This window comes from Carnobacterium pleistocenium FTR1 (assembly GCF_000744285.1).
Lineage (GTDB): Bacteria > Bacillota > Bacilli > Lactobacillales > Carnobacteriaceae > Carnobacterium_B > Carnobacterium_B pleistocenium.
Genome location: NZ_JQLQ01000002.1, coordinates 2,076,169 through 2,191,511, shown reverse-complemented (window position 1 = coordinate 2,191,511; position 115,343 = coordinate 2,076,169). Strand labels below are relative to the sequence as shown.

Annotated in this window: 97 protein-coding genes, 25 tRNA genes, 3 rRNA genes, 4 riboswitches and 2 other annotated features (1 of these 131 running past the window's edge); of the genes, 84 read left to right on the top strand and 41 right to left on the bottom strand. The window is 36.6% G+C overall.

Annotation, left to right across the window (positions count from 1 at the left end; all coding sequences use genetic code 11):
* The first annotated feature begins 186 nt into the window (after positions 1 to 186).
* Together BP17_RS10735 and BP17_RS10730 are read left to right on the top strand one after the other, a co-directional pair.
* On the top strand, positions 187 to 1,677 hold the full coding sequence (locus tag BP17_RS10735) for a sucrose-specific PTS transporter subunit IIBC (protein ID WP_084676374.1): 1,491 nt from the start codon (positions 187 to 189) through the stop codon (positions 1,675 to 1,677).
* Between the two features lie 27 nt (positions 1,678 to 1,704).
* Positions 1,705 to 3,330, top strand: coding sequence for a glycoside hydrolase family 13 protein (locus BP17_RS10730; protein WP_035054228.1), 1,626 nt, complete (start codon positions 1,705 to 1,707; stop codon positions 3,328 to 3,330).
* 76 nt (positions 3,331 to 3,406) lie between these two features.
* Here the strand turns inward: BP17_RS10730 and BP17_RS10725 are convergent, their stop codons facing one another.
* Complete coding sequence (locus BP17_RS10725; RefSeq protein WP_035055466.1) at positions 3,407 to 5,578, bottom strand: alpha-galactosidase; 2,172 nt, start codon at positions 5,576 to 5,578, stop codon at positions 3,407 to 3,409.
* A 90-nt stretch (positions 5,579 to 5,668) separates the two neighbouring features.
* On the opposite strand from BP17_RS10725, the gene BP17_RS10720 reads away from it, so the two are divergent.
* Positions 5,669 to 6,478 carry an AraC family transcriptional regulator gene (locus BP17_RS10720; protein WP_035054227.1) on the top strand — a complete coding sequence of 270 codons (810 nt, stop codon included), beginning with the start codon at positions 5,669 to 5,671 and terminating at the stop codon, positions 6,476 to 6,478.
* A gap of 20 nt (positions 6,479 to 6,498) precedes the next feature.
* On the opposite strand, the gene BP17_RS10715 is transcribed toward BP17_RS10720, so the two are convergent.
* The gene (locus tag BP17_RS10715) at positions 6,499 to 6,726 is read right to left on the bottom strand and encodes a hypothetical protein (RefSeq protein WP_035054226.1); all 228 of its coding nucleotides are present in this window, start codon (positions 6,724 to 6,726) and stop codon (positions 6,499 to 6,501) included.
* A 164-nt stretch (positions 6,727 to 6,890) separates the two neighbouring features.
* A complete protein-coding gene (locus tag BP17_RS13675) occupies positions 6,891 to 7,061 on the bottom strand; it encodes a hypothetical protein (RefSeq protein WP_232219618.1) in 171 nt (56 codons plus the stop codon).
* 233 nt (positions 7,062 to 7,294) lie between these two features.
* Here BP17_RS13675 and BP17_RS10710 point away from each other — a divergent pair, with 233 nt between their 5' ends.
* The 3 genes from BP17_RS10710 to BP17_RS10700 are packed head-to-tail and all read left to right on the top strand — an operon-like array spanning position 7,295 to position 10,189.
* Positions 7,295 to 8,335 (top strand): ABC transporter substrate-binding protein, encoded by a 1,041-nt coding sequence (locus BP17_RS10710; RefSeq protein ID WP_035054225.1) that lies wholly within the window; start codon positions 7,295 to 7,297, stop codon positions 8,333 to 8,335.
* Between the two features lie 25 nt (positions 8,336 to 8,360).
* Complete coding sequence (locus BP17_RS10705) at positions 8,361 to 9,428, top strand: FecCD family ABC transporter permease (protein ID WP_035055464.1); 1,068 nt, start codon at positions 8,361 to 8,363, stop codon at positions 9,426 to 9,428.
* A gap of 2 nt (positions 9,429 to 9,430) precedes the next feature.
* Positions 9,431 to 10,189, top strand: a complete 759-nt coding sequence (locus BP17_RS10700; protein ID WP_035054223.1) for an ABC transporter ATP-binding protein — start codon at positions 9,431 to 9,433, stop codon at positions 10,187 to 10,189.
* A gap of 109 nt (positions 10,190 to 10,298) precedes the next feature.
* On the opposite strand, the gene BP17_RS10695 is transcribed toward BP17_RS10700, so the two are convergent.
* A complete protein-coding gene (locus BP17_RS10695) occupies positions 10,299 to 10,697 on the bottom strand; it encodes a VOC family protein (protein ID WP_035054222.1) in 399 nt (132 codons plus the stop codon).
* Between the two features lie 241 nt (positions 10,698 to 10,938).
* On the opposite strand from BP17_RS10695, the gene BP17_RS10690 reads away from it, so the two are divergent.
* From BP17_RS10690 to BP17_RS10665, 6 genes are all read left to right on the top strand, one after another.
* The gene (locus BP17_RS10690) at positions 10,939 to 11,751 is read left to right on the top strand and encodes an alpha/beta fold hydrolase (RefSeq protein ID WP_035054221.1); all 813 of its coding nucleotides are present in this window, start codon (positions 10,939 to 10,941) and stop codon (positions 11,749 to 11,751) included.
* Between the two features lie 285 nt (positions 11,752 to 12,036).
* Positions 12,037 to 12,759, top strand: a complete 723-nt coding sequence (locus BP17_RS10685; RefSeq protein WP_084676371.1) for an enoyl-CoA hydratase/isomerase family protein — start codon at positions 12,037 to 12,039, stop codon at positions 12,757 to 12,759.
* A gap of 346 nt (positions 12,760 to 13,105) precedes the next feature.
* A complete protein-coding gene (locus BP17_RS10680; protein ID WP_035054220.1) occupies positions 13,106 to 14,038 on the top strand; it encodes a daunorubicin resistance protein DrrA family ABC transporter ATP-binding protein in 933 nt (310 codons plus the stop codon).
* 16 nt (positions 14,039 to 14,054) lie between these two features.
* Complete coding sequence (locus BP17_RS10675; RefSeq protein ID WP_035054219.1) at positions 14,055 to 15,323, top strand: ABC transporter permease; 1,269 nt, start codon at positions 14,055 to 14,057, stop codon at positions 15,321 to 15,323.
* Positions 15,324 to 16,406: an ABC transporter permease gene (locus tag BP17_RS10670; RefSeq protein ID WP_035054218.1), complete on the top strand. Its 1,083-nt coding sequence runs from the start codon at positions 15,324 to 15,326 to the stop codon at positions 16,404 to 16,406.
* Between the two features lie 397 nt (positions 16,407 to 16,803).
* Positions 16,804 to 18,018: an L-lactate MFS transporter gene (locus BP17_RS10665; RefSeq protein ID WP_051910526.1), complete on the top strand. Its 1,215-nt coding sequence runs from the start codon at positions 16,804 to 16,806 to the stop codon at positions 18,016 to 18,018.
* Between the two features lie 269 nt (positions 18,019 to 18,287).
* Here the strand turns inward: BP17_RS10665 and BP17_RS10660 are convergent, their stop codons facing one another.
* Together BP17_RS10660 and BP17_RS10655 are read right to left on the bottom strand one after the other, a co-directional pair.
* The gene (locus tag BP17_RS10660) at positions 18,288 to 19,730 is read right to left on the bottom strand and encodes a WD40/YVTN/BNR-like repeat-containing protein (protein ID WP_035054217.1); all 1,443 of its coding nucleotides are present in this window, start codon (positions 19,728 to 19,730) and stop codon (positions 18,288 to 18,290) included.
* A 165-nt stretch (positions 19,731 to 19,895) separates the two neighbouring features.
* Positions 19,896 to 20,585, bottom strand: a complete 690-nt coding sequence (locus tag BP17_RS10655; RefSeq protein WP_035054216.1) for a M23 family metallopeptidase — start codon at positions 20,583 to 20,585, stop codon at positions 19,896 to 19,898.
* 292 nt (positions 20,586 to 20,877) lie between these two features.
* Between BP17_RS10655 and BP17_RS10650 the strand changes: the two genes are divergently transcribed.
* From BP17_RS10650 to BP17_RS10640, 3 genes are all read left to right on the top strand, one after another.
* Positions 20,878 to 21,534 carry a potassium channel family protein gene (locus tag BP17_RS10650; RefSeq protein WP_035054215.1) on the top strand — a complete coding sequence of 219 codons (657 nt, stop codon included), beginning with the start codon at positions 20,878 to 20,880 and terminating at the stop codon, positions 21,532 to 21,534.
* Positions 21,535 to 21,538: 4 nt separating this feature from the next.
* The gene (locus BP17_RS10645) at positions 21,539 to 22,888 is read left to right on the top strand and encodes a TrkH family potassium uptake protein (RefSeq protein ID WP_035054214.1); all 1,350 of its coding nucleotides are present in this window, start codon (positions 21,539 to 21,541) and stop codon (positions 22,886 to 22,888) included.
* Between the two features lie 293 nt (positions 22,889 to 23,181).
* The gene (locus tag BP17_RS10640; protein WP_035054213.1) at positions 23,182 to 24,957 is read left to right on the top strand and encodes a DUF2207 domain-containing protein; all 1,776 of its coding nucleotides are present in this window, start codon (positions 23,182 to 23,184) and stop codon (positions 24,955 to 24,957) included.
* Between the two features lie 112 nt (positions 24,958 to 25,069).
* Here BP17_RS10640 and BP17_RS13150 read toward each other — a convergent pair whose 3' ends face one another.
* The 4 genes from BP17_RS13150 to BP17_RS10620 all read right to left on the bottom strand — a co-directional run bounded on the left by BP17_RS13150 (position 25,070) and on the right by BP17_RS10620 (position 29,231).
* The gene (locus BP17_RS13150; RefSeq protein WP_051910525.1) at positions 25,070 to 25,957 is read right to left on the bottom strand and encodes a GIY-YIG nuclease family protein; all 888 of its coding nucleotides are present in this window, start codon (positions 25,955 to 25,957) and stop codon (positions 25,070 to 25,072) included.
* Positions 25,958 to 26,049: 92 nt separating this feature from the next.
* Positions 26,050 to 26,532, bottom strand: a complete 483-nt coding sequence (locus BP17_RS10630; protein WP_035054212.1) for a DNA-deoxyinosine glycosylase — start codon at positions 26,530 to 26,532, stop codon at positions 26,050 to 26,052.
* A 405-nt stretch (positions 26,533 to 26,937) separates the two neighbouring features.
* Positions 26,938 to 28,590 carry a peptide ABC transporter substrate-binding protein gene (locus tag BP17_RS10625; protein ID WP_035054211.1) on the bottom strand — a complete coding sequence of 551 codons (1,653 nt, stop codon included), beginning with the start codon at positions 28,588 to 28,590 and terminating at the stop codon, positions 26,938 to 26,940.
* A 236-nt stretch (positions 28,591 to 28,826) separates the two neighbouring features.
* Complete coding sequence (locus tag BP17_RS10620) at positions 28,827 to 29,231, bottom strand: zinc ribbon domain-containing protein (protein WP_035054210.1); 405 nt, start codon at positions 29,229 to 29,231, stop codon at positions 28,827 to 28,829.
* Between the two features lie 241 nt (positions 29,232 to 29,472).
* Between BP17_RS10620 and BP17_RS10615 the strand changes: the two genes are divergently transcribed.
* The 3 genes from BP17_RS10615 to BP17_RS10605 are packed head-to-tail and all read left to right on the top strand — an operon-like array spanning position 29,473 to position 33,210.
* Entirely contained in the window at positions 29,473 to 30,657 is a 1,185-nt protein-coding gene (locus BP17_RS10615) for a CapA family protein (protein WP_035054209.1), read from the top strand.
* A 37-nt stretch (positions 30,658 to 30,694) separates the two neighbouring features.
* On the top strand, positions 30,695 to 31,609 hold the full coding sequence (locus BP17_RS10610; RefSeq protein WP_035054208.1) for an ABC transporter ATP-binding protein: 915 nt from the start codon (positions 30,695 to 30,697) through the stop codon (positions 31,607 to 31,609).
* A gap of 2 nt (positions 31,610 to 31,611) precedes the next feature.
* The gene (locus tag BP17_RS10605) at positions 31,612 to 33,210 is read left to right on the top strand and encodes an ABC transporter permease (protein ID WP_035054207.1); all 1,599 of its coding nucleotides are present in this window, start codon (positions 31,612 to 31,614) and stop codon (positions 33,208 to 33,210) included.
* A gap of 381 nt (positions 33,211 to 33,591) precedes the next feature.
* On the opposite strand, the gene thiD (BP17_RS10600) is transcribed toward BP17_RS10605, so the two are convergent.
* Genes thiD (BP17_RS10600) through thiW form a run of 6 tightly spaced genes read right to left on the bottom strand, consistent with a single transcriptional unit; the run spans position 33,592 to position 38,005 of the window.
* Positions 33,592 to 34,419, bottom strand: coding sequence for a bifunctional hydroxymethylpyrimidine kinase/phosphomethylpyrimidine kinase (gene thiD, locus BP17_RS10600; protein WP_035054206.1), 828 nt, complete (start codon positions 34,417 to 34,419; stop codon positions 33,592 to 33,594).
* A 43-nt stretch (positions 34,420 to 34,462) separates the two neighbouring features.
* Positions 34,463 to 35,221: a 3-oxoacyl-ACP reductase gene (locus BP17_RS10595; protein WP_035054205.1), complete on the bottom strand. Its 759-nt coding sequence runs from the start codon at positions 35,219 to 35,221 to the stop codon at positions 34,463 to 34,465.
* Positions 35,222 to 35,238: 17 nt separating this feature from the next.
* The gene (gene thiE / locus BP17_RS10590; protein ID WP_035054203.1) at positions 35,239 to 35,880 is read right to left on the bottom strand and encodes a thiamine phosphate synthase; all 642 of its coding nucleotides are present in this window, start codon (positions 35,878 to 35,880) and stop codon (positions 35,239 to 35,241) included.
* Positions 35,877 to 36,683, bottom strand: a complete 807-nt coding sequence (thiD, locus tag BP17_RS10585; RefSeq protein WP_035054201.1) for a bifunctional hydroxymethylpyrimidine kinase/phosphomethylpyrimidine kinase — start codon at positions 36,681 to 36,683, stop codon at positions 35,877 to 35,879. The genes thiE and thiD (BP17_RS10585) overlap by 4 nt, the downstream gene beginning before the upstream one ends.
* Before the next feature lies 1 nt (position 36,684).
* Positions 36,685 to 37,509, bottom strand: coding sequence for a hydroxyethylthiazole kinase (gene thiM / locus BP17_RS10580; protein WP_035054200.1), 825 nt, complete (start codon positions 37,507 to 37,509; stop codon positions 36,685 to 36,687).
* Positions 37,496 to 38,005, bottom strand: a complete 510-nt coding sequence (gene thiW / locus BP17_RS10575) for an energy coupling factor transporter S component ThiW (protein WP_198022532.1) — start codon at positions 38,003 to 38,005, stop codon at positions 37,496 to 37,498. Before thiW ends, thiM begins: the two co-directional genes overlap by 14 nt.
* Positions 38,006 to 38,135: 130 nt before the next feature.
* Positions 38,136 to 38,249: riboswitch (TPP riboswitch) on the bottom strand.
* A 166-nt stretch (positions 38,250 to 38,415) separates the two neighbouring features.
* Positions 38,416 to 38,530, top strand: a riboswitch (FMN riboswitch).
* Positions 38,531 to 38,681: 151 nt separating this feature from the next.
* Positions 38,682 to 38,798, top strand: a riboswitch (FMN riboswitch).
* 145 nt (positions 38,799 to 38,943) lie between these two features.
* Between thiW and ribD the strand changes: the two genes are divergently transcribed.
* Genes ribD through ribH form a run of 4 tightly spaced genes read left to right on the top strand, consistent with a single transcriptional unit; the run spans position 38,944 to position 42,424 of the window.
* Complete coding sequence (ribD, locus tag BP17_RS10570; protein WP_198022565.1) at positions 38,944 to 40,023, top strand: bifunctional diaminohydroxyphosphoribosylaminopyrimidine deaminase/5-amino-6-(5-phosphoribosylamino)uracil reductase RibD; 1,080 nt, start codon at positions 38,944 to 38,946, stop codon at positions 40,021 to 40,023.
* An 18-nt stretch (positions 40,024 to 40,041) separates the two neighbouring features.
* Positions 40,042 to 40,695, top strand: a complete 654-nt coding sequence (locus BP17_RS10565; protein WP_035054194.1) for a riboflavin synthase — start codon at positions 40,042 to 40,044, stop codon at positions 40,693 to 40,695.
* 18 nt (positions 40,696 to 40,713) lie between these two features.
* Positions 40,714 to 41,907 (top strand): bifunctional 3,4-dihydroxy-2-butanone-4-phosphate synthase/GTP cyclohydrolase II, encoded by a 1,194-nt coding sequence (locus BP17_RS10560; protein ID WP_035054191.1) that lies wholly within the window; start codon positions 40,714 to 40,716, stop codon positions 41,905 to 41,907.
* A gap of 55 nt (positions 41,908 to 41,962) precedes the next feature.
* Positions 41,963 to 42,424 (top strand): 6,7-dimethyl-8-ribityllumazine synthase, encoded by a 462-nt coding sequence (gene ribH / locus BP17_RS10555; protein ID WP_035054189.1) that lies wholly within the window; start codon positions 41,963 to 41,965, stop codon positions 42,422 to 42,424.
* Positions 42,425 to 42,962: 538 nt separating this feature from the next.
* Here ribH and trpA read toward each other — a convergent pair.
* The 7 genes from trpA to BP17_RS10520 form a co-directional block, all read right to left on the bottom strand.
* Positions 42,963 to 43,754, bottom strand: coding sequence for a tryptophan synthase subunit alpha (gene trpA, locus BP17_RS10550; RefSeq protein ID WP_035054187.1), 792 nt, complete (start codon positions 43,752 to 43,754; stop codon positions 42,963 to 42,965).
* On the bottom strand, positions 43,747 to 44,928 hold the full coding sequence (trpB, locus tag BP17_RS10545) for a tryptophan synthase subunit beta (protein WP_035054185.1): 1,182 nt from the start codon (positions 44,926 to 44,928) through the stop codon (positions 43,747 to 43,749). The genes trpA and trpB overlap by 8 nt, the downstream gene beginning before the upstream one ends.
* A complete protein-coding gene (locus BP17_RS10540; RefSeq protein WP_035054183.1) occupies positions 44,925 to 45,536 on the bottom strand; it encodes a phosphoribosylanthranilate isomerase in 612 nt (203 codons plus the stop codon). The genes trpB and BP17_RS10540 overlap by 4 nt, the downstream gene beginning before the upstream one ends.
* 2 nt (positions 45,537 to 45,538) lie before the next feature.
* A complete protein-coding gene (trpC, locus tag BP17_RS10535; protein WP_035054180.1) occupies positions 45,539 to 46,318 on the bottom strand; it encodes an indole-3-glycerol phosphate synthase TrpC in 780 nt (259 codons plus the stop codon).
* A complete protein-coding gene (trpD, locus tag BP17_RS10530) occupies positions 46,315 to 47,388 on the bottom strand; it encodes an anthranilate phosphoribosyltransferase (RefSeq protein WP_084676365.1) in 1,074 nt (357 codons plus the stop codon). The genes trpC and trpD overlap by 4 nt, the downstream gene beginning before the upstream one ends.
* Positions 47,389 to 47,441: 53 nt before the next feature.
* Positions 47,442 to 47,693, bottom strand: a binding site (T-box leader).
* Between the two features lie 104 nt (positions 47,694 to 47,797).
* Entirely contained in the window at positions 47,798 to 48,886 is a 1,089-nt protein-coding gene (locus tag BP17_RS10525) for an iron-containing alcohol dehydrogenase family protein (protein ID WP_035054176.1), read from the bottom strand.
* A gap of 33 nt (positions 48,887 to 48,919) precedes the next feature.
* Positions 48,920 to 49,888: a bile acid:sodium symporter family protein gene (locus BP17_RS10520; RefSeq protein WP_035054174.1), complete on the bottom strand. Its 969-nt coding sequence runs from the start codon at positions 49,886 to 49,888 to the stop codon at positions 48,920 to 48,922.
* Positions 49,889 to 50,868: 980 nt separating this feature from the next.
* Here BP17_RS10520 and BP17_RS10515 point away from each other — a divergent pair.
* From BP17_RS10515 to BP17_RS10460, 12 genes are all read left to right on the top strand, one after another.
* Complete coding sequence (locus BP17_RS10515) at positions 50,869 to 51,855, top strand: mannose/fructose/sorbose PTS transporter subunit IIA (protein WP_035054172.1); 987 nt, start codon at positions 50,869 to 50,871, stop codon at positions 51,853 to 51,855.
* Positions 51,856 to 51,907: 52 nt separating this feature from the next.
* On the top strand, positions 51,908 to 52,708 hold the full coding sequence (locus tag BP17_RS10510) for a PTS mannose/fructose/sorbose transporter subunit IIC (RefSeq protein ID WP_035054171.1): 801 nt from the start codon (positions 51,908 to 51,910) through the stop codon (positions 52,706 to 52,708).
* Positions 52,709 to 52,729: 21 nt separating this feature from the next.
* Entirely contained in the window at positions 52,730 to 53,641 is a 912-nt protein-coding gene (locus BP17_RS10505; RefSeq protein ID WP_035054169.1) for a PTS system mannose/fructose/sorbose family transporter subunit IID, read from the top strand.
* 146 nt (positions 53,642 to 53,787) lie between these two features.
* Positions 53,788 to 54,183, top strand: coding sequence for a DUF956 family protein (locus tag BP17_RS10500; RefSeq protein ID WP_035054167.1), 396 nt, complete (start codon positions 53,788 to 53,790; stop codon positions 54,181 to 54,183).
* A gap of 536 nt (positions 54,184 to 54,719) precedes the next feature.
* Positions 54,720 to 55,112, top strand: a complete 393-nt coding sequence (locus BP17_RS10495) for a (deoxy)nucleoside triphosphate pyrophosphohydrolase (RefSeq protein ID WP_035055445.1) — start codon at positions 54,720 to 54,722, stop codon at positions 55,110 to 55,112.
* On the top strand, positions 55,109 to 57,988 hold the full coding sequence (locus BP17_RS10490) for a DUF3427 domain-containing protein (protein WP_035054164.1): 2,880 nt from the start codon (positions 55,109 to 55,111) through the stop codon (positions 57,986 to 57,988). Before BP17_RS10495 ends, BP17_RS10490 begins: the two co-directional genes overlap by 4 nt.
* A gap of 328 nt (positions 57,989 to 58,316) precedes the next feature.
* Positions 58,317 to 59,249 carry an alpha/beta hydrolase gene (locus BP17_RS10485; RefSeq protein WP_035054161.1) on the top strand — a complete coding sequence of 311 codons (933 nt, stop codon included), beginning with the start codon at positions 58,317 to 58,319 and terminating at the stop codon, positions 59,247 to 59,249.
* A gap of 51 nt (positions 59,250 to 59,300) precedes the next feature.
* The gene (locus BP17_RS10480; RefSeq protein WP_035054159.1) at positions 59,301 to 59,843 is read left to right on the top strand and encodes a DUF1697 domain-containing protein; all 543 of its coding nucleotides are present in this window, start codon (positions 59,301 to 59,303) and stop codon (positions 59,841 to 59,843) included.
* A 178-nt stretch (positions 59,844 to 60,021) separates the two neighbouring features.
* Positions 60,022 to 60,984, top strand: a complete 963-nt coding sequence (locus BP17_RS10475; protein WP_035054157.1) for an alpha/beta hydrolase — start codon at positions 60,022 to 60,024, stop codon at positions 60,982 to 60,984.
* A 574-nt stretch (positions 60,985 to 61,558) separates the two neighbouring features.
* Positions 61,559 to 62,155 (top strand): polymer-forming cytoskeletal protein, encoded by a 597-nt coding sequence (locus tag BP17_RS10470; RefSeq protein WP_332248695.1) that lies wholly within the window; start codon positions 61,559 to 61,561, stop codon positions 62,153 to 62,155.
* Between the two features lie 194 nt (positions 62,156 to 62,349).
* Complete coding sequence (locus BP17_RS10465) at positions 62,350 to 63,159, top strand: aldo/keto reductase family protein (protein ID WP_035054155.1); 810 nt, start codon at positions 62,350 to 62,352, stop codon at positions 63,157 to 63,159.
* A gap of 12 nt (positions 63,160 to 63,171) precedes the next feature.
* Positions 63,172 to 63,612 carry a VOC family protein gene (locus BP17_RS10460; RefSeq protein ID WP_035054153.1) on the top strand — a complete coding sequence of 147 codons (441 nt, stop codon included), beginning with the start codon at positions 63,172 to 63,174 and terminating at the stop codon, positions 63,610 to 63,612.
* A 292-nt stretch (positions 63,613 to 63,904) separates the two neighbouring features.
* Here the strand turns inward: BP17_RS10460 and BP17_RS10455 are convergent, their stop codons facing one another.
* From BP17_RS10455 to BP17_RS10435, 5 genes are all read right to left on the bottom strand, one after another.
* A complete protein-coding gene (locus BP17_RS10455) occupies positions 63,905 to 64,237 on the bottom strand; it encodes an MGMT family protein (protein WP_035054150.1) in 333 nt (110 codons plus the stop codon).
* Between the two features lie 111 nt (positions 64,238 to 64,348).
* On the bottom strand, positions 64,349 to 64,972 hold the full coding sequence (locus BP17_RS10450; RefSeq protein WP_035055439.1) for an amino acid ABC transporter permease: 624 nt from the start codon (positions 64,970 to 64,972) through the stop codon (positions 64,349 to 64,351).
* Between the two features lie 43 nt (positions 64,973 to 65,015).
* The gene (locus BP17_RS10445; protein WP_035054147.1) at positions 65,016 to 65,663 is read right to left on the bottom strand and encodes an amino acid ABC transporter permease; all 648 of its coding nucleotides are present in this window, start codon (positions 65,661 to 65,663) and stop codon (positions 65,016 to 65,018) included.
* Positions 65,664 to 65,728: 65 nt separating this feature from the next.
* Positions 65,729 to 66,529 (bottom strand): transporter substrate-binding domain-containing protein, encoded by an 801-nt coding sequence (locus BP17_RS10440; RefSeq protein ID WP_035054145.1) that lies wholly within the window; start codon positions 66,527 to 66,529, stop codon positions 65,729 to 65,731.
* A gap of 21 nt (positions 66,530 to 66,550) precedes the next feature.
* Positions 66,551 to 67,279, bottom strand: a complete 729-nt coding sequence (locus tag BP17_RS10435; RefSeq protein ID WP_035054143.1) for an amino acid ABC transporter ATP-binding protein — start codon at positions 67,277 to 67,279, stop codon at positions 66,551 to 66,553.
* A gap of 592 nt (positions 67,280 to 67,871) precedes the next feature.
* Between BP17_RS10435 and BP17_RS10430 the strand changes: the two genes are divergently transcribed.
* From BP17_RS10430 to BP17_RS10415, 4 genes are read left to right on the top strand one after another with little or no spacing between them, the layout of a single operon-like run.
* A complete protein-coding gene (locus BP17_RS10430; protein WP_035054141.1) occupies positions 67,872 to 69,284 on the top strand; it encodes a bifunctional metallophosphatase/5'-nucleotidase in 1,413 nt (470 codons plus the stop codon).
* A 5-nt stretch (positions 69,285 to 69,289) separates the two neighbouring features.
* Positions 69,290 to 70,114, top strand: a complete 825-nt coding sequence (locus tag BP17_RS10425) for a YutD family protein (RefSeq protein WP_084676362.1) — start codon at positions 69,290 to 69,292, stop codon at positions 70,112 to 70,114.
* A 30-nt stretch (positions 70,115 to 70,144) separates the two neighbouring features.
* Positions 70,145 to 70,909, top strand: coding sequence for a TIGR01457 family HAD-type hydrolase (locus tag BP17_RS10420; RefSeq protein WP_035054138.1), 765 nt, complete (start codon positions 70,145 to 70,147; stop codon positions 70,907 to 70,909).
* Positions 70,909 to 71,538 carry a TIGR01906 family membrane protein gene (locus tag BP17_RS10415; RefSeq protein WP_232219617.1) on the top strand — a complete coding sequence of 210 codons (630 nt, stop codon included), beginning with the start codon at positions 70,909 to 70,911 and terminating at the stop codon, positions 71,536 to 71,538. Before BP17_RS10420 ends, BP17_RS10415 begins: the two co-directional genes overlap by 1 nt.
* A 103-nt stretch (positions 71,539 to 71,641) precedes the next feature.
* Here BP17_RS10415 and BP17_RS10410 read toward each other — a convergent pair whose 3' ends face one another.
* From BP17_RS10410 to BP17_RS10400, 3 genes are all read right to left on the bottom strand, one after another.
* Entirely contained in the window at positions 71,642 to 72,148 is a 507-nt protein-coding gene (locus BP17_RS10410; protein WP_035054135.1) for a phosphatidylglycerophosphatase A family protein, read from the bottom strand.
* Positions 72,149 to 72,265: 117 nt separating this feature from the next.
* Complete coding sequence (locus tag BP17_RS10405) at positions 72,266 to 73,258, bottom strand: NAD(P)/FAD-dependent oxidoreductase (RefSeq protein WP_035054132.1); 993 nt, start codon at positions 73,256 to 73,258, stop codon at positions 72,266 to 72,268.
* A 152-nt stretch (positions 73,259 to 73,410) separates the two neighbouring features.
* On the bottom strand, positions 73,411 to 73,914 hold the full coding sequence (locus BP17_RS10400; protein WP_035055430.1) for a divergent PAP2 family protein: 504 nt from the start codon (positions 73,912 to 73,914) through the stop codon (positions 73,411 to 73,413).
* A 207-nt stretch (positions 73,915 to 74,121) separates the two neighbouring features.
* On the opposite strand from BP17_RS10400, the gene BP17_RS10395 reads away from it, so the two are divergent.
* Positions 74,122 to 74,712 (top strand): peptidylprolyl isomerase, encoded by a 591-nt coding sequence (locus BP17_RS10395; RefSeq protein ID WP_035054128.1) that lies wholly within the window; start codon positions 74,122 to 74,124, stop codon positions 74,710 to 74,712.
* A 49-nt stretch (positions 74,713 to 74,761) separates the two neighbouring features.
* Here BP17_RS10395 and BP17_RS10390 read toward each other — a convergent pair whose 3' ends face one another.
* Complete coding sequence (locus tag BP17_RS10390; protein WP_035054125.1) at positions 74,762 to 75,949, bottom strand: MalY/PatB family protein; 1,188 nt, start codon at positions 75,947 to 75,949, stop codon at positions 74,762 to 74,764.
* Between the two features lie 210 nt (positions 75,950 to 76,159).
* Here BP17_RS10390 and BP17_RS10385 point away from each other — a divergent pair, with 210 nt between their 5' ends.
* The 35 genes from BP17_RS10385 to metK all read left to right on the top strand — a co-directional run bounded on the left by BP17_RS10385 (position 76,160) and on the right by metK (position 91,894).
* Positions 76,160 to 76,543 (top strand): CvfD/Ygs/GSP13 family RNA-binding post-transcriptional regulator, encoded by a 384-nt coding sequence (locus BP17_RS10385; RefSeq protein ID WP_035054123.1) that lies wholly within the window; start codon positions 76,160 to 76,162, stop codon positions 76,541 to 76,543.
* Between the two features lie 53 nt (positions 76,544 to 76,596).
* Positions 76,597 to 76,980, top strand: coding sequence for a hypothetical protein (locus tag BP17_RS10380; RefSeq protein ID WP_035054121.1), 384 nt, complete (start codon positions 76,597 to 76,599; stop codon positions 76,978 to 76,980).
* Between the two features lie 132 nt (positions 76,981 to 77,112).
* A complete protein-coding gene (locus BP17_RS10375; protein ID WP_035054119.1) occupies positions 77,113 to 78,459 on the top strand; it encodes a glucose-6-phosphate isomerase in 1,347 nt (448 codons plus the stop codon).
* 726 nt (positions 78,460 to 79,185) lie between these two features.
* Entirely contained in the window at positions 79,186 to 80,304 is a 1,119-nt protein-coding gene (locus BP17_RS10370) for a lactate oxidase (protein WP_035054117.1), read from the top strand.
* Positions 80,305 to 80,531: 227 nt separating this feature from the next.
* The gene (locus BP17_RS10365; RefSeq protein ID WP_035054115.1) at positions 80,532 to 81,062 is read left to right on the top strand and encodes a GNAT family N-acetyltransferase; all 531 of its coding nucleotides are present in this window, start codon (positions 80,532 to 80,534) and stop codon (positions 81,060 to 81,062) included.
* A 543-nt stretch (positions 81,063 to 81,605) separates the two neighbouring features.
* Positions 81,606 to 83,167, top strand: a 16S ribosomal RNA gene (locus BP17_RS10360).
* A 224-nt stretch (positions 83,168 to 83,391) separates the two neighbouring features.
* A 23S ribosomal RNA gene (locus BP17_RS10355) occupies positions 83,392 to 86,081 on the top strand.
* 88 nt (positions 86,082 to 86,169) lie between these two features.
* Positions 86,170 to 86,285 (top strand): 5S ribosomal RNA (gene rrf, locus BP17_RS10350).
* The 16S, 23S and 5S rRNA genes sit together here with 25 tRNA genes alongside, the layout of an rRNA operon.
* A gap of 18 nt (positions 86,286 to 86,303) precedes the next feature.
* Positions 86,304 to 86,379 (top strand) — tRNA-Val (locus tag BP17_RS10345).
* 1 nt (position 86,380) lies between these two features.
* Positions 86,381 to 86,453 (top strand) — tRNA-Lys (locus tag BP17_RS10340).
* 40 nt (positions 86,454 to 86,493) lie between these two features.
* Positions 86,494 to 86,575: transfer RNA gene (locus BP17_RS10335), tRNA-Leu, on the top strand.
* A 33-nt stretch (positions 86,576 to 86,608) separates the two neighbouring features.
* A tRNA-Thr gene (locus BP17_RS10330) sits at positions 86,609 to 86,681 on the top strand.
* A 7-nt stretch (positions 86,682 to 86,688) separates the two neighbouring features.
* Positions 86,689 to 86,760 (top strand) — tRNA-Gly (locus BP17_RS10325).
* 49 nt (positions 86,761 to 86,809) lie between these two features.
* Positions 86,810 to 86,898: transfer RNA gene (locus BP17_RS10320), tRNA-Leu, on the top strand.
* 3 nt (positions 86,899 to 86,901) lie between these two features.
* Positions 86,902 to 86,975 (top strand) — tRNA-Arg (locus BP17_RS10315).
* 34 nt (positions 86,976 to 87,009) lie between these two features.
* Positions 87,010 to 87,083 (top strand) — tRNA-Pro (locus BP17_RS10310).
* Positions 87,084 to 87,094: 11 nt separating this feature from the next.
* Positions 87,095 to 87,167, top strand: a tRNA-Ala gene (locus BP17_RS10305).
* A gap of 28 nt (positions 87,168 to 87,195) precedes the next feature.
* Positions 87,196 to 87,269 (top strand) — tRNA-Met (locus BP17_RS10300).
* A 19-nt stretch (positions 87,270 to 87,288) separates the two neighbouring features.
* Positions 87,289 to 87,362: transfer RNA gene (locus BP17_RS10295), tRNA-Ile, on the top strand.
* A gap of 37 nt (positions 87,363 to 87,399) precedes the next feature.
* Positions 87,400 to 87,489: transfer RNA gene (locus BP17_RS10290), tRNA-Ser, on the top strand.
* A gap of 25 nt (positions 87,490 to 87,514) precedes the next feature.
* A tRNA-Met gene (locus BP17_RS10285) sits at positions 87,515 to 87,587 on the top strand.
* 37 nt (positions 87,588 to 87,624) lie between these two features.
* Positions 87,625 to 87,697: transfer RNA gene (locus tag BP17_RS10280), tRNA-Asp, on the top strand.
* A gap of 5 nt (positions 87,698 to 87,702) precedes the next feature.
* Positions 87,703 to 87,773 (top strand) — tRNA-Gly (locus BP17_RS10275).
* 8 nt (positions 87,774 to 87,781) lie between these two features.
* Positions 87,782 to 87,855 (top strand) — tRNA-Ile (locus tag BP17_RS10270).
* 36 nt (positions 87,856 to 87,891) lie between these two features.
* Positions 87,892 to 87,979: transfer RNA gene (locus tag BP17_RS10265), tRNA-Ser, on the top strand.
* Positions 87,980 to 88,003: 24 nt separating this feature from the next.
* Positions 88,004 to 88,075: transfer RNA gene (locus tag BP17_RS10260), tRNA-Glu, on the top strand.
* A gap of 47 nt (positions 88,076 to 88,122) precedes the next feature.
* Positions 88,123 to 88,212 (top strand) — tRNA-Ser (locus BP17_RS10255).
* 25 nt (positions 88,213 to 88,237) lie between these two features.
* Positions 88,238 to 88,310, top strand: a tRNA-Met gene (locus tag BP17_RS10250).
* A 37-nt stretch (positions 88,311 to 88,347) separates the two neighbouring features.
* A tRNA-Asp gene (locus BP17_RS10245) sits at positions 88,348 to 88,420 on the top strand.
* A gap of 15 nt (positions 88,421 to 88,435) precedes the next feature.
* A tRNA-Phe gene (locus tag BP17_RS10240) sits at positions 88,436 to 88,508 on the top strand.
* Positions 88,509 to 88,519: 11 nt separating this feature from the next.
* Positions 88,520 to 88,590 (top strand) — tRNA-Gly (locus BP17_RS10235).
* 9 nt (positions 88,591 to 88,599) lie between these two features.
* Positions 88,600 to 88,673, top strand: a tRNA-Ile gene (locus BP17_RS10230).
* 19 nt (positions 88,674 to 88,692) lie between these two features.
* Positions 88,693 to 88,764: transfer RNA gene (locus BP17_RS10225), tRNA-Glu, on the top strand.
* A gap of 394 nt (positions 88,765 to 89,158) precedes the next feature.
* Positions 89,159 to 89,500 (top strand): zinc ribbon domain-containing protein YjdM, encoded by a 342-nt coding sequence (locus tag BP17_RS10220; RefSeq protein ID WP_035054113.1) that lies wholly within the window; start codon positions 89,159 to 89,161, stop codon positions 89,498 to 89,500.
* Positions 89,501 to 90,617: 1,117 nt separating this feature from the next.
* Positions 90,618 to 90,706, top strand: a riboswitch (SMK box riboswitch).
* Positions 90,704 to 91,894, top strand: coding sequence for a methionine adenosyltransferase (gene metK, locus BP17_RS10215; protein WP_035054111.1), 1,191 nt, complete (start codon positions 90,704 to 90,706; stop codon positions 91,892 to 91,894). Its footprint overlaps the riboswitch before it by 3 nt.
* Before the next feature lie 33 nt (positions 91,895 to 91,927).
* Here metK and BP17_RS10210 read toward each other — a convergent pair whose 3' ends face one another.
* Positions 91,928 to 92,506 (bottom strand): class I SAM-dependent methyltransferase, encoded by a 579-nt coding sequence (locus tag BP17_RS10210; protein ID WP_035054108.1) that lies wholly within the window; start codon positions 92,504 to 92,506, stop codon positions 91,928 to 91,930.
* 108 nt (positions 92,507 to 92,614) lie between these two features.
* Entirely contained in the window at positions 92,615 to 93,253 is a 639-nt protein-coding gene (locus BP17_RS10205) for a phosphatase PAP2 family protein (RefSeq protein WP_035054106.1), read from the bottom strand.
* Positions 93,254 to 93,579: 326 nt separating this feature from the next.
* On the opposite strand from BP17_RS10205, the gene BP17_RS13775 reads away from it, so the two are divergent.
* The 5 genes from BP17_RS13775 (at position 93,580) to BP17_RS10180 (ending at position 103,172) form a co-directional block, all read left to right on the top strand.
* The gene (locus BP17_RS13775; RefSeq protein ID WP_035054104.1) at positions 93,580 to 96,984 is read left to right on the top strand and encodes a muramidase family protein; all 3,405 of its coding nucleotides are present in this window, start codon (positions 93,580 to 93,582) and stop codon (positions 96,982 to 96,984) included.
* Between the two features lie 111 nt (positions 96,985 to 97,095).
* On the top strand, positions 97,096 to 97,425 hold the full coding sequence (locus BP17_RS10195; protein ID WP_035054102.1) for a heavy metal-binding domain-containing protein: 330 nt from the start codon (positions 97,096 to 97,098) through the stop codon (positions 97,423 to 97,425).
* Positions 97,426 to 97,511: 86 nt separating this feature from the next.
* Positions 97,512 to 97,753, top strand: a binding site (T-box leader).
* Positions 97,754 to 97,819: 66 nt separating this feature from the next.
* Positions 97,820 to 100,237, top strand: a complete 2,418-nt coding sequence (gene leuS, locus BP17_RS10190) for a leucine--tRNA ligase (protein WP_035054100.1) — start codon at positions 97,820 to 97,822, stop codon at positions 100,235 to 100,237.
* A 202-nt stretch (positions 100,238 to 100,439) separates the two neighbouring features.
* Positions 100,440 to 102,116 carry a putative polysaccharide biosynthesis protein gene (locus BP17_RS10185; protein ID WP_035054098.1) on the top strand — a complete coding sequence of 559 codons (1,677 nt, stop codon included), beginning with the start codon at positions 100,440 to 100,442 and terminating at the stop codon, positions 102,114 to 102,116.
* A gap of 336 nt (positions 102,117 to 102,452) precedes the next feature.
* Complete coding sequence (locus BP17_RS10180; RefSeq protein WP_035054096.1) at positions 102,453 to 103,172, top strand: pseudouridine synthase; 720 nt, start codon at positions 102,453 to 102,455, stop codon at positions 103,170 to 103,172.
* A gap of 56 nt (positions 103,173 to 103,228) precedes the next feature.
* Here BP17_RS10180 and BP17_RS10175 read toward each other — a convergent pair whose 3' ends face one another.
* Both BP17_RS10175 and BP17_RS10170 read right to left on the bottom strand, forming a co-directional pair.
* Positions 103,229 to 103,837, bottom strand: coding sequence for a general stress protein (locus BP17_RS10175; protein WP_035054094.1), 609 nt, complete (start codon positions 103,835 to 103,837; stop codon positions 103,229 to 103,231).
* Positions 103,838 to 103,989: 152 nt separating this feature from the next.
* Positions 103,990 to 104,826: an NAD(P)H-hydrate dehydratase gene (locus BP17_RS10170; RefSeq protein ID WP_035054092.1), complete on the bottom strand. Its 837-nt coding sequence runs from the start codon at positions 104,824 to 104,826 to the stop codon at positions 103,990 to 103,992.
* 185 nt (positions 104,827 to 105,011) lie between these two features.
* Here BP17_RS10170 and pepV point away from each other — a divergent pair, with 185 nt between their 5' ends.
* Positions 105,012 to 106,412, top strand: coding sequence for a dipeptidase PepV (gene pepV, locus BP17_RS10165; protein WP_035054090.1), 1,401 nt, complete (start codon positions 105,012 to 105,014; stop codon positions 106,410 to 106,412).
* A gap of 433 nt (positions 106,413 to 106,845) precedes the next feature.
* Positions 106,846 to 107,079, top strand: coding sequence for an SHOCT domain-containing protein (locus BP17_RS10160; RefSeq protein ID WP_035054088.1), 234 nt, complete (start codon positions 106,846 to 106,848; stop codon positions 107,077 to 107,079).
* A 93-nt stretch (positions 107,080 to 107,172) separates the two neighbouring features.
* Here the strand turns inward: BP17_RS10160 and BP17_RS10155 are convergent, their stop codons facing one another.
* The 5 genes from BP17_RS10155 to BP17_RS10135 form a co-directional block, all read right to left on the bottom strand.
* Positions 107,173 to 108,567: a HAMP domain-containing sensor histidine kinase gene (locus BP17_RS10155; RefSeq protein ID WP_035054085.1), complete on the bottom strand. Its 1,395-nt coding sequence runs from the start codon at positions 108,565 to 108,567 to the stop codon at positions 107,173 to 107,175.
* Positions 108,551 to 109,252: a response regulator transcription factor gene (locus BP17_RS10150; protein WP_035054083.1), complete on the bottom strand. Its 702-nt coding sequence runs from the start codon at positions 109,250 to 109,252 to the stop codon at positions 108,551 to 108,553. The genes BP17_RS10155 and BP17_RS10150 overlap by 17 nt, the downstream gene beginning before the upstream one ends.
* A 44-nt stretch (positions 109,253 to 109,296) precedes the next feature.
* The gene (locus BP17_RS10145; RefSeq protein WP_035054080.1) at positions 109,297 to 110,814 is read right to left on the bottom strand and encodes a multicopper oxidase family protein; all 1,518 of its coding nucleotides are present in this window, start codon (positions 110,812 to 110,814) and stop codon (positions 109,297 to 109,299) included.
* 216 nt (positions 110,815 to 111,030) lie between these two features.
* Entirely contained in the window at positions 111,031 to 111,771 is a 741-nt protein-coding gene (locus BP17_RS10140; protein ID WP_035054078.1) for an amino acid racemase, read from the bottom strand.
* 40 nt (positions 111,772 to 111,811) lie between these two features.
* The gene (locus tag BP17_RS10135) at positions 111,812 to 113,029 is read right to left on the bottom strand and encodes a carboxylate--amine ligase (protein ID WP_035054076.1); all 1,218 of its coding nucleotides are present in this window, start codon (positions 113,027 to 113,029) and stop codon (positions 111,812 to 111,814) included.
* 237 nt (positions 113,030 to 113,266) lie between these two features.
* Between BP17_RS10135 and BP17_RS10130 the strand changes: the two genes are divergently transcribed.
* From BP17_RS10130 to BP17_RS10120, 3 genes are all read left to right on the top strand, one after another.
* Positions 113,267 to 114,052: an SDR family oxidoreductase gene (locus BP17_RS10130; protein WP_035054074.1), complete on the top strand. Its 786-nt coding sequence runs from the start codon at positions 113,267 to 113,269 to the stop codon at positions 114,050 to 114,052.
* A gap of 66 nt (positions 114,053 to 114,118) precedes the next feature.
* On the top strand, positions 114,119 to 115,126 hold the full coding sequence (locus BP17_RS10125; protein ID WP_035054072.1) for a glycosyltransferase family 2 protein: 1,008 nt from the start codon (positions 114,119 to 114,121) through the stop codon (positions 115,124 to 115,126).
* Positions 115,127 to 115,212: 86 nt separating this feature from the next.
* On the top strand, positions 115,213 to 115,343 hold the start of the coding sequence (locus BP17_RS10120; protein WP_035054070.1) for a DUF975 family protein. It continues 583 nt past the right edge of the window; only the first 131 of its 714 coding nucleotides appear in the window; its start codon is at positions 115,213 to 115,215; the stop codon falls past the right edge of the window.

Here is a 115,343-nt window from a genome sequence, read left to right as displayed (position 1 = left end):
TAATTCTAATTTTACAATTATAATTTGTTATTGTCAAACGTTTAACAATGATTATAGATGTTTAATGTTTGTAGGAAATACATAGTAGCAATTATTAAAAAGTTTAATTGTCAAACGTTTGACAATTAATGAATATCATGTAATACTATGATAGAAAAAGCGATTACATTTTAAGGAGGAATAAAAATGAACTACAGAAAAGTTGCAGAAGAGATAAATAAAGCATTAGGGGAAGATAATATACAAGCAGCTGCCCACTGTGCAACGAGGCTACGCTTAGTACTACGGGATCCTAGCAAAGTAGATCAAAAAGCTTTAGATACAAATGATAGTGTAAAAGGAACTTTCGAAATGAACGGACAATTCCAAATTATTATTGGACCTGGAGATGTCGACGAAGTATATGCTGAACTAATAAAGTTGACTGATGTTAAAGAAGCTTCAACTGAAGATTTGAAAGCGGTAGCTTCTGAAGGAAAAAAACAAAACCCAATAATGGCATTCATTAAGGTATTATCCGATATTTTTGTCCCTATTATTCCGGCTCTTGTTGCTGGTGGTTTATTAATGGCAATAAACAACGTGTTAACATCTCCAAATTTATTTGGAGCGCAATCAGTAGTAGAAATGTTTCCGAATATTAAAGATTTAGCGAGTATTATTAACTTGTTGGCATCAGCTCCATTTGCATTCTTACCTATTTTAGTTGGTTATTCTGCAACGAAACGATTTGGAGGAAATCCTTATTTAGGAGCAGCAATTGCGATGGCGATGGTCATGCCAGATCTTATCAATGGGTATGGTGTTGCTAATAGTGTAGCAGAAGGCACGATGCCATACTGGAATATTCTTGGTCTACAAGTAGCACAAGCTGGTTACCAAGGGTCGGTATTGCCTGTTCTTGCTGTTTCTTGGATATTAGCAAATCTAGAAAAGTTTTTTCATAAACGTATACCTAGTGTTTTTGATTTTACGTTCACGCCAATGCTATCTATTATTATTACCGGTTTTTTAACATTTGTTTTAGTTGGCCCTGTTATGCGCATGGTTTCTGATGGAGTAACCAATGGATTAGTTTGGCTATATGAATCAACAGGTGCTATCGGCTTAGGGGTTTTTGGTTTATTATACTCACCAATAGTTATTACTGGATTACACCAAAGTTTCCCAGCAATTGAAACTACGTTATTAGCAGACGTAGCTCGAACTGGTGGTTCGTTTATTTTCCCAGTCGCATCTATGGCTAATATTGCCCAAGGTGGCGCTGCATTGGCAGTTTTTGTAATGTCAAAAGATAAAAAGCAAAAAAGTTTAGCTTCTTCTGCAAGTGTTTCTGCATTACTAGGCATTACAGAACCAGCTATTTTCGGAATCAATTTAAAATTAAAATTTCCATTTGTTTGTGGAATGATTGCTTCAGGTATTGCATGTATAGTAATCGGATTATTTCATGTACTCGCAGTGGCAATGGGACCAGCAAGCGTTATTGGATTTATTTCTATCGCACCAAAATCAATTCCTTATTTCATGATTGGTGTTGTCACTAGTTTTGTATTAAGCTTTGTGTTCACGTATGTTTATGGAAAGAAAAGAATGGAAGTACCTGTTGCAGAAACAGAAGCTACTGTCGTGACTAATGATGAATTTATTACAACAGTAGAAGCAGTGAATAAGTAAAAGCACATAGAAATGAGAGATATATATATGAAAGAGAATTCTAATTGGTGGAAAAAAGCCGTAATCTATCAAATTTATCCACGAAGTTTTCAAGATACGAATGGTGATGGTATTGGAGACTTAAAAGGAATAGTAGAAAGGTTAGATTATTTAGCTCTTCTCGGAGTAGATGCACTTTGGTTAAGTCCAGTATTTGAATCTCCAAATGAGGATAATGGATACGATATAAGCAATTATGAAAAAATTGGTGCTGAATATGGAACAATGGCTGATATGGATGAATTAATTGCCAAAGCAAAAGAGCAGGGTATTCGAATTATTATAGACTTAGTAGTCAATCATACATCTGATGAACATCAATGGTTTCAAGAGGCTTTAAAAGGTCCAGAAAACATATTTCACGATTTTTATATATGGCGTAAAGGGATTGGAGCCCTTCCACCAAATAATCTGAAATCTAATTTTGGTGGATCTGCATGGTGTTATGTACCGGATTTAGATGCTTATTATTTGTATCTACATTCTAAGAAACAACCGGATTTGAATTGGGAAAACGAAGACATGAGAGAAGCTCTTTGGAAGATGATGAACTTTTGGCTTGAAAAAGGAATCGGAGGCTTCCGATTAGATGTTATTGATCTTATCGGAAAAATACCGGATCAAGAGATTACTAAAAATGGTCCTAAACTACACGAATTCTTGCAAGAAATGAATGTGAAAACTTTTGGCAACTATGATGTAGTAACTGTCGGTGAAACTTGGGGAGCAACTCCCGAAATTGCGCAGCTTTATTCTGAAGAAACACGAAATGAGCTTTCTATGGTATTCCAATTTGAACATATCAACCTTGATAAACAAGCTGGAAAACGCAAGTGGGATTTAAAGAAGCTAGATCCTCAGGAATTACATCGTGTTTTCTCGAAATGGCAAATCGATTTAGCAGGGAAAGGCTGGAATTCTTTGTTTTGGAACAATCATGATTTACCGCGGATTATTTCACGTTGGGGAAATGATGATAAGGAGTACCGTGAAGTTAGCGGAAAGATGCTAGCAATTTATCTGCATTTTATGCAAGGGACTCCATATATTTATCAAGGAGAAGAAATCGGCATGGTAAATTATCCGGTATCCGATATCGGAGAAATAGATGATATTGAAAGCCGAAGAATGTATCAAGAACGCAGTCTTCAGGGGTATTCTAATGAAGAAATAATAAATTCCATTAATGCCAAAGGGAGAGATAATGCCAGACATCCAATGCAATGGGAAGAAGAAGAGAATGCCGGTTTTACAACCGGAACGCCTTGGCTGAAATTAGGTGAGGCTCAAAAAATCAATGTAAAAAAAGCATTATCAGATAAAAATTCTTTATTCTATACTTATCAAAAATTGATTAGTTTAAGAAAAAAACTATCTATTATTACGGAGGGTACGTATCAATCAATCGATACCAATAACCCACAAGTTCTTTCATATGTTCGACAATTAGGACAAGAAACTTTACTTGTAGTAGTAAATTTTTCTGAAAATGAACAAATGGTTACTATTGATCCTGAGTTTCAGATAAAAGAACTATTGATCCACAATTATGATCAAAAAATTACCCAAAGTTTATCGCCGTATGAAGCTTTTGCTGTTATCGTAAAAACATGAGAGCAACTTTTATTTTTACGGGTAATTTATAAAAAAAGGATTGAGAAAAAGTCTACTTTGACTTTTTCTCAATCCTTTATAGTTTCTTCCAATGATACACAAGTGTTTCAAAATCGCCTTTTAACCGTGGAATTAATATACCCGCATGATTAAGCTCTGAGCCAGAAAAACATTTCCCGGTTTCTGAATTTTGGTAAAGAGCATCATCATTAAGATAATGTAAAGTGAGGTATTGCAATGGAACTGCTGGTTGTGCGAGTCCATTGAAATACAGCAATAGTGCTTCTTCTTCATTTTTAAAAAGCCAGGCACTTGCAAAAGTTTTTGAGGGAGCTTGTAGACGATAAAATGTGCCGAATTGTAAAAGTTTTCGGTGTTTTTTGTAGAATTGGATTTGCTGCTTAATGAGTGCTAGGTCTTCAGTTGTTTGCTTTGTAATGTCTAATTCATAGCCTAAATTTCCGCTCATGGCAATCCAACCACGTGTAGTAAGGGGTGTAAAGCGTCCAACTTGATGATTTGGCACGTCGGAGACATGAGCTCCCATCATAATAGGAGGATAGAGGTAGCTATAGCCATATTGGATAATTGTACGCGAAAAGGCATCTGAATTATCGCTAGTCCAACTTTGAGGCATATAAGCCATCATGCCGGGGTCAAAACGACCACCGCCGCTAGAACAATTTTCAAATAAAACCTTTGGGTATTTTTTTGTCACTGTATCAAGAATACGATATAGTCCTAGTACATACCGGTGACTGATCTCTTTTTGCTGATCAGCGGGCAATGATATGTTGCCGATTTCTGTAAGGTGACGATTCATGTCCCATTTAATATAGTCGACCTTTTCGGTAGATAAGTAATGATTTAACTGCATAATTAGGTAATCTTGAACTTCTAATTTGCTTAAATCTAAAACAAGCTGTCTACGTCCTTCTGTCATAGGATAATTCAGAACTTGCAAGGCCCAATCTGGGTGGCTGCGAAATAGATCACTATTTTTAGAAATCATTTCTGGTTCAAACCATAAACCAAACTGCATTCCCATTTTATGGATTTTATCTGCCAATCCTTCAATCCCATTAGGTAGTTTTTCAAAATTCACGTCCCAGTCTCCCAATGAACTGTTGTCATCATTTCGGTTTCCAAACCATCCATCGTCTAAGACAAACAGTTCAATACCTAATTCACTTGCCAATGATGCTTGTTTTAGGAGTGTATTTTCAGATAAAGCAAAATAATTTGCTTCCCAAGTATTTAAAAGAACCGGTCTTTCTTTTTTGCTAAAAGGTATCGGAACAAGATGTTTTTGATAAATTTCATGAAAAGTTTGTGACATTTGGTTAAAGCCACAATTACTATAAGTAATAATGACTTCCGGTGTTTGAAATACTTCGTTAGATGAAAGTTTCCATTCAAAAGTATCGGATTGGATACCTAATTGGATGCGACTAGAGCCGTATTGTTCCACTTCAACCTGTGCAACAAAATTTCCGCTGTATACAAGATGAAAAGCAAAAACTTCTCCAGAGAATTCTGTTGTTTCCCGATTAACCAAGGCTAAAAATGGCTGGTGCTGAGGACTACTGGTTCCTCTGGAGCTTTCGATTTTTTGAATACCGGGATATAATGCTTGTCGATGTAGGTTGGCTTCATTAGTATGAGAACCATTTAGAGTCACTAAATCAAGGTTATTTCGAGGGAAATCAAGAAGTAGTGAGCCCGCATTTTCAAGGTAAACGGATGCTTTATTTAAATTTTCAAATCGAACATTTCTCGTGATTACCGGATGATCTTCATATAGAGTGTATACTAGAATCATTTTCAGTTTTTGAATCGGATCTTCTAAAATGAGTTCTAATGTACTAGCACGTTCTGGACGCAAGCTTGGCAACCCTTGAAGCGGCTTTTTTCCTTGGTAAATAATGTAGTCTGTAAACTGAAAATCAGTAACATTTTGGCCTTGCTCATTACGAATTTGATAGTTAGGAATGCGATGATCTCCAGTTCCTTGAGAACTAGATTCCATTGGCCAAGCATTTAATGAGAATTGTCGATTTTCAGGAATTGGATTTGTTGCAAATCCTCGATCGATTTTTTGTAATTCATTACTACTATTGTAACTGGATAACCTTGTACCAAAATAACGATGGGTAATATATTGTTCCTTTTCGATACCTATGATGTAACTCAATTGATTATTTTGTAGATGAAAAATCTGAAGCGCTTTATCAAAAATAATTGGCATATTCAAAAATCCTTTCTTTTTGTATAGTATGAGCATAAAGAAAATTTTTAAAAGCAACAAGAAGAAAAAATTGGAAAGGCGGGTAAAAAATTGCAAGATTTTGTTCAACAATTTCATTATGTAGATCACCAAAATTTACCCTATATAAAAGGTATTGGTAAAGGCAGCGGCGGACCAGAATATTTTTGGGATGGAAGCAAACGAAAAGATCATTTGGTTTTTTTACAATTTACATTAGCCGGCGAAGGGACTCTCATGATAGGGGGGGAAACTTTCACTCAACGCAAGGGAGATTTTTTTCTTGCAGAAGTTCCGGGGAAATTTGTTTATTATAGCAAACAAAATTGGCAATTTATATATGTGGAGTTTTCTCCAGTTGTTCGTCAATGGCTGAATGTGGCCAGTCAAGTATTTTCTCAGGCATCTGCTGATTTTTTCAAATCATTAATGGATACCTTTATTACTATACAAGAAGAAGAATTGGATTTTTTGGAAAATTCTGAGCAGGCGTTTAACTTGTTTTTGAAAATCAAAAAAGAAATAAATAATGTACAAATTAAAGCAAATGCTCAGTCTCTTATAATAAAAAGGTATCTTGAGGAAAACTATGCTTCCGATATTGGATTGGATAAGATGGCTGAAATATTCGATATGTCAAAATTTCAATTGATTCGCATGTTCGAAGAGGCTTTTCAATATACACCAATGGCTTATTTAAGGAAGTATCGAATTTTATGTTCTTTCGAATTGTTATGGGAAAATAAAAGCGTTGACGAAACCGCAAAAGCAGTTGGTTTTTCAAATGGAAATTATTTTGCGAAAATATTCAAGTTAGAAATGGGAATGACTCCTACGGAATATAAACTAAGCAAAAAAAATTATCAATTTAAGAAACGGTAGTGATTCCCGAAGATTAGAGTTTATATTAACACCTCCAGATAGCTTCTTAATTCATGATCTACTTTAAATAGTTTTGCGTAGTGTATTAATTTGATAAGGTCTTTCTTTTCTGTTTTTAAATACCGTTTAAGGGCATTAATTTGAACATCTTTATCTGTTTGATTGTGCTTAGCTAAGATACGCTGTTCTTTTAAAGATGGATGATTGTATCCCCTTGGAAAGGTCATATGGTAATCAAAAGGGGCCATATCTGTTAAATCATGAAGATAAAGAGCTGTTTCATGAGAAAAAATGCTTTTTTAAATCTTTTTTGTAGGATATAATAGTCATCGGGAAATTGAGCAATCGCAACGTAAGTTCCAGGCTCTACTTTTTCTAGAATATTTTCCTGAGACAACGTAATGATATATTCTTAATAAATACCAGCCTTTTTAGTGTCTTGAAAGGTGACAATCCCATTTTGCTTTGCTAACAATTGTAGCAAAGCTGTGGTTTTTGAATGTGTCGTAGGGTCATTGCGGATAATGTTGTTTTTCTTAAAGTATTTAAATTGTGATTTCTGTTTTTTATTTAAATTAATCAATAAAAACATCCTGATATGATAAGGCTTACTTCGATTATTTGTGAATGTTTTAACATTACTATTTACTTTAGTAAAAATCAATCATATAATTAAGGTAAGCAACAATTCTCGATTATAAAGCTTGATTTTTGCTATTTAATATTCTAGCTCAAGCTAAGAGGTATAAATAAAAAGATTAAAGTACATAACTTCACAAATTTAATAAAAAAATCAATATAAATGGAGTGGAAAAAATGACGACATTAAAAATGGTGAAATACTTTGGACTTGTTGCAGCTTCAACTTTGTTATTAGGCGCCTGTGGACAAGAAAATGCGACAGAAGCACAGAAAAATACGGACAAAAAATCAACGGAACAGGTAGAAGAAACAACTTTTCCGTTAACATTGAACAATTACACCGTATCGTCAGAAGGTGCAGTATTTTCTGAAAAAGAAATCACTTATGAAGCTAGTCCAAAATCGATTGTTGCTAATAACCAAGGAACAGCGGAACTGCTGCTTCAAATGGGCTTAGCTGAAGACCTTGTAGGTGTAGCCGCTTTATATGGTGAAGGTGACGAAACAGTAGCTGATGATTTCGCTAGCATACCTGTTCTCTCAGAGGGATATGTTGGAAAAGAAATAGTCGTAGGTGCTGATCCGGATATCGTTGTGGGACGAGGACAACTATTTGCAAGTGCTGAATGGGGAACTGGAACGGTTGAAGAATTGAATGAGGTGGGTATTCAGACTTATATTCAAGCAACATCAACAACTGACGCAACTTTTGAGGATTTGTATACAGATATTGCTAATTTAGGGAAATTATTTGCAGTTGAAGAGAAGGCCCAGGAATTTTCAACGGATGTAGAAGCTAGAATGGATGAGGTAGTCGCGGGCATTCCTGCTAACCAAGAAGCACTTGATTATGCCTATTTATTTGAGGTAGAAGGGACTAACGTGGATATCTATAGTGGTGCAGCAGACACCTACTTAAACGATTCGTTAAGCTATATGGATTTGAATAATACGTTTGCAGATGTAACGGGAGAAATTAGTGTTGAAGCTTTGTTGGAAGCTGATCCAGACGTATTATTGCTGGTTAACTATACTGGGGGACGCGATCCCAAAGAAAGTTTAGCTGATTTGAAAGCAAATGACGCGCTGTCCAGTCTGACAGCTATCAAGGAAGACCAAATTTATACCATCGATTACAATCAGTTCTGGAGTTACGGTTACCAAATACTAAGCGGTATGGAACAACTCAGTGCTGAATTGTATACTGAAAATTAATTTATAGCTAGGAAGGAATAAAATGATGAACCGCATCAACAAACAACGCCAATTATTTTATATAAGTTTGCTCCTATTTACCGTTTTGATCGTTTTTTCAGTGGGGATTGGTGTCGCGGTCGGACAGGTCACGGTGCCTCTAAATGAATCTTTTCAAATACTGATTAAAAACTTGTCAGGAGGAATAGTTGATAATTTGTCTGGTGTTTCTTCTAGCGCTCATGAGAACATCATCTGGCAGATTCGTTTTCCAAGAGTACTCTTAGCGATGCTTACGGGTATGGGGTTGTCATTAGCAGGTGCGGTCATGCAAACAACGGTCCAGAACCCATTAGCAGATCCTTATATCTTAGGTATTTCCTCTGGAGCTTCTCTAGGTGCGACTTTTGCTATCATGATTGGCTTTGGTGGAACCAGTGTATTGGCTCAGCTTGGTCTATCTTTTTGGGCCTTCTTAGGTGCTGTGACAGCTGCGCTTCTGGTCTTACTTTTATCAAATGTAAATGGCCAAATGAATTCTATCAAATTGATTTTATCAGGTATGGTATTAAATGCTCTTTTTACAGCATTTTCTAATTTTATTATTTATATAGCCAATGATGCAGAGGGTATTCGTTCAGTCACGTTTTGGATGATGGGGAGTTTAGCAGGAGCAAGCTGGTCCAAGCTTCCTTTAATAGCTACGGTTGTCTTGATTTGTTTTCTATTTTTCTTAACACAGCAACGTATTTTAAATATCATGCTACTGGGTGATGAAGCAGCGATTACGCTTGGAGTAAATTTGAAATTTTACCGCAAATTGTATCTTGTGGTCACTTCGATTTTAACCGGGATTATTGTTGCAAACAGTGGAATGATTGGATTTGTGGGGTTGATTATTCCCCATATCGTTCGTGGGATAGTCGGGTCAAATCATCGTTACTTCTTACCATTATCTGTTTTTTCAGGATCTTTATTCATGGTGTGGTCCGATATCTTATCTCGTATTATCTTGCCAACAGTCGAATTGCCAATCGGTATTTTGACCTCTTTGATCGGTGCACCACTGTTCATTTATATTTTCATCAAAAAAGGCTACGAGTTTGGAGGGTAAGTATGAACTTAACGATTGATAACGTATCAGTATCTGTTGCTTCCCGGAAAATTATAGAAGGAGTTTCCTTGCAAGTTAGTAAAAATCAGTTTGTAGGTCTGATCGGACCGAATGGCTGTGGAAAATCAACTTTATTGAAAAGTGTTTCGAAAATACTTGAACCCAATAAAGGAGTTATTATGTTGGGTGACGAAAATGTTCAGGAACTTTCAAATAAACAGCTCGCAAAAAAAATGGGTTTCGTGGGGCAGTTTCACCAAGTCAATTTCGACTTTTCCATCCGTGATATGTTATTGCTTGGACGCTCGCCATACAAAGGCTTAATGGAGCGAGAAAATGCGTCAGATTATGAAATTGTTGAAAAAGTCCTGCTTCAACTGGATTTAGAAAAAATCGCTGATAGAAGTTTTTTATCACTCTCAGGTGGCGAAAAACAGCGGGTCATATTAGGGAGAACGTTAGTCCAACAACCTAAATTCCTAGTTCTAGATGAGCCCACTAATCATTTGGATATCAACTATCAACTAAGCATTTTAAAAACAGTTAGTGCTTTACCGATTGGTGTATTAGCGGCTTTACATGATTTGAATTTAGCAGCACGCTTTACGGATTACTTGTATGCGATGAAAGATGGACGGATCCTCAAAGAAGGAAGACCCGAGGAAGTCTTAACACAAGAAGTCATTAAGGAATTGTATGAAGTTGATTGTCGCACATACACTAATCCTATTTCAGCTAAACAAACGATTGAATTTCTATGAAAATAAGAAAAAGTCTTTATAAAAGCACCTCTGTCGAATTCAATGTATCTGAATTCGGCAGAGGTGTTATGCTTCAATTTATTAACTTAAATGGTTTGAACAGACCTATTTACATTGCCATCCAACTGGGCTCTAGGGTATTTCCGTCTGGATCTTGTACTTCAAGTAAAAACATCTGATCTTCAGACATCCCCATATCTACTTTATGGAAATCGCCACCATGGGCTTTTGCTGTTTCAGCAATTTTTTTGACGGCATCAGCACTTTCTAGGCTGAATGTAATTAGAGAGCTGCTAGTGGTTTGAGTATCTGCAATGGTTTTATCTTTAATAAAACGGCTATAAAATTCGTGATTAAGCAGCATGATCCAAAAGTTATCATCCCAAACCATTGCGACAGCTTCATCAGTTGAGAATTCTTTATTTTTAGTAAACCCTAATTTTTCATAAAATGCAGCAGAACGATTGACATCAGATACAGGGAAATTCACAAAAACCATTGTTGACATAAAAATCCTCCATTCTTTTATTTTTCGTTTTTATTACAAATAAAGCATCTCACCAGGGAGCTTTTTTGTCAAAGATAGTAGATTAAATTGTGTTAGTCATTAAGAAATTAGGATAATTTTACATAAGTCAGTAATGAATTTTATTAATGATTGATAAGTATTAGATCCTGAGCTATATTTCTTTAAAAAAGGAGCTCTTCTATTATACTTAGGTTGAAAAGGTGATAGGAGGTAAATCAAGATGAAAAAAATCATTAAAGGAAAAAACAATGCATCTATTGCAGTAGAAGATTTAGGGGAAGGGCAACCAATTGTTTTCTTACATGGCTGGCCATTTGATCATCAAATGTTTGATTATCAATATGATTATTTTTTGCCAAGAGGGTATCGCGTGATTGGAATTGATTTTCGTGGTTTTGGCGACTCAGATTTGGTGATTGAAGAATACGGCTACGATACATTTGCGGATGATGTCAAAGTGGTTTTAGAAGAACTTCAAATTGAAGAAGCAATTTTAGTCGGATTTTCTATGGGTGGAGCAGTTGCAACCCGTTTTTTTGCTCGTCATAAGGGTTTTGGAATAAAAAAACTGATTTTGGTTAGTGCGGCAGTCCCTCAATTTGCTAAGAGGCCTGCTTATTCAAGGGGCATCAAGAAGTCAGAAATTACGTCCATAGTTGAAGAAATACAACTTAATCGACCTAAAATGATTCAAGACTTTATTAAAAAAATGTTTAATGAGAAAACCTTTGTGTCCTATAAAAATTGGTTGACAAGTTTGGCACTAAGGGCTTCTTCTTATGGAATGATTCTTTCGGCTCTTGCTATGCGGGATGAGAATGTACAAGCAGATCTTGCACAGATCACAGTGCCAACTTTGATTTGCCATGGTGAAAAAGACGTTATTTGTTCGTATGAAGTTGTCGAAGAGATGACCCAATTGATTCCTAAAAATATTGTCACACCGTTTAGAAAAAGCGGCCATGCGATTTTTCATGATGAAACAGACAAATTGAATCGAACGATGCTGATGTTTATTCAAAATAAAGTCTAAAGAAAAAGCTAGAAACTAAAAAGGTTTCTAGCTTTTGGTCGTTTGATAAGCAAAACTTTATCTTTTTCAGCTGAAATCTTATAAATTCATACAATGATATTCAACTAAGCTTGAAGAGGGTTTCCATAATAGGACATTAGTAGAGCTAATGCCGTCTATGAAAAATAGTAATTTGTATCAGTGTAGTTCTAGAGATATACTGAATGCATATAATTGAAAGCGTTTTTTTAAAAGATGTCGAAGAATTATTTATTGAAATAACCTTATAGGGGTTGTGAAAGAGAGGTGGGGAATGCTTTCTCAGAAGAGTCATTTCGAGAGATTCCAGCAGCTTTAGCGAAGGCATCAGAAGATGCTGCTATCCGTGCAGTAGTTTTGACAGGAATTGGAAAGTTGTTTTGTGGAGGAGGAGACGTCAATCAATTCAAAATAATCATTGAAAGAGATGATGGGGGAATCCCAGAACAGTTGGTTGAAGCTACCGGGGCAATGAGTCGTGCTATACGGAACTGCAGCAAACCGGTTATCGCTGCTATTAATGGAGCGGCAGCTGGTGCGGGTGTCGGGGTAGCATTGGCAGCTGATTTTCGGATTATGGAGAAACGCAGCTCTCTTGTTACAGCTTTTGTAGGTATGGGGTTACCAGGAGACACCAGTGTGCTCTATTTCTTGCAAAAGATGGTAGGAACGGCAATAGCTACCGAATTATTGATGCTTTCTAAGCCGATCAAAGGTGAGCGTGCCTCTGAGTTAGGTTTGGTAAATCAAGTCGTTGAAGATGGTACATTAGAAGAAGAGACATGGGCATTTGCCAAAAAAGTAGCTGCATTGCCAACTCAAACGATTTCCTATCAAAAAGAACTGTTCAATGAATTTTTTTATAGCGATTTAGAGAAATTCAATCAGAGAGAGGCACAACTGATGCATCTGGCTTCTTTAACAGATGATCATAAAGAGGCTGTTACGGCCTTTCTTGAAAAAAGGGCCCCTCAATTTAAAGGTCAATGAATGGGGTCTCACGAAAAAAAGTAATTACTAGCTTAATGAAACATAGTCGCATCAGTTTAAGAGAAGCTGCATCCCAAATATAAGGGATGCAGCTTTTTTGTTGTGACTTCAATCTAAAAGGTGTTTGGTAGTGGAGGTGAAATATATGATTATAAAGGGTTAGTTTGATACAATTGAACCAATTAAACAGATAGTGCTAAAGAAGCTGAACCTTAAATTAAAAAGAAAAAATCAATCAGCTGATTTGAAAGTTCGAGATGGATACTAAAGTTTGGATTTAGAATAGGTCGTTTTCATTTATGCCGTTTGTATAGAATAAAACATTTTATAAAGGAGGGTACTGTTCATGATCAAAGTTGAAAATCTAGGAAAAACTTTTAAAGAAAAAGTAGCTGTGGAAGATATGAATATATATTTAGATGAGGGAGAATCAGTTGGACTATTGGGGCCAAATGGGGCCGGGAAATCAACAGCCATCTCTATGATTTCAACCTTAATTCCACCAACAAAAGGAACCTTTATGTTTAACGGAAAAGATATTTCTAAGCATCCCAAAGAATTGCGCACAGTTTTAGGCGTCGTTCCTCAAGAAATTGCATTGTACGAGGAATTATCAGCTTATGAAAATATGAAATTCTTTGGAAAGGTTTATGGGTTAACGGGAAGAGAATTAGAAGCTAAAATTCAAGAAAAATTAGAACTGGTTGGATTAAAAGAAAGACAAAAAGAGGTCGTAGATACGTATTCTGGGGGTATGAAGCGTAGAATCAATATCGCGGTCGCTTTGATCCATGATCCTAAAATTTTGATTATGGACGAGCCGACTGTTGGAATCGACCCACAATCCAGAAATTATATTTTGGGTATGGTGAGAAAATTAAACCGTGAAAAAGGGATAACCGTCCTCTACACTAGCCACTATATGGAAGAGGTTGAAAAGTTGTGTGACCGTGTTTATATCATGGATCATGGCCAAGTGATCGCTTCTGGAACAAAAGAAGAATTAAAGAATATTTTATCTAATGAAGAAACGATAACGATTCAAGTAGAGGAAGCAAAAAAAGAATTTTCAAGTCTATTGTCGGCTTTAAAAGGGATCAATCACGTGGCAGAAGATGAAAATAAATACGACCTGATCGTATCTAAGGGAGAGCAATTATTGGGAGAGATTTTTGACTGTGCGCGACAGACAGAAGTGAGGATTTTAGGCATCCACGTACAAACACCAACCTTAGAAGATGTTTTCTTACACTTGACCGGTCGCAAATTGAGAGATTAAGGAGGGGACTGAAATCATGTTTAATTTTGTGAAAAAAGACTTTTTGTCACTTTCAAAAAGTAAAAGTGACCTTCTTGAACTCCTCTTTATGCCTTTTATTCTAATTGCGATTCTAGGATTTTCTTTGGGAAATATTATGATGGGGGGAACTTCAAACAATACCTTCAACGTTGGGATCGTCAATGAACAAAATTTTGCAGAAGACCTGGATCGTTTAGAAAATGAATTAGTTGAACAAGGAATGCCAGCAGAACTAGTTGCTGAAATGGCAGCTGGTGCCCAAGAAAGTGATCCCGCCACCATGTTATATGAGTTGCTTGAAGATGAAAGTTTTGCAGATATTATGGTTGTGGATGAGTTTGATAATCTAAGTTCCGCAACGCATGCAATGAATGAAGATGAAATTGCCGGGTTCATCACAATTCCAGAAAATTTCAGCTACCATGTATGGCAGTCTATCTATCAGGAAGAAGATACGTCAAGTGCTCTGAAAATAACTGTGAATGAAGCTGAGAATGTAGCATCGATTATTCTTAAGAGTGTAGTCACAACGTTCGTTGCACAATATAATTTAGAGACATCTATTGCTTTAGCAACTGACGGACAAGCTGAAGCAGAAGACCAAACGATACAACACGGTGAAAAAGTACAACTTTCGGTCGAAGAGCCGGTAAGTGCGTTCCAATATTATACGATTGGAATGGGAGTCATGTTTGCACTCTCAACAGCTCCAATCATAGCGACTCGTGCTTTCAAAGAAAAAGAACAACATGTTTTTGGACGCATCATGCTGTCTGGGACAAAACCGTTAACGTATCTGAGCAGTAAAATGATTTCAGGAACCTTGATTACATTTGTACAATTAGCCATCCTTTTCGCATTATCTACGTTGATTTTTGGGACATTCAAAGGGAGAGATAGTGATTTTTGGATAAATGTATTTTACACGACAGGTTTATACTCATTATTAGTTGGAAGTCTAGCGAGCATACTCACTTCTATTTCTTTGTATGCAAATGATAACAGAACGGTGGGATTCTTCGGATCTTTTGTCAGTGTATTTGCCTTTTTAGGAGGTAGTTACATTCCTGTAGAACAATTCTCAGAATATTTAAAACAAGTTGGAAATTGGACTCCAAATGGAGCAACGATGACTTCTTATTTACAATTGTTGCAAGGATTTGATTTTCAAGAAGTGCTTCCATTGATGCTGAGAGTGATTGGAATGACGGTCATTTCATTACTGATGGCAGTCATCATATTTCCAAAAAGGAGGTTAGATTAAATGGGTAACGTATTTATACTCCAATGGAAAAGATTGATGAAGCATCCTCTGGTCGTCGTGATGTTTTTAGGGTTAACCATTTTATTTGTTTATTTTATAGGGGGAAGTCAAGGAAGTTCGTCTATAAATGTACAAGTATACAGTGAAAGCTTAACGAAAGAAGAATTAAGTATCTGGGTAGATCGCTTAAATAAAGATGATTCGATCATTTTTGAAGCAACTGATTATGAAACCGCAGAAGAAGACATACGGATGAACGAGATTGGCTATGCGATGGAAATAGGAGCAGAAACCTATCAATTTTTAGTTGGTAGAGAAGATGAGCGATTACCGGTAGTAGACCAACACGTTAATCAAATTTTTAGGGAGCAGGTCCGTCTAGAAAAGGTTAGAGCGGATTTTCCAGATAGTGAAATTGAAGTACAAGAATTTTTAACGGTTGAAGGAATAAGACAACCTGAGGATTCAGGGACCCTGAATCGGTATCAATTGAGTATTTTAATTGGAATGACTTTTTACTTTGCGATGTTTACTATTTTGTACCTCCAAATAAACGTAGTAGAAGAGAAGAAAAAGGGAACTTGGGATCGATTGATTTTTTCTCCGCTTTCGAAAACACAGATCTATCTAGGTTTGCTTTCGCATTATTTTTTAGTAGGATTAGTGCAGATCGTGATTGCCTTTTTCATTTTAACTAATCTATTAAATCTTGATTTAGGGACCAACTATGTATCGATGGCAGCCGTTACTTTGGCCTTTATTTTCACCATTGTTTCTTTAGGGATGCTGATTTCCGCTTTAGTACCTTCGCCGCAATCGTTACAAGTCGTTATTCCAATCATCGCTACGTCGATGGCAATGTTAGGTGGAGCCTTCTGGCCTTTAGATATAGTTAATAATCGATTATTACTCTTTATAGCTGAGTTTGTTCCTATCAAACACGGTCTAAATGGAATGGTAGACGCTATCTATTTAGGACTTCCACTTAGCCAACTGTTGCAACCCATTGGGATTCTACTCCTTATGGGGATCTTATTCATGGGAATTGGGATCAACTTAATGGAGCGTGTATCAAATGTATAAATGCTAGACTACTGTAAATATCCGTTAGAAAAGCTGTTCATTCCAGAACAGTTTTTTTTGTCTGTTCCTTTGAAATTGTAAATAGATCAGGCGGTTTCATGGCTATCTACAAGCAAATCCGCTATTCCGGAAGGGATTTTTTTGAAACACTATAACCAAGTGTTAAACAATTTTTTTCTTAAGCAGAACGAAACTATTTTCAGGGAGAAATTGAAAAGAGATGCGCTTTATTGTCGATGCTAAATAAGTTCTTTAGATAATACTCGTGTATAAGTTCATCTTATTAACCTGTTTAATTTTACTTGGTGGTTTATTCTAGTGAAACCCTATAATATATGAAATTGAAAGCGCTTTATAAAGTGTGGTTATATTAATTAAGGTTATAGGAGGAAGGTATATGAAAAGAGAAAAGAATCGTTGGTTGATTTTGATTGCGGCTATCGTAACAAATCTGTCTTTAGGAGCTGGGTATGCATGGTCAGTTTTTCAAACGGCATTATTGGAGGTCAATACAGATTGGACATTAAGCGAAACATCTTTAGCGTTTAGTATCTCATTTGCAATGGTACCATTAGGAATGATTATTTGTGGACCAATCGTAGATAAACACGGCGGGAAGAAAGTGGTTCTTGCAGCGGGACTCTTATTCGGTTTAGGGATGTTCTTGACCGGTTTTGTAAATAGCATCATTATGTTGTATTTAACCTATGGACTGATATTAGGACTGGGTATTGGTGCTGGATATGGAACAGCAACAGCATTGACTGTAAAATGGTTCCCTGATAAAAAAGGACTAGCTGGTGGTTTAACAGCAGCAGGATTTGGTTCAGGGGCGATTCTTTTAGCACCAATTGCTACTAGTATGATTGAGAGTGTAGGTGTAAATAATACATTCAAAATCCTAGGTGGAATATTACTCGTGGTAATCTGCTCGGCATCTTTCATGATGGAAAATCCTCCTGTACAAGAAAAAGTAATTGGAATAAGTTCAGAGAAAGACAAAAATTATAAAGAGATGCTTCATGAATCTAACTTTTGGATTTTGTGGGCAGTTTACACATTTGCAGCTACAAGTGGGTTGATGGTAATTGGTCATGCGGCTAACTTAGCTTCGTACTATTCATTGGGAGCTGGAACATTTATCGTAATGGTTGTAGGTTTAGCGAATACGCTAGGAAGAATTTTCTGGGGATCTATTTCTGATAAACTCGGAAGATACAAAACTATTATGGTAATGTTTGTTGTTTCTGGTAGCGGATTGTTATTGTTGAACTTTGCCAATGAGTTAGGTACTGTTGCTGGTATAGCAGGGTTGATTTTTATTGCCTTATCATTTGGCGGGTTCCTAGGTTCATTCCCAGGGATCACAGCCGAAAACTGGGGAGCTACGAAATCAGCTTCTAATTATGGGTGGATGTTTACAGCTTATGGTATTGCATCTATCCTAGGACCTACACTTGCTTCAAGTATCAGAGAATCAAGTGGATCGTATTCAATGGCTTTACTTATTTCAGCTGGGATGGCCGTTATGGGTGCTGGGATGATTTTATGGTACATGAGCAGGACAAATAAAATGAGCAAGGTTAAACAAAAAGTGATTAAAGAAAGTTAATGTCATTCAGTGAGTACAATAATCCTATCATCTGAAAAATTAAAAAAACTAAAAATATTCTAACAGGGACTGAAATGAAACCCGTATCAAGGACGTTTAAGCCCCTTCGTGATTACTCCTCTGTATTCTTTAGTAGCAAATACATGTTGAGCGTATCACGAATGGCTTTTTTATTTGTCTAACTTAATTTTACAATCGATGTAATTAAAAGTAAAAAAGATATCCCCAGCTTTCTTTAAGCTGAGGATATCTTTTTCGTAATTAGTTTACTAAACCTCTCCAACAAACGCCCAAGTCAGGCCATTGTCTTTAGACTGATACAAGCCGTTACTGTCTCCATTATAATCGCCATCTTGCCCTTGATTTACTTGAAGAAAAAGACTATCTCCTTCTTTATAAGGCATTTCAGGGAAGTCAAAAGGAACGTACTTCTCTGTATCGGTCAAAGGAACTTCAATTAGTGGCAATACTAATTTTTCAAGAGTGACCCCACCATCTGTTGTTCGATAGAGATCTGCATAACTGCCTCCACTGTGGGACAATCCAACAAAACCAAGATTTTCATCCATAAAAGTTATTCCAGATGACACACCTAGCTGTCCTAAAAAAGGATCGGAGTTGATGACATCCCAGGTATTTCCACCATCAGTAGTTTTATTCAAAGTATAAAAACGCGAACCGGCCGCAGCGTCTACTACGAATAACTGATAACCAAGCTGGTCAGTCAAAAAATAAGTTTCAATATCATTCATATTTTGATCAGTTGGAACATCTCCAATTTCTGTAGGAGACACTGTGGGTGTATAGTCAATAAAACGTACAGGTGTGATGCCATTATTGTTAGGGGTATAAACAGAAATGGTGTAGCCAATAATTTCATTGAAGGCTGTTTCTACTGGGAAAGTAGCACCATTCTCATCAAAGTAAAGAACGCCATCCGTATTGTATCCCCAACTGCGTGATCCGGCATAATAGATACCAAGCGTATCTTCCTTCCAATCTTTAACGGTTTCTTTTATGGGAAGGTTCTCCATAGCATCTAGCAAGGGTTGAAGGATCATGCTGTCCTCAAAAGTTGGATTAACATTTCCGTTCAAAGTCACATTAAAATCAGCACTTTTCGAGCGATCATAATCAATCAAAAAACTTTCCGTCTCGCCAGCTTCGTTTAAACCATATAAAAAGCTATAGAAAGTAGTGATGTCACCTTCTTGATCAAAGGTCAATTCGACCTGATTACTGACGTATAATTCTTCTGGCAAATCATATTTTGTTTCAAGATCTTCAAATAAACCATTCAAATCATCTTCGTAGACATTATTATGGACAAATGTTACTTCACTAGAATTCAAATAGTCTTGGATCACAAAAGCTAATCTTCCTTGTTGATTTGTGCCACTTTGATAAAGACTTATTCCAAATATAACTGTAATCAAAAGGAAAGAATTAACGCTGAAAAGAAAAAGAAATTTGCTGCGTCTTAGCGAACGGGGAGAGACTGAGCGTTCTTTATTGAGCTTCCAAATATACCAATAAAGCCCCCAACCTACCCAAACAAACAGACTAAGAAAAATGATTAAGATGATGGGACCTTTTTGAGCAACTCCACCATCTTGAGCAAGTAAACTTAAGTAATAACACCCTATACCGTAAATAATGACGGTCACAGGATTAAAAAGAAAAATTTTTAATTTATAATTCTTGTTTTTCAATTAACGATCATCCTCGTGCGTATGATTTTTTCTAAAGTTTTTAATAGACTGTTCGCCTATAGAATAGTATACAGTAAAACGAATTGCGAGAGTTTTACTTTTATGATAAACCTTTGTAAATAGGATATAAAGTCTTGTTGTTGTTCTTCTATAAATCGCCGTTTACTATTTTTTTGTAAAACGTATATGGTCTTTTGCAGCTGGAATCTCATTCGTTATTGTTTCCCAACTTGAACCGTTAAATTTTTCATATTGTTCAAATGTGAAGGGGATGCCTTTTGCATTTTTAATATCATCAGAATCCATCAAATGAAAATGCAAATGCGGTTCTGTTGAATTTCCTGAATGTCCGACTCTACCTATCATTTGTCCTTTTTTAATGTTTCCTCCAACCTTAACTGTTAGCGACCCGTTTTGAAGATGGCAGAAAACGGCGTATATTTTTTCTGTTTTCTTTAAAATTAGATAGTTGCCTCCAATTGACTCAAAGCTATCTCGTTCTGAATTGAAGAAAAGAGAATGGCGAATTGCTAAAGTCTGGTCATGAAACCAAGAAGCTTTTTCTCTTTCTAAAACACCTTGCTCAACAGCAACAATTTCTCCTGAAAAAGGAGCATAGACGGGTTTTCCAAAACAGTAATAGCTATCCAAAGGAATTCCTTTTAAAAAATAGTCTGTGTTTTTTCTATCATGAGTAGGGTGGTTGGGCTTCTCCCAATCTACTTGAATAAAATCGAAAGCATATCGTAAGCCAAAATGATTGGTTCCGTGACTGGGGATACGGTCGGCTGGACTAACTTCAGTAAACCATTCTCCACGTAAGGGGAATTCAATAATCGTTTCTTCTTTACCCATTTTTTTACCTTCTTTCCAAATCTTTTAGTTGTTAAAAAGCACTTGAATTATGAAAGCGTACATACTATGATGACTAATGAAGAATGATCCTATATTCGAATAGCTCAAACGGTTAAAGTATACAAATGAATCCGAAATTTCTTTAAAGTCTTTACTTAGTAAAGACTTAATAAGGTTGTTAGCTATAGTTAAGAATAGTAAACGAAAATGAATGGTCGAGGCAAAGTTAGTTGCCTGAGAAAGTTGGGGAAATCAAGTTTACAATTGCTCGAAATATGAGAGGAGTTGAATTATGAAAAAAGATTTCGTAGTTATTGGATTAGCAAGGTTTGGTAGTAGTGTATGTAAAGAATTGCATCGTCTGGGCCATCAAGTTTTGGCAATAGATACAAATGAAGCAAAAGTAAATGCCGTTTTAGAACATAGTACAAAGGCTGTAATAGCAGATGCTTCCCGCGAAGATGTTCTGAAGTCTTTAGGTGTTGGTAACTTTAATTACGCTGTAGTTGCTATAGGAGATAATATGCAGTCTAGTATTTTATGCACTCTATTATTAAAAGAATTAGGTGTAGAAAATGTATGGGTAAAGGCTCACAATGCTAACCATGCAAAAGTTTTGGCTAAAATCGGTGCTGATAGAATCATTCAACCAGAATACGATATGGGAGTCAGAGTGGCTAATCAATTTCAATCTGGGAAAATCCAAGAATATATTGAACTTTCAGAGAACTATAGTATATCAGAAATGTATATAACAAAAAAATTAGTTAATAAATCAATCAATGATTCAGATATCAGAGCAAAATATGGCTGTACCATTCTAGCTATAAAGAATGGAAAAAAAGTGAATATCTCACCTTCACCAGAAGATAAATTATACGAAGGCGATATGATTGTTGTCATTGGAAATAATGATGACATAAAACGTTTTGAACAGAAAGGGCTGTAAAGGAATGAACAAGGTTTCTCTATTAAAGTATTTTAAACAATCTACTAAACGTCTTAGTCCACCTATGACAGTCGTTTTCAGCTTTTTTACGCTTATTTTAATAGGTACGGCTTTATTAAAATTGCCCTTTTCAACGACCCAAACGATTTCTTGGTTAGATACCTTATTCACAGCTACTTCTGCTGTTACGGTTACAGGATTGGTTGTGGTCGATACAGGAACAGCCTTCACTCTATTCGGACAAACGGTCATTATGTTCCTCATGCAACTTGGTGGATTAGGCCTGATGACGTCTGCCGTTTTTATCTTTTTCATATTAAAACGAAGAATCGGCATGCAACAAAGAGATCTTATTAAAGAATCTTTGAATCAAGGCACTTCAGGTGGAATTATTCGATTAGTTCGCTATGTAATCATTTTCGCGTTAAGTATCGAACTAATTGGTTTCACTTTATTGTCCATTAAATGGATTCCAGAATTTGGACTTTGGCAAGGTGCCTTTTACAGTTTGTTTCATACTGTTGCATCTTTTAATAACGCTGGATTTTCTCTTTGGTCTGACAATTTATCCAGCTATGTAGGAGATCCTTTAGTCAATTTAACGATTACAAGCATGTTTGTTTTAGGAGGAATAGGATTCACTGTTCTATTAGATGTTTGGAATAAGAAGAAATTTAAATCATTGACTCTGCATTCAAAAGTGATGATCGTAGGGACGTTGATTATAAATGTTATTGCCATAATTTCAATTTTTCTGCTTGAATATTCAAACCCTGAAACGTTGGGCAGCTTATCATTTGGAGATAAAATATGGAGTGCATACTTCCAAGGTTTGTCTCCTAGAACAGCCGGCTTTAATTCAATCGATATTACAGCATTGACCGTACCTACTATGCTCCTGATGTCACTACTGATGTTTATTGGTGCTGGGAGTGCATCAACGGGTAGTGGGATAAAGTTAAGTACTTTTATTATTCTACTTTTAACAACCGGCACAAGTTTAAGAGGTGGAGAAGAAGTATCTTTATTTGGGCGAAGAATAAGAAACAGTGCTGTTTTTAGAGCATTAACTTTGACAATAGTCAGTTTTTTATTAGTTTTTGTAGCTATTTTCATTTTATCGATAACTGAAAATGGCCCTTTTATCAATATTGTTTTTGAAGTTGTTTCAGCGTTTGGAACAGTTGGACTTTCAGCTGGATTAACGCCTGAACTATCTGTCATCGGTAGGTTTGTAATTATGTTTGTTATGTTCATAGGGCGGATTGGACCTATTACGATCGTCTCTATATTAATTGCAAGAAAAGAAACTTCCTTGATCCGTTATCCGCAAGAAGATGTATTTATAGGGTAACATTACTTGTTCCAAATACAGTTTGAAAAAAGACTCAAAAAAACAAATAAAAATTATAGCTCCTGAAGATACAATTCTGATTGGAAGAGAAGAATTGTATCTTTATTTTTTGAAAATGATTTTTAGAATAATACATAGAAAAAAATAGTTTTAGCAGTTAATTAGAGAAAACGTTTCCTAGAGTAGCGGGTTAATGTGTATACTATAGATGGATAGAAAAAATGAGAAATAAGACGTTATTAAAATATGTTAAAGAAAATAGGTCAAATACAACAGAAAGAGGGAGTGCAAGAATGAATAAAAAGGTAAAAGGGCTAATGGCTATAGGGGCAGCATTTCTGTTCAGTACAGTATTTGAAGAAACTGTTTTTGCGGAAAATGAATTATCAGATATAACGATTGAAGTCGAACTGCAAGAAGACGGATCTGGAGTAGTTACAGAACATCGAAAAATGAATATGGATGATGGTACCGAGTTATATATTGTGTTGGATGATCTGCAAGATTCTAAATTACTTGGTTTCTCGGTTGCCGGTTTTCAAAAAATGGATCCATGGCAACTAGATGCTTCCTTGGAAGAAAAAGCTAATTACTATGGCACTGTTGGAACAGATGACGGGTTAGAACTCATATGGGGTATTGGTGAGTATGGAGAGAATGACTACGAAGTGACCTACGCACTATCAAATTTAGTGCGCGAATTAGAAGATGGACAAGGACTGCTGTGGAATTTTGATACATTCTCTGACATTCCTGCAGAAGATTTAACGGTTGAAATAACAGGATTTGAACCCTTTACAGAAGAAAATGTTCGCTTCTGGGGTTTTGGGTTTGAAGGGGATATGCAACTAGAAGGCAACACAATCGTATGGAGAGCTGAAGAAGAAGTGGATAACAGTAAAGATGTAACGGTATTGTTGCAATTTCCACAAGGAATATACACCACCCAAGCCAGCGTAGGAATGACATCGGAAGAACAGCGCGAAATGGCAATGAATGGGTCAGCGTATAATGATGAAGCTTCTTCTAACACGATTCCGATAATTATTGTCTCGCTTATAGCCGTTTTTGGGGGAGGCGCAACCGTTTTTGGTGTTATGTATTATAAAAAATTAAAACAAGCAAGAGAAGAAGCTGGTCAAATGCGTACAGGACCAGAGAGAATAAAGGAAAATAAAAAGGTTTTATTAGAAGAAATTCCTTATCAAGGAAAAGATTTTGCCGGAATCGCCTACTTGTTGCAAGAAATCGATAAAGGTTATTTCGAAGATTATTTTTCAGCCTATTTATTAAAATGGTCGTATGAAAAGCGAATTATGATCCATACTGCCGAGGACAAGTCATTATTCAGTAATGATTTTGATACGGAAATAGAAATACTTCATTTTGAAGAAGAACGTGCACGTTATCCTCAGTCGTTCAGGGATTATATTGCTCATCTTGAAACGAATAAGGAAACTTACGAAACTGGATTATGGTTGATGCTATTAGACGCTTCAAACGGTAATGGTTTCATTGAAGACACTAATATGAAAAAATGGGCAAGAAAATATGCTAAAGAAGTAGGGAAATTTGCCGATTATTTACTCGATTATTCAAAAGAGTACCTAGAAAAAGAAAATCTTATTTCTTTTGGTAAAGTTGACGTATGGGGTGCAAAACATGATGTAGCTGTTGCCAGTCCTGAAGGGGACAAGTTATTTGATCGTCTGGTTCAATTTGATAACTATTTAGAAGAAATTGATTTAAAAGGTTTTGCAAATAATACTAATCCATTTACTTTTGAAGAATTTTTATTCTGGAATACCTTGTACTTTAGAAGTGAAGAAATAACAGATGAATTCAAGGAAATGATTCCGAGTCCGAATGACGTCGCTGGGGACAATTCTTTCATCTATTATTACTGGTATTGGAACGGTATGACAGGCTTTAGACAAAATTGGTCTAGTGGATTAGCAAGTGGTGGATTTCACTCAAACGCTTCGTCAGCAACATCCGGAACAGGCGGCTCAACTTCCTTTGGTGGAGGAGGAGGTGCCGGTGGTGGAGGCGGCGGAGGGGCTCGATAAGCGAGTCTCTTTATAGATCCATGTAGGTTAAATAATTTTAAATCGCAAAAGACAAAATATCATATAAAGATATTTTGTCTTTTTGTCGTTATAGATTTAGTTCATCATATCTCTAATCAAAGCCTACATAGACTCGTTCATTTTGGATGTTACAAGGGACTCCGTTGCTATCTACGTATTGATAATGGGTTAATTTGATGTGATCGGGGAAAAGCTGAAGGCCGTCTATGTCGGTAATGGATTCGGCATAATGATAGAAATTATATCGTTTCTGATTCCTTCCAGATGTAGTTGTGCTATGGAGTACTTCGTATCTAAGACTATCTTTAATGATTTTAAAAGCACTAACAATCATGCCGCTTCCAGGATAAACGCCTAGGATATATTCTACACTGTTCGCTTTATCCACACTCATTACCCAATCACCCAACGTTCTTTTTTTTAAGGCTTCAGATACAGGGTCATACATTTCTTCAGCCTTTAAATCTTTAGTAGAATCGGATCTGTCTTTAGTAGGCTTGATTTTCACAAACATGATTTTATGGGCACCTAGTTGGTTAATAGCAACAGGTTTTGGACTAAGTGCATCTTGCAACAGTTCTACTCTTCCAAAAGTTTGTAAGGCTTCTTTCTGTCCATTAGAACGATGGCCACTCATAATATTGGTCAATTTTTTCACGTTAAGTTTTTGGGCATCAATTAATTTACAAAAGTTAATAACCGCATTTTCGACGTGAAAGGCTTCGTCTTCGCTTAATCCAAAAGTCAAAATATACTTCTCAACTTCCATACCGTTTGACTGAATGGTCTTTATTTCAGTTAACTTTTGTTTTTCCACAAAATCGTTGGAGAAATTTGTTTTTAGAGAATCTTGTTCATGGGCAAATACTCTGTTTTTTGTTCCTTTGCCAATATAAAAAATGGTGTCATCAATTGGATTAACTAAAATGTAAACGTAATAGCGAAGCTGAGTAATGACTTCTTCTGTAAATCGATTCATTGTATTATTTCCTCCGTATTTAGTTTGTGGTGTTGATTAAACTACATGTTAGAGTGAACAACCCTACTTCTTTATTACTAATAAATCATTCTTTAGGAAAGACAAGTAGTTTGGAGAGCCTCTTTCCATTCGATTTTTCTTTCTTGTGTTTTGCCATTATTTGCGCCACTGGTGGATAAACATTTTATAACCGTGTAATGCTCAAAAAGAGTTGATTTTACAATTTCTTGATAGGCTTTGTCCCCGTTTGCAATGATAAGCTTGATGGGAGCTGTGGAAAATAATGAATCAAAGTTATTTAATTTTGTTTGTTTGAAATCACTATCTAAACTTCCTATTCGATTAAACTGACTATAAATATCCCATAAGCCAATGTGATTTTGTGTTAGCAGTTGCAGTCGTTTTTCATAATCGATTGGATCACTAGTGCAAAGGCACTCAGCAATAATTTTCCAAAATTGATTGCCTTTATTCGCATAATATTGCTGCAATTCTAATGATTTTACACTTGGAGCACTGCCGAAAATTAAGATTTTGGTATTTTTATCATAAATTGCTTCAAAACCAGACTTCATAAATTTTTCTCCTTACGATTAAATGATATGTATAAAAATGAATCAATACTTTTAAATTATAAAGTAAAAATCCAAAGATTCCTAGCAGTGCTACTATTAGTGGCTGTAGTATTTGGAGGTGATAAATATATTAAATTAATTACTCACTCACTCAAAGTTTCTGGAGGAATAGCGTTGCTTGTAGCTATGTAAAGAATTCATATTGAACGTTTGTAAAACCACAGGCTTACAAACGTTCCCATATCTTCACAAGTAAACACGTCCATGCAAAAAAAAAATTTTGAAGCAGCCACACCTTTTGACCTAGAGCCATTTATTTATTGATTTGAAATAGTGTATCAAAAAAAGTCGTAGAAAAATCCCGTTATTTCTGGGAAATTTCTACGACTTTTAATTTGTTGTTAATTAATTTTCAACATTTGCGCGGCTCAAGTCAAACTCTACGCCAACGGAATGGAAAATGATATCAGTAACAGCTGGATTACGCAATTGCGTTTCAGCTTCTTGGTACAAAGGAATAAACGCAAAGTCATCAGTTAAGAGGGTATGAGCTTCTTGGAGATTTGCCCAACGTTCTTCTTCGTTATTGGCATTTGTTGTTTTAGCCTCATCGATAAGTGCGTCATAAGCGGCGTTCTCATAACCACCTTCGTTATAGGCTGAATCACTGTATAAGAGATCCATAAAGTTGATTGCATCAGCGAAATCAGCTCCCCATCCAGTTAGAAGAACATCGAAGTCACGAGAGTCTGCTAGTGCAAGACGGTTCTTCTTAGGCACGTTACGTAGTTCAACGGAAATGCCGGGTAAGTTATTTTGAATTTGACCTTGAATGTATTGGCTGATTTGTTTGCTCTTCTCATCATCGTCTCCAACAAAAGAAAGTGAAATGCTGTCAACGCCTAATTCGATTTTTGCTTCGTCCCATAATTTTTGTGCACGTTCTACGTCGTAAGAAAGGAAGGTCCCCGCTTCTTCAGTGAAATCTTCATCAGTAGTTGGGCTAGTTACGAAGTCAGCAGGTAAAAATCCGCCGATTTCAGTTGAACCGTCAGCTAAGACAGTATTCACTAAATCATCCGTATTGATCACTAAGCCTAAAGCTTCTCTTAATTTCTCATTTTGCAAATCGTCATTATCCCAGTTGAATTCCAAATATGAAGTTCTTGCTTTCTTTTGGACAACAACATTTTCATTGTCAGCGTATTGTTTAACAATTTCTCCAGTTAGATGAGCGTTATCTGTTTGGCCACCTTCAAATAAATTGACAGCTGTACTTGGTTCTTTTACAACTTGGACATTAACGGCATCTAGTGAAACTTCATCTGCTGCATAGTAATCGTCATTTTTTTCTAAATCCCAAGTTAGTCCAGTTCCATCCCAATTTTCTAAGGTGAAAGGTCCATTTGCGAGCAATGCATCACTGGATGTTCCGTAATTAGCTCCTTGTTCTTCAACAAAAGTTTGATTTTGTGGGAAGAAGGCTGTGAAAGCTAATAAGAATTCAAAGTAAGGAGTAGGTTGAGTTAAGGTAAAAGTGATTTCATTAGCCCCATTAGCCGTGACGCCTAATTCGCTAACTTCTGCCTCTCCTGCCATGATTTCAGGAGCATTTTCAATTGTTTCTGCTAAGTAACTATAAGAAGCACCAGTATCAGGATCAACTAATTTTTGTGCCGCATAAACGAAATCAGCTGATGTAACAGGATCGCCATTAGACCATACGGCATCATCGCGAAGAGTATAGGTATATGTGAGTCCGTCTTCTGAAACCACTCCCTCGTCGGCTGCAATAGCAGGTACGGGATTTCCCTCTTCGTCAATTCTTAATAAGCCTTCGATCACATGTCCTAAATAGTTTGAACTATTGATATCGGTAATTAAAGCCGTATCCATTGTTGATAATTCGGTAGGGGCAGTATAGTGAACGACTTGTTCCTCAGATGTATTCTCCTCAGAATTATTGCTCGCTGAATCTGAAGAATCTCCATTTCCACCGCACGCAGTTAATAAAAAGGCGGTACTTAGTGTAGCTGCTAATTTATATGATTTCCTCACTGTAAACACTCCTTAGTCTAATTTAGTTAATCTTATTTTAATAGGATAACATGTTTATACAATAAAGTGTGTAATTTAAGCCGGAAATTAGCCGATTTTGACTAAAAAAAAGAATATAATGTGAATAAAGAGTGTATTTCATCTTCTTTTTTTTAAAAAAATCCCGTTACAGCTTATCGATTTTTTTCGGTAAGCTGTAACGGGACTCTATTTTTAATGGATTGTTTACCATCAAATTAAGTTTTTTTAGTGAATTGCTCTCTGCAGTGTGGACATTTGATGGTGATTTTGCCCTTTTTTCTCGGGACGCGTAATTTTTTATGGCAATTAGGACAAGAATAGTATTTGTATACTTTTCGATCTTGGATTTTTTTACGCTGTTTTTTCCATTTGCTCTCAACCTTACGTTTAAAAGTTAGAAATTTTTGATTCTCTTGATACCGTTTTGACCGATTACGAGAAAAGGTCCGATAATAACCTAAGATAACGGCTATCCATCCAAAGAAACCGCCAAAGGGCCAATTTAATAAATTAAATAAGACAACAATCGCAAGTCCTCCGTAAAGTAAATAGTTTGATAGCATATCCACACCATATCTACCAATCATAAATTTTTGGAATCGAATCTTGAATTTGTTCATTTGATGTTGTCGCCTCTTTCTCTGATTTTCCATACGTTGACTGGTAAATAGTGTACCACGTTAGGGGAAATCCGGCGACCTCCTTTAGTCTGATTTTAATAGCAAATCATTCTTAAGAAGAAGGATCTACAAAGCTTTACATTTTAATTGATAACGCTTACTATTATTTTGAATAAGGAATAAATATTAGTTAACAAGTAAGTGAGAAAAATCAAAAAAATTACCTAAGGGGAGAAAGAATATGAAAAAAATAGGATTTTTAATAGCTGCATTGATCCTAAGCGGCTGTGCAACTAGCGGTAGTGAAGATTCAGAACAGACTTCATCAGAAGTCGTTTCTACCAGTGAATCATCCGTTGAATTGAAAAACCAATCAACTGAAGAGAAAAGAGTTTCATTTATGGGAGTAGGAGATAACCTGATCCATACAGGGATTTTTGAAGAAGCACAGTTAGAAGATGGGACATTTGATTTTAAACCTATGTTTGAAAATGTATCAGCTAATATTGAAGCTGCCGATTTGGCCTTTATTAATCAGGAAACTTTGTTGGGCGGAGATGAATTTGGTTTTTCAGGCTATCCAGCATTTAATACACCCAGTGATATGGCAGAAAATTTAAACGAATTAGGGTTTGATTTAGTCAATGGAGCATCTAATCATTCACTTGATAAAGGCAAAAAAGGTGTAATGAACACGTTGGAAATATGGGATGAACAAGAAAATATGGTCTTTACAGGAGTATTTGATTCCCAAGAAGAGCGTGATAGCATACCGGTGATTGAACGTGATGGCGTAACTTTTTCATTTTTAGCCTATACATACGGGACAAATGGAATTGAGCCAGATGTTGCTTACCGATTAAATTATTTTGAAGAAGCGTTGATCACTCAAGATATTGAACGGGCAAAGGAAGTCAGTGATTTCGTCATCGTATCGGCTCATTGGGGCGAGGAACACATGCTTGAGCCAAATGAATTTCAAAAAGAATATGCGCAATTATTTACAGATTTAGGAGTAGATGTTGTGATCGGCACCCATCCTCATGTGATCCAACCGGTTGAGTGGATGGAAGGGGAAAATGGCAATCAAACGTTGATCGTTTACTCATTAGGGAACTTCCTTTCTGCTATGTCAACGGGAACGGAAAATAATATGTTGGGTGGAATGATTTCATTTGATTTTGTCCTAACAGAAGAAGAAAAAACTATTGAAAATGTCAAATGGGATGGGGTAGTGATGCATTACAAAGGCACTAACACAGATAGTGGGGATTCAAGAAGAGATTTCAAAATTTATCAATTAGATGAGTATACGAAAGAACTGGCCGATCAGCACACCCTGAACAGTTCCCAAGGAAATCAACTGTCTAAAGAGTCTTTACAGCAGACAACTGAGACAATCATTGATGCTGAATTTCTAAAATAGGACTAACGAAAAAATAAGTGCAGGAGGAGGAGCAAATATGAGTGTAGTAGAGGTGAAGGGATTAACTAAGCGATTTGGAAAATTTACCGCTTTAAAAAAAATCGATTTAGCTATAAATGAAGGCGAAATATATGGCTTTATTGGTCCAAATGGTGCTGGGAAATCCACAACCATACGCGTTTTACTAGGGATGTTAAAGCCTAATGAAGGACAAGTAACGATTTTTGGCAAAGACGCATGGAAAGACGCGGTGGAAATTCATAAAAGAATTGCGTATGTTCCAGGAGAAGCTGACTTATGGCCTAATCTAACCGGTGGAGAAGTCATCGATTTATTTTTAACCATGCGTGGCAATGGCGATAACAAGCGCCGAGACGAACTGATTCAACGATTTAAATTGGATCCATCAAAAAAATGCCGGACGTATTCAAAAGGAAATCGACAAAAAATCGCCTTGATTTCAGCTTTTGCTTCTGAGGCAGACCTGTATATTCTTGACGAACCAACTGCGGGATTAGATCCTCTGATGGAACGACTTTTTCAAGAGAGTATCTTAGAGGTGAAAAGACACGGAAAGACCGTTTTGTTATCAAGCCATATTCTTTCAGAAGTTGAAAAATTGTGTGATCGAGTAGCTATTATTCGCGAAGGGGAATTGATTGAAACCGGAACGTTATCCCAAATGCGTCATTTGACACGGACAAAATTAACTGTTGAAACAAGGATGGCATTGACAGGGTTATCTGCTTTAAAAGGGGTCCATGATGCGGTACAAACAACTGGTGGGTGGGTATTCCAAGTCGACAGTGAAGAAATGGAAAAGGTTATCAGTCACATTAGTTCTTTCGGTGTTTTAAAACTTGAAAGTGCTCCACCAACGTTAGAAGATTTGTTTATCCGCCATTACAAAGGAAATAGTGAAGAACAAAGCAGCGTGAATGGAGGTGCTTAATAATGGTTGTTCAGCTATTTAAAGGAGCTAGTCGAATAACAAAACTGCTTCTTCAACAAAATGGGTTTAAAATTTGGTTGTGGTTAATTGGGTTGATTGGTGTCACAATGGCGACTGTAACAGCTTATACCACGATTTATACGGGTCAAAACGAGATTGTTAATTTTGGCTTGACGATGCAAAATCCAGCCATGATCGCTATGTTAGGAAAAGCTTATGCGGTTGAATCTTTCAATCTGGGTACAGTCTTTGCAAGTGAAATGTTGCTATTTTCAACTATTGCAGTAAGCGTTATGAACATCTTAATTGTAACTTCAAGTACGAGAATGGATGAAGAAGAAGGACGGTTAGAAATGATTCGAGCGTTGCCGGTCGGAAGGCTGTCTTATCTATCAGCAACCACCATACTGATGGTTATCGTAAACAGTTTATTATTTATCATGCTATCAATAGGGTTGGGAGCCTTTGAACACGAAGCATTTAGTATCGAGTCTTCTTTGCTATATGCGGCTATTCTGACTAGTACAGGTTTGTTCTTTGCAGGAGTTGCCGCTGTTGCAGCGCAATTAGCGGCAACAACAAGAGGAACTATTGGGATTTCTTTTGCTTTTATGATACTAGCGTATATCTTAAGAGCGGTTGGGGATGTGGGCAGTGATCGTGTGTCTTTGTTTTCTCCCTTAGGATGGACTGTTCGAACAAGGGTATTTGTCGACAACGAATGGTGGCCTGTGATTGCTCTGGTATGTGGAGCTACTGTTTTGCTAGTAAGTGCATTTTATTTGAATCAAAAAAGAGACATCAATGCAGGACTGCTCCCTGATCGAGAAGGAAAAGTTTATGCTTCAACTAGTTTGAAGAGCTGGTTAGGATTACCTTGGCGATTAGAAAAAGGAACCATTATGTCATGGGCCATAGGTATCTTTTTAATGAGTGCTGCCTTTGGTTCGATTTTAGGTGATTTAGAAGCTTATTTTTCGGATTTTGAATTGGTTCAAGGAATTTTACCAAGTAGTTCAACTGTGTCTATGACGGAACAGTTTATTACGTTATTGGTAGGTATCATGTCTGTTTTTTCAGCTATTCCGACTGTTTCGATTTTATTGAAATTGAAAAAAGAAGAAAGGCTGGGTCGAACAGATAACTTCTATAGCCGATCTGTTTCTCGGAATAAAGCTATGGGAAGTTATTATCTTTTAGCCTTTTTAACAGGGGTATTGATGCAGCTACTAATTGGATTAGGATTATATGCTTTGGCTAGTCAAGTGATTGAACAAAGTATGGGATTAGGAACTATTTTAACGGCTACACTTAGCTATATTCCGGCTATTTGGGTGGTACTGGGTTTAACTACATTACTAGTAGGAATCTTTCCTAAAGTGACCGGATTGATTTGGATCTATGTAACTTTTGCAATTCTGGTTATTTATTTGGGTAACTTACTCGAATTTCCAGAATGGGTCAATCGTTTATCCGCTTTTCACCATGTCCCTCAATTGCCAAACGAAGAAATTACTTGGCTTCAATTGGGCATCTTAAGCATAGTAGGAATCGTTCTTTCCGGTGTTGGGTTCATAGGCTACAATAAAAGAGATATTTAAGAGTTAGAATCATTCACTGATTATTTAATACTTCACCAGATGAAGTACGATAAATACTATATGAAAAAAAGGGGTTATAATTTTTAGTGTTGATAATTAAATTGCTTATCTAAAATTTTCCGAGGAACAGAATTGAGTTAAGCAGTGCAGACGATTCACAGTTTCATAAGTAAACACGTCTATTCTATAAAAAATCATTTTGAAATATCCGGGCTATTAATTTAGAGCAATTAAAACCCGTAGAGTTGCATTTTCCATGCAACTCTACGGGTTTTAGTTATGAGCTATAATTACACTTGAAAATTGCTTAAACTTAACTAGATTATTTAGTAAACTTGCTCAACACTTGAATTGACTGCATCTATTGAACCGTATTTTTTCTTAGATTGTTTCTGATTCTTTCAATCTGTAGCCACCATGGAAAACAGGTCCAACAAATTCATTGAAACGAAAGCCATACTCAATGGCTGCTGTCACGAAGTCTTTAGCTTTGAAGATAGCTTCTTTTTCAGATAGTCCAGTTGCTAGTCCTGCTGTGATCGCGGCAGCAAAAGTACATCCAGCTCCATGGTTGTAAGCAGGGTGGGATTTTTCTTGTTCGAGGATGTAATGTTTTTCGCCATCATAATAGACATCGATTGCTTTATCGCCTTTAAAGCTTTTTCCACCTTTAACTACTACATGTTTTGTACCAAGATCATAAATTTTTTCAGCGGCTTTCTTCATATCTTCAAGAGTTGTTAATTTCCCTAGTCCTGAAAAAATTCCAGCTTCAAGAAGATTTGGCGTTGCTACATCCGCAAGAGGCAAGAGATATTTTTGAATAGCCTCAGCTGTTTCGGGATTTAATAGTTCATCTTCACCTTTGCAAGCTAATACAGGATCAATAACAACTTTAGGAAATTGATAATCAGAAATTGTATTGGCAGCAAGTTCAACAATTTCCACCGAGCCAAGCATGCCTGTTTTCATAGCAGCAATTTTAGTATCTCCTGCAAGAATCGTTTTCAATTGTTCTTCTACAACGGAAATCGGTAGAGTAGTGACATTATGTTTCCAACTATTATCCGGATCCATCGTAGCAATAGTAGTCAATGCTACCATGCCATAAGTACTATATTCTGAGAAAGTCTTTAGGTCCGCTGCTAATCCAGCACCGCCACTTGCATCGTTACCAGCAATTGTAAGAACTTTTTTTATATTCGTCATCATTTTCAACTCCATAAGTTTATTTTGTCTTTCTTTAACCTGATTAATTCATTGTCAGTCCACTATCTACGACAATATTCTGACCCGTTACACCTCTGGAAGCTTCGGTTCCCATAAATACGACGACTTCAGCCAGATCAGCCGGTTCCGTCACCCGTTTTAAGGCAGAACTAGCTGCAATTAAGTCGAATACTTCCGGAGTGGTTACTGCACTTGCGTCGGTTTTCTGCAATAATCCACCGGATACCATATTGACTGTAATCCCATATGCACCTAATTCTTTAGCCATATTTCTGGTAAAGCCAATTAAAGCTGCTTTTGCAGTTGTGTATTGGTGATAAGCTACGACCGGATTTTGAAATAAGTTGGTTCCGATATTAATGATTCTACCATACTGAAGTTTTTTCATTTCAGGCAGAACCGCTTGAATCACATTTAAGGCAGATTGAATTGTTCCTTCAAACTGTTCTTGATAATTTTCCCAGGTTAGCTCTTCGATTTTTCCTTGTGTTACGGGATTAAATTCAAAATTAATCAAGGCATTGTTAACGACTACCTCAATAGGACCGAACTGTTTGACAGCTTTTTGGATCATCGCTTCTACTTGTTGCTTATCTCGTACATCTGCTTTGATGGCAATGGCTTGCTCACTTCCTATTTCTGCAACAACTTGCAATGCCTTTTCTTCGCTTTTAAAGTAGTTCACGACAACGCGATATCCTTTTGCACCAAATTGTTTAGCTATAACAGCACCTAGACCTCTGCTTGCACCTGTCACTAAAACTATTTTTTGCTCACTCATTTTATGATTCCTCCTTATCATTTTCTGTTTAAAGCGTTAACCGTCAGCTTAACGTCCTTACTTTGGGCGATTTTTGAAATGACGCAGATTCCCGCCACGCCTGTTCCTCTGACTAAAGGTGCAGTCTTTTCTGAAATACCACCAATGGCTACAATTGGTAAATGTGACGGTTGAGAAGCTATTTTCTCTAAAAGTTCTAGTCCAACCGTTGCTTGAGCATCTGATTTTGATAGTGTTTCATAAACTGGTCCAACGCCAATATAGTCTAAGCCTTCAACTAATTCAGCTTCTTTGAACTGTTCAAAAGTGTTAACGGATAATCCAATAAATAAATTTCCTTTAACTAATTGAATGGTTTCATGAATGTTCCGGTCACTTTGCCCGACATGCACACCATCAGCGCCAATTTCTAATGCCATTTCCACATCATCGTTCATCACAAACGGAACTCCAGCAGCTTGACATAACGTTAAACAAGTTTTAGCCATCTCTTTTATTTCTTTTCTATTTTCTAAACTATTCAGACCTTTTTCTCTAAATTGAAAGCAGGTGATGCCAGCTATTAATGCATCTTGTAAGGTTTCAGGTAATGACCGGCCAACCATATCTTGCGTTCCGGCAATGAAATACAAGTTAAGTGCCGTTATGTCTAAACTCATTTATTTTCCTCCCCATATGCCCAATGGTTAGTTGGTCCTTGACCATGTCCAACTTCAATGGGGTGAGAAATGGCAGCTTGAATGAAGTCTTTCGCGATCTCAACGGCTTTCTCAACTGACTGTCCCTTTGCTAATTCTGCTGTAATACAAGCTGAAAAGGTGCAGCCTGTTCCATGCGTATCTTCTGTTGCGATTCGTGGAGATTCATACCACCGTTCCTTGCCATCTGCCATTAGTAAATAATCTCTGGCCCATTTATCATTTTCAATATGACCCCCTTTAATGATCACATTTTTGCTTCCCAACTTCTGAAGAACTTTTGCTGCTTTTTTCATATCCTCTTTTGTTTGAATCGCCATTCCGCTCAGTTCCTCTGCTTCAGGAATATTAGGTGTTAAAACTGTTGCGAGTGGAACCATTCGGAATTTCATAGTTTCTAATGCTTGATTTTCCATTAAATGGGCGCCACCTTTAGCTATCATTACTGGGTCGATGACCAATTGAATTTCTGGATACTTTTCTAGCTCGTCAGCAACTAATTCCATGTATGTTTCGTTAACAAGCATGCCAGTTTTTATTCCATGGATAGAAAAGTCTGAAAAAATAGAATCTAATTGCTTTTGAACACCTTCCAAGGGCACTTTATAAATACCTTGTACTCCTAACGTGTTTTGTGCGGTAACAGCAGTGATAACAGAAGTTCCAAAAACGCCTCGTTCTTGAAACGTTTTGATATCAGCTTGAATGCCTGCGCCTCCGCCACTATCGCTACCAGCTATGGTTAGCACTTGTAATTTACTCATTTCATTCGGCCTCCTTATCATGGTATTGCTTCAAATTTGCCCGTTCAGCCACTTGGTCAGATGTAATACGATAAAGGGTGTCTATAAAAGCTGCGCGAAAGTTCCCAGGACTTGCCAATTCAAGACTTTCTACCGCCAATTCACCCGCAACAGCATAAACGGTACAGGCCTCAACTGTACTTTCAAAGATTGTTGTTGTGCTAGTTCTAGCTGCTGCAAAAGCGCCACAAATACCGCTCAACATACAACCAGTACCGGTTATCTTAGTCATTAAAGAGTGCCCATTGAATATTCCAACTGTTTGCACACCATCAGTGACTACGTCTTCTGCGCCACTAATGGCTACGACTGTCTGGTATCGGGTGGCTACTAGTTCAGCAATGTCTTTAACCGAGGTGTCTCCTACACCAGCATCGACGCCTTTATTAGTCCAAGGAATATTAGCTAAACTAGCCAATTCTCCGGCATTTCCTCGGATAAGTTGGACTTTAACTTCCGTCAATAATCGTTTGACTGCTGCTTTGCGGAAAGTGGTAGCCCCAACTCCGACTGGATCAAGAATAACGGGTACCCCAATTTTATTGGCTGCTTTTCCTACTAACAACATAGACTCTAATACTGCTGTAGTAATTGTTCCGATATTTAACACGACCGATTTTGACATTCCAGCAACTTCTTCCATTTCTTCAGGTGCGTAAGCCATCATTGGCGAAGCGCCAATGGCTAGTTGACTATTGGCTACGTCATTTGCCACCACCTGGTTTGTAATGTTGTGAATTAAGGGATTCGTTTTTCTAATTTGTTCTATTAATTCAAATTTTCCCAACTTTTTCTTCCTCCTCTAAATGAACTATTTTTCTTTTAATTAACTGCTTCAAAAGTAAATACCCAATGAGGGTTCCTACCAATGAACTGATAAAGAAGCCAGGAAGAAAGGCAAATAACGACGCTTCTTGAGAAAGGAAAAGTCGAGCGATAGGATAACTGAGGAGTGAGCCAATGATTCCAGTACCTAACAATTCACCAAAAACCAATGACCAAATTTTTCTACGGTACAAAAAGAATATTCCGGATAATAAAGCCCCAATCATACTACCTGGAAATGCTAAGATAGATCCCGTTCCGGTAAGATTGCGCAACAACGATACACCAAAGGCTTGCAGTACACTATACCCCGGACCTAATAAGGCACTGGTTAATAAGTTCATCATATGTTGTAAGGGAGAAATGCGTACAAAACCTACAGGGATAACAATTAAGCTACTGCCAACATAACCAATTGCTATGATTAAAGCTGTTTGAGCCATTTTTTTATTGTTCAATTCTTAGTTCTCCTTTCATGTACTAGTGTATAACTAAAAAACACCACTTTTATATCCATGAAGGACAAAAAGTGGTGTTCCATTATCTGTAACTTAAATACAATTTCCATAAGTAAAGTTGCTGTATTAGTCGTTATCTATTCCACTTTTCCTACGCTGGTCTTAGCCAAATCAGGTCCTAAGGGTCAGGTTTTTACCTCTCTCAGCCATAGCATTTCAGCAACAAGCTCCCCTAGTGGTTTTAGTTATCTATTTAATTAAATAAACAGTACCACATATTTGGTTAAATATATAGTTATTTGACATCGATTGAAAATTTAATCGTAATTTTTGAAAACGGTGCAGAAGTAAAGGAAAAAATAACTGTTGACTTCCATTGTGTTTAAAGATAGTCTTACATTATAAAAGTAAATAGTCTTCAGGGCAGGGTGCAAGTCCCTACCGGTGGTATAGCCCACGAGCCGCAAGGCAGATTCGGTCAGATTCCGAAGCCGACAGTATAGTCTGGATAAAGCGAAGACAAGTGATTGCAGAAAAACGAGGATAACTTTAGTCTTATTTGAGATATAAAGGAATCTTAAGTTTATTAAGCATCTATTAAATAGCCTTATTTAACGATAAGTCAAAGCCCTGGATGGAAATTCTAGGGCTTTTTTGTGTAATAATATAAAAATTAAATAGTCTTCAGGGCAGGGTGCGAGTCCCTACCGGTGGTAAAAGCCCACGAGCCGTAAGGCAGATTCGGTCAGATTCCGAAGCCGACAGTTATAGTCTGGATAAAGCGAAGACACAGTTTAAAGAGTTCAAAAGTAGCCGAGTACAGTGTACACGGATTTATTTGTTGAGCCTTACAAACAAAAATGACGAAAGCCCTGAGCATAAACTCTTTGGGCTTTCTTTTTATTTTGGATGGAGTGAGAGTAGTGGATGAACAATATATGAGAATGGCGCTAGACTTAGCCAAAAAAGGGAAGGGCTGGACAGCTCCCAATCCCTTAGTTGGAGCTATCATTGTAAAAGCTGGGAAAATTATTGGACAAGGCTATCACGAGAAATATGGGCAAGCACATGCGGAGGTAAATGCTATTGCGTCAGCAGAAGAAGATGTGGCCGGCGCAACGATGTATGTTACGCTAGAACCTTGTTCGCATTTTGGGAAAACACCTCCCTGTTCAGATTTATTAATAGATAAAAAAATTAAACGAGTAGTTGTAGGAGCGCTCGATCCAAATCCATTAGTTGCTGGTAAAGGAATTGAAAGGCTTCGTGCTAATGGAATTGAAGTAGTTACAGGTATTCTGGAAAAAGAGAGTCAACAGTTGAACGAAGTTTTTATGAAATACATTGTCACTAAAGAACCTTTTGTGGTTATGAAGAATGCCATGTCCTTAGATGGGAAAATAGCCACAGTAACAGGCGAATCTCAATGGATCTCGGGTGAACCCGCTAGAAGACAAGTACATGTTTTGCGACATGAGTTGTCTGGAATCATGGTAGGAATCGAAACAGTACTAAAAGATGATCCACAATTAACCTCTAGAATGCCCAATAGCAACAATCCAATTAGAATCGTTGTGGATAGTCAGCTGAGGATCCCAATCGCTTCAACCATATTGACTCATCAAGAGGAAGCTCAAACAATTATTGCTACAACTAGCAAAGCCGACAAAGAAAAAGTAGCAACATTAAAGCAAATGGGTATTGAAATTATTGTGACTAAAGAAAAAGCTGGAAGAGTAAATTTGCAAGAATTAATGAAAACATTAGGTGCTAGGGGTATCGATAGTATTTTGTTGGAAGGCGGAGCTACTTTAAACTTTTCGGCTTTGGAAGAAAACATCGTAGACAAAGTACAGACTTATATTGCCCCAAAAATCATCGGAGGAAAAGATGCTAAAACAGCAGTTGAAGGAGCAGGTATTCTATCACTAAAAGAGGCGTTTCCAATTCATCGGATGACGGCTGTGATGGTCGGAGAAGACTTGTTTTTGGAAGGCTACATTGATAAGAAAAAATAGGTTCATTGGAGGTAAGATATGTTTACTGGAATTATTGAAGAAATGGGAACCATCAAATCAATCAAACAAGCTGAAAAATCCTCGGTTCTTAGAATTAAAGGTCAAAAAGTGTTGCAAGGAACGCTTATCGGAGACAGCATCTCGACAAACGGTATTTGCTTGACTGTAACAAAAATAGAAAAAGATTTTTTTGAAGCAGATGTCATGTCCGAATCTTTAAAAAGAACAAACATAGGGGAATTAGCTCCCGGAAGTCACGTTAATTTGGAACGAGCACTAAGTTTGGCAACGCGTCTTGGCGGACATATTGTTAGTGGGCATATCGATGGGACGGGGCAGATAAAAGAATTTAGGCGTGATGACAATGCCGTTTGGATCACAGTCGAAACAAGTCCTGAATTGTTACGGTATATTATTGAAAAAGGCTCTATAGCTATTGATGGGGTGAGTTTGACGGTCGTAACAGTGGATGAGCAGTCTTTCCAAGTCTCTATCATCCCGCACACTGGAGAAGAAACCGGGCTGCTACAAAAGCAAACCGGAGACACTGTCAATCTTGAATGCGATATGATTGGGAAATATGTCGAAAAATTATTAGGAATAAATTCAAAAAATGCTGTTCAAGAGAGTCAAGTAACGGAAGGCTTTTTAAAAGAAAATGGGTTCTTTTAGACCAGAATGGAGAAAAATATGTTCAATACAATTGAAGAATTGCTAGCTGATTTAAGAGCTGGAAAAAATATTCTATTGGTAGATGATGAAGATAGAGAAAACGAAGGAGATATTATCTGTGCTGCTGAATTTGCTACGACCGCTAATGTGAATTTTATGGCTAGTTACGCTAAAGGTCTTATCTGCATGCCGGTGGCTAAAACGTATACAAAAAAGTTGAAATTACCACAGATGAGCTTGGATAGCACAGATAATCATGGAACTGCTTTTACTATTTCAGTAGATCATATCGAGACTACGACTGGAATTTCAGCTGTGGAACGATCATTAACAACTATGAAATTGGTTTCTGATGATGCTAAACCAGAAGATTTCAGAAGACCTGGGCATATTTTTCCGTTAGAAGCAGTGGATGGAGGCGTATTGGTCCGAAATGGACATACAGAAGCAACGGTCGATTTGATGCGTTTAGCAGGTCTAAAGCCCGCTGGATTATGCTGCGAAATTATGAGTGAAGACGGAACAATGGCTAGGAGAAATGAGTTGTTAGATTTAGCCAAAAAGCATCAATTGAAAATCGGTACGATCGCTGATTTAATTGAGTATCGTAAAGCCAAAGAACAAATTGTTTCTCGTCAATCTAAAGCATTGTTACCGACTAAATACGGCGATTTTGAGATTTATACTTATGAAAATACGGTTACAGGTGACCATCATGTCGCTTTGGTTATGGGGGATGTTAGCGATGGGGAGCCAGTACTCTGCCGTATTCATTCAGAATGTTTAACCGGTGATGTATTCGGCTCTATAAAATGCGATTGCGGGCAACAGTTAGATGCAGCTATGAAACGCATTGCTGATGAAGGCCGAGGTACCTTATTGTATATGCGTCAAGAAGGGCGCGGTATCGGCTTAGTTAATAAGATAAGAGCATACGCACTGCAAGATCAAGGGTACGATACAATTGAAGCGAACTTGGCGTTAGGTTTTCCAGCTGATTTACGAGAGTATTATGAGTGCAAACAAATATTTGATGATTTGGGCGCTTCCCAATTGCGTTTGATGACCAATAACCCACTGAAAGTAGAAAGTATGAAAAAATACGGTCTGGATATTGTGGAAAGAGTGCCGCTTCAAATGGAAGCCTATAAAGAAGATGAAGCTTATCTAAAAGTCAAACAAGAAAAAATGAATCATTATTTGAACTATTAAAATAGGGAATTACGCATTACTAAAAACAACTATAGAATAATTGGAGGAATAAAAAATGAATGTATTCGAAGGACAATTAATTGCTAAAGATTTAAAAATAGGTATCGTAGTTGCACGGTTTAATGAATTTATTGGATCAAAATTATTGAGTGGTGCAGTGGATGGTTTGAGAAGACACGGGATGTTAGAAGAAGAAATCACTGTTGCTTGGGTACCAGGGGCGTATGAAATCCCATTAGTTGCACAAAAAATGGCAGCTTCAGGAAAGTACGATGCTATTATCACTTTAGGCGCAGTAATCAAAGGAGCTACATCGCATTACGATTATGTATGTGCTGAAGTTTCAAAAGGAGTAGCTACAGCCTCAATGAACACAGGAGTACCTGTAATGTTTGGTGTCCTAACGACAGATAGTATTGAACAAGCGATTGAGCGTGCCGGCACTAAAGCTGGAAATAAAGGCTATGATTCAGCCGTATCAGCTATCGAAATGGCTAATTTACTAAAAACTATATAAGGTTTGATTATGGATGAAGCAAGATTAAAGAATGATCAGATGATTATTTTGGCTATATAATTTTTAGTGTAGATAAATAAATGAACCAAATGATTTACCTGAAAATTCTGGCGGAATAGGGTTGATTGTAGCCATGTATTGGATTCAATGAGAATTACAAAACGTTGGCGCTTTAGCGCGATTACGATTTGTTTGAAGCTTGAAAGTCTGAAGACTTCTTTTTAGGCTTCAGGTGTTCCCATGGCTCCACAAGCAAACCCGTCTATTCCAGAAGAAATTTCATCTTAAAGTATCCACACCATTTGACCTAAAGACATTGTTTTGACTAAGCGTATTTTGCGAGGGATTTTAGTAAACTAATAGCTTTTTTTTAATATGCTTAAAAGGAAAAAGAAATTGAGAAATAAAGCTGCTTTAGCTATTATTTCTCAATTTCTTTTATTTTTTTGATGGGTATTTAATTACTGCCAGTCATTTACTTTCTAAAAATTCTTTGGAGCAGTCGTTGCTGATAAATAGAGCAATTTATGTTCTTTTTTTATACTTCAATACTCGCTTCTTGATGAACAGTCTCTGCCATTTCTTTGACATAACGATAGACATATTCAGGAGCAGTTTCTCCTTTTTCTGCAATAATCGCGACAATAGCACTCCCTACAATGACGCCATCAGCTGTTTTCGCCATTGTTTTCGCTTGTTCAATCGTGGAAATACCAAAACCTACTGCGCAAGGAATGGTGCTCACTTCTTTTATTTTATGCAACATTTCCGAAACATTGGTCTGAATATCTTTTCTAACGCCGGTCACTCCAAGAGAGGAGACCACATATAAAAAACCTTCTGCTTCTTTTGCAATCATCGAAATACGTTCATTTGAGGACGGTGCGATCATTGAAATGAGATCAACTTGGAATTTTTTACAACTAGGTGCAAGCAATCCTTTTTCTTCAAAAGGTACGTCAGGAACAATCAGCCCATCCACACCAACTTCTTGACAGCGGGACATAAATTTATCAACTCCATAAACGAAAATTGGATTGATATAGGTCATAAAGACAAGTGGGGTATCTATTTCTTTTCGCAGTTCCTGTACCATTTTAAAAATATCGTCTACGTTGGTATTATTGGATAATGCTCTTTCACTAGCTGCTTGGATAGTGGGGCCTTCTGCTACTGGATCAGAAAAAGGGATCCCGATTTCAATAATATCAGCTCCTGCTTCCGCCATTTTTAAAATCACCTGTTTAGTGACTTCAATAGTCGGGTCTCCTGCAGTAATGAAGGGGATAAACGCTTTTCTATTTTTGAAAGCTGCTTGAATTCTACTCATGTAGATCAACTCCTTTATGGCGTGCGATAGCTGCAACATCTTTATCTCCACGGCCGGATAGACAGATCACAATGATTTGGTCTTGATTCATCGCAGGTGCAATTTGTTTGGCATAAGCAACTGCATGAGAGCTTTCAATAGCTGGGATGATGCCCTCTGTTCTGGATAGATACTCAAAAGCATCAACAGCTTCATCGTCTGTAATCGATACATATTGTGCCCGCTTGATGTCATGCAAGTAGGCATGTTCTGGACCAATTCCAGGATAATCTAAACCAGCAGAAATGGAATAGACAGGAGCGATTTGTCCGTATTCATCCTGACAAAAGTAAGAATTCATGCCATGGAAGATACCTTGCGTACCAACTGCAATCGTGGCGGCCGTATCTTTCGTATTAATTCCTCGACCAGCTGCTTCACAACCTATGAGCTGTACTTCTTTGTCTTCAATGAATTCATAAAACATTCCCATAGCGTTGCTCCCGCCTCCCACACAAGCCATAACAATATCCGGCAGTTTAGACTCTTTTTTTACTATTTGAGCTTTGGTTTCTTCTCCAATAATTTTTTGGAAGTCCCGTACCATTGTAGGAAAGGGATGAGGTCCCATGACAGATCCGATAGCATAGTAAGATGTTTCGAAAGAAGAAGTCCAGTCTTTCATGGCTTCGTTAACGGCATCTTTTAATGTTCGTGTGCCAGACTTGACCGAGATCACTTTTGTGCCCAATAATTCCATGCGAAAGACATTTAAAGCTTGTCGATTTGTATCTTCTTCCCCCATATAAACGACACATTCCATACCGAATAAAGCTGCCGCCGTAGCAGTTGCTACGCCATGTTGTCCCGCACCAGTTTCTGCAATGATTCGTGTTTTACCCATTTTTTTAGCCAATAAGATTTGACCTAATACATTATTGATTTTGTGTGCTCCAGTATGATTCAAATCTTCCCGTTTCAAGTAAATTTTGGCGCCACCTAAATCGTTGGTCATTTTTTCAGCGTAATACAAAAGTGAGGGCCTTCCAGCGTAATTAGCTAATAAATCGTCTAGTTCTCTAATAAATGTTTCATCTTGTTTATAGTATTCATAAGCTTGCTCTAATTCATTAATGGCATTCATTAATGTCTCTGGAATAAACTGTCCACCATAGTTTCCAAAATAATTTTTCATAAGTTGACCTCCTGTATTTTTTTTACGAGTTCGATTAATTTTGTTTTGTCTTTGTATCCATCTTTTTCCACTCCGCTTGAAATATCCACAGCATAAGGTCGTAATTGTTGAATAGCTTCTTGAATGTTTTCAGAAGTCAAACCGCCTGCTAAAAAATAGTTGCCTGTCTTTTTTTTGAGAAGATCCCAGTTAAAGGTCTCACCGGTTCCACCTTTTAGTTTTTTATGGTAGGTATCGTAAAGAATCATATCCGCATCTGGTTTTTTTGCAGTATCTTCTATAGAAGATACTCGTATCGCTTTTAGTATAGGTGCGGTTACTTGTGCTTTTAAAGTAGACAAGTAGCGATCGTCTTCGTTACCATGTAGTTGGATGCAGTCAATGATTTTTTCATTCACTAATGTTGCAATAAACTCAATTTCCGCATCAACGAAGACACCTACTGTTTGAATTTCTTTGTCTAAATGCTGACGAAGAACTTTGGCTTCTTCAAGAGTGATTTGGCGTTTGCTAGTGGCGAAAACAAATCCGGCAAAGCTCGGCTTGATATCATTTAGCATAGCAACTTCTTCTAGCGTTCTAATGCCACAAATTTTCAGTTTAGTCATTTTTAGGCACCTCGCAATTCTAACAACCGCTTGTTTTTATCTTCAGCGAGCATCATAGTTTCCCCAATCAAAATGCCATCCACTGAAGCTTTTTCTAAAATAGCCACGTCTTTTCTTGTTTTTATCCCGCTTTCGGCAATAAACAAGGTGTCTTTTGGCACCCGGCTACGTAAGTCAACTGAGTTTTTCAAATCCACTATAAACGTTTTTAAGTCTCGGTTATTGACACCGATAACTGAAGGATTCACTCTCAAAGCCCTTTTTAATTCTTTTTGTGAGTGAACTTCTACCAAAGCTGATAACCCTAATGAGTGTGCCAACTCGTGGTAGTGCTGTAATTGTTTATCATCTAGTAGAGATACAATCAGCAAAACAGCATCAGCTCCAATTGCTTTAGTTTCATAAATTTGATACTCGTCAATAACAAAATCTTTTCTTAAAATGGGCAGATTGACTGTTTGCTTGATTTCAGTAAGATAAGCATTTTTTCCTTTGAAAAATGCTGGTTCTGTCAAAACCGATAGGGCTGTTGCACCTGCTTTTTCGTAAGACTGCGCAATCGCTAAGTAATCAAATTTTTCAGCAATCATCCCTTTGGAAGGCGAAGCTCGTTTCACTTCACAAATAAAACTTATTTTTTCTTCAGCGAGTGCTTTTTCAAATGGAAAGCTACGGTCAATTGAGTGTTCCAAAGCTTTTTGTTTCATCTCTTCTAAAGGAACAGCTTTTTTGGATAGAGCTACTCGTTTCTCGGTACTTTTGACAATTTCATCTAAAATCATGCGGTCACCTCATGTGATTGTTTTATAAACTCATTTAATTTATCGAGTGCCGCGCCATTATCGATCAGCGTTCCCGCAAGTTGGATAGCTTCAGAAATAGTTATATCTTCTTTTGCCAAATAAATGGCTAGCCCGGCGTTGCATAAAATCGTATCGCGTTTAGGTCCTTTTTCTCCTGCAAAGATAGCTAACGTGATTTGAGCATTCACTTCGGGCGTATCGCCCATTAATGCTTCTTTGTGGCAGTAATCAAATCCGTAGTCTTTTGGATCAAATATAAAAGACTTGATGACCCCATTTCGTATTTCAGCTACTTCAGTAGTAGTGGTTAACGTAATTTCATCTAGCCCATCGTTTCCGCCAAAGACCATTCCTTTTTTTATGCCCAGATTTTGTAGGACTTTTGCTAAAGGATTTACCAAAGCTGTATCGTATACACCCAACATTTGCATGGTGGTATTGGCAGGATTTGCCAGTGGGCCAAGAATGTTGAAGATGGTACGAGCAGCAATTTGTTTTCTAACAGGTGCCGCATACTTCATTGCAGGGTGGTAGTTCTGGGAAAACATGAAACACATATTAATTTCGTTTAGCATTTTTTCACTTTGTGCAGCCGCTAAATCAATTTTGACGCCCAATGCTTCTAGTACATCAGCACTGCCGCTTTTACTTGAAGAGCTGCGGTTTCCATGTTTGGCAACCGGTATGCCAGCCGCTGCAATCACAAAAGCAGCAGTAGTTGAAATGTTAAATGTAAAAGCCTTATCGCCACCGGTTCCTACAATATCCATGGCGTCTATCTTGCTAGTCACTTTTTGAGAATGATCTCGCATCACCAGTGCTGAAGCAGTGATTTCCTCAACCGTTTCGCCTTTCATCCTTAACGCTGTTAGATAAGCAGCGATTTGGGCATCAGTAGCCGATCCATTCATAATTTCTTGCATGATACTTTTTGCTGTTTCCAAGTTTAGATCGTGTCCTGATAGCAACTCTGAAATTCCCATTTTGATAAATTCAGCTTCTTGTGGTTCTGTTATTTCTTGCACCGGTATTGTTGAGTGGTTAGCCATTGTCCTCATCCTTTCTAATTTTGGGTACAAAAAAAGACCCTTGTCCCCCTGTATAAAGGGACAAGAGTCTAGACTCCTGCGATACCACCCAAATTGATGCTCAAAAGAACATCCACTCGTTTCACATACAATCATATGTGCCCCATTTGATAACGGAAAGGGTTTCCCGTCAGCGCCTACTCTAAATTAATTTCAGGCTGCCCTCACAAGTCCATTCAAGAAACTTTTGCTGTCGTAATTCCACCACCTACGACTCTCTTTCAAACAAAATGACTTTCTCTACTACTCTTGATTATCGGTTTATTAATATTCTTTTATCGATTACTAATATATTTCACAGTATAGGCTTTGTTATTTTCTAAGTCAAACATTTTATTTCATTTAGCAGTAGCAAAGTGAGAATTGTGTTTTAATAATTACCAGAAACAGATTTCGAAAAATCTTCTACTGCATTCATAGCCTCAAAAATTGCTTCCTTGGTTACACCAGGTACGGCTAACTTAAATGTTTCATTATCTGAAGCAGCAAAGTCAGCGACTTTTTTTGCTTTTTCCAAGAAATTATTTTTCACAGCAAAGTCTGAGAAACGATGTGGAAAGTGATTTGATTCAAAAAACAGCAGCAATTTTCTGACTTCCTTTTCATCGCCTGACGCCCAAAGCTGAATTAAAACACCATAAGCCACTTTCACACCATGCTCAAAAACATGCGTTTCTTGAATAAGGGACATACCGTTATGAACAGCATGTGCACCAGCCATACGGCCATATTCTCCCGCAAATCCGCCAACGGTTCCGGCAATGGCTATGACTGTTTCGGCAACTCGTTTGAACGCGTCTGTTACTTCAGTATTTTCCAGACTCTTTAAAGCTTCGGCACTGTCTTTCAATAATAATTCTTGAGTTACTTTTGCAGTTTTTAACCCTACTTGAACCATCGCCGGTAAGTTGCCTTCAATATGTCGAGTAATGCCTTCTGCTTCATAATACTTAGCTAGGGTATCTCCAATTCCACCCATAAAATAATTCTTTGGTGATTCTACTAATAAATCTAGATCCATCAAGCAAAGTAAAGCTGCTTTTTCATAGTAATCCACTACTTTGAAAGTATGATCAGGATGATACACAGCTGAAAGAGGAGTGTATGCTGCACAAGTTCCTAAAACAGTTGGAATCGTCACGTACTCTACCTTTAATAATTCTGCAGTTCCTTTGGCAGTATCCAAAGCGCGTCCCCCGCCAATTCCCACTACGCAATCTGTTTTCTTTATTAATGAAGAAAGACGTTCCATATCTTCGTGTGAAGCTGTTCCATCATATTGAAATACTGGTAAATTTAAAGAACCAGAGTAATGCTTTTTAAAAGCTTGATAAGACAATTCGCCTGTGATGATAACAGGATTATTAAAAGACGCTAATTTTTGATCCAATTGGTTTAAGGCACCAGACTCGCATAAAAATTGACCAGGACCTGGACGTACAACTTGACTTAAACGCATAATAAATTCCTTCTTCCGTAGTATAAGTTTAATCTAACCTTTATTTGTAAGAGGTAGGGAGGTGACTTTTTTAGCAGTATTGTCCTTGTTGCGACAAAGGTTAGCATAAATGGTACCAAATAGTGTATGGACAATTGTTCCAGCTGCACCAGCTAAAGCCGTTTCTGGGCTGAAATGGGCTAAGCCTAAACTGCCTGCAAGACCAGTATTTTGTACGCCAATTTCAATTGCCATCGCTCTATTAGCAGAGCGATCTATTTTGAATAGTTTGCAGATCACATATCCCAGTGCATAGCCAGACAGACTGTGTAGCCAAACAATCAAGAACATAATTAAGCCTGTTCCCAATAAAGTTGCTGAATTGAGTGCAACCGTCCCTCCTAATACTAATAAAACAGCACTTGCAGAAAAGGAAGGTAATAATGTCTCGAATTTTTTCAGATAGGCAGTAAAGAAATAACTTAATATAAGTCCGCTAAGAATTGGAAGCAAAACAATTTGAATAATGGATGAAAACATATTCCAAAAACTAATCTCTATATAAGCACCACCATAGAAAGATAAAAATAAAGGCGTTAGAACAGGCGCTAGTAAGGTTGAGACAGAAGTAGCCGAAACCGATAAGGGGACATCTCCATTTGCCAAGTAAGTCAGAACATTCGAAGAAGTTCCTCCAGGTACACAACCAACTAAGATTAAACCAAGCGCAATTTCATCTGGTAAGTGGAATAGTTTGGCTAATAGAAAAGCAAAGAGTGGCATGAAAGTGTATTGTGCCAAAATCACTAATAAAACTTGCCAAGGTTTTTTGAGAACGGCTACGAAGTCTGCTGGTTGCATAGTTAATCCCATCGTAAACATAACAATTTGAAGAAATAAAGCAGTGTGGCTGCTAGCCCATAAAAAAGAGGTCGGTAATAAAAGGGCAACTGCCGCAACTCCTACAACAATATAAGCTAAGTATTTGGTATAAAACTGATTGAATTTGCTGAAATATTTCATCTAGGTCCCTCCAATGGTGTAATAAAAGATAGTTATGTTTATTGATTTTTTTTGTATGAAATTCTACATTTTATAGCAACACATCCTTTCGAGAAAATAAAAAGGCCACCCATTCAATAAATGAATGGGTGGCCCAAGTCCCATTCAGCCAAACAAGCTTGAATAGGACTTAAACTACTGAAAAAAATACAGTGTCTAAATCCTGGTTCTAATAATAATAACTTTTTGGCTAAATGATTGTGTCATGATTTGACATCCTCTCGTGGGGTAATGAAAATAGAATAACACCGCTAAATTAAAAAGCCAACATCTGATTTTAATCGTATTGCAATCTTTTGAAAGGTGAAAAGTTATAGAATAGCAACGGCAGACAAACGGTATTTCTAATGGGAAAGAACTAAGCTGTATAAGTCCTCAAATAGAAAATTAATCTGAGTTGCTCGAACTAAGACTCGTTGTGCTTACTCAAAGAGTAGTTTACTATGAGTCTTTATTTGTTTCATGGATGACTGAAATCAGTTCAGTTTCGAAGCAGTGGTGGTCTAACAATATGAGATGCAATATTCATAAAATTTTCTCTTAACAAGCTAGTTTTAAAACACATTCTAATAAAATGTAATTTCTATTTGATACAATACACTAAAAATAGAAATAAAAGTAAAAGAAATAGGTCCAGTAAAAACGATACACTAATTAGTGTATCGTTTTTAGGAGACTGTTTTTGAGTGTTAATGTTGATATAAAAGGTTTCTTTATCGATACACTAAAGTTGGCACGATATTTGCATTATATTAAGTATATGGACAATTTTAATGACACTATTGAAGTGATTTAAACTGTAAACGTTTAGATTACAAATGAAAGGTGGCGGTGGTGTTAGTTGAGAAATTGTTTTAAATTAGACAAAACTAGTAAAAGATTAAGTATATTAGTTGCGTCTAACTCGAAAAATAGAAATAAATTATTTAGGAGGTAGAAGTATGGTAGGAATTATACTAGCAAGCCATGGCGAATTCGCTGAAGGCATCTTGCAATCTGGCGCAATGATCTTTGGAGAACAAGAAAATGTTAAAGCTATTACTCTAATGCCAAGTGAAGGTCCAGAAGATGTAAAAGCAAAAATGCAAACTGCAATTGCATCATTCGATGATCAAGATGAAGTATTATTCTTAGTTGATTTATGGGGAGGTACTCCATTTAATCAAGCTAACGCATTGTTTGAAGAACGTAAAGATAAGTGGGCAATTGTTTCTGGATTAAATTTACCAATGGTAATTGAATCTTATGCATCTCGTTTGTCAATGAATTCTGCTCAAGAAATTGCAGCACATGTTATTGAAACAGCAAAAGAAGGCGTAAGAATTAGACCAGAAGAGTTAGAACCAGTAACAAATACTAGTTCAGCTTCTGCACCGGTACAAGGTTCAATTCCACCAGGTACAGTAATGGGCGATGGCAAAATCAAATTAGTTTTGACACGTGTAGATTCACGTTTATTGCATGGTCAAGTAGCCACAGCTTGGACAAAATCAGTATTACCAAGCCGCATTCTTATTGTTTCAGACGAAGTAGCTAAGGATGATCTTCGTAAAAGATTAATCGAACAGGCAGCACCACCGGGAGTTAAAGCTAACGTTGTTCCAATCGATAAAATGATTGAAATTTCTAAGGATCCTCGTTTTGGAAGTACTAAAGCATTATTGTTATTCGAAAATCCAAAAGACGTTATTAGAGCTATCGAAGGCGGCGTAGATATTAAAGAAGTTAACGTTGGTTCTCTAGCACATTCAGTTGGTAAAGTTGTCGTTAATAAAGTTCTTTCTATGGGACAAGAAGATGTGAAAGCTTTTGAAGAGATGAAAGCCAAAGGCGTTAAATTTGATGTACGTAAAGTACCAAATGATTCTAGTGCCAACATGGAAGATCTTCTTAAAAAAGCAAAAAATGAATTAGCACGCGTAAAATAAACGAGTAAAGTAAAGTAAAGTAAAGTAAATTAAATTAAATAGGAGGCCTATTATGTCTATAATATCAATTGTTTTAGTAATTCTTATTGCTTTCCTAGCAGGTATTGAAGGAATCTTAGATGAATTCCAATTCCATCAACCACTAGTAGCATGTACATTAATCGGTTTAGTAACCGGTAATTTGACAGCAGGTATCGTTCTTGGCGGAACACTTCAAATGATCGCTCTTGGTTGGGCAAACATTGGAGCAGCCGTAGCACCAGATGCTGCATTAGCATCAGTTGCATCAGCAATTATTTTAGTATTAGGTGGACAAGGGGTTGCCGGAGTTCCAGCAGCTATCGCAATTGCGGTTCCACTTGCAGTAGCAGGACTTTTCTTAACAATGGTTGTTCGTACATTAGCAGTACCTATCGTACATTTAATGGATACTGCAGCTGAAGATGGCAATTTCAAAAAAATTGAAATGTTACACTTATCAGCAGTAGCTATGCAAGGAGTTCGTATCGCAATTCCTGCAGCAGCACTTTTATTCATCCCAGCAGAAACAGTTCAATCTTTCTTAGAATCAATGCCAGCATGGTTAACTGATGGTATGGCTATTGGTGGAGGAATGGTTGTTGCGGTTGGTTATGCATTAGTAATCAACATGATGGCAACAAGAGAAGTATGGCCGTTCTTCATTATCGGTTTCGTAGTAGCAGCTATTTCTCAATTAACACTTATTGCTCTTGGTGCAATTGGCGTAGCTCTTGCTCTAATTTACTTGAACCTTTCTAAAATGGGAGGCTCATCAAATGGCGGCGGAAGCAACTCTGGTGACCCGTTAGGCGATATCTTAAACGATTATTAATTCCGAAGGAGGAGAAGAGACATGGCAGAAAAAATTCAGTTATCAAAAAAAGATCGCTTAGCCGTAGCATGGCGCTCAACGTTCATCCAAGGTTCTTGGAACTATGAACGTATGCAAAATGGTGGTTGGGCATACTCAATGATTCCAGCAATTAAAAAATTATACACAACTCAAGAGGACCGAGCAGCAGCGTTAAAACGTCACTTGGAATTCTTTAATACTCACCCATATATTGCTTCACCAATTCTTGGAGTTACATTAGCACTTGAAGAAGAACGTGCTAATGGTGCACCAGTTGATGATGTAGCTATTCAAGGGGTAAAAGTTGGGATGATGGGTCCGTTAGCCGGTGTCGGCGATCCAGTCTTCTGGTTTACTGTACGTCCTATGTTAGGTGCTCTAGGAGCATCATTAGCAATGGGTGGAAGTATTCTTGGACCAATCATTTTCTTCGTAGCTTGGAACTTAATTCGTTGGGGATTCATGTGGTATACACAAGAACTTGGTTATAAAGCTGGTTCTAAAATTACCGATGACCTTTCAGGTGGATTATTACAAGATATTACAAAAGGTGCTTCAATTTTAGGTATGTTCGTCTTGGCTGCACTGGTACAGCGTTGGGTATCCATTAGTTTCCAACCAGTTGTTTCTGAAGTTCAATTAGACGATGGAGCATTTATTATATGGGATGATCTTCCTAATGGTGGAGAAGGTATTCGTCAAGCCTTTGAACAAGTAAATTCAGGATTGGCACTTTCACCTATTAAAGTAACAACTTTACAAAACAACTTGGATCAATTGATTCCTGGATTAGCTGCATTGGCTCTAACATTTTTCTGTATGTTTTTACTTAGGAAAAAAGTTAGCCCAATCATTATTATTCTTGGCTTATTCGTAGTCGGAGTTGGCGGACACGTAATCGGACTTCTATAATATAAAGCAAAATTTAAATCTGTGAAGCGATAATAGTTTGCATATAAAAAGTGGTTGGGATCCTCTCAGCCACTTTTTATATTGCCTAAATCATTTGAAACAACGTATAATGAATATAAGAAGTTAAAAGAAATGGAGCGGATAGAATGGTTGAATCAATTAATACAAAGGTAGACTTGGTAATAGATGCCACCGCTTTTACGGGGTTAACGGATTATGGAAAGATTATGATTGGTGATAGTGGATTTGAATTTTTTAATGCACGCGATGCTCGTAAATTTATTCAAATACCATGGGAAGAAGTAGAGAATGTCATTGCCTCTGTAATGTTTAAAGGGAAATGGATTCCACGTTATGCGATTGAAACCAAAAAATCTGGGACCTTTACTTTTTCTTCTAAAGATCCTAAAAAAGTACTTCAAGCTATCCAAGTATATGTAGATCCAAGTCATATGGTACAGTCCCTAAGTTTTATGGGTGTTATGAAAAGCGCGGCTAAATCAATTTGGAATAAGAATAAGAATAAGAATAAGAAAAAATAAAATTTAGTGAAGCTATTTATTCATTACTATTTTTTGCCTAGAACTTTCAAGTTCTAGGCTTTTTTTGCGTGGATAAATTAATTAAAGGGGCCTATAATTTTTAGTATTGACAGAGTTAATTTAATTACATACTAAAAATTCTGGAGGAATAGGTTGCTTGTAGCCATATGTTAGATTCAATGCGAATAACAGAACGTTAACGCTTCAGCGATTACGGCCTGTTGAGGATTGAAAGCCTTAAGACTGCGGTTTTTAGACTTCAGGCGGTCCCATGGCTTTATAAGCAAAAACGTCTATTCCATAAGATTTTTTTTGAAGTATAAACACTATTTGTCATATACCTACTTTTGGTAAGACTTATCCACACCTTTTGACGTAAGGCTTTTTTTGTAAAGATAATCATAATTACACTAGCATATGAAAGACACGTTCGCTTACAGAGAAAACTGTTTTTGTAACTTGATCTTTAAAGGTAAAATCTCTATGATAAAATGAGATCAAGAAGTAAAAAGAAAGAAGTGAACTTGTTGAAAACGATGGATGTTGTAGGTGCTATTTTAGTAGAGAACGGTAAAATTTTATGTGCACAAAGAGGAGAAGGTAAAGCTCTGGCACATATGTGGGAATTTCCTGGTGGGAAAATAGAAGATGGTGAGACCCCCCAAGAGGCCTTAATTCGTGAATTAAAAGAAGAGTTAAGGATTGAGGTAGATGTCCAATCTGAAAAATTTGAAACAACTAGTTACCAATATGATTTCGGTTTAGTGAACTTAACAACCTTTATTTGTATGCTAAAAAAAGGTACACCACAGTTGTCTGAACACAGTGAATTGAAGTGGTTAAAGCCAGTAGAATTAAATGTCTTGAAATGGGCACCAGCAGATTTACCAGCAGTAGAAAAATTAATAAAAGAGAATGTAAGCTTATGACAGATATTCTAGAGCAGTCTTTGAAAAAAGCTTTCGTCAATCATAAAGTTGGAGCTTCTTCGTATGATCCAAAATTTATTATTAATGATACAAAAAATAAACAGTTTATGCTAAATGTATTACAAAGTGAATTAGATTCGTGTGAAGAGTTCTTTTTTTCTGTGGCCTTTTTAACGCAAGCTGGATTAGCAGCATTAAAAACCAAACTAGCAGATTTACATGCACAAGGAGTCAGAGGAAAGATTGTGACTTCAATTTATTTAGCCTTTAACCAACCTGCTGTCTTTGAAGATTTATTAAAGATACCGAATGTAGAAGTACGTATTTCAAAGCAGCAAGGATTTCATTCTAAAGGCTACCTTTTTAAGCAACAAGGGTTTCATTCTTTTATTATAGGTAGTTCTAATTTAACAATGAGTGCATTAAAGATTAATTATGAATGGAATGTTCGTTTAACGTCTTACGAACACGGTCAAATGCTGCAAGAGATACAATTACATATGGAGCAGGAATGGCAAGATGCTCAAAGATTAACGCATGAATGGATTCGTAATTATAAAAAGACTTATCAACCTATGACTTTTTCTAGGGAAGTAAGTAAAGTACAGGAAATAGGATCGACTGAAGCAGAGATGTCTTATAGTGCAATTAGACCGAATAAAATGCAAAAAATAGCATTAAATAATCTTAAAGAATTAAGAGAAACTGGCGCAAAAAAAGGGCTAGTCATTTCAGCTACAGGGACAGGTAAGACTTATTTATCGGCATTTGATGTCTTACAAGCTAAACCAAAACGTGTCTTATTTGTCGTTCATAGAGAACAGATTCTAAATAAGGCAAAGAGTGATTACAAAAAAATTGTTGGTGGAAATAATGAGGAATTTGGTATCCTTTCTGGAAATAAAAAAGAAATAAATGCAAACTATTTATTTGCAACGATCCAAACAATTTCAAAAGATGCGGTCTTACAACAGTTTGCTAAAAATCACTTTGATTATATATTGATTGATGAAGTTCATAAAGCTGGAGCGAAATCTTATCATAAAGTACTTGCCTATTTCCAACCAAATTTCTTATTGGGAATGACAGCAACTCCAGAAAGAACAGATGGGTTTAACGTCTTCGAATTGTTTGATTACACGATTGCTTACGAGATCCGTCTTCAAGAAGCACTAGAAGAAAAGATGCTTTGCCCATTTCATTATTTTGGAGTCACCGATTACGAAAAAAATGGCGAGCTGATTTCTGAATCCACCGATTTGAAGAATTTAATTGAAGAAGAACGGACTACTTACTTATTAGAAAAACTTGATTATTATGGGTGTTCGGGAAATACACCCAAAGGATTAGTTTTTTGTAGTCGCAAACAAGAGGCGAAAGCCTTATCCTTACTGTTCAATAAAAAAGGACATTCGAGTTCTTATCTTTCAGGAGACCATTCGCTAGTGGAAAGAGAAAAACAAGTCCAACGGTTAGAGAACGGTGAAATTGAATACATTTTTACAGTGGATATTTTTAATGAAGGTATTGATATTCCAAAAGTCAATCAAATAGTGATGCTTCGAAATACAGCGTCTAATATTATTTTTATTCAACAATTAGGGCGTGGGTTAAGAAAAGATTCGTCAAAAGAATATGTTACGGTGATTGATTTTATTGGAAACTATAAGAATAACTATATGATTCCAATGGCTTTATCGGGAGATATGTCTAGAGATAAAAATAGTTTGCGTAAAGATACGTTTGATACGAACTTTATTTCAGGTGTTTCTTCTGTGAATTTCGAGAAAATTGCAAGGCAACAAATTTTTTCGTCGATCAACCAAGCATCGATGAATAGCATGAGTGAATTAAAAAAAGCTTTTGAACTGCTCTTAAACCGTCTTGGGCGAGTCCCTTATTTGAAAGACTTTCAAGAACAAAAAACGCTGGATCCTATTTTGATGGCCAATAAAAAGACCAGTTATTATGATTTTTTAGTGAGTATTAAACAAAATGAAGAAAATATTTGCTCAATAGAAAATCGATTTTTAATGATTGCTTCACGCGAATTTTTAGCTGGCATACGCAAACAAGAATTAATTTTATTACAAAAAATGATTAGTGAACCTGAAAAAACGATGACTTTAGAAGAGATTCAGCAGTTGTTTAAACAGCAGGATGTCTTAGCAACTAATGAAACGGTTCATTCTGTTTTAAATACATTAAGTTTAACTTTTTATACCGGTTCAATCGCCTCTACCTATAAAGGGCAAGCATTTATTGAGTGGACGAATGATCAAGTCAGTTTAACGCCATTGTTTAAACAAGCAATGACCAATGGTTACTTTGTCCATTTGATCACAGATATCCTTTTAACTGGGCAACTTAAGTCGACAAGCTACAGTTCTTCAGAGCCGTTGACACGCTATCAAAAATATAAGCGAAAAGATGTTTTGCGTTTATTAAATTGGGACAAACAAATGGTAGACCAAAATATTGGTGGGTATACGGCAAGTAAAGGCGAATTTGTTATTTTTGTAACGCTTAAAAAAGGGGAGAATTTCTCAGGAGCACAAATGGCTTATGAAGATGAACTGTTGGATACTTCAACGATGAGATGGTTTACCAAGGCTCCTAGAACGATGAACTCTCCTGAAGTTCAAAAATTATTACACCCAGAAGACTGGAAAATACGCGTTTTTGCAAAAAAATCAGATAATGAAGGAATAGAATTTTACTATTTAGGCGAAGTAATTCCGTTAAAGGATTCTATTGTTGAATTAGAAAAACCTGTTCAAAATGGCAATAAGAAAAAAGTGGTTGAAATGAATCTGAAATTTGTAGAACCAATGGATGTCAATCTATATCGCTATTTAGAAGTAGGTCAAGAGTAAGGCTTGCATCAATAAAATTCAGGATTTACCCTCTGAAAATAGATAATTTTGCTTATTGCCATCCCAAAGAAGGCGATGAGCATTTTTACTTAGTAAAATTTTTAATAGTTTTTAAGTTTAAAGATAAGGTGAATGAATTGATGAAAATGGTATAATTAATAATGAAACATTGCGGACTTACACACAGAAATTAATGAACTCGTTAAATAGAAAATCGTTAAATTAATTTTAAAAATCTGTTTATAAAATAGTATGAATTTTTGCTGATACACTAAGGTGATTCATAATAGGATCGAGTAAAGGTGAGAGTAGTTAGGAGTAGAAAAATATGAAAAAAACATTTTTAGTTTCCTTTTTAGTTTCCTTTCTAGTTCTTTTATTAGGCTTTATAAGTATGGGGTGTGGAAATGGAGAAATAACGAAGACAGGTGAAGAAAGTCAAGAGTCCGTTGGATCAAATTCATCAAGTGCTAGTGAGGCTAGTCTTGCCAGCAGTGATTCAACCGAACCGTTGACCACAACACAGACAAACGTTCCAACACTGTTCATTCATGGCTATGGAGGAACAGAAGGCAGCTTTAGTGGGATGCTGTCCCGATTTGAAGCGAGTAGTTTTGGAAAGAAAGTTTTAACCATAATCGTTCAGCCAGATGGAAGTATATCTGAAACAGGTGACTGGCAAGAGCAAACAAATAATCCCTTGATTCAGGTGTTATTTGCAGATAATAAAAACAATGAGTGGAACCAAGCAGATTGGATCAAAGTTGTTTTATCTTATCTAACTAGCACGTACCAAATTGATGAGGTTAACTTAGTCGGTCACTCGATGGGAGCTGTGAGCAGTTTAAGGTATCTGGTCACATACGGGAGTGATCAGTCTCTGCCAATGGTCAATCATTTTGTTGCTATCGGCGGACCCTTTAATGACTTTGTGACAGGTAATGAAGACCAGTCTCTTGAGGCACTGGATTTGAACGGTCCTTTGGTAATCAGTGAACGGTATGGCGACTTTTCTGCTGGCATTCAGCAGTTTCCCAAAGAAACCGCAATGCTGAATGTTGCTGGGGATGTAAAAGATGGATCAGACGGAGACGGTACTGTTCCGCTCAGAAGCGCATTAGCTATCAATTATTTAATGCAAACAAATGGGATTGAGTACCGCTATGAAATCATTACAGGATCACAAGCTTATCACAGTCTATTGCATGAAAATACGCAAGTTGATCAAATGGTTGCCAATTTTTTATGGGACATACCTTAAAAAGTCTTTTCAAGTGGATATGTAACAAATCTGATAAAGGGGGTTGGCTATATGCAATTTATCATTTTATTACGAGGAATTAACGTTGGAGGGAACAACAAAGTTCCGATGAGTGCGTTAAAACAGTATCTAACCAACGCTGGTTTCATGAATGTGAAATCTTATATTAACAGTGGCAATTTAATAGTTGAAAGTGAAGAGGATGCGGAACAGGAGGTTTTAATAAAGTGTCAAGCAATCTTAGCAGATCAGTTTACCTTTCCAGTTGAAGTCGTCGTTATTTCTGATGAAAAGTATAAAATGGAACTTGCGAATGTTCCAACATGGTGGGGAGAAAATGAAGATTATCGGCACAATGCGTTGTTTTATCTAGCTTCTGCTAATAAAAGTGATATTATGGCTTATTTATCAACTGTTGATTCCACCTATGACAAAATTTATATTGGGGAACAGGCAATTTTTTGGTCTTCCTCCTTTAAACAGCATTACAGTAAAACTTATTATTCTAAATTGGCTAGTCGCCTTTTTTATAAACAAATTACCATTAGAAATCGAAATACGACACTTAAGTTGCTTAGCTTTTTAAAGAATTAGCCCATATAAATAGCTGCTAATTTCATTTGAGTAGCTATTTAGTTAGATTGGATTTGTTGAATTTTCGAAAGGTACTTTAAAAAAATTATAGTTTTTTTTGTGCACCTATTTACGGCAAAAAGGGTAGAATAAAGAGAATGTTTGAAGATACTATCAACAAAATTATGGAGTGTGAGTGATGAAAAAAAAGATTTGGATAAGTTTGGCTGTATTTTTGGCTTTGGTTATTCTTGTTTTAGGGTTCGCAGGGAATTATTTTTATGGTGTAGCAGTAGCTATAAACCAAAAAGATTTTATAGAAGCAATAGATGTGGATGGAGATTACGATCCTGAAGATCCATGGCTGGAAGAAAAAAGATGGTACGATGAAGTGGAGCGTGAAGAATTATCTATTATATCTGGTGATGGACTGAAGCTTTCAGGGATTTACATTGAAAGTGAGCTTGCTTCTAAAAAAGTTGCCCTATTAGCACATGGATATGCAGGAAACTTAGAACAAATGGCGTCGTATGTTAAGTTATACCATGATATGGGGTTTAATGTATTTGTACCGGATGCCCGCGGACATGGAACAAGTGAAGGAGATTATATAGGTTTTGGTTGGCATGAACGAAAAGATTACTTGCAGTGGATTCAACTAATGATAGATAAAGTTGGCACAGATGCTGAACTGGCTTTATTTGGGGTCAGCATGGGTGGAACAACCGTTATGAATGTCAGTGGAGAAGAATTGCCAGATAATGTTAAGGTGATCGTGGAAGATTGTGGGTATAGTTCTTTAAACGGCGAGTTGGCGTATCAATTGAAAGATATGTATAATTTATCCGAATATCCTTTAATTCCCATAACTAGTTTAGTAACGAAACTACGTTCTGACTATTGGTTTGGAGAAGCTAATACAACTGAACATATCAAAAACAACAAGGTTCCTATGTTGTTTATCCATGGTGCAAATGATAAATTTGTGCCGACAGAAATGGTCTATGATGTGTATGAGGCTAATCCTTCACCTAAGGAGCTATATATTGCACCTAATGCCGACCATGCGGAAGCTTATGAAAAGAACAAAAAGGAATATAAACAAAAAGTTCAAGCTTTTGTACTTAAGTATGTAACTCAAACAACTGAACAAAGTAAATAAAAATTGGGTACCTCAAAAGTTAGTATGAATTTACTTTTGAGAGTGCTTTTTTTAGATGTATCTGTTTTATCGATTCAAACAACAATCATGATTATTTATTCACAAAAGAATGATTATGGAAAGTCCTTATAAAAATGGTCAAATAAAGTATGTTGCAAAAGAGGAATACATACTCATTATTTCAAAATGGAAAAATTAAAACAAATGGTCTATTTGACGGAAAGATGCAAGGGGAATAGAAATTTTCTCAAAAAAAGTGGAAAATTATGATAGGTAGCTGTATAGAAAATAATATAAATGATGGCGATCAGATTCAATATTGTCTAGATAGTCGGATTAGAAAAAAGTTCGATTTAAAATAGTAAATAATAAATAATAAATTGCTTTTTTAAAAAGGAAAATAGTCTGTTTTATGTCACAAATATAAAAAAAATTCTTTTTTTATCCGAAACAAGTTGAACAATTCACAAAGATGTTGTATGCTATAACGGAAGGTATTAATACGGCAGAATTATTCTGAAAAAACTGTATTAGTAGTTTTGGAAACGCATAAAAAAATTGGAGGTAGGGAAATATGATGGTTAAATCAAATAAAAAAAGAGGTTTGTTTTTGGGAGTTTGTGCATCACTTATTATTTTAGCAGGTTGTGGCAATAACGACGAGGTAGCAGAAGATGCATCATCAGCTTCTTCAACAGTAGAAAGTGCAGAGATGGCTTCATCTACTACAGAAAGCGCAGAAGTAGTTACAACTGCATCAATTAGTAATGACCCTGAAGATATAATTACAGGACTTAGCGCAGAGGGTGCTTGGATTCATGCTATTACAGATGATGTTACTTTAACTGAAGATATTCTTGTATCTGGAACTTTCTATGATGGTGGAGAAGAAAGTGGAGATGTTTATCGTAAATTAGCATTGTATGCACAAGATGAAGACCGCAATGTAACAGATGAGTTTACTTTAACAGCACCAATGATGACTGTTGAATCTCCTAACTTTAGAATTCAAAACGGAACATTTGTTGGAGACGTTGTTGTATCAGCTGAAGGATTTGAACTTGCTGATTCAACAATTGAAGGAAATGTAACGTTTGATTCTCAAGAATTAATGGATTCTGCTAAATTAGAAGAAGGTACTATTACTGGAGAAACTACAGTTGCTGAATAAATAATACAATTGTTTTGAAATCTCCTGCATCTATTTTAATAGACGCAGGAGATTTTTTTGATTTCCACTTTTTATTGTTAAGCAAATAAAGATTTTCCCATCATAAAGATGCTTGAAACTTGACTTAAGTCAATTAAACTCCTTATTATTAGAGAGAAAAGCAGTTTAAGGAAATAGTAAAGGGGAACGAGCCGATGGAAACCATGACTTTAGCAAATGGACTTGCTATACCAGCAGTTGGAACGGGAACGAATACCTATGGTAAAGAGGGTAATCGATATCATGGAGAATTGAATGGAGATTTTAGTGCGTTAAGATCAGCTATAAAAGCTGGATATCGTTTAATAGATACCGCTATTTCTTACCGAAATGAATCAGGAGTTGGGACAACTATTCTTGAAAGCGGTATCCCTCGCAAAGAATTTTACATTATAACAAAAATTCCTGCAGAAGATGCTTATATTGGCTCAAAAGATTTAGTTGAACAAACTGTAATGAAGAGTTTAGAAAATTTGAAAACGGATTATATCGATTTATATTTGATTCATCATCCAATTAAAGATAAAGAGAAACTTAAGCATACATGGGAAGTTTTAGAATCATTTGTGGATAAAGGACAAATTAAGTCGATAGGTGTATCGAATTTTACTATTGAGATGTTGGAAGCTGTGCATAACTTTGCACGTATTCAACCAGCAGTGAATCAAATTCAATCGAATCCACATACATGGAATCATGAATTGATCGATTATTTGCTTAAAACGAACATTGTTCCAGTAGCTTGGGGACCGGTAAGCAAAGTCACTCCAGAGCAAATTGATAAGTTAGATAAGATTGCTGAAAACTATGGAAAAAATTGGGTACAGGTTCTATTACGCTATCAAATCCAAAGAGGCGTGGTAGTTATCCCCAAATCTCATACCGAGGAACACCAACTATCTAACTTAGAATTATTTGATTTTGATTTAACAAAAGAAGATCAATTTGTGATTGAATCGCTATGAGGAGGCTTTAAAATGAATCGAATCAATTTAGTTTGTTTGGGAGTAAAAAATATGGAAGCTGCGCTAACTTTTTATAAAAGAATTGGGTTTAAAACCCATGAAAAAGCTGATAAACCGGCTATTGTCTTTTTCAATAATCAAGGAAGTAAACTAGAGTTGTTCCCAATTGAAGATTTAGCCAAAGACATTAATGAAGCAGTTCCACCCATGATTCAGGAAAAAGGATTTAGCGGGATCACACTAGCTTGCAATGTGAGATCAGAGAATGAAGTGGATGAATTGATCGAACTCGTAAGGCAAAATGGTGGGAAGATCGTAAAAGAACCTGTGAGAGTTAGTTGGGGTGGATATAGCGGTTATTTTCAAGATATAGATGGTTATTATTGGGAAGTCGCCTACAGCTCCAGCTGGAAATTTGACGAGAATGATATGCTTATAATAGAAAATGTATAAAAATTAAATGAAACAGAAAATAAGACTCAGAAATAATAGAAGTTTGATAAAGAATCTTGTATCAACCTGTTAATAACTGTGTATAACCATAAGTAATGATATGAAAAAATAGACAATAGCAACTAATTGGCATCATTTTAATAGAACTTATCCACTGAAAATAGCTTTTTTGTGGATAAGTCGTTTCATATTGACGCCTATTTTATAGTCATCCACAGTATTCAATCAACCAGATATAGAAAAAGACTCAAGTTAACTCCCTTTCTGAAAAAGGTGAGTCGACTTGAGTCTTTTAAGGATCTTCTAGTAGCCAGTCAATCGTTGGATGATAACGATAAGTAGCTAAATCAATTTTTCCGGACGCGCTCAAAACAATGCCTTCCGATAGTAAGAAATCTTTTTGAGTAAAAGCTCCCTCAGAATCTTGGATTGCCACTTCGCCTTTAGCGTTGATGATGCGATGCCAGGGTAAGTTATACTTTAGACTCATAGAATGCAGGATGCGGACTACTTGTCTTGCTCCATGAGAGTTGCCAGCAAGAGTAGCTATTTGACCGTAAGTCATTACCTTCCCACTTGGAATCGATTGGATGATTTTGATCACTCGTTCTGTAAAGGGGGTCATAGAAAAGTCCTTTCAATTTTTTTAAATTTAAAAACTTATAGTTAGCGTAACCTAAAAGAAGATAAAATAATAGCCACTCACTAAAATTATTATTAGTGAGTGGCTATATGGTTATGTTAGTTTTGCTTCAAAACGTTTGGCAAATTTTGATAAAGCGTAACAAATGATAAAGTAGAAGAATGCTAAAGCAATAAACATTGGGATCACGTATGTGGTATTTTGACCATAGATGATCCGGGCGTTATGTGTTAACTCTGGCAAAGAAATAATTGTTGCCAATGAAGTATCTTTGATCAAAGAAATTAGTTGACTGACGATTGGAGGAACCATAGCTTTAAAGGCTTGTGGAATAATAATAAACCACAGCGTTTGAAGATAAGTCAATCCGGTAGAACGTCCAGCTTCCATTTGACCAGATGGGACAGAATTCAAACCAGCACGAATAATTTCTGAAAGCATAGCAGATTCAAAAATAGTTAATGCAGCTACTGCTGACCAGAAGATATCAAAACGAATACCGATTTGTGGTAAAGCAAAATAAGTAAAAAAGATAATTAATAGCAAAGGCAAATTACGGATTAAATCAATAATAGCCCCGACAATTTTCGAAAAAATGGGAATTTTCATATATCGGAGTAAACCTAAAATAGCTCCGACAATGAAACTAAAGACAATTGAAAGTAAAGCTACTTCTACTGTTACGAGAAGTCCATCCAGTAAGAAGCGGATATTCATCCATGAAAAAGCTTCTATAATAGTCAAATGATTTCTCCTCCTTTTAAGACGTTACATTTAAGCGACGTTCGATATAACTCATTAAATAAGTTAAAGGCAATGTGATAATGAGGTAAATTAAGCCAATTAAAATGTACGTGTCAAACGTATTAAATGTTTCGCTAGCAATTAAATCGCCTTGATACATTAGATCAAGCCCTGTAACGATAGCTAGAACGGATGAATTTTTTACCAAATTAATGAATTGATTGCCAAGTGGCGGAATTACAATTTTAAAAGCTTGTGGCAATACAATATAACGCATCGTTTCATTTTGGGTTAAACCGGTTGAAAGACCAGCTTCTGTTTGCCCTTTAGGGACACTCATGATTCCGGCGCGGACTGTTTCAGCAATGAAAGCAGAAGTATAAATTGTTAACCCAATTGTTCCAGCTGTAAATCCAGTAATAGAGAACCAGTATAAGGGAACTACTACGTAAAAGAACATTACAATGATCAAAAGTGGAATATTCTTGAAAAACTCTACATAAGAATTTGCCAAGATATTGATCAATTTATTTTTAGACAGTTGTAAAATAGCCATCAACGTACCAATGATCAAACTGAAAAATAAAGCAATAATACTTGAGTATAGTGTGTTTAGAAACCCAGTAATTAAGACATCTGAGTAGGTTGTTATAATTGTTAGCATAGGTGCACCTCGCTTCTTTATTCTTAGCAGTAAGTTCACTGCTTATCGGTGGATTGACAAAATAATCAGTCTATTTCAGAAATCCATTTAGCATAGATTTCATCGTATACACCATTGGCTTTGATTGTTTCTAGAGCTTCGTTAACTTTAGTTAAAAGAACATCTTGGCCTTTATTGATTGCAATACCATAAGGTTCTTGTGTAAAGTTGCCACCAGCTAGTCGGTAGCCAGGATTGTCGGCAATAATTCCTAGCAAAATAGCATTATCTGTTGTTATTGCATCCCCTTGTCCGGATTGCAAAGCGGTAAAGGCTTCAGAATAATTTTCTAGTTCTAAGACATTTGTTTCAGGAGCTAACTCACGAATATTTTGTGCAGAAGTAGATCCCTTAACCGCTAGAACAGTCGTATCAGTAGATAAATCAGCTAGACCTTGGATAGGACTGTCGTCTGGAACCAATAGTGCTTGGCCAGCATCAAAATAAACAGACGAAAAGTTAACTTGTTCTTTTCGTTCTTCAGTAATGGTCATAGTCGCAATAATAGCGTCAATATTTCCGTTCTTTAATAATGGAATCCGTGTCTTAGAAGTCACTTCAACGAATTCAGCATTAGCTGCATCGCCAGTGAGTTCTTCGGTGATAGCTTTAGCAATATCGATATCGAAACCTCTGATCTCGCCAGACTTAATATCATAAAGACCAAAAAGATTGGTATCCACTTTTACACCCCATGTAAGGGTTGGATTTTCTTCTATACGTTCTGTTATATCTACTGTAGCTGCACTCTGAGAACCGCAGGCAGCAAGAAAAAAGACTGGCAGGAGTAAGAGAAGAAAAAGAGAGGGCTTGTTTAATTTTTTCATCTGGAAATTCCTCCTATTAAATTAATGATTAATAATTTTACTTAAAAATTGTTTAGCACGTTCTTCTTTAGGATTTTCAAAGAACGGAACCGCTTCGCGATCTTCAAGGACTTCTCCATCGGCCATAAAAATAACGCGGTCAGCTACTTCACGTGCAAAGCCCATTTCATGCGTAACCACAATCATGGTCATGCCTTCTTTAGCTAATTTTTTCATAACGTCTAGCACATCTTCAATCGTTTCAGGATCTAGAGCACTGGTTGGCTCATCAAACAATAAGACGTCAGGATCCATCGCTAATCCTCTAGCAATAGCGATACGCTGTTGTTGTCCACCAGATAATTTAGAAGGGAAAGCATCTTTTTTTCCTAGCATATTAACTTTTTCTAAAAACTTCTCAGCATCTTTTTGAGCTTCTTCTTTAGAATGTTTCAATACTTTCATTGGTGCTAGCATAATATTTTCTAAAACCGTTTTATGTGGATAAAGGTTAAAGTGTTGGAATACCATCCCAACATTCTTACGAATCTCATTAATATTCGTCTTTTTATCATGGACATTTTGACCTTCAATCAATAATTCTCCTTCAGAAATTTCTTCCAAACCATTGATACAACGCAACATGGTACTTTTACCAGAACCAGAAGGCCCGATAACAACCACTACTTCACCTTTTTTAAAGGTAAGATTGATGTTCTTTAAAGCTTGAAAATCACCATAATACTTTTCAACATTTTTAAATTCAATCATTTAGACACACTCCTTGTTTTCTATAGTTAGGTAGGTAAATTAAGAACGACGAACAGAGAAAACCTTTGCCTATTCTTAATAGGGAGAAAAAATTTTGAGCAATAAAAAAAGCTTAGAACAGATAAAGAGATTTCTAATGCTTGTCGTAGTTCTAAAGAGTATTCTATTTTTTATAAAGTAACGGTTCTTAGTAAAAGAGATTCAGTTTTTCCCAACAACAGAGTTAAACAGAATGAGTGACCACGCTATTTACTTAATTTATCAAGTTAAGAAACTTTAGGATCAGGTAAATTGAATGAAGTACTAAATATCTTTATAAGTTATGAAGACTCTTTTTTAGTAGAAATATGAGTAAGAAAATAGTTAATCTTTAACATGGCTTTAAATGAAATGTTGTAGCATTGAAAATTTTATCATTAAAGAAGATTCTTTGCAAATTATTTCGGATTTACTCAACTCATTACTGGGCTGTTTGAGTCTATTTTGTGTTAATTTGAATCGGCTAGTATTTCTTCTATAATACACAAGATATTTTTTTTGAAGATTGGTATAATAAGAGTAGCATAAATTTCTGAGATAAAGGATGAAGCAAATGGAACGTATCCATATTTATCATACAAACGATATTCATTCTCACTTTGAAAATTGGCCGAGGATCTCTGCCTATTTGCGAGAAGAGTATAAACGATTGGAACAAGAAAATGAAACGGTATTTTCATTTGATATTGGAGATGCTTGTGATCGCGTCCATCCTTTGACAGAAGCTACTGATGGAAAAGCTAACATTCTTTTATTAAATGAAGTGAAATATGATGCAGTAACGATTGGAAACAACGAAGGTATTGGGAGCTCAAAAAAACAATTGAGCCATCTATATGATGAAGCCAATTTCCCGGTTGTAATCTCAAATTTATATGATTATAAAACAGGATACCCTCCTGAATGGGCAAAAATGTTTCATATTGTTCAAACAAAATCTGGGCATAAAATCGGTCTATTTGGTTTAACGGCGCCTTTTCCCACCAGTTATAAACCCATTGGATGGAATGTTAAAGACCCCGATGAAGTAATAGGTGATTTATTGGAAGTGTTATCTCCTTTAGTCGATTCTGTTATTTTATTATCTCATTTAGGAATTGGTGAAGACCAGCGAATTGCTGAGATGTATCCTATGATTTCTGTCATTATTGGTTCGCATACGCATCACCTATTGCCAAATGGGCGAAAAGTGCGAAATACTTTGCTAGCCGCTGCGGGGAAATTTGGTCAATATGTGGGTCATATTGAATTAGAAATCGATGGAAATAGAATCATAGCAGCTGAAGCAACAGTCAAAGAAACGGCAACAATAAAACCACCGAAAAATGAAAAGTGGATAATTGAAAGCTATGAGACAAAAGGGCATCAATTGCTCAATGAACAAGTAATTGCTACGATCCCAACTAACTTTTCTGTGAATTGGCAAGGCAACTCTGAGTTAGTTACGCTAGGATTAGAAGCTCTTAAGGAATATGCACATACAGATGCTGCTATTTTAAATGCTGGTTTGTTTATGCAGCCGTTAATTGAAGGAACGGTCACGAAAAATGAATTGCATGAGATTTTACCACATCCTATGCGTATCTTAAGGTGTACATTAGATGGAGAAAATTTGATTCGTGTTATTTATGAAATGGAAAAGAATCGCTTATTTCTAAGGAATTTCCCAATCAAAGGAATTGGATTTAGAGGTAAAGTTTTTGGTGAAATCTGTTACAATGGAGTAACCTATGATAAAATGACCGGTGAAGTCAAGTGGTTAGATGAACCAATAGATGCATCTAAACAATATACCTTTGCTACAGTAGATCATTTTATGTTTATTCCGTTTTTTCCTACTATTGAGATCACGGGAACGAATGAAGTATTATTTCCCTATTTTATACGAAATGTCTTAGGACAATATTTAAAAAAACATTACCCGGCAAATCAATTAACTGAATCAATGGATAAAGAAAGCAGGTGAACGTGATGACAAGCGAAAACGAAACAACTAAAGAACAAATGCATGATAAAACACAGTCTAAAAAAGAGGCTCATTCAAAAAAACGACCGGCTAAACCAAGGCCAAAAAAACGTGTAAGGGAAACAAAACCATTTGTGCTCGAAACAGAAGTGGAAAGTGATACAAAAGAGCTGACCAAAAATACAGTAGACAAAGAAGTCGATGAATTGATTAAACCGGTTGAAGAACCGGTGGTCAAAAGAATTGATGCTACAACGATTATGATAGAAGATAAGAAATTTGAAATTGTACAGGACTACCGAGAGGCTTTTGATTCGGAACGACTGGGTGAGCGCTACAGCGAGATTTTAAACAAATACGATTATATCGTTGCGGATTGGGGATTTGAACAATTGCGGCTGAAAGGGTTTTATGATAACCGTAATCGAAAAGTACCACAAGATCAACGTATTGCAAATCTGCAAGATTATTTGTATGAGTATTGTAATTTTGGCTGTCCTTATTTTGTTTTGCAACGAGTGGATGACAAAAAAGAGCGGACTGCAACTAGTAAACCTAAAAGACGCAGAACACAAAAAAGTAAGAGTCCTACAAATGAAAAAGTAGTTAAACAAGGTCAATCAAAAAATATAGCTTCAAAACAAACCGAAACAGTTAATTCAAAAAAATCATCTGATAGAATGAAAGCAAAAAAAGATTTTGTCAAAAAAGAAATTTCACCAGTTGAAAAATCAATTGAAAAAAATTTTTCAAAAGAAACAGTTGAAACTGTGAAAGATGCTAAAGGGAAACGCCAATACAGTATCCGTCGTAAAGTGGTTCCAAAATAAACTAATGAGAATAAAGGTTGGGTTAAGTAAATGAAGTATAAAGGGTATTTGATTGATTTAGACGGTACGATGTATTTAGGAAAAGAACCGATTCAAGCAGCTTCACGGTTCATTAAAAGACTGCAAGAAAATAAAATTCCTTATTTATTTGTGACAAATAATTCTTCTAAGACACAAAAAGAAGTTGCCGATAATTTGATTCAAAATTTTGATGTTCAAACCTCTGAAGAAGAAGTGTATACAAGCTCATTGGCTACTGCTGATTATTTGACTTCATTAGGTGGAGGAAAAAAAGTCTATATTATAGGAGAAACAGGTATCAGAAGTGCTTTGGAAAATGCAGGCTTTATTGAAGATGAAGAGAACCCGGATTACGTGGTTGTAGGGATCGACCGACAAGTTACGTATCAGAAGTTTGAAACGGCTACTTTAGCTATTCATAAAGGCGCTCGTTTTATTGCAACCAATAAAGATACTAATCTACCGAGTGATAAAGGGATGGTACCTGGTGCTGGTTCGTTAGTGGCTTTATTAGTGTCAGCAACCAAGGTTCAACCGACTTTTATAGGCAAGCCAGAAGCCATCATCATGGAGGAAGCCATTAAAACGATTGGCTTAACAAAAGAAGAAGTCATTATGGTAGGCGATAATTACGAAACAGATATTTTAGCAGGAATCAACAATGCTGTCGATACTCTACTAGTATTGACAGGCTTTACTTCATTAAATGATTTAGAACTTGTGGAAAAACAACCGACTTATTTATTAAATTCCTTGGATGAGTGGGTGTTTTAGTGAAAGAGAAATTTTTGCACTTTATAGGAATAATTTGTTTGTTCTTGTTTATTGTATCGTTTTCGATTGCACTAACGATCAATTTGACACCATTATATGGTTTTGATATCAATTATTTAGGGATTTCTGAAAGTATTGGTTTATCAAAAGAAACATTAATGGAAAACTACCGGGTATTATTAACCTACTTGAACTTACCTTGGGTAACCGAGTTAAACTTTCCAGATTTTCCGAGTTCAGAAAGTGGCTTATTTCATTTTTATGAAGTCAAACGACTCTTTATACTCGACTATGTAATTGCTTTGGTTACTGCTGTAGGATCTTCTTTTTATCTTTACTACATCAAAAAGAATCAGCTTTTTTGGAAATTGGTTCGTCCATTCCAAGTAGGGATAGCTGTTCCGTTTGTTGTACTATTTATGATAGCCGTTAGTTTTGATCAATTATTTGTGGCTTTTCATAAGTTGTTTTTTAATAACGATGATTGGTTGTTCAATCCGTCTACGGATCCAATTATTTTAGCATTACCTGAAACATTCTTTATGCACTGTTTTATATTAGCTTTCGTGTTGATTGAAATTCAAATTGTTTTTGGCTATTTTTGTGCTAAAAAGCAAGCTTTTAAATAAAATAAGCGAAACTTCCAAAGTAAATACTTAATTAAGAAGTAAAGGAGGAGGTCGAGACAATGTAATGTCTCGACCTCCTCCTTTTTATTTTTGCGTAGGGAAATTATTGAGTGATACCACTTTTATCTGGTTGAGTATGTGCTAAACGACTAGCAGCTGCAGCTGCAATAGCTCCAACAATATCATCCAAGAAAGTATGGACTTTATTTCCTTCGTGTTTATTTAATTTGCCTAAGATACCGGGTTTGATTTTGTCAATGTATCCGTAATTTGTAAAACCAATCGAACCATAAACGTTTACGATAGAAAGAGCTAAGATCTCATCAATTCCATAAAGCCCTTCATCATCAACAATGATATCTAGTAAAGGGTTCATTAACTGCTTATCTTCTGCTAAAATATCCAATTGAATTCCTGTAAGGATAGTATTTTGAACTTCTCTTTTTTTAAGAACAGCTTCAACATGTTCCAAACATAATTCAAGACTTAAATCATTAATGTAAGATTGTTGTAAAAACATGACCAATTCAGCAATGTCTTGTAGTTGAACGCCACGTTGATTTAATAATTCTAATGCTTTTTCATGTAATTCAGTTGTATCTTTTACCATTTGAATCCCTCCATTTTAAGTATAGTTTGATTATACTGGAAAGCAGATTAAATAACGTGCATTAACCATTTGAATCTAAGAAAAGAAATTCACTTATTTTTTAATAAGCGTATCAAATCAAAAAAGACTCGTACTGTGCATAGGCTGTACTCGCTCATCTGGATTGATGTAACTCATGGCATTATTGACAGCAGTCGGAGCTTCTCCGAATCCGGTAGCGATCAATTTGATTTTCCCATCATAGATACAAATGTCTCCTGCTGCATAAATACCAGGTACTGTCGTTTCCATTTTAGTGTTAACTGGGATTTCATTACGGGTTACAGCAAAACCCCATTTCTTCATTGAGCCAATAGAAGAAGTAAATCCATAATTGATTAAAAAGTTATCAATTTCAAGTTCTTTCTCGTTTTCTCCTCTAACTTCTTTTAAATGAACCGATTGAATCTGAGGATGTTCTCCTTTAATAGCGACTGGAATATAAGGGGTAATCACTTCAACATTCGAATCTTCTAACAAAGAAACACTATGTTCTAACGCTCTAAAATTATTCCTTCTGTGAATCAAATACACTTTTTTAGCAATAGGTCCAAGAGCTAAGGCCCAATCTACCGCAGAATCGCCTCCACCGCAGATAGCTACAGTACGATCTTTAAATTGTTCAATATTGTTGACATAATAGTGTAAAGTTTTGCCTTCATAATCTTCTGCATGATCTAACTCTAATCTACGAGGTTGAAAAGCTCCATTTCCAGCAGTTATAATAATGGCTTTTGAATAATGAATCGATTTTTTAGTAGTTAGCTCGAAGATTCCAGTATCATTTTTAAAGACATCAATAACTTCTTCTTCTAAACAAATCGTCGGATCAAAACGAGAAATCTGAATGGAAAGGTTGTCAATCAATTCTTGTCCTTTAATGACAGGCAGTGCCGCGATATCATAGATATCTTTTTCAGGATACAACATACTTAGTTGTCCGCCTAATTGAGGCAAGCTTTCAATTATTTTTACTTTTGCATTTCGCATACCGCTATAAAAAGCAGCGAACATGCCAACAGGGCCTCCACCAATAATAGTAATGTCGAAGACTTCTTTAGTAATAGTCAAAACGAACTTCCTCCAATCGTATACTCTTGATTCAAATTATTTTAAAATATAGTACATTGGACATAAGTAGGTATGTATCCAATAAAAATAGTCCTTTAACTGTGAGCCTCTTTCAAGACAGCTAAAAGGACTAATAAATAAAGCTAAAACAATCATAAAAGTGAAAAATAAGTCAACACAGCTCGTGTTGCAAAAGCTACTATAATACCTGTAAAAATGCCAAAGAAAACTTCAATTGGTTTATGACCAAGATATTCTTTCAAATGTCGTTCTTTTTGCTCATTAACAAGAACGGCTGATTCATGGGAAAGTTTGACGACCTTTTTTCTTAACATGTGAAAATCAACCACTAATTGATTTAATAAGATTCCTTGTTCGCCACTTTGTCTACGAACACCCATGGAATCAAACATAACAATAACACCAAAAGTACTTGCTATAGCTACAAAAGGAGAAGCAACACCATATTGTAAAGCTAAAGCGGTGATAAGAGCTGATACAGCAGCTGAATGTGAGCTTGGCATTCCACCAGTAGAAGTAGCTAAAGCCCAAGTTGTTTTTCTTTGTAAGAGAAAAGCTACTGGGATTTTAATGATTTGTGCAAATGTAATAGCTGTAAAAGCCGCAATAAGCGGGAAATTTGTTAAAATAAGCATCATGTACCATCCTTTTAAATAATTCAATATTATTCTCCTATCATACCATGAAACGAACTTTTCTTTGACAAATAATGTTTAGGAAAGAAAAAAAAGCAGCAAAATAGTTATTTATTAGTTCTAGAGGTGAAAACAACTAAAAAAATAGCAATGCACGTAAGAATTCGGTATGATAGAGAAGTAACTATAAAATAGGAGGACGATAAAATGTCTGAATTTCCACAATTATCAAAAGAAGTAGCAAATAATGAAAAAGTTGCTACGCTTAAAACAACTATGGGTGATTTGAAAATAAAATTGTTCCCTGAAGTTGCTCCTAAAGCTGTAGAAAACTTTGTTAAATTAGCAGAAAGTGGATACTACAATGGAATTATTTTCCACCGTGTTATTCCTGATTTCATGATTCAAGGCGGAGACCCAACTGGAACCGGTATGGGTGGAGAAAGTGTCTGGGGAAGTGCTTTTGAAGATGAATTTTCAGACAAAGCATATAACCTTAAAGGTGCTCTTTCTATGGCAAATGCAGGTCCGGGTACAAATGGAAGTCAATTCTTTATTGTATCAGCTTCTCAAACACCTGCAAACATGGTAGGTCAACTTGAAGCTGCTGGTTACCCTGTAGAAATTGTTGAAGCCTACAAAGAAAATGGCGGAACACCATGGTTAGACAACCGTCATACTGTTTTTGGTCATGTAATTGAAGGCATGGATGTTGTCGATGCGATCCAAAGTGTAAAACGTGGACCTCAAGACAAACCCGTAAATGATATTGTCATCGAAAGCATTGAATTAGCTTAATATAAATAGAAAAAACGACGATTGAGGAAAAACTCAATCGTCGTTTTTTCTATTTGTAACTAGTCGGATGGTCAAAAGCACACTTTATACGATTTAAACCTTCAACAACTACCTCATGGGGAGCAGCAAAGTTTAACCGCATATATTGTGATCCAGTTGGACCATAAGCTGAGCCAGCGTTTAAACCAATTTTCCCAACTTGTGCAAAATGATGCGTCAATTGTTCATCAGGAATGCTAAGCGTAGAGCAATCAAACCAAAATAAGTAAGTTCCTTGTGGTGTCATATAGGAAACGCCAGGCAATTCTGCATCAAAAAAAGTACAAATAGTAGCTAAATTGGTTTTTAAATAAGCTAAGAGGTCCTTTAACCATGGAGCCCCTGTTGTAAAAGCTGCTTCTGTAGCTGCATAGCCAAATGTATTGATGCTATTTTGTTCTGTCTTTGCTTGAGCTAATACCAAGGCATTTCGTAACGTTTCGTTTTGTACGAAGATCATTGAATTCTTAATGCCAGCTAAATTAAATGTTTTAGTAGCTGCCGTGAGTGTTATGACAAAATTTTTATATTTTTCACTAATAGCTACAACAGAGAAAAAATCCTCAGGTTGGTATACAAGATCGCCGTGGATCTCGTCGCTACATAAAAGAACTTGATAATTTTGACAAAGATCTGCTAGTTGAATTAATTCTTGTTTTGTCCAAACCCTTCCTCCGGGATTATGTGGATTGCTCAAAATAAATAATTTCACTTTCTCTCGTTTAAACTGCTGTTCTATATCTGCGAAATCTATCTTAAATTGGCCATCTACAATAAGTAATGAGGACCGAATCACTTTTCGGTTATTCAGTGTCACCATAGATTCAAATGGATTGTAAACCGGATCATGGATCATTACGGCATCTTGTTCATTTGTAAAGGTTTGGATTAATAATGCAATGCTTGGAACAACTCCAGGAGAAAACAAAATATCTTGAGCGGTCAAAGATACGTTATGATGCTCTTTTTGCCAGTCAATAATAGCTTGATAAAGGGAGTCAGGAGGAAAAGCGTAACCCAATATCCGTTGATCTACTAATTCTTTCAAAGCCTCTAAAATCATGGGGGGATTTGCAAAATCCATATCGGCTACCCACATAGGTAAAATGGATTCCTCGCCAAATATTTTTTCTGAATAGCCCCATTTGACACTGTTTTGTTCATGTCGATCAATAAGTTCATCAAAGTTCCAATCCATGCACTTAATCCTCCGTTCAAAATTTAGTCATCCTCATTTCATTTAGTATACTAATAAACCTAATAGATATCTAATAGCATTGCAGTGATTCTATAAATCAATCAAAGTAACTTTTAAATGAAAACGTATTCTGGAGACGTATGGTTATTATTTGTGCTAAAATAATATTATAATAAAAATAATTTAGAAATGGATAAGTGAGGTGATAGGATGAGGTATAAAATTGGCATGGTCATTAAAGGCAAAATTACTGGAATTCAACCTTACGGGGCATTTGTTTCTCTTGATGAACAAACGCAAGGGCTTATCCATATCTCAGAATGCAAGCATGGTTTTGTTAAAGAATTAAGTGAAGTACTGGCAGTCGGGAACGAAATTGAAGTAATGGTGCTAGATATTGACGAATACACAAAAAAAATCAGTTTGTCTTTAAGAGCGCTAGAAGAAAGCACGACATTTCAATATCATTCTAAGAAGAGACGAAAGTATCACGATAAATTTGGAATACTAGGTTTTGACACTATAAAAGAGTCAATACCTAAATGGATAAAAGAAGCAAAAGAAGATGAAAAAAAGCATGTTTTAAAAAAATAAGGGACCTATTGTAAAAAAAAAGCGTTTAAAACTATAGGCAGAGGTGTTAACTAATGACAGAAAAAAGATGGGTAGCTGGGACGATAATGGCAAAAAGACCAGATGGAAAATATGTTTTTTTAGTAAAAAAGGGAACTGAAATGGATTTTCTTACTACTACCGAAATCAATAGTACTAAAACAGGTCTAGCTTGCATCTTAGATAAACTAAAAACTATTTTACCGATTGAAGCATCTGATTTGAAATTATATGAACTGACAAATGCAATAGTTAATGACAATCGTATCCCTTTATTCGTTTTTGAACTGCTCAATGAAGAAGTCAATCAAAAACTACTAAACGAAAGTAATGACAGCTCGCTGTTTTGGCAGCATTCTGCTGAACTTACAAAAACGCTGGAAAGATGGCAAATCTCTGGAGTACCACAATTTAATTAAGATGACCCTTAGCGGTATTTCTCATTTGCGAAATGCCGGTTTTTTCTTGCTTTTTTTTACTAAAACAACTAGAGTTAAGGAGTATAAGAATAGTAATTCTATTCTTTAAAACAATTAATTGGAGGGATTTACGTGGGTCACATTAAATTCGATTATTCAAATATTGAAAATGTTGTACAGCCTCATGAATTGACAAACTTACAACAACAAGTTACAACTGCAGACGAAATGTTGCGCAAAGGAACTGGAGCAGGTAACGAATACCTTGGTTGGATCGACTTGCCAAAAAATTACGATAAAGAAGAATTTGGACGCATTAAAAAAGCTGCTAAAAAAATTCAAAGTGATTCAGAAATTCTTGTTGTTATTGGAATTGGAGGATCTTACTTAGGATCAAAAGCTGCAATCGACTTCCTAAACCATTCTTTCGTTAATTTACTTGATAAAGAAGCTCGTAAAGCACCGCAAATTCTTTTTGCTGGAAACAGTATTAGTTCAAGCTACTTACACGATTTGATTCAAGTCATTGGAGACCGTGATTTCTCAGTAAACATCATTTCGAAATCGGGTACAACAACTGAACCGGCTATTGCTTTTAGAGTATTTAAAGAATTGCTAGAAAAAAAATATGGTTCAGAAGAAGCAAAAGCACGTATTTATGCTACTACTGATAAAGAACGTGGAGCTTTGAAACAAGAAGCAAATGCACAAGGCTATGAATCATTTATCATTCCTGACGACGTCGGCGGACGTTTCTCCGTTTTAACAGCAGTTGGTTTATTGCCAATTGCAGCTAGTGGAGCAGATATTGATCAATTGATGAAAGGTGCTGCAGATGCGTCAGATGCATTCTCTAATGATAAAATCGAAGAGAACGATGCTTATCAATACGCTGTATTGCGTAACATCTTATACCGTAAAGGAAAAGATACTGAAATTTTAGTTAACTATGAACCATCATTACAATATTTCTCAGAGTGGTGGAAACAATTAGCTGGAGAATCAGAAGGTAAGGACCAAAAAGGAATCTATCCTTCAAGTGTAAACTTCTCTACTGATCTTCACTCAATGGGTCAATACATCCAAGAAGGACAACGCAATATTTTTGAAACAGTTATTAAAGTTGCTAAACCAAAATTTGATATGGCTATTCCAACTACTAAAGAAGATTTAGACGGATTAGGCTATTTAGAAGGAAAAGGTATTGATTACGTAAATACCAAAGCTTTCCAAGGAACCCTTTTAGCACATACTGATGGAGATGTACCTAACATGATTGTAACTATTCCTCAACAAGATGCTTATACATTAGGTTACATGATGTACTTCTTTGAAATTGCAATCGGCTTATCTGGTTACTTGAATGGTGTAAATCCATTTGATCAACCAGGTGTGGAAGCATACAAGAAAAACATGTTTGCTTTATTAGGAAAACCAGGATTTGAAGAATTAGGTAAAGAATTAAACGCACGTCTATAATCAATTAGAAAAAATCAGCAACTAGTAAAAGTCTTAACCACTCGTTCTTCTATTCTATAGAATAGGAAAAAGAGTGATTGAGGCTTTTTTTTATAATAATTTAACTCTTTTTAGTACAATAAGTAAACTTTTTCTGGAATAGACGGGTTTGCTTGTTGAGCCATGGGGATCACCTGAAGTTTGAAAACAATAGTCTTAAGGTTTCCAAGCCTCAATAAAGCGTAATCGCTGAATTCTTAACGCTCTGTTAGTCGCATTGAATCCAATGCACGGCTACAAGGAAATCCTATTCCTCCAGAATTTTAGGTATGTAATTAAATGAAATGAAATCTAGTAACACTAAAAATGATAGACCCTATATCTAGACCAAAAATTAGATATCCAAAACTCTCAGGCTATTGAAGTGTGAGAGTTTTTTTCTGTGGCCTATTCTATTTTAGTTGGTTTTGAAAGGAGTGCATAATCCAATCAACAATAAGAATTAACTTGTAACATATCCATATTAATATAAATTATGTTTTGTAAGTAAATTCAAATATGATATAGTAAGTATATTGAAGCGCTTACTTGGATTATAAAGATTTTCAAGATGGTATGTCCTGAATTTCAATTGTTGTTACAAGTATTGTCGTTAGACTAGCGCTGTTAACAATATCAATTACAAATTTATTCATTTAATTTGTTTTTAACTCTAAAAAATAATACTTAAAAGGATGGTAGAAAATTATGGCAGATGAACAAATTATTAAATATGATGCACCCTCAATAGAACAAGAAATCGAAGTTGTGAGTACTTATCGACTTGAAGATAAAGCTAGGGAAGTAGTTCCTAAAGGTGGTTTTGATTACATGTCTGGGGCTTCTGGAGATGAATTTACCTTAAAACAAAATAAAGAAGCTTGGTCTCATAAAGGAATATTACCTCGCGTGCTAGCAGATGTTGAAAACCCGGATACATCAACTTCTATTTTGGGACATGAACTTAAAGTGCCTTTCATTATGGCTCCGATTGCAGCTCATGGTCTAGCTCATGTAACTAAAGAAGCAGGAACCGCTAAAGGAATCTCTGAATTTGGAGGTACAATCATGTCGATCAGTGCTTATTCAGGAGCATCTTTTGAAGAAATTGATAAAGGTTTAAACGGCAATCCTCGTTGGTTCCAGATTTACATGAGTAAGGATAATGAAATGAATAAAAATATTGTAGATGAAGCGAAAGCGGATGGTGCTACCGTAATCATCTTAACAGCAGATGCAACCTTAAGCGGTAATCGTGAAAAGGATATGTTGAACAAATTTGTTTATCCATTTGGTATGCCTATTGTGTCTCGTTACTTGACTGGATCAGGTAAAAATATGTCTTTAAATAATATTTATGCTCAATCAAAACAAAAAATCAATCCTGGAGACGTTAAGTTTTTAGCTGAATATTCAGGATTGCCAATTTTTGTTAAAGGGATTCAAACTCCTGAAGATGCTGTATTAGCAATTGGTGCAGGAGCAGCCGGCATTTGGGTATCAAACCATGGTGGTCGTCAATTAGATGAAGCGCCTGGTTCATTTGATACCTTGGCTGAAATTTCTAAAGCAGTCGCCGGTCGTGTCCCGATTGTATTCGACAGTGGAGTTCGTCGTGGAGAACATATCTTCAAAGCTTTAGCAAGCGGTGCTGATATTGTTGCTGTAGGACGCCCAGTTTTATACGGATTAGCACTTGGTGGATGGAAAGGTGTCAAATCAGTTTTGGAATATTTTGAATCAGACTTGAAACGTGTAATGCAATTAGCTGGAACGCAAACAATTGAAGACGTAAAAAGTGCTCACTTGTTTGATATGAAAAAATAAAATCTTGGTTAAAAAAATGCTAGTGCCTGTTAAGAAGGGCGCGGGCATTTTTTTGAGCTTAGCATCAGTGGTATGAGGATAGCTTGCAAATAGATTTTTTTGTAAGTCTATAGAAAAATAGGTAATGTATCATTTGAGCATTATAGAAGCATAAAATATATTCAAAAAAACATTGAATAGTAGCATTTTTTTATAGTAAAGTATTATATAGAAGAAAGGGGAATAATATGAAGAACAATTTCACACTCCATCAAGCCAAACCTGAAAATATCCAAATGATTGATAAATTGCTTAAAGAAACAGCGTTATGGTTAAAATCAAAAGGTTCGTTGCAATGGAATGGCATCTTAGAAGGAAAAGATAATCATGATACAGTAAGTGCTATTAATAGAGGAGAAGTATTTTATGGAAAGTTGAATGATGAAATAGTTGGAATGTTAATATTATGGGATCAACAAAGTAAGTGGGATGCCGACTTATGGGGAGAAGACCAGGGAAATGATTTTTACTATCTTCATCGTTTGATTATAAAAAGAGATAAAGCTGGAAAAGGAAACTCACATTTAATGATTAATGCAGCAAAAGAATATGCTCAAGACAAACAAAAAAAAGGTCTTAGATTAGATTGCATTGCTGGAAATGAGGTCTTAAATCACATGTATCTTAAAGAAAAATTTGAATTTATTCAATGTAAAGAAGATTTCAACGCTGAAGAACAACTAAACGACTTCAATTTGTATCAATATGAAATAGAATGATTCTCAAAAAAACGAACGATTATATAAATTGTTTTTTTATAGATCGTTCATTTTAATTGCTTCATATAGAAGTAATACAAATTAAAATGCAATAAAATGGTAAATTATACGCTTTTTTAAAAAAAATAAAAAAAACGATATCTTTTTATTGACCAGTAACAAAAAAATTGTTATAGTAATTGATGTTGTCAAGAGAGATAAGAGATAGACGTAATAACGTTTGAAAATTTATTGTAAAAATAATGTTGACAAAACGTAAATAAATATGTTATTCTATCTAAGTCGTAATGATTCAACCGGGCTAACAAATGGATAAATATTCAGTTAAAAAAATATTTTATCAAAATTTTGTTGACAAGTTGAAAAGCAACTGCTATAATTCAGAAGTTGTCATGAACTGACACAACGCACTTTAGACCTTTGAAAACTAAACAAAGTAAGACGAACAAAATGTGAGGGTGATTTAGCAGTGCTAAGTCAACAGTAACAAAATTAGTGAATAATTATTCGCTAGCAATTCAATAATGAGCTTCAAGCATCATTTTATATGAGAGTTTGATCCTGGCTCAGGACGAACGCTGGCGGCATGCCTAATACATGCAAGTCGAACGCTTTGATTTCACCGGGTGCTTGCACCCACCGAAGTCAAGGAGTGGCGGACGGGTGAGTAACACGTGGGTAACCTGCCCATAAGAGGGGGATAACATTCGGAAACGGATGCTAATACCGCATATTTCTAAACGTCACATGACGAATAGAAGAAAGGTGGCTTCGGCTACCGCTTATGGATGGACCCGCGGCGTATTAGCTAGTTGGTGAGGTAATGGCTCACCAAGGCGATGATACGTAGCCGACCTGAGAGGGTGATCGGCCACACTGGGACTGAGACACGGCCCAGACTCCTACGGGAGGCAGCAGTAGGGAATCTTCCGCAATGGACGAAAGTCTGACGGAGCAATGCCGCGTGAGTGAAGAAGGTTTTCGGATCGTAAAACTCTGTTGTTAGAGAAGAACAAGGATGAGAGTAACTGCTCATCCCCTGACGGTATCTAACCAGAAAGCCACGGCTAACTACGTGCCAGCAGCCGCGGTAATACGTAGGTGGCAAGCGTTGTCCGGATTTATTGGGCGTAAAGCGAGCGCAGGCGGTTCTTTAAGTCTGATGTGAAAGCCCCCGGCTCAACCGGGGAAGGTCATTGGAAACTGGGGAACTTGAGTGCAGAAGAGGAGAGTGGAATTCCACGTGTAGCGGTGAAATGCGTAGATATGTGGAGGAACACCAGTGGCGAAGGCGACTCTCTGGTCTGTAACTGACGCTGAGGCTCGAAAGCGTGGGGAGCAAACAGGATTAGATACCCTGGTAGTCCACGCCGTAAACGATGAGTGCTAAGTGTTGGAGGGTTTCCGCCCTTCAGTGCTGCAGCTAACGCATTAAGCACTCCGCCTGGGGAGTACGACCGCAAGGTTGAAACTCAAAGGAATTGACGGGGACCCGCACAAGCGGTGGAGCATGTGGTTTAATTCGAAGCAACGCGAAGAACCTTACCAGGTCTTGACATCCTTTGACCACCCTAGAGATAGGGCTTTCCCTTCGGGGACAAAGTGACAGGTGGTGCATGGTTGTCGTCAGCTCGTGTCGTGAGATGTTGGGTTAAGTCCCGCAACGAGCGCAACCCCTATTATTAGTTGCCAGCATTCAGTTGGGCACTCTAGTGAGACTGCCGGTGATAAACCGGAGGAAGGTGGGGATGACGTCAAATCATCATGCCCCTTATGACCTGGGCTACACACGTGCTACAATGGATGGTACAACGAGTCGCAAGGTCGCGAGGCCAAGCTAATCTCTTAAAGCCATTCTCAGTTCGGATTGCAGGCTGCAACTCGCCTGCATGAAGCCGGAATCGCTAGTAATCGCGGATCAGCACGCCGCGGTGAATACGTTCCCGGGTCTTGTACACACCGCCCGTCACACCACGAGAGTTTGTAACACCCGAAGTCGGTGAGGTAACCCTTTTGGGAGCCAGCCGCCTAAGGTGGGACAGATAATTGGGGTGAAGTCGTAACAAGGTAGCCGTATCGGAAGGTGCGGCTGGATCACCTCCTTTCTAAGGAATATAACGGAAACCCACACATTCGTCTTTACTTTGTTTAGTTTTGAGAGGTCTAATCTTCTCAAACGCTTGAATTTAAAAATTGTTCTTTGAAAACTGGATAAAGTTAAAAATCGTAATTAAGTAAGAAACCAGAAACACACCGAAAAGTTTTAAAAAAATAAGTTTTTTAAGGTTCTCATCGAAAGATGAGTATTAAACATTAACGATTAACCATAGGTTAAGTTAATAAGGGCGCACGGTGAATGCCTTGGCACTAGGAGCCGATGAAGGACGGGACTAACGCCGATATGCTTTGGGGAGCTGTAAGTGAGCTTTGATCCAAAGATTTCCGAATGGGGGAACCCAGCATCTTTGATAGGATGTTACTGCTGACTGAATACATAGGTCAGTAGAGGTAGACGCAGAGAACTGAAACATCTAAGTACCTGCAGGAAGAGAAAGAAAAATCGATTCCCTGAGTAGCGGCGAGCGAAACGGGAATAGCCCAAACCAGAAAGCTTGCTTTCTGGGGTTGTAGGACTGAACATATAGAGTCATAAATGAAGTTGGTAGGAGAAGCGATCTGGAAAGGTCTGCCGAAGAAGGTAAAAGCCCTGTAACCGAAACCAATTTCACTCTGATCAGTATCCTGAGTACGGCGGAACACGAGAAATTCCGTCGGAATCCGGGAGGACCATCTCCCAAGGCTAAATACTCCCTAGTGACCGATAGTGAACCAGTACCGTGAGGGAAAGGTGAAAAGAACCTCGGAAGAGGAGTGAAATAGCCCCTGAAACCGTGTGCCTACAAATAGTTAAAGCCCGTTAATGGGTGATAGCGTGCCTTTTGTAGAATGAACCGGCGAGTTACGATCACATGCGAGGTTAAGTTGATGAGACGGAGCCGTAGCGAAAGCGAGTCTGAATAGGGCGAATGAGTATGTGGTCGTAGACCCGAAACCAAGTGATCTACCCATGTCCAGGTTGAAGGTGCGGTAATACGCACTGGAGGACCGAACCCACGTATGTTGAAAAATGCGGGGATGAGGTGTGGGTAGCGGAGAAATTCCAATCGAACTTGGAGATAGCTGGTTCTCTCCGAAATAGCTTTAGGGCTAGCCTCGGAATTAGAATCATGGAGGTAGAGCAACTGTTTGGACTAGGGGCCCTTCTAGGGTTACCGAATTCAGATAAACTCCGAATGCCATTGATTTATATCCGGGAGTCAGACTGCGAGTGATAAGATCCGTAGTCGAAAGGGAAACAGCCCAGACCACCAGCTAAGGTCCCAAAGTTTATGTTAAGTGGAAAAGGATGTGGAGTTGCTTAGACAACTAGGATGTTGGCTCAGAAGCAGCCATCATTTAAAGAGTGCGTAATAGCTCACTAGTCGAGTGACCCTGCGCCGAAAATTTACCGGGGCTAAACATAACACCGAAGCTGTGGATAGAACCATTGGTTCTATGGTAGGAGAGCGTTCTAAGGGCGTTGAAGCTAGATCGTGAGGACTAGTGGAGCGCTTAGAAGTGAGAATGCCGGTATGAGTAGCGAAAGACGGGTGAGAATCCCGTCCACCGAATGACTAAGGTTTCCTGGGGAAGGCTCGTCCTCCCAGGGTTAGTCGGGACCTAAGTCGATAGAAACAAACTGCCCGTACCGCAAACCGACACAGGTAGTCGAGGAGAGAATCCTAAGGTGTGCGAGAGAACTCTCGTTAAGGAACTCGGCAAAATGACCCCGTAACTTCGGGAGAAGGGGTGCTGACCAATTGGTCAGCCGCAGTGAATAGGCCCAGGCGACTGTTTATCAAAAACACAGGTCTCTGCAAAATCGTAAGATGACGTATAGGGGCTGACGCCTGCCCGGTGCTGGAAGGTTAAGAGGAAGGGTTAGCTCTCGGGCGAAGCTCAGAATTGAAGCCCCAGTAAACGGCGGCCGTAACTATAACGGTCCTAAGGTAGCGAAATTCCTTGTCGGGTAAGTTCCGACCCGCACGAAAGGCGTAACGATCTGGGCACTGTCTCAACGAGAGACTCGGTGAAATTATAGTACCTGTGAAGATGCAGGTTACCCGCGACAGGACGGAAAGACCCCATGGAGCTTTACTGCAGTTTGATATTGAGTGTTTGTACAGCTTGTACAGGATAGGTAGGAGCCAATGAAGCCAGGACGCCAGTCTTGGTGGAGGCGTTGGTGGGATACTACCCTTGCTGTATGACCACTCTAACCCACAGCCCTTATCGGGCTGGGAGACAGTGTCTGACGGGCAGTTTGACTGGGGCGGTCGCCTCCTAAAGTGTAACGGAGGCGCCCAAAGGTTCCCTCAGAATGGTTGGAAATCATTCGCAGAGTGTAAAGGCATAAGGGAGCTTGACTGCGAGACCTACAAGTCGAGCAGGGACGAAAGTCGGGCTTAGTGATCCGGTGGTTCCGTATGGAAGGGCCATCGCTCAACGGATAAAAGCTACCCTGGGGATAACAGGCTTATCTCCCCCAAGAGTCCACATCGACGGGGAGGTTTGGCACCTCGATGTCGGCTCATCGCATCCTGGGGCTGTAGTCGGTCCCAAGGGTTGGGCTGTTCGCCCATTAAAGCGGTACGCGAGCTGGGTTCAGAACGTCGTGAGACAGTTCGGTCCCTATCCGTCGCGGGCGTAGGAAATTTGAGAGGAGCTGTCCTTAGTACGAGAGGACCGGGATGGACACACCTCTGGTGTACCAGTTGTTCTGCCAAGGGCATTGCTGGGTAGCTATGTGTGGACGGGATAAACGCTGAAAGCATCTAAGCGTGAAGCCCCCCTCAAGATGAGATTTCCCATCACGTAAGTGAGTAAGACCCCTGAGAGATGATCAGGTTGATAGGTTGGAAGTGGAAGTATAGCGATATATGGAGCGGACCAATACTAATCGGTCGAGGACTTAACCAAAGAAATAAGCGGTGTACGACGGATTCAGAACAAAAACGATTTTTACCTTATCCAGTTTTGAGAGAACAATGTTCTCTGATTGAAATTGTGTGGTGATGATGGCAAGAAGGTCACACCTGTTCCCATGCCGAACACAGAAGTTAAGCTTCTTAGCGCCGATGGTAGTGAAGGGTTTCCCTTTGTGAGAGTAGGACGTTGCCACGCAAATTCAATTTTTTATATGGAGGTTTAGCTCAGTTGGGAGAGCATCTGCCTTACAAGCAGAGGGTCGGCGGTTCGAGCCCGTCAACCTCCACCATGAGTCATTAGCTCAGTTGGTAGAGCATCTGACTTTTAATCAGAGGGTCGCAGGTTCGAATCCTGCATGACTCATAGCTAATCAGTCAAATATGGTTAGTTATGCCATGTTTTTGCGGGTGTGGCGGAATTGGCAGACGCACTAGATTTAGGATCTAGCGTCGTAAGACGTGGGGGTTCAAGTCCCTTCACCCGCACTATTTTCATTGAATGATTGAGATATCACTTTAGCCGGCTTAGCTCAGTTGGTAGAGCATCTGATTTGTAATCAGAGGGTCGAGGGTTCAACTCCTTTAGCCGGCATTCTTTTGCGAAAGTAGTTCAGTGGTAGAACATCACCTTGCCAAGGTGGGGGTCGCGGGTTCGAATCCCGTCTTTCGCTTACTAGTTTGACTAGTAAGCTCATTCGTAAGATGAGGAACTGTTCTAATGCCGGGGTGGCGGAACAGGTAGACGCACAGGACTTAAAATCCTGCGGTGAGTGATCACCGTGCCGGTTCGATTCCGGCCCTCGGCACCATTTGCACCCATAGCTCAATTGGATAGAGTACTTGACTACGAATCAAGGGGTTAGAGGTTCAAGTCCTCTTGGGTGCATTTCTTTTGAAAAAAAGAATAAGAAGTAAGTAAACGGGAAGTAGCTCAGCTTGGTAGAGCACTTGGTTTGGGACCAAGGGGTCGCAGGTTCGAATCCTGTCTTCCCGATTTAAAAATCAGGGGCCTTAGCTCAGCTGGGAGAGCGCCTGCCTTGCACGCAGGAGGTCAGCGGTTCGATCCCGCTAGGCTCCACTTTTTTAAAAATTGTCACTTTTATTATGGCGGTGTAGCTCAGCTGGCTAGAGCGTCCGGTTCATACCCGGGAGGTCGGGGGTTCGATCCCCTTCGCCGCTATTGTTATTTTAAAGATCTTGGACCTTTAGCTCAGTTGGTTAGAGCAGACGGCTCATAACCGTCCGGTCGTAGGTTCGAGTCCTACAAGGTCCATTAATCGGTTGAGATTAAAGTAACCTTGTATTATTATGGAGGATTACCCAAGTCCGGCTGAAGGGAACGGTCTTGAAAACCGTCAGGTGTGTAAAAGCACGCAAGAGTTCGAATCTCTTATCCTCCTTTTTCAAATGATTCATTATTATTATCGCGGGGTGGAGCAGTTGGCAGCTCGTCGGGCTCATAACCCGAAGGTCACAGGTTCAAGTCCTGTCCCCGCAATTTATCTTTTTTAAAAGATAGTTTTTAAATGCAAAAAGGTCTCGTGGTGTAGGGGTTAACATGTCTGCCTGTCACGCAGAAGATCGCGGGTTCGATTCCCGTCGAGACCGTTTTTGCGAGTGTAGTTTAGTGGTAAAACCACAGCCTTCCAAGCTGTTGATGCGAGTTCGATTCTCGTCACTCGCTTTTCTTATGGGCCTATAGCTCAGCTGGTTAGAGCGCACGCCTGATAAGCGTGAGGTCGATGGTTCGAGTCCATTTAGGCCCATTGAATAAATCAATACTTTATAATATTAGTTTTTTTGGGGAAGTACTCAAGTGGCTGAAGAGGCGCCCCTGCTAAGGGTGTAGGTCGTTAACGCGGCGCGAGGGTTCAAATCCCTCCTTCTCCGTATCTTTATTTTTTGAATATTATAGACCCGTTGGTCAAGCGGTTAAGACACCGCCCTTTCACGGCGGTATCACGGGTTCGATTCCCGTACGGGTCATAGACAATTTTATATAACTTAATATATTGTCATTTTATCAGTCTTATGGAGGATTACCCAAGTCCGGCTGAAGGGAACGGTCTTGAAAACCGTCAGGTGTGTAAAAGCACGCAAGAGTTCGAATCTCTTATCCTCCTTTTTCAAATGATTCATTATTATTATCGCGGGGTGGAGCAGTTGGCAGCTCGTCGGGCTCATAACCCGAAGGTCACAGGTTCAAGTCCTGTCCCCGCAATTTATCTTTTTTAAAAGATAGTTTTTAAATGCAAAAAGGTCTCGTGGTGTAGGGGTTAACATGTCTGCCTGTCACGCAGAAGATCGCGGGTTCGATTCCCGTCGAGACCGTTTAAACAAATGTTTGGCCCGGTAGCTCAGTTGGTAGAGCACTTGATTGAAGCTCAAGGTGTCGGCAGTTCGATTCTGTCCCGGGCCATATATTATAATGCGGGTGTAGTTTAGTGGTAAAACCACAGCCTTCCAAGCTGTTGATGCGAGTTCGATTCTCGCCACCCGCTTTTTTTTTTGGGCCTATAGCTCAGCTGGTTAGAGCGCACGCCTGATAAGCGTGAGGTCGATGGTTCGAGTCCATTTAGGCCCATTGTACTAATTTAAATAATGACCCGTTGGTCAAGCGGTTAAGACACCGCCCTTTCACGGCGGTATCACGGGTTCGATTCCCGTACGGGTCATCAGATAATTGAATGAAAAAGGACTGGAGAAATTTCTCTGGTCCTTTTTTTGTTTAATTATGGTTGTAGAATAAAGGACTGTATGTAGTGATAGAAATTTCACTACATATAGTCCTTGAGTATTGTTAACAGTGCAAAGAAAATAAATGGCGTTGTGGGCGTCACAGAATCGTTCTTCCAAAGAAACAATAGGCTTCATCAAAGATAAAGTCATTTGCGGAAGTATTCTTGAGTTACATGAATGGCGATAGTTTGTCTAGCTTAATTTGACAATTCAGAAACCAAATAGAATTCTACTTAGATAGATGAAATAGATAAAACGAAAATATGCGTTGCCAATCCATTAAGGGTATGCCATTATATAGGTAACCATAGTCATTGGAGGAGAAAATACATGTCTAACTTACCAAATTGTCCAAAATGTAATTCAGAATACACTTATCAGGATGGTAGCCTTTTTGTTTGCCCAGAATGCGCCTACGAGTGGGAAGTAGATTCAATTATTGAAACAGATGAAAGTGAAAAAGAATTCAAAGATGCAAATGGAAATAAATTAATCGATGGAGATTCAGTAATTGTTATTAAAGATCTTAAAGCAAAAGGGACTTCTATTGTTGTAAAAAAAGGAACCAAAGTAAAGAATATTCGTTTGGTTGACGGTGATCATGATATTGATTGTAAAATCGAAGGTATTGGTGCTATGCAATTAAAAACGGAATTTGTGAAAAAAGCTTAATGTCAGTGATGAAAAACAAACTAAGTCCATTTCATTTAGATTAAACCATTACTTTACTATAAAAAGAAATCCTTATTCCCACAAAAAAGTGAGAATAAGGATTTCTTTTTATTTAAGTAACATGAATGAGTAGAATAATACTAAGGGCTATAAAAAAAGAAATTGAATAAAGTTGTAAAGTTTTTTGCTTAATTTTTGAAGAAATTGATTCTTCTTTAGAAAAAAGAATACTAGTAAGATTAATGGCAAGGGGTAACGTAAGTAAAATGATAAAAGTTAATTTATTAAAAGTAGGATAAAAAAGGATAAAACTTATTAAGTAAGTTATGATTAACAAAGATAAAAAAATACGATTGAAAATTTTTGTGTCTAGAAAAATAACAGGGTTTTTACTTTCATATACTTGGTTAGTAATAGTTAAATAGTTTAGCTGAAGTTTTGCTAACTCTACTAAAAATAAAACTAGAATTAGTGGAATACTCCAGTAAAATAAAGTCGTTGGAATAAAATTTGCCTGAAAATAAAAACTTAAGTAGGTTAAAATTCCACCTTTAAATATGCTGGAAATAAAAAGTATTAACCAAGAGTAGCCTTGTCGAACTAAGTAAAATTGTGAGTGAATTACTAGACTATAAAAGAAACAAAGTAAACCTGCTAAGGGATGTATAATAGAAGAAAAGTAATAGATGAGCAGCAGATTGACAAATTCAAAAAAAATGAAGGAGAAACGATTAGACGAAGTAATTATTTTTTTTGATTTAAATAAAAAATTATCTAATAAATGGTTTATAAAGATAAAACTATACAATAGGAAGAAATGCACAAAATTATATTGGGTATACTGACTAGCGTAAAGAGTGCCTACAAGTAAATAGGATAAGGGGATTAGAAATGTTAAAAATAAAGGGTGATAAAGATAATAAATAATCGTTTTATAAATAGAATGCACCAATTGTAAAAACTCCTTTTAACTTTTATCTAGTCTTATTTTACCTAAAATGAGCAGAAGGGTACAGGTAAATAAATAAATGTAGAAGTAGATTGGTAATAAGCAACGAGTTATTTATCAATTCATTTATATTTAATATTAATGAAGGATTAATTATGGTAAGATAATTAAGGTTCGCAAATCGGATTCCCGAGAGGATTCACTTTTAGAGTGGAGAAGCCTTGTAACCGAAAATTTAAAGGGGGAACAAAGTAATGACAGAAAGAAAATTATTTACTTCTGAATCTGTTTCAGAAGGACATCCAGATAAAATGGCAGATCAAATTAGTGATGCTATATTAGATGAGATTTTAGCAAAAGATCCTGATGCACGAGTTGCTTGTGAAACGGCTGTAACAACTGGCCTAGTATTGGTAATGGGAGAAATTTCTACATCGACTTACGTGGATATCCAAAAAACGGTAAGAGATACGATTCGCGATATTGGGTACACGAGAGCTAAGTTTGGCTTTGATGCAGATACCTGTGCAGTAATTGTTTCTATTGACGAGCAATCAAGAGATATTGCTCAAGGTGTGGATGATTCCTTAGAATCTAAAGAAACAAATCAAGATAATTTAGATCAAATCGGTGCAGGTGATCAAGGTTTAATGTTTGGATTTGCAATAAATGAAACACCGGAATTAATGCCTTTACCAATTTCATTGAGCCACCGTTTGACAAAACGTCTTGCTGTTGTTCGGAAAGAAAAGCTTGTTTCTTATTTAAGACCAGATGCAAAAGCACAAGTTACGGTTGAATATGATGAAAATAATAAACCGGTGCGTGTGGATACGATTGTTATCAGCACTCAACATCATCCTGATGTGACTTATGAACTATTAAAAAAAGATATGATCGAATTAGTAATCAAACATGAAATTCCTAGTGAATTACTAGATGAAGAGACGAAGTATTTTATTAATCCAACGGGGCGCTTTGTTATAGGTGGACCGCAAGGAGATGCCGGGCTAACTGGGCGTAAAATTATCGTTGATACTTATGGTGGTTATGCTCGTCATGGTGGTGGTGCTTTCTCTGGAAAAGACCCTACAAAAGTAGATAGATCAGCAAGTTATGCAGCCCGATATATTGCAAAAAATATTGTTGCTGCTAAACTTGCAGATAAATGTGAAGTTCAATTAGCTTATGCAATAGGAGTTGCACATCCAGTGTCTATTGCTATTGATACATTTAATACAGGAGCAGTTGCGGAATCTCGCTTGATTGAAGCGGTACGTGCTATTTTTGATTTAAGACCAGCTGGTATTATTAAAATGCTAGACTTGCAAAGACCAATTTATAAACAAACAGCAGCATATGGACATTTTGGACGTACAGATATCGATTTAACTTGGGAACATACGGATAAAGTTGATAGTTTAAAAGAATTTTTAGCTAAGTAAAAACTGGAATTTAAACAAGAAAGCCCAATGATGTTATTCATTGGGCTTTCTTATTTTTTCAATTGCGATAAGAAACGGGGGATTGTTTTTCTGATTTAAAAAATCATAACGTAAGACAGCAAAGTCATCTTGTGAAAGAGTTTGAACAAAGCTTAGAACTTTGTCTCTTTCAACTATTCCTCCTTTATGGCCATGATACACAATAAATAGGAGTAGTCCACCCATTCTTAGCCGAGGTAAAATTTCGTTTGCTGCCATTAAAGTTGTCTCACCTGTTGTAATAATGGTTTTATCTCCTTTAGGTAAAAAGCTTAAATTAAAAATGGCACCAGCCAAAAGAGTGTCTTTAGGTAACGCTGAGCTAAGTGTCTCATGTCCTTGTTGAAAAAATTTTACCTGACTAGTCAAGCCTGTTAGTAAAAGCTTCTCTTTTGTTGTTTTTATGGCTTGTTCTTGTAGATCAAAGCCGTATACAATCCCTGTTTCTCCAACCAATGTTGCTAAAAGAACAGTATTGTTACCATTTCCTACAGTAGCATCAATGACAATATCACCAGGACTAAGAGTTCTTTTTAATAATGTGCGACTATAGTGTAAAGCATTTTCGAGCACAGCGAGTTCCTCCTTACGTTTTACAAACAATTAAATTAGCTGAGGATATTTTATCATGCTTAAATATATAGGAATCAATAAAAAATGAAAATTAATTGCATTTGAATCTTATCGGATAAAAGCAGCAAAAAGAGATAACCAAGAGCCAGCTAAGAAAAAACCTGCAATTACATCAGAAGGAAAATGAACGCCCAAATAGATTCGACTTACACCAACAGCAACAATGATTGTTATTGCTAAGAGACAAGCTAGCCATCTGATCCAATTTTTTTTAGTTAAGTGAAAAATCAGTAAAACAATTCCGCCATAACAAATTAAAGCAGCCATAGAATGTCCACTGGGAAAGCTGTACCCACCTTGAAAAACAAGATGCTCAATAGTTGGTCTTGTTCTTTGAAAAATAAGCTTAGCAAATTGATTTAGTAGTCCGGCTCCTATAGCGACATGAAAAATATAGGAATATCCGATTTTAGAATCTTTCTTTTTTAAAATAAAATAAAGACTGACAAGAAATGTTATTAAAATAATAACGTTAATTCCGCCCAAATCGGTCATAAAGGAATAAAAAGCTGTTTTTTCAGGAGATAAGTTAGCTAAAATAGGATATGAAATAAATTGGTCAAACGTATTAAGCCATTTTGTTTGCTGAGTTACTCCAAAAGCGAATAGACTAAAAGGGATAAGCAACAATAGACTGATTAAAAAATAATTTGTAGTGTGAAAAGATTTATTTGTAGAAGATTTCATATTTTTTGCCTCATACTTTCTATAAAATAATTTTTTCTTAAATAAGGGATAACCGTAAAAAATAGTTTAGCATATTTGATGCGCAGAATAAACCAAAAAAAGTTGTTACTGCAATGAAAATAAGGGTTGATGTAAATTTATAAGCTATTTATAGTTATGATGATACTATAAATCATATTACGTTTGTGTGACTTATATTAAAAAACACCTATCTAATTAAGTTAACCTATCATTATAAGGGTGTTAAAGATATAATAAAATAGCAATAGTACTATTAAAACTAGCTTTAAAAACATATTATTAAAAGAAATAAGGGGGTACTCACTTTGAGAAAAACAAGAAAAGAAAGAATTTCAGCTGAAAAAAATAAAAAAAGTTTTAATCAATTAAAAAACTCTAATGGATTGATCAAAAAAGGCACAGCTGTTTTTAGTACAACTTTGTTAGTGAGCTTACTAGCATTTCCAACCTTCTCTGTATCAGCTAGTGCGAATGACTCAGCAGAAACTGCCAGCAAAAAATTGGAACAAGTGCTTGAATCAGATGACAATACAAATGTAGAAGTTACAAAAGACTCAGAAGGCACAAAAGTAGCTGTAGAAACAAGTAGCGACGAGTACATAAGAGAACAAAACATTAATATTCTTAAAGATCTTATTTCAGATGAAGAATTTGAAGTTTTAGACTTTGAAAATTTGTCAATTGAAGACATCGATGACTTAATTGAAAATGCTCTAGAAAAAAATACTGAAGCTGAAAGAACAGGAAATCCAGTAGATAGCGATTCAATGGACGGACAAAGTGATGCTATTTCTGGAGAATCTAACAAAAAAAATAATGTAATCACAGCGCCAGAAACACCAGAAGAATTTAGCTTTTCAGCAAGAATGACAACTACGACAGAAGCAGTAGAAGCAACAAAAGCAGTAGAAAAAACAGAAGCAACAAAATCAGTAGAAGCAGCGGAAGCAGAAGCAGCGGAAGTAGAAGCAGCGGAAGTAGAAGCAGCGGAAGTAGAAGCAGCAGAAGCAGAAGCAGCGGAAGCAGAAGTAGCGGAAGTAGAAGCAGCGGAAGCAGAAGCAGCGGAAGCAGCGGAAGTAGAAGCAGCGGAAGCAGAAGCAGCGGAAGTAGAAGCAGCGAAAGTAGAAGCAGCGGAAGTAGAAGCAGCGGAAGTAGAAGCAGCGGAAGCAGAAGCAGCGGAAGCAGAAGCAGCGGAAGCAGAAGCAGCGGAAGCAGAAGCAGCGGAAGCAGAAGCAGCGGAAGTAGAAGCAGCGAAAGTAGAAGCAGCGGAAGTAGAAGCAGCGGAAGCAGCGGCAACAAAAGCAGCAGCAACAAAAGCAGCAGCAACAAAAGCAGCGGCAACAAAAGCAGCAGCAACAAAAGCAGCAGCAACAAAAGCAGCGGCAACAAAAGCAGCGGCAACAAAAGCAGCAGCAACAAAAGCGGCAGCGACAAAAGCTGCAACGGCTAAAACGTATACAGTAAAAGCTGGTGATACTTTAAATAAAATTAGCAGTGCTAATGGTGTAACGGTAACGCAACTAAAAACATGGAATAATCTATCGTCAAATCTTATCTTAGTAGGTCAAGTTTTAGCTGTAAATGAAGCTGGTACTAAAACGGCGACTGTAACAACTCCGACTAAAACAAATGAAGCGATTGCGGATGCATCAACACCAGCTGGTTTCATTAATGCTATTACATCTTATGCAAAACAAGTAGCAGCTAAAAATGATTTATATGCTTCAGTTATGATTGCTCAAGCAGCTTTAGAAAGTGGTTATGGCAGCAGTAAACTATCGACTAGTCCGAACTATAATCTATTTGGTATAAAAGGAAGTTATAATGGAAATACTGTTGCGATGTATACTTCTGAGTGGAGCGCTTCAACCGGTTGGATTTATATTCCACAAAACTTTAAAAAGTATCCTTCTTATGCCGAATCATTACAAGATAATGCCAACTTATTGAAAAATGGTACATCATGGAATAATGGTTATTATTCAGGTGCATGGGTGAGCAATTCTAATAGCGCGTTTGAAGCAACTGCCTGGTTACAAGGTCGTTATGCAACTGATCCATCTTATGCGTCTAAGTTGAATGCTATTATAAATTCATATAACTTAACGCAGTATGATACAAAATCTTCAGGAGAAGCAACTCAAAATACTCCAGTATCAAATGATAATAATGTTCAAACGCCAAGTACAGGTACAACAAGCAGTACATCTTATACTGTGAAATCAGGTGATACATTAACGGCAATTGGTTCGAAATACGGTGTATCCGTAGAGAACTTGAAAACATGGAATAGTTTGACATCTGATACGATCTACGTGAACCAAAAATTGTCAATCAAGGGTGGAACAACTTCCGGTAGCACGACAACACCAACAACAAGTACAGGTACAACGAGCAGCACAACTTATGCTGTAAAATCAGGTGACACGTTAACGGCAATTGGTTCAAAATACGGTGTATCTGTAGCGAACTTGAAAACATGGAACAGTTTGACATCTGATACGATCTACGTGAACCAAAAATTGTCAATCAAGGGTGGAACAACTTCCGGTAGCACGACAACACCAACAACAAATACAGGCGTAACAAGTAGTACAACATACGCTGTAAAATCAGGTGACACGTTAACGGCAATTGGTTCAAAATACGGCGTGTCTGTAACGAACTTAAAAACATGGAATAGTTTGACATCTGATATGATCTACGTAAACCAAAAATTGTCAATCAAGGGTGGAACAACTTCAGGCAGCACAACAACACCGACAACAAGTACAGGTACAACGAGCAGCACAACTTATGCTGTAAAATCAGGTGACACGTTAACGGCAATTGGTTCAAAATACGGTGTATCTGTAGCGAACTTGAAAACATGGAACAGCTTGACATCTGATTCGATCTACGTGAACCAAAAATTGACGATCAAGGGTGGAACAACTTCAGGCAGCACAACAACACCGACAACAAGTACAGGTACAACGAGCAGCACAACTTATGCTGTAAAATCAGGTGATACATTAACGGCAATTGGTTCAAAATACGGTGTATCTGTAGCGAACTTGAAAACATGGAACAGCTTGACATCTGATTCGATCTACGTGGATCAAAAATTGACGATCAAAGGTGGAACAACTTCAGGCAGCACAACAACACCGACAACAAGTACAGGTACAACGAGCAGCACATCTTATGCTGTAAAATCAGGTGATACATTAACGGCAATTGGTTCAAAATACGGTGTATCTGTAGCGAACTTGAAAACATGGAACAGCTTGACATCTGATACGATCTACGTGGATCAAAAATTGACGATCAAAGGTGGAACAACTTCAGGCAGCACAACAACACCGACAACAAGTACAATTACAAGTATAAACACAACAAGCAGCACGTCTTATGTTGTAAAGTCTGGCGATACATTATCAGCCATCAGTGCAAAATACGGTGTATCTATCGCAAACTTGAAAGAAGCTAATAAGTTAACATCAGATACTATTTTTGTAGGTCAAAAGTTAGTTGTAAAAACAACTACTACTGTTTCTAATGCAACCACAACAACAAGTACAACTAATTCAAAAAAACATAATGTTGTAAGTGGAGATTCTTTATGGGGCATTGCCCAAGAGTATGATATGTCCGTTTCAGAATTAAAAGCAGTAAATTATTTAAAATCAGACGTTATATTTGTTGGTCAATCTTTGATTATCAAATAGTGATAACAGAGACTCGCCAAAAGTGCGAGTCTCTGTTTTTATTCAGCAAAAAAATTAATCATTTATTGAAAGATCATTTTTTTATGATAAATAAAAAAAGGAGTGGAAACTATGATCATCACTACTACGGAATCTATTGAAAATTTTGGAATATCATCTTATGAAGGAATTGTGTTTGGGGAAGTCATTTCTGGGATCAATTTAGTTAAAGATAGCGATGCTGGGCTGCTAAATAAAATTGACGAGCGTTATCAAAAATATGAGAATATATTGTCAGAGTCTCGTGGCGTAGTATTAGAAAAAATGAAACTCAAGGCTGTAGAATTAGGTGCAGATGCTATTGTCGGAGTTAAAATGGATTATGAAACACTAGGATCAGATAATGGTATGATTATTGTAACGTGCAGTGGAACGGCTGTAAAACTGCAAACCTTTATGTGATCTATGCATGAAAGAAAAGTTAGAAACGAACTGCCTACTTTTTTTATTGCTCCAGAGACAATTATTTGTTAAGATGAGTTCAATAGAAAAAAACAGTGAAAAGGAATAGTAGAAACGATTTTTTGAGAGAGAGTGCATGGGTGGTGGAAATGCATAAAAAAGACTTTCGAACTCGCCTTTAGAGTTGCTTTGTTGAAATGAAAGTAGACAAAGACGTAGCACCTGCGTTAAAGGTATGAGGAGTCTGCAATTTTTTCTGTTGAGAAATAGTTAGTTGTAGAAAACATAGGTGGTACCGCGAATAATAAATTGTTTAATCGCCCTATGAGTATAGATAGTCATCTGTATTCATAGGGCGATTTTTTTTTGAATAAGAAATGAAAGAGGGATAAATATGAGCTTTAACCATAAAACGATTGAAAAAAAATGGCAAAATTATTGGGCTTCCAATAAAACATTCCGCACAACGGAAGACGCTAAAAAAGAAAATTTCTATGCATTGGATATGTTTCCTTATCCATCCGGCCAAGGCTTACATGTAGGACATCCAGAAGGGTATACGGCAACTGATATTATTTCTCGCTTGAAACGAGCTCAAGGATTCAATGTGTTACATCCAATGGGGTGGGATGCATTTGGATTGCCAGCTGAGCAATATGCACTAGATACTGGAAATGACCCAGCAGAATTTACTGCTCACAATATTGAAACATTCCGTCGTCAAATCAACTCATTAGGATTCAGCTATGATTGGGAACGTGAAATAAATACTACTGATCCTGACTATTACAAATGGACTCAGTGGATTTTTATCAAATTGTATGAAAAAGGGTTAGCCTATGAAGCTGAAGTAGCTGTGAACTGGTGTCCTGCATTAGGAACGGTATTGGCTAATGAAGAAGTTATTGATGGGAAAAGCGAACGTGGAGGACATCCAGTCTACCGTAAACCAATGAAACAATGGATGTTGAAAATCACGGCTTACGCTGATCGTTTGTTAGATGACTTAGAACTAGTAGATTGGCCTGAAAGTATCAAAGACATGCAACGTAACTGGATTGGAAAATCAATTGGCGCAAATGTTGTCTTTACTGTTAAAAATACTGATCATAAATTTACTGTCTTTACGACTCGTCCAGATACCTTATTTGGAGCAACTTATAGCGTATTGGCTCCAGAATTAGAGTTAGTTAAACAAATTACTACTCCAGAACAAGAAGCAGAAGTTCAAGCGTATATTGAAAAAATTAGCTTGAAGAGCGATTTAGACCGGACAGACCTGAATAAAAATAAAACTGGTGTATTCACTGGTGCTTATGCAATCAATCCAGTAAATGGCAAAGAAATACCAATTTGGATTGCCGATTACGTATTAGCTTCATATGGAACAGGAGCCATTATGGCTGTTCCAGCGCATGATGAACGTGATTATGAATTTGCTGAAACTTTTGATTTAGAAATTCTTCCAGTTCTTGAAGGCGGCGATGTAACTAAGGCGGCATTTACGGAAGATGGTCTACACATCAACTCTGATTTTTTGAATGGTCTTGGAAAAGAAGAAGCCATTGATAAAATGAATAAGTGGTTGGAAGAAAACGAAGTAGGTAAAAAAGAAACGACCTATCGTTTGCGTGACTGGCTATTTGCTCGTCAACGTTATTGGGGTGAGCCTATTCCAGTTATCCATTGGGAAGACGGGACTTCAACAACTTTAGCTGAGTCTGAATTGCCATTAATATTGCCAAAAACAGATGAAATCAAACCTAGTGGAACAGGTGAATCGCCATTAGCAAATATCACTGAATGGGTAAATGTAGTGGATCCTGAAACCGGTATGAAAGGACACCGTGATACAAATACAATGCCGCAATGGGCAGGAAGCTCTTGGTATTTCTTACGCTTTATCGACCCAACTAATACCGAAATGATAGCTGATCCTAAAAAACTAAAACAATGGTTACCAGTTGATATTTATATTGGCGGAGCTGAACATGCTGTACTTCATCTGCTATATGCTCGATTCTGGCATAAATTCTTGTATAACATTGGTGTTGTCCCAACCAAAGAACCATTCCAAAAATTGTATAACCAAGGAATGATTTTAGGCGGAAATAATGAGAAAATGTCTAAATCAAAAGGAAATGTAGTTAATCCTGACGATGTTGTTGAGAAATTTGGTGCGGATACACTGCGTATGTATGAAATGTTTATGGGTCCTTTAGATGCCTCTATTGCCTGGAATGAAAATGGATTAGAAGGAAGTCGTAAATTTTTAGATCGTGTATGGCGCTTGATCATGGATGAAAATGGAAAAGTTCGTGATCGTATCACAACCTTTAACGATGGATCTCTTGATGTCGTTTATCACCAGACAGTTAAAAAAGTTACAGAAGATTTTGAGCAGTTGCGTTTCAACACAGCAATTTCTCAAATGATGGTTTTTGTAAATGAAGCATACAAAACAAAAATTTTACCCGTGAATTATATAAAAGCTTTTGTTCAATTGCTTGCACCGATTGCTCCGCATATGGGAGAAGAATTATGGTCTAATTTAACAAAAAGTGGTGAAAGTATTTCATATGTTGCATGGCCAGCATATGATGAAAAATTCTTAGTTGAAGATGAGATTGAAGTCGTTTTCCAAGTGAATGGAAAATTAAGAGCAAAAACTCAAACTTCGAAAGAAATCTCTAAAGCAGATTTAGAACTATTAGCAATGAGTAATGAAAAAATCAAAGAATCGATTGTAGGAAAAACAATTCGTAAAGTTATTGTTGTTCCTGGGAAATTAGTAAATATAGTAGCAAATTAAACGGATTTTTAATAAAATAAGGCTTATATTAGGAAGAAGAGATGAGACAGCTGTCTTGTCTCTTTTCTACTTAATGATGTTAAGCAGACTTTAAATTTTCTTTAAAATTACATTGTAGATGTTCTTTAAGCATTGCAACCCTCTGACTTAAGAAGTAAAATAGAATCTTGTATACAATAGTATGAGAGTAGGTATTTGAGGCATGTCGAAAAATACAATCAGTGACAATAAATTAAAACAACCGATAAAAGAAATAAGTTCACAAGATAAGATGATCAGCGGATCCGCTTGGATGACCGGTGCCAGTATTCTATCTAGATTATTAGGAGCCCTTTATATTATCCCGTGGATGGCCTGGATGGGTAATCCAAGTATAGCGGCATCAGCAAATGCTCTTTACATTATTGGGTATACACCTTATGCCTTGTTTTTAAATATTGCAACAGCCGGTGTTCCCTCAGCGATCGCTAAGCAAGTTTCTTATTACAATAGTTTAAATGAGTATGAAGTAAGTCGAAATATTTATAAAAAAGGCTTACAAATCATGGCCGTTACAGGTGTTGTGTCAGCGTTGATCATGTACTTTGCGGCACCTTTCGTAGCAGCAAGCAGTCCAAGCATCTCTGTAGAGGATGGCACACAAGTTATTCGATCTCTTAGCTGGGCGTTGCTGATTATTCCTTGTATGAGTGTGACTCGTGGATATATTCAAGGGCATCACATCATGAAATACTCAGCTATTTCACAGTTTATTGAACAATTGGCTCGGGTTATTTTTATGCTTGCAGCAGTTTATTTGATTCGAAAAACATGGAATGGCTCAGTTGTAAGCGCAGTGTCAGCTTCAACGTTTGCAGCGGTTATCGGAGCTGTTTTTAGTATTGGGTATTTGTTTTATGTTATTTGGCGGAAAAAACCTGAGTTAGATAAGCACGCAGCTGAAAGTTTAAATAAAGTGACTATTTCTACAAATGAAATTTTCAAATCGATTATTCGTACGGCTGTTCCTTTTATTATTATTGGATCTGGTATTACATTATTTCAAATGATTGATCAATTTACTTTTCAACAGATTATGACCCGTGTTTCGGATTTTACTCCAAAAGAGATTGTTGATAGCTATGGAGTAGCTTCAGGAAATGTTAATAAGCTGATCATGATTGTCATTTCCTTTGGAGGATCGATGGCTATTACTTCTGTGCCGCTGATTTCTGAGTTAATGGCTAAGAATGATTTAAAAAAACTAACGCGTCAAGTTAGTGACAGTTTGCAATTGTTTTTCTTTATCATGCTGCCTGCAACAATTGGAATGGCTGTTGTAGCAGAACCCTTATATACGGTTTTTTATGAACAAAATGCTTTTGGAACCGAACTGTTACAAGTTGCCTCATTCATGAGTTTATTTTTAGGATTATTTGTCCTTATGGGGTCAACGATGCAAGCTGCAAACCAAACAAGATCAGCACTTTTGGCTCTAGCGATTGGGTTAGCTGTAAAACTAGCAACCCAATACCCAATGTTGGCATGGGCAGGTACTAATGGCATGTTCATTTCAAATATATTTGGATTTGGTATTACTGTTTTATTAATGCTGAGAAAAATGTACAAGGTGACACACTTTGATATTGGACTGATTTTAAGACGCGTCTTATTGATGCTGATTCTCACCTTAGCAATGGCTAGTGTGACTTTTGCAGTTAAAGAACTTCTTTACTTAGTGATGGATTCAGAGAATAGAACTAGTGCATTATTGGTGATGGCCATTTCAGCTGGATCTGGTGGTATGGTGTATTTGTATGCTTCTTTAAAAACTCGCTTAGCGGATCGCTTAATAGGATCTCGTGTTGCAAGTTTAAGAACTAAGCTGCGTATCAAATAAAAAGAATTTATAATTTTAGTGTTCATAACAAATTAAATTTATTACTCATCCAAAAATTTTTGGAGGAATAGAGTTGCTTGTAGCTATGTATAGGATTCAATGTGAAGTATAAACCGTTAACGCTTCAGCGATTACAGTTTATTTGAAGCTTGAAAGTTTGTAAGACTACAGGCTTACAGACGATCTCATAGCTTCACAAGCAAACACGTCTATTCCAGAAAAAATTTATTTTAAAGTATTTACACCGTTTGACATACAGTCATAAAAAAACTAGTTGAGACCCAAAAGGCTTCAACTAGTTTTTTACATAAGTTATTAGAGATTGGAGCAAAGTAAATGCGATTAGATAAGTTGTTAGCCAATATGGGCTTTGGAACAAGAAAAACGGTGAAAGATGTATTGAAATCAAAAGAAGTTACGGTAAATGGACTTGTTGAAAAAGAAGGTAAAAAGCAAGTGAATCCAGAAAAAGACGCTATTGCTGTTTCAGGTGAGGCTATTCAATACCAAGAATTTGTATATTTTATGTTGCATAAACCGCAAGGAGTCGTAAGTGCAACAACAGATAATGTGCATAAAACAGTAATTGATTTATTGCAACCGCAAGATCAATCACGGGATCCATTTCCAGTAGGAAGGTTGGATAAGGATACAGAAGGCTTATTGATTTTAACTAATGATGGAACATTAGCGCATAACTTACTTTCACCAAAGAAACATGTAGATAAATGTTATCAAGCAAGTATAGAAGGTATAGTAGATGAACAGGATATTCAAGAATTTGCGAGTGGTATAACGTTGGATGATGGTTTTAATTGTCAATCTGCTAAATTAGAAATCGAATCTATAGATGTTGAAAAAGAGCAGTCCGTCATTCGAGTCACAATACACGAAGGAAAATTCCATCAAGTAAAGCGCATGTTTGAAGCAGTAGATAAGTCTGTTAGTTATTTGAAACGATTGTCGATGGGAGAAGTACAGCTAGATGAGACGTTAAAATTAGGGGAGTACAGACCACTAACAAAAGCAGAATTGGATTCATTAACCCATTCATAAAGAAAAAAAGCAGGGAATTGAGATGATTGTCTCAGTTCCCTGCTTTTTAAACTATTTTAATAAGAATCGGTCCTATCCGGTGATTCTGTTGGAGGGAAATCTTCTTCGATCTCTAAGTCTCCATCAGTGTTGATACCTGTGTTTGATTCTTCATTATCGTAATTTAAGTGTTGAGTTCTAGTAGTGAATGTTTGATTCTCGTCACTATCTCTATTAGATGGGTCATCTTCAGTTACTAGGCCTGGGGCAGTTGGGTAAATCCCCGCAGCATCGTCTTTAACGGTATCCATATCGATTGGATACGTGTTTTCAGCAGTATTGGAAGGAGGTTTTATTTCTACAAGAATAAGAGTACTCCCCTTTTCAATTGCATTTTTGTAATCATCTAAAGCTGCTTCATCAGGAATGGCTGAATACAGCTCATCATCTACTTGTGGACTTAGGGAAAAGAATTTTTTTATTTTGTCTCCTAATGACTCATCATCTTTTGACCCCGAGGATAAAACTAAAATCTCTATATCGGTTTGGCTGTGGATGGATTTTTCTGTATCAGGGTTGGTTACTAAAGTAATAGATTCTTTCGAGTAGCCTTCAGCCAATAGTTGATTGATTTCCTGCAAAGCTTCTGATGCAGATGGATAGTTTCCAATTATACGTTTTACCATATATACCACTCCTCATATAGTTTAACTGATTTGTTATACATGAGTATACTTGGAAAAAAGAGGGATTACAATTAATATGGCATGCATTATTTCGCCAAAAAAGAAGAGACTGCTAATGAATAAAGCGGTCTCTCCTTTTTTTGGATAATAGATTAAAAAATAAACATAGTAGAAAATTCCTTCATCTCATTAGGAATCTTTTCAATAATTTGAGATGGAAGAACAACATATTGCTTTTTAGCTAAGTCATCTCCAATTTTACTGTGTAGGAAGACAGCAGTGATGATAGCAGAACGATTATTTTTAAATTGAGCACTGAATCCAGCAATCATACCAGCCAATGTATCTCCCATACCACCAGTTGCCATTGCAGGATTTCCATGAGTATTTTTCCAAACTTCATTTAAAAAATAAATTTCTGTTCGTGATTGTTTTAAAACGACTGTTGCTTTTAATTCTGTTCTAGCCAGAATATTTAAAGTCTCATTTTGCTCAGTTGGTTTTAAGTGAGAAAGTTTTTGCCATTCACCTAAGTGAGGTGTATAAGTTGTTTGAGCTACTGGTGTTTTTAAATTGTTTTTCGCCATCAAAGTAATAGCACTGCCATCAATAATCAAGCGTTGTTCTTTTGTGACGGTTTTTAAAACAGATTTTAAAATGGCTAATGATTCAGAAGAAAGACCCAGACCAGGACCAATAACAATGACGGTCGCTGTTGATAGTTTTTTAAGTAGGCAATCTTCGTTATACATATCAAAAACCATCGCTTCTGGAAGGCGGGCATGTAAAGCCGTATGATTCACTTTAGCTGTAGCGACGGTAACCAATCCAGCGCCACTGTAAACGGCTGCACTAGCGGTAAGAATGATTGCCCCACCCATATCTTCATTTCCGCCTATCACAAGTACACGTCCATAATCTGCTTTATAACTATCTTTATTTCTTTTTGGGATCATGCCATGAATGGTTTCAGGATTTATTTCTTTCACTTAAGACCCTCCTAATGATGACTACTATTTTTATGATGATTCCCATTGATTATAGAACGAATAATTAGTTTTTGCACGCATCTTTTTCAATGGTGCAGATAACAAAAAAAGAACCAGGCGTTGGTCTTAGAAACAAAAAGTGATATGATAGACATGTAGATAAAATTTTGAGGAGTGTTGAATAGATGGCAATTGATTGGAAAAAAGAAACGGCTGCTCGAAAAGAAGATTTTTTAGCAGACTTAATGGAATTACTTAAAATTAACAGCGTACGCGATGATAGCAAAGCTACCGCTGATGCTCCAGTAGGTCCAGGACCAAAAGAAGCTTTAGAAAGATTTCTAGCTTTAGGTGAACGAGATGGATTTGTTACTAAAAATGTTGGAAACTTAGCTGGACATATTGAATACGGTGCTGGTGACGAAACAATGGGCGTTTTTGCTCACGTTGACGTTGTACCTGTTGGAACAGGCTGGGAAACAGATCCTTTCAGCCCAGTGATCAAAGATGGACGTATCTATGCTCGTGGTTCAAGTGATGATAAAGGGCCAGGTGTGGCTGCTTATTATGCGTTGAAATTGATCAAAGATTTAAATTTACCTGTTTCTAAAAAAGTTCGCTTTATTATTGGAACAGATGAAGAGAGTGGCTGGATGTGTATGGATCATTATTTAGCGAATGAACCGACGCCAGACTTTGGTTTCTCACCAGATGCAGAATTCCCGATTATTAACGGTGAAAAAGGAATTCTTACTGTTTACGTAAATACAAAAGGAAATAATAAAGGCGGAAAAAATGAATTATTGAGTTTTGATGCTGGTTTGCGTGAAAACATGGTACCACAAGATGCTACAGCTATTTTTACAAGTGAAGAAGCTACTCAAATCGAAAAAGATTTTTATGAATTTATTGAAATTTCTCCAATCACAGGAAAAATAGAAGTAGAGGGTACTCAAGTCACGATTGAAGTTGGAGGAAAAGCTGCTCACGGTATGGCACCGCATTTAGGTGTAAATGCTGGTACTTATTTAGCGGCGTTTCTAAATCATTATTCATTTGGCGGAGATACTAAAAATTTCTTGCAATTAACTACTGAGTACCTACATGAAGATACTAAAGCTGAAAAACTAGGATTAAATTATATTGATGACATTATGGGAGACTTAACAATGAATCCAGGAGTATTCACTTTTACTCCTGAAGATGGTGGAGTAATTGCCGTGAATATTCGATTCCCTAAGGGTGTAACACCTGAAGGCATCGAAATCAAAATGGAAAGCAAATTAGCTGAATTCGGCGTAACGCTAAGTCGTGGCAAAGAACAAATGCCGCATTATGTATCTGCTGAAGATCCATTAGTTAAAACATTATTAGATGTTTATCAAAGACAAACTGGATTAGAAGCTCACGAACAAAGTATCGGTGGCGGAACATACGGACGCTTGTTAGAACGTGGAGTAGCTTATGGAGCAATGTTCCCTAGTAGCATTGACACTATGCACCAAGCCAACGAATTTATGGCTATCGATGACTTGATGAATGCAATGAGTATTTACGCAGAAGCTATTTATGAATTGATTAAATAGGTCACTACCCTAAATCAACCTTATTACTTTTTTAATGAGATTGTTTGGTCATAGCAGAATTAAAAAAGGTTTAAAAAGAAAAGTTACCCGGAGAAAATACGAAAAAGTATAGTAATCTGTTTTTCGTATTTTCTCCATGGGGGCTTTTTTATTTTTCACAATTATTAGTTTATAATTGATACAGAAATTATGAAGTGAAATAAATAAGTAAGTAAGTAGTTCATTAACATACTGAAATTTTACGCCATACTTTTTTTGTTAACTCAAGCGTAGAACCCACATAAAAAACATTTAGTGTAACTACATAAAATCCACACAATTGAGGTGTATCTTAATTAAATAGAAAGCCATATGATAAAAGGTACTTTTGTATAGTTTTGAATCAGCTTAATAAGTTGGATAAAAAATTTAATGATTTAAAGGAGGAATTGTCATGTTTGAATGTTTTAGTTTTTTTAATAGAGGAGGAATGGGAGCAATGATGTATATGGGATTTTTCTGGCTTTTATTGTTAATTGTGGTTATATTTTTAGGTGGGAAATTAGTTCTTAACCAACAAAATAAAGGTGAAAATAGAGAAACACCTTTGGAAATTCTTCAAAAAGAATATGCAAAAGGAAATATTTCTGAAGAAGAATACTTGGAAAGAAAAAAACATCTGCAATAAAGGCCATAACATTCATATAGAGTTAGTTGGTATCCATCAAAAAAGCGTTACACTTTAACTATAAAGTATAACGCTTTTTTAGTGTGCACTATTTTATTTTGTGGTTGGAAGAATGACTGTAAATGTAGAACCTTTTCCATAATCACTTTCGGCCGTTATAGTTCCTTTATGGGCCTTAATGATAGATTTTACAATAGCTAGACCAATGCCTTGACCACCTAAAGAACTATTTCTTGAAAGATCAGACATATAAAATCTCTCGAAAATATGATTGATTTCTTTTGGGTGAATGCCTTCTCCAGTATCTGTTACAATCAGCAAAGCATGATTTTTTTCTTTGCTAACTTTTAAAGTTATGCTTCCTTTGGATGGGGTGAATTTAACAGCATTTGATAAAAGATTTGTAATGACCTGACTTATTTTGTCCTTATCAGCAGTAATGAATAAAGAATGACCATCCAATGAATAATGAATGTTTTTCTTAGCAAAAAAAGCTTCAAAATTAGCTGTTATATTTTCTACAAGAAGATATAAATCGAAAGATGTTTTGTTTAAACTATCTTGCTGACTTTCAATTTCATTAATTGTATCAATACTTCCGATAAGGCGAGTGATACGGTTCACTTCATCGTAACAGCTGTGGAGGCGTTCATCGGTTACTTCCCATATTCCATCTATCATAGCTTCCAGATTTCCTTTTAATGTTGTTAAAGGGGTTCTGATTTCATGAGCGATATCTGAAGATAATTGATTTCTGATAGCTTGCTGATTTTCAAGTTGAATGGATAAATCATTTACCGACACAATAAGTTCATCTATTTCTTTAATAGCTGTTTTTTCAGGCGACGAACTTGAGTAATTTCCTTTAGCAATTTTTCTTGTAAAGTTTTTTACTTTCACTATAGGACGACTTATTTTTTTCGCAACTAGAGCAGCAAAAAAGAAAGAAAGCACTAGCGCTATAATAGCGGCTAGGATAAGATTATTCTTCATATCTGCAATAAATAAAGCGTCATGTTCTGAATAAACAGCGGGTCCCATATAATTGATGAGAACTTCTCCAATTTTTTGTTCATCGTTAAACAAAGGAATAGTTTCTTCTATAGGAGTATTTTCTATTGATCCCATCATATTATCCATATTTGAACTGTTTCCCAGCATTTTTTGATTATGACCCATCATATCTGAAGATGCAGGGCTCCAAAGTAAATTTTTTTCAGTGTCATATATTTTCAAGATAACTGAATTGTGTAATGACTCCAATCCAATTGAATCAAAAGCAGCAGTTGTTGGCCAACCATCATTTTCGGCGTAAAATCTTTCTAAGTTGGTGGTATATTCTAGCAGTTCAGATTCTTGTCTTTCAGCAACATATTTTGCAAAGTGATTATCCATTAGACTTAGCGTCATCACACTAAATGCGCCAATTATAATGAAAGAAATAGAGACAAATGAAACTATAAATTGCCATTTAATTGTACGATTCATTTTTTCTCCCACCAAATCGATAGCCCATGCCATAAACCGTCAGTATAAAATAAGGCTGTCGTGTATTATCTTCAATTTTCTGTCGTAAGTTCTTAATATGAGAATCAATAATGCGATCAAGAACGTCAAATTCAAGACCTTTTACATTTTCTAATAATTGCTCTCGAGAAAATACTTGTTTTGGATGGGAAGCTAGTAATGCTAGCAGTTCAAATTCAGTAGGGGTCAATATAATTTCCTTTTGGTTTTTAAAAACCTGTTTGTTCTCAGGATAAATCACCAGGATGCCTTTATCAAATGACCACTTAATTTCTGGTGCAGCAGGTGAAGCTGAGCGACGCAGAACAGTTTCTACACGCGCCACTAATTCTTTGGGGCTGAAAGGTTTTACGATATAATCATCAGCTCCCATCTGCAGACCAGTTAGAATATCATTTTCTGTTGATTTTGCAGTCAGCAAAATGATAGGAACGTCAGATGTTTTTCGTATGTTCTGACAAATAATCGTCCCAGATATATCAGGTAACATAAGATCTAACACAATTAGATTCGGTTGCACCAACTCAAATTTTTCCATTGCTTCTGTTCCGTTAGAAGCTCGGAATACTTGGAATTTTTTTGCATGGAGATAAGCTTCTACAATATCCAATATTTTCGGTTCATCATCTACAATTAAAATTTTCAAATTTCACTGCCCCCATTAATCTCTCTATAACTTTTTTTAAACCATTATTCTACAAGTATTTGTCCCATCATTCCATTATCTTCATGTTCAAGAATGTGGCAATGGTACATGAAAATACCTTTTTTTGAAAATTCAACTGCAATACGAACTGTTTCCCCAGGATATAATGCAATCGTATCTTTCCATCCATGTTCGTTTAGAGGCGGAACTTCCCCATTCCGGTCTAATACTTTGAACTGAACACCATGTAAATGAAAGGGATGTATCATTCTACTCATCATATCACTTAAATTAGTTATTTCCCATATTTCTGTGATTCCTTTTTTTGCTCGTAAGTCTATCCGATTCATATCAAACTGTTTTCCATTAATAGCAACCATATTTCCCATACCACTGAAGGTTAGTTCTTTATCTGGAACAGAAATGTTATCAAAATTAGTTGATACATCATTTAAAGTTTTTGGTAATGATCCAGCTTCAGAATTTATTTCTTCAACAATCTTTATAGAAAGAGTTTCAGCAGTTCCGTCCAGCACTTGTACTGTATCACCATTTTTATAAGCACTTAAATCAACTACAATTTCGGCTCTTTCGCCAGGAACTAATTGAATAGTATCCATTTGTACGGGTTCATTTAAAAACCCTCCATCAGAGGCGATTTGATAAAAATTTTCCTCACTTGATAGATTAAACTGATAATTACGTGCATTTGAACCATTGACAAGACGTAGCCTTAATCGTTCATTTTTCACTTCTATATAAGGGCCTATGGTTCCATTCACTAATAAGGTATCTCCATTAGTACCGTTCATGTTTCGGATATCTTGATAGTTGAATTGATTGTTTTCATCAAAGAAACGATCTTGAACAATGATTGGAAAATCATTTATCCCATAATCTTTGGGAAGATCTAATGCATCAGAATTTTCGTCTTCGATATAAATTAATCCAGCTAATCCATTATAGACTTGCTCACCAGTACGACCTTCAGGATGGGGATGAAACCACAAAGTCGCAGCTTCTTGCATCACTGTAAAATCAACGGTTGCTGTTCCATTAGGTTGAATGGGGCTATGTGGGCCACCGTCAACATTGGAGGGTATCTGTAAACCATGCCAATGAAAAGAAGTATTTTCATTTAATTTATTGACGGTAGTAAGATGCACATTTTGACCTTTGCGGATGCGTAAAATAGGACCGAGATAGGAACCATTATACCCATACGTTTCGGTTAAAGGCCCATCTTTGAATGCGGTTGTTCCTGCTTGGGCCGTTAGTGTATAAGAAATATCTGTTGAGGTTTCTTGGTCACTTTCCAAAAGTGGCGGCAGTTTAAGTTTATTCTGGATCTGAGAATCATCGATAATGTCAGCGGTATCATTTGATCTCATCTGACCATTTCCCATCGTAGAATTTGTATCATTATTGAACATTCCTGTTCTATTCTCATTATTAGTTAAGGAAGGATTTGATTTGTTAAAGTTTAGTATTAAAATAATGGAAACAACAATTAATAAAATCAAAGAAAATAGGAATAGTGTAATTAGTTTGTTTTTTTTCACTATAATTCCCCCTTATTTGGTTATATATAATAGTATAACGTGAATTTATGGAGAAACGATGGAGAAGCGGTTGTTATCTATAAAAAAACATACTAGAAATAATTGCTGTTAAAACAGTAATTATTTACAGTATGTTTTTAGCGACATATACTAGAAATAAAGCGTCTATTCAATAAGTATAAGTGTAAGCTGAAACTTATTTCTTTTTAGTAACAGTCAAACTATATCACTATTTATAAGGGCTTTGTTATCTCTTACTTTCAATTCCTGAGCTAGTTGAAAAGTTTTATCTATAAGGATTTTTTCGGCATCAATAACAGGAAATCTTTTTAATGGATCATGGCTGTTGGCTAATGAAAGCTCGGTGCATCCTAATAGTGTGACATCACTTCCCATTAGCTTAAAATCTTCGAGAATTTCTTCATAAAGCAAAAGGTTGATAATGCCTTGTTCTTTTATAAAAGTATAAATTAATTGATTGATTTTATTCTGCTGGATAAGATCTGGTAAAATGACTTCGTAGCCTTTGGAGAGAAGTTCAAGCTGGTATAATTGGCTTTCTAATGTTCCTTGGGTTACAGCTAAACCAATTTTTTTCTTAGAATGAGCTGGAAAGGGGATCGCTTTAACGGTTTCTTTAATCATATCGATAATAGGAATAGATGTAGCTTCTTTTAAATCATCAATAAAATAATGAGCAGTGTTACACGGCATGACAATAAAATCTGGTTGTAACAGGTTGATTTTCTCAATATCTTCAATCAATGCAGGCAATGGACTAGGAGTTGAATGGTCAAGGATATACGCTGTACGATCTGGAATTTCAGCATGATTGAATAAAATATAATTAAAGAAGTCTTGATCTTTTTTTGGATTGTGTTTTTTGTTTAATTCAACTAAAAAGTTAGTGGTTGTTAGTGTGCCCATACCGCCTAAGATAGCAAAAAAGTTCTTCATAATTAGGACGACCTTCCTATTTTGAGATAGAAACAGAAGATTAATGAGGTTGTGGATAAGTTTTAAACTTCTTAAAGTAGTTTAGTGTGGCGATTTTTACATAGAGTTTGCGTTTTATACTTGGTTCATCTTGGCTAGCTAAAGGATGAAAGACTTCTTTAGCTTTATACAATTGTTGAACAATGTTTTTTGTTTCTCTTGAATGGATATTGTCTAATAATAGTTTCTTTGGTACTGCTGAGTACAAAATTTGGTTATCCGCTACAGAATAGTCAATAAATTCATGCTCAATAAAATCTTTTACATAATAAACAGCTACATTCTTACCGGCAGCAGTCACATAATAATTACTGCGACCAAGACGAGCATTAAGCTCAAAAAACTTATAAGTTTGATTACGGGAATCATATTTAACATCATAGTTAGAAAAGCCTGTCCACCCAGTAGCTTTGACTAATTTAGTTACATCTCTAACGATTTGATCTTCTTTTCTTGTTAAAATAGCAAGGTGATTTCCAATAGCTGAGGGTGTATGGTCTTCAAGTAATGTTTGTCCAAAAGCAACCACCTTTACTTCTCCGGTGTCGTGAGAAGAATAAACAGTAGCAACGCCAACTAAGGAGTCATCCCCTGGAATGTATTCTTGTAAAATAATTTCATCAGCATACCCATTATCTTTCATATCTTGGATGATTTTCTTGTATGCAGCGGGAGTTTCGCAAATATAAACCTTTTCTTTACCTGGAAAGTCAATTGAATGATATTTCATGCTATTAGTCGGTTTGATGATAATGGGGAAGTCGAATGGTAGCTGTTCTTTATATTCGCTTATCACTAAACTTTTAGGATAAGGGACTCCCTCTTTTTCACAAATGTCATAAAAACTTGCTTTATTCGTTGCATGATAAAAAATCTTCTTGTCTACATAAGGAATAATCCAATCACTGGGGAAAAGCTCTTTGTGATTGATAATCAGTTCAACCGAGTTGTCTGAACTAGCTAAGAGGATCTTTTTTTTATTTGGGTAGCGTGTATCGATATCTTTTAGCAAATTTATCAATACCTCAGGTTGCATCATTTTAGGCTCAACTACGGGATCAATAAAGATAGAATGATCGATTGGTCCAGTAACCATAGTACATAAAACAAGAGAGGTTACTTTATAAGCTTCATAAAAAGACCTTGCTGTACTATAGGCACCTAAGTTTCCTCCTAATAAAACAGGAATAAATGTCTGTGATTCAATGGACGATGGCATAATAAAACAATCCTTTCTAAAAAAAAGTGTATAAGAAAAATAAAAATATTAAAAAAACTAATTAACAGATGTTATGGGAACCTTTTCTTAAACAAATAAATTATAACACTGCCATTAATTAAATGAAAGAATGAAGCATTTGAGCAATACTTCAAGGTAAAAGTTTACATTTGTACTTGATTATGAAAAAATGAAGTAAGATAAGAGATAATGAATAAATTAAAGGAGGAGTTTTTAGTGGACTTAAATTTGGCAGGTAAAACAGCATTAGTAATAGCTTCAAGTCAAGGATTAGGAAAAGCAGTAGCAACTGAATTGGTAAAAGAAGGAACAAATGTAATGATTTCAAGTCGGAATGCCGAGAAATTAAAAAACGTGCAAGAGGAACTAAACGCAATTGGAAAAGGAAAAGTTTTTTTTCACCCTGCTGATATTACTAAAATCGAAGATATTCAGCAACTCGTAAAAGAAACGAGAAAAGTTCTTGGACCTATTGATATTCTTATCAATAACGCTGGTGGGCCTCCGACAGGTTCTTTTGAAGAATTTTCGGATAAAGATTGGGAAAATTCTTTCCAACTGAATTTATTGAGTTATATTCGCATTATTCGTGAAGTATTGCCGGATTTAAAAGAAAATGGTGGTAAAATTATTAATATCGCTTCTTCATCAATTAAACAACCGATTTCAGGATTAATATTATCAAATACATTTCGTCTTGGTATTTTGGGTCTTAGTAAAACGTTAGCCGAGGAGTTAGGCCCGTACAACATTCTAGTAAATACTGTTGCACCTGGACGAATTGCAACGGATAGAATCGCAATGTTGGATGAAAGGATAGCTGAAAAACAGAATGTATCTAGGGAAGAAGTTACAAAAAGGATAGAAGACTCTATTCCACTTGGCCGCTATGGAACGCCAGAAGAATTTGCCAAGTTTGTTGTCTTTCTTGTTTCAGATGTAAACACCTACGTTACAGGATCAGCTTTGATGATTGATGGTGGAAGTGTTAAAGCAATTTAAGAAAGTTTGAATTGAGAAATAACCTAGCAAGAAAAAAGGATTTACAGTATTCAAGGAGGAAAAAATATGTTGCTAAGCGTCATTATGCCTGTATACAATACAAGCGCAACTTTAGGAGATGCGGTAAAAAGCGTTTTACAACAACAATATAGCGACTTTGAACTTATTTTGGTTGATGATGGTTCTTCAGATAGCTCGCCGGAAATTTGTGATTTATTAGCAAAAACAGATGAGCGTATTAAAGTTGTTCATCAAGTAAATAAAGGATTATCAGCTGCTAGAAATCAAGGAATAAAAGCGGCATCTGGAGAGTTTTATGCGTTTATCGACAGTGATGATCGATTTGATGAAGAAGTTTTTTTGAATTTCCATAAAGAAAGAATTCAACACCCGGATATGACGATGTATGTAATGAACTTTGATAAAGTATATGGCAAAATCAGAGTTCCTAAAAAACATAGTAAAAATAAAATTATTACTGAACCAAAAGAGTTGATTGAATTAATATTTGGCTCTTCAGGAGTAGCTTTTTATACATGGAATAAAATTTATCATCATAGTTTATTTTTAGAAGTCTCTTTTCCAGTGGGGAAAATTTTTGAGGATATCGTGACGACTTATAAGCTTGCCAAAATATCTAGTAAGACAATTGTAACGAATAGTGTTGGTTATCATTATATCAGAAGATCAAATACCATTATCAATAGCACTTTTTCACCAAAATATTATGATATTCTAACTGAGACTGAGAAATTATATGCTCTGGTAAAAAAAGATTTTCCTGAATTAAAACATGAAGGCTTGCGAAAGCTTGTTGAAAGTATAAATTCTGTTGGATATAAATTAAGTCAAGCTCCCGATTCGCTAGAAGCAGAAATTTTTCAAGAAAGGCTTCAACAAGATATTCAACTCTACCAAACAGAAATTGATAACGATAAAAAATTACCGTTATATTATAAAATAGGATTGAAATTATTACAGAGTGATATCAGTTCCTATAAAGATTTTTATAAAACAAACTTGAAAAAAATTATAATGGGAAAACAATCAAAAGCGGAAGATAAATCTTTATAGTAAAGGAAACTAGTTCTATTAAGATATGTAATAAATACTTTTTTTATAAACGATAAGAAATAATTCATCTAAGGAGAATATTAAAAATGGGTAGTTATAAGACAAGAATTGAATTGAAAAATGATGCTAAAGCACTACTTAAAGGAAGATGGAAAGATGCAATTTTATTAAATCTTATTCCAACGGTAATCTTTGTTATTGTAACGCTTTTCTTTGT

What these genes read in the sequence shown, in the direction of transcription:
- BP17_RS10735 (WP_084676374.1), top strand. Translation starts at nt 187, where the DNA reads ATGAACTACAGAAAAGTTGCAGAAGAGATAAATAAAGCATTAGGGGAA.
- BP17_RS10730 (WP_035054228.1), top strand. Translation starts at nt 1,705, where the DNA reads ATGAAAGAGAATTCTAATTGGTGGAAAAAAGCCGTAATCTATCAAATT.
- BP17_RS10725 (WP_035055466.1), bottom strand. Translation starts at nt 5,578, where the DNA reads ATGCCAATTATTTTTGATAAAGCGCTTCAGATTTTTCATCTACAAAAT.
- BP17_RS10715 (WP_035054226.1), bottom strand. Translation starts at nt 6,726, where the DNA reads ATGGCCCCTTTTGATTACCATATGACCTTTCCAAGGGGATACAATCAT.
- BP17_RS10710 (WP_035054225.1), top strand. Translation starts at nt 7,295, where the DNA reads ATGACGACATTAAAAATGGTGAAATACTTTGGACTTGTTGCAGCTTCA.
- BP17_RS10705 (WP_035055464.1), top strand. Translation starts at nt 8,361, where the DNA reads ATGAACCGCATCAACAAACAACGCCAATTATTTTATATAAGTTTGCTC.
- BP17_RS10700 (WP_035054223.1), top strand. Translation starts at nt 9,431, where the DNA reads ATGAACTTAACGATTGATAACGTATCAGTATCTGTTGCTTCCCGGAAA.
- BP17_RS10695 (WP_035054222.1), bottom strand. Translation starts at nt 10,697, where the DNA reads ATGTCAACAATGGTTTTTGTGAATTTCCCTGTATCTGATGTCAATCGT.
- BP17_RS10690 (WP_035054221.1), top strand. Translation starts at nt 10,939, where the DNA reads ATGAAAAAAATCATTAAAGGAAAAAACAATGCATCTATTGCAGTAGAA.
- BP17_RS10680 (WP_035054220.1), top strand. Translation starts at nt 13,106, where the DNA reads ATGATCAAAGTTGAAAATCTAGGAAAAACTTTTAAAGAAAAAGTAGCT.
- BP17_RS10675 (WP_035054219.1), top strand. Translation starts at nt 14,055, where the DNA reads ATGTTTAATTTTGTGAAAAAAGACTTTTTGTCACTTTCAAAAAGTAAA.
- BP17_RS10670 (WP_035054218.1), top strand. Translation starts at nt 15,324, where the DNA reads ATGGGTAACGTATTTATACTCCAATGGAAAAGATTGATGAAGCATCCT.
- BP17_RS10665 (WP_051910526.1), top strand. Translation starts at nt 16,804, where the DNA reads ATGAAAAGAGAAAAGAATCGTTGGTTGATTTTGATTGCGGCTATCGTA.
- BP17_RS10655 (WP_035054216.1), bottom strand. Translation starts at nt 20,585, where the DNA reads ATGGGTAAAGAAGAAACGATTATTGAATTCCCCTTACGTGGAGAATGG.
- BP17_RS10650 (WP_035054215.1), top strand. Translation starts at nt 20,878, where the DNA reads ATGAAAAAAGATTTCGTAGTTATTGGATTAGCAAGGTTTGGTAGTAGT.
- BP17_RS10645 (WP_035054214.1), top strand. Translation starts at nt 21,539, where the DNA reads ATGAACAAGGTTTCTCTATTAAAGTATTTTAAACAATCTACTAAACGT.
- BP17_RS10640 (WP_035054213.1), top strand. Translation starts at nt 23,182, where the DNA reads ATGAATAAAAAGGTAAAAGGGCTAATGGCTATAGGGGCAGCATTTCTG.
- BP17_RS13150 (WP_051910525.1), bottom strand. Translation starts at nt 25,957, where the DNA reads ATGAATCGATTTACAGAAGAAGTCATTACTCAGCTTCGCTATTACGTT.
- BP17_RS10630 (WP_035054212.1), bottom strand. Translation starts at nt 26,532, where the DNA reads ATGAAGTCTGGTTTTGAAGCAATTTATGATAAAAATACCAAAATCTTA.
- BP17_RS10620 (WP_035054210.1), bottom strand. Translation starts at nt 29,231, where the DNA reads ATGAACAAATTCAAGATTCGATTCCAAAAATTTATGATTGGTAGATAT.
- BP17_RS10615 (WP_035054209.1), top strand. Translation starts at nt 29,473, where the DNA reads ATGAAAAAAATAGGATTTTTAATAGCTGCATTGATCCTAAGCGGCTGT.
- BP17_RS10610 (WP_035054208.1), top strand. Translation starts at nt 30,695, where the DNA reads ATGAGTGTAGTAGAGGTGAAGGGATTAACTAAGCGATTTGGAAAATTT.
- BP17_RS10605 (WP_035054207.1), top strand. Translation starts at nt 31,612, where the DNA reads ATGGTTGTTCAGCTATTTAAAGGAGCTAGTCGAATAACAAAACTGCTT.
- thiD (WP_035054206.1), bottom strand. Translation starts at nt 34,419, where the DNA reads ATGACGAATATAAAAAAAGTTCTTACAATTGCTGGTAACGATGCAAGT.
- BP17_RS10595 (WP_035054205.1), bottom strand. Translation starts at nt 35,221, where the DNA reads ATGAGTGAGCAAAAAATAGTTTTAGTGACAGGTGCAAGCAGAGGTCTA.
- thiE (WP_035054203.1), bottom strand. Translation starts at nt 35,880, where the DNA reads ATGAGTTTAGACATAACGGCACTTAACTTGTATTTCATTGCCGGAACG.
- thiD (WP_035054201.1), bottom strand. Translation starts at nt 36,683, where the DNA reads ATGAGTAAATTACAAGTGCTAACCATAGCTGGTAGCGATAGTGGCGGA.
- ribD (WP_198022565.1), top strand. Translation starts at nt 38,944, where the DNA reads ATGAGAATGGCGCTAGACTTAGCCAAAAAAGGGAAGGGCTGGACAGCT.
- BP17_RS10565 (WP_035054194.1), top strand. Translation starts at nt 40,042, where the DNA reads ATGTTTACTGGAATTATTGAAGAAATGGGAACCATCAAATCAATCAAA.
- BP17_RS10560 (WP_035054191.1), top strand. Translation starts at nt 40,714, where the DNA reads ATGTTCAATACAATTGAAGAATTGCTAGCTGATTTAAGAGCTGGAAAA.
- ribH (WP_035054189.1), top strand. Translation starts at nt 41,963, where the DNA reads ATGAATGTATTCGAAGGACAATTAATTGCTAAAGATTTAAAAATAGGT.
- trpA (WP_035054187.1), bottom strand. Translation starts at nt 43,754, where the DNA reads ATGAGTAGAATTCAAGCAGCTTTCAAAAATAGAAAAGCGTTTATCCCC.
- trpB (WP_035054185.1), bottom strand. Translation starts at nt 44,928, where the DNA reads ATGAAAAATTATTTTGGAAACTATGGTGGACAGTTTATTCCAGAGACA.
- BP17_RS10540 (WP_035054183.1), bottom strand. Translation starts at nt 45,536, where the DNA reads ATGACTAAACTGAAAATTTGTGGCATTAGAACGCTAGAAGAAGTTGCT.
- trpC (WP_035054180.1), bottom strand. Translation starts at nt 46,318, where the DNA reads ATGATTTTAGATGAAATTGTCAAAAGTACCGAGAAACGAGTAGCTCTA.
- trpD (WP_084676365.1), bottom strand. Translation starts at nt 47,388, where the DNA reads ATGGCTAACCACTCAACAATACCGGTGCAAGAAATAACAGAACCACAA.
- BP17_RS10525 (WP_035054176.1), bottom strand. Translation starts at nt 48,886, where the DNA reads ATGCGTTTAAGTCAAGTTGTACGTCCAGGTCCTGGTCAATTTTTATGC.
- BP17_RS10520 (WP_035054174.1), bottom strand. Translation starts at nt 49,888, where the DNA reads ATGAAATATTTCAGCAAATTCAATCAGTTTTATACCAAATACTTAGCT.
- BP17_RS10515 (WP_035054172.1), top strand. Translation starts at nt 50,869, where the DNA reads ATGGTAGGAATTATACTAGCAAGCCATGGCGAATTCGCTGAAGGCATC.
- BP17_RS10510 (WP_035054171.1), top strand. Translation starts at nt 51,908, where the DNA reads ATGTCTATAATATCAATTGTTTTAGTAATTCTTATTGCTTTCCTAGCA.
- BP17_RS10505 (WP_035054169.1), top strand. Translation starts at nt 52,730, where the DNA reads ATGGCAGAAAAAATTCAGTTATCAAAAAAAGATCGCTTAGCCGTAGCA.
- BP17_RS10500 (WP_035054167.1), top strand. Translation starts at nt 53,788, where the DNA reads ATGGTTGAATCAATTAATACAAAGGTAGACTTGGTAATAGATGCCACC.
- BP17_RS10495 (WP_035055445.1), top strand. Translation starts at nt 54,720, where the DNA reads ATGGATGTTGTAGGTGCTATTTTAGTAGAGAACGGTAAAATTTTATGT.
- BP17_RS10490 (WP_035054164.1), top strand. Translation starts at nt 55,109, where the DNA reads ATGACAGATATTCTAGAGCAGTCTTTGAAAAAAGCTTTCGTCAATCAT.
- BP17_RS10485 (WP_035054161.1), top strand. Translation starts at nt 58,317, where the DNA reads ATGAAAAAAACATTTTTAGTTTCCTTTTTAGTTTCCTTTCTAGTTCTT.
- BP17_RS10480 (WP_035054159.1), top strand. Translation starts at nt 59,301, where the DNA reads ATGCAATTTATCATTTTATTACGAGGAATTAACGTTGGAGGGAACAAC.
- BP17_RS10475 (WP_035054157.1), top strand. Translation starts at nt 60,022, where the DNA reads ATGAAAAAAAAGATTTGGATAAGTTTGGCTGTATTTTTGGCTTTGGTT.
- BP17_RS10470 (WP_332248695.1), top strand. Translation starts at nt 61,559, where the DNA reads ATGATGGTTAAATCAAATAAAAAAAGAGGTTTGTTTTTGGGAGTTTGT.
- BP17_RS10465 (WP_035054155.1), top strand. Translation starts at nt 62,350, where the DNA reads ATGGAAACCATGACTTTAGCAAATGGACTTGCTATACCAGCAGTTGGA.
- BP17_RS10460 (WP_035054153.1), top strand. Translation starts at nt 63,172, where the DNA reads ATGAATCGAATCAATTTAGTTTGTTTGGGAGTAAAAAATATGGAAGCT.
- BP17_RS10455 (WP_035054150.1), bottom strand. Translation starts at nt 64,237, where the DNA reads ATGACCCCCTTTACAGAACGAGTGATCAAAATCATCCAATCGATTCCA.
- BP17_RS10450 (WP_035055439.1), bottom strand. Translation starts at nt 64,972, where the DNA reads ATGAATATCCGCTTCTTACTGGATGGACTTCTCGTAACAGTAGAAGTA.
- BP17_RS10445 (WP_035054147.1), bottom strand. Translation starts at nt 65,663, where the DNA reads ATGCTAACAATTATAACAACCTACTCAGATGTCTTAATTACTGGGTTT.
- BP17_RS10440 (WP_035054145.1), bottom strand. Translation starts at nt 66,529, where the DNA reads ATGAAAAAATTAAACAAGCCCTCTCTTTTTCTTCTCTTACTCCTGCCA.
- BP17_RS10435 (WP_035054143.1), bottom strand. Translation starts at nt 67,279, where the DNA reads ATGATTGAATTTAAAAATGTTGAAAAGTATTATGGTGATTTTCAAGCT.
- BP17_RS10430 (WP_035054141.1), top strand. Translation starts at nt 67,872, where the DNA reads ATGGAACGTATCCATATTTATCATACAAACGATATTCATTCTCACTTT.
- BP17_RS10425 (WP_084676362.1), top strand. Translation starts at nt 69,290, where the DNA reads ATGACAAGCGAAAACGAAACAACTAAAGAACAAATGCATGATAAAACA.
- BP17_RS10420 (WP_035054138.1), top strand. Translation starts at nt 70,145, where the DNA reads ATGAAGTATAAAGGGTATTTGATTGATTTAGACGGTACGATGTATTTA.
- BP17_RS10410 (WP_035054135.1), bottom strand. Translation starts at nt 72,148, where the DNA reads ATGGTAAAAGATACAACTGAATTACATGAAAAAGCATTAGAATTATTA.
- BP17_RS10400 (WP_035055430.1), bottom strand. Translation starts at nt 73,914, where the DNA reads ATGCTTATTTTAACAAATTTCCCGCTTATTGCGGCTTTTACAGCTATT.
- BP17_RS10395 (WP_035054128.1), top strand. Translation starts at nt 74,122, where the DNA reads ATGTCTGAATTTCCACAATTATCAAAAGAAGTAGCAAATAATGAAAAA.
- BP17_RS10390 (WP_035054125.1), bottom strand. Translation starts at nt 75,949, where the DNA reads ATGGATTGGAACTTTGATGAACTTATTGATCGACATGAACAAAACAGT.
- BP17_RS10385 (WP_035054123.1), top strand. Translation starts at nt 76,160, where the DNA reads ATGAGGTATAAAATTGGCATGGTCATTAAAGGCAAAATTACTGGAATT.
- BP17_RS10380 (WP_035054121.1), top strand. Translation starts at nt 76,597, where the DNA reads ATGACAGAAAAAAGATGGGTAGCTGGGACGATAATGGCAAAAAGACCA.
- BP17_RS10370 (WP_035054117.1), top strand. Translation starts at nt 79,186, where the DNA reads ATGGCAGATGAACAAATTATTAAATATGATGCACCCTCAATAGAACAA.
- BP17_RS10365 (WP_035054115.1), top strand. Translation starts at nt 80,532, where the DNA reads ATGAAGAACAATTTCACACTCCATCAAGCCAAACCTGAAAATATCCAA.
- BP17_RS10220 (WP_035054113.1), top strand. Translation starts at nt 89,159, where the DNA reads ATGTCTAACTTACCAAATTGTCCAAAATGTAATTCAGAATACACTTAT.
- metK (WP_035054111.1), top strand. Translation starts at nt 90,704, where the DNA reads ATGACAGAAAGAAAATTATTTACTTCTGAATCTGTTTCAGAAGGACAT.
- BP17_RS10205 (WP_035054106.1), bottom strand. Translation starts at nt 93,253, where the DNA reads ATGAAATCTTCTACAAATAAATCTTTTCACACTACAAATTATTTTTTA.
- BP17_RS10195 (WP_035054102.1), top strand. Translation starts at nt 97,096, where the DNA reads ATGATCATCACTACTACGGAATCTATTGAAAATTTTGGAATATCATCT.
- leuS (WP_035054100.1), top strand. Translation starts at nt 97,820, where the DNA reads ATGAGCTTTAACCATAAAACGATTGAAAAAAAATGGCAAAATTATTGG.
- BP17_RS10185 (WP_035054098.1), top strand. Translation starts at nt 100,440, where the DNA reads ATGTCGAAAAATACAATCAGTGACAATAAATTAAAACAACCGATAAAA.
- BP17_RS10180 (WP_035054096.1), top strand. Translation starts at nt 102,453, where the DNA reads ATGCGATTAGATAAGTTGTTAGCCAATATGGGCTTTGGAACAAGAAAA.
- BP17_RS10175 (WP_035054094.1), bottom strand. Translation starts at nt 103,837, where the DNA reads ATGGTAAAACGTATAATTGGAAACTATCCATCTGCATCAGAAGCTTTG.
- pepV (WP_035054090.1), top strand. Translation starts at nt 105,012, where the DNA reads ATGGCAATTGATTGGAAAAAAGAAACGGCTGCTCGAAAAGAAGATTTT.
- BP17_RS10160 (WP_035054088.1), top strand. Translation starts at nt 106,846, where the DNA reads ATGTTTGAATGTTTTAGTTTTTTTAATAGAGGAGGAATGGGAGCAATG.
- BP17_RS10155 (WP_035054085.1), bottom strand. Translation starts at nt 108,567, where the DNA reads ATGAATCGTACAATTAAATGGCAATTTATAGTTTCATTTGTCTCTATT.
- BP17_RS10140 (WP_035054078.1), bottom strand. Translation starts at nt 111,771, where the DNA reads ATGAAGAACTTTTTTGCTATCTTAGGCGGTATGGGCACACTAACAACC.
- BP17_RS10135 (WP_035054076.1), bottom strand. Translation starts at nt 113,029, where the DNA reads ATGCCATCGTCCATTGAATCACAGACATTTATTCCTGTTTTATTAGGA.
- BP17_RS10125 (WP_035054072.1), top strand. Translation starts at nt 114,119, where the DNA reads ATGTTGCTAAGCGTCATTATGCCTGTATACAATACAAGCGCAACTTTA.